The sequence below is a fragment of the Xanthomonas sp. NCPPB 2922 genome (assembly GCF_041520885.1).
Lineage (GTDB): Bacteria > Pseudomonadota > Gammaproteobacteria > Xanthomonadales > Xanthomonadaceae > Xanthomonas > Xanthomonas campestris.
In genome coordinates this window covers 343,195-458,537 of the sequence record NZ_JBGOFY010000002.1, presented here as the reverse complement: position 1 = coordinate 458,537, position 115,343 = coordinate 343,195, and the positions used below count along the sequence as shown (strand labels likewise).

The window sequence follows — 115,343 nt, the reverse complement described above, 5'->3', positions numbered from 1 at the left end:
TGCGCCTGACCAGCGGCCCGGAGAACATCGCATTGGGTGCGCTCAGTGTGGGGCGTGTCGTGCTGGCAATAGCCCTGCTGGTTGGCACACAGAACGCGTGGCTGCATGTCCTGGGCCTGTTGCTCATTGTGCCGCCAGCGTTGTCGGTGCCCACGTTCTCGCTGGCACGTGGGGGCGATTATTTCTTTGCCGCGCGCTACACGCTGGTCTTGTCGATCGTGCTGCCGCTGCTGCTATTGGCGCTGTTCCTGGACCATCGCGAAGTGCTGGGGAACGCGCATGCGCTGGAGCGCTTCTTCGTGGTACTGGTGGTTGCCTTGGCGCTGCCTTGCCTGCTTGGCCAGGCCTGGCGCCACGCGCGCCCCATTGCGGCCGGCAAGCTCGCCACCAATTGGAGCTGGATCGGTGCGCTGGCGATGGTGCCACTGGCATTTCTGGTGTCACTGCGCGCGGACGGCGATGCGCTGCCAGCCACCCTGCGCCACGGCGGCTGGCATGCGTGGGCCGCGTTGCTGCTCCCGTTCTGCGTCCTTGTGGCCAGCCGCATCTGCAGCGCGCTGTATCTACGGCTACATCAACGGATGACCGGCAGGGCAATTCATGCCGCGATCGTGGCCGATATCCATCTGCTGCAGACCTCGCCGAATATTTTTCTGTGGCTCAGCCTGCTGTTACCCGGCACGTTCCTGCATGCGCCGACACTGGTGGCCGGCTCCCTGTTGGGCTTCTTCGTCTTCGCCTACCTGGATGAAGCGTTGATCGTCAGGCGTTTTCGCGCACAGATTGCGCCCGCCGTGGCAACGCCGGTGCGTGCTGCGACCGACTGCATCGGTGAAGCGCAAGCGGTGGATGCACAGGATCAATGCACTGTGCTCGACACGCGGTAGGTCAAGACGCGCCTGTTGTCAGACGCTCCAGCAATGGCGCCTCGGCGGCGTTCCACATGCACTGGAACGCCGTGAACGGGCGCATGGCCAGCCTGTCAACGCTGCGCCTTGCGCGCGCACCGTCACCACGCAAACGGCGCAGTCACCTGCCGTTCGCCTAGTAAAAACGCGTCAGCCACATGCACGAAGGGCGTGGTGTCCACCTCGGACTCGCCCGCGCGCACCAGTTGCACGAAACGCGCGTATAGCCCGTCGTATTCGCTGGCCGCAGGCACGCTGTGTGCAACGCCATCGATGTGCAGCTTGGCACCGCCCTCGCTCAGCACCAGCGTTCCCTGCGTGGTCTCCACCGCGATGTCCCAGCATTGGTGGCCGGTCTGCAGGAAATCGAATTCCGCAGTAACCGGCACGTCGTCGGTATCGGCGAAGGTAAGCGTGGCCGCCAGCGGCGCCTGCCGATTACTCGGTGTGTGCAACGTGGCTTTGCGCAGCGCGAAAGGCCGCGGCAGCAGATGGGTGACGATGGACAACGCATTGATGCCGGGGTCGAACACGCCCATGCCACCGGGCTCCAGGATCCAGTCCTGGCCCGGGTGCCAATGGCGGATGTCTTCCTTCCAGGTGATGTGCGCGCGCACCAGCTGCTTGCCGGCCAGCCACTGCCGTGCTGGCTCCACACCGGCGGCGCAACGCGAGTGCCAGCTGGTGAACAAGCTGCGCTGCGCCTGCCGGGCGATCACGCGCAGGTCGTCGATCTCCGCCAGGGTGGCCGCCGGTGGTTTTTCCAGGAACACATGGCGCCCGGCCGCCAGCGCAGACTGCGCCAGCGCATGCCGCCCCACCGGGGGTGTGCACAAGGCCACCGCTTCGATCTGCGGATGCGCGGCAAACGCTTCCTCCAGCGTCTGGAAGGCTGGCACACCATCCACCGTGCCATGCCGGCTCACGGTGGCCACCAGCTGCACATCGTCGCGCGCGGCGATGGTGGGCATGTGCTGGTCGCGGGCGATCTTGCCGATACCGACAAGGGCAATGCGCAATGCGTCTGGATGCTTCATCGAAACCTTCGTGCTCATGAGGAAGTGACGGCCGACAGATGACGCCGGCAGCCCTGCGTCGTCGTGCGCACGGCTGCGTGGCGAGAGGTGTCGCAGCCATGGCGGCTACGCGCAACCGGCGCAGTGTACGGTCAGCACAGCGGCCGCTGCGAGACATCGCTACCGCTTGTTTTGCTATACCTCGTGGCAGGCCGCAGCCGCGCGCATCGTGCAAGGTCGGGCGACCGATCTAAGGTTGACGGCACGCGAGGCAGCGGCCAGCATCGCGCCGCACACTCCGTGCGGTCATCCCCTCGGGCGCCTCGCCATGCTGCATCACCTCTCGCTGGGCGTCAGCGCCATCGACACGTCCGTTGCCTTCTACGATGCAGCGCTGGGCGCACTGGGCTATGTGCGGGTGTGGTCGGACCTGGCGCCTGGCACCGATGACCAGGCAGTGGGCTATGGCTGGGCCGGTGGTGGCGACAAGCTCGCCTTGAAGCAAAGCACGGCCGTGCCGCTGGCCGCGGGCGCCGGCTTCCATCTCGCCTTCAGCGCAGCGAGTACCGCTGCGGTGGACGCGTTCTACGCCGCAGCGCTGCAGTACGGCGGCCGCTGCAACGGCGCGCCGGGCCTGCGGCCGGACTATGGCGATGACTACTACGCCGCCTTTGTGATCGATCCCGATGGACACCGCATCGAGGCGGTGCACAACCAGCCTGCCGGCTAAGAGCAGCTTTCAAAACGACTGCGCAGCCGCCAGGCGGGCGCGGCCGGTGCTCGGAATCGGCATGTACCCACGTACATTCCGGTTCCTCCGCGCCGTCCGCGCCCACCTGACGGCTGCTCGCTACGTTTTGTTAGCCGCTCTAAGTGTTGCTGCGGGTGATTGCCGGTGGCGCGCTGTCTTCGAATCGCGCAATGCCACCGATGCGGCCGCACGCGCACCGCTCAAGCAACCGCACAGGCGCGCCCGTGCGACAGGCCCGCAGCCTAAGGTGCAGGCCATGTCCGCACCTGCAGTGCCGCTACATTTCCAGCACCACCTTGCCCAGATGGCTACCCTGCTCCAGATAGCGATGCGCGGCGGCGGCCTCGGCCAGCGGGAAACATTGATCGATCAACACGCGCACCTTGCCTTGCGCAATCCAGGGCCACACCACGCGTTCCACTTCCGCTGCCAGCCGCGCCTTTTCGTCGGCGTTGCGCGGGCGCAGGGTCGAACCGGTGATGATGGCCTGCTTGCGCATCAGCAGCGGGATCGGCACTTCCAGCGTGGCGCCGGCCTGCGAGGCGATGTAGACGATGCGGCCACGCGGATTCAGTGCTTCCAGCGTATCGGCAAAGACCGAGGCGCCCACCATGTCCAACGCCACGTCCACCCCGGCGTGCGCCTTGGCGGCCGCCACGAACGACTCGCTGGTGGAGTCGATCGCCACGTCCGCGCCCAGCTCGCGTGCCTGCGCCGCCTTGCCGGCCGAGCGGGCCGTGGCCAGCACATGCGCGCCGGCGGCCTTGGCCAACTGGATCGCGGTCACGCCGATGCCGGAGGTAGCGCCGTGCAGCAGCAGCCATTCGCCTGCCGCCAGGCGGCCATGTTCCAACAGATTGGCGTAGGCGGTGAAGATGGTTTCCGGCAATGCAGCGGCCTGCACCAGCGTCATGCCTTCAGGAACCGGCAACACATGGCGCGCGTCTACCGCCGCGTACTGCGCGTAGCCACCGCCGCCGAGCAAGGCGCATACACGGTCGCCAACCTTCCAGCGGCCAGCGGCCACCACGACCTCGCCCGCGACCTCCAGGCCCAGCGTCTCCGGTGCACCCGGCGGCGGCGGATAGTGGCCGGCACGCTGCAGCAGGTCCGGCCGATTGATGCCGGCGGCATGCACACGGATCAACACCTGGCCCGGCGCTGGCTGCGGGCGCGCTTGCTCAACCGCATGCAGTGCATCTGCATCGCCCTTGCCGTTCCGGATCGCAATGGCCGTCATCGTGGTCTCGCTCATGGGGACGCTCCGTAGAAAGTGGGCATCAGTGTAGGCGCCGGCCCGTCAACGTTTGGCACAGGAGCGATGTGTGCCCGGCGTAGCGTCGCGAGAAATGCGAACCGCCGTTGGCGTCAGGCTACATCCCTGGGCGACGTGACAGCTTTGCGCATTGATGCAATGCCTGCATCAAGGATGCCTTGGCCCCCGAGCAGGCGCTGAGCGTTCGAACAGCTGATGACCGAGGCAGTTTCGCGCTGACACTGACGCGAACAGGGACTAGCTGCGCGCTGCTAAGCCTGCGCTGCGAGACATCGTCGCGCGCTCCCGGTGATACTAAGTCATCGTTGAACTCGCGCTTGGCACGCATTTGCGGTTTTCACGCTGTTACTGCCACCAGCCGTGGCGCCATGCGATCGCACACACGTGAGCACTCCAGCCACGACCACTTCCCCACGCATGCTGCAGACGGACACCACACGTCGCAGACGCATCACGGCTTTTCTTCGACTCACAACAGCAGCAGCCACCAACTGCCAGCCACATGGGCGAAACGATCACCAGCAGTCCATCCCGGCAGTCGCCATGCAAAAAGCCCGCCGTGAAAATCCAGCTGCGTACCGCGACACCGCTCGCGGCACGCACACACAGCATCACCACCACCATCGCCACACCAACAGCTGCGCGCCCACGTTTCCGCAGGCGCGCAGGCAGCCAGTTACTCGGCGTCGTCTGCCACCACGTCCTGATCCAGGTACTGGCGGATCGCCTCGAACACCTTCGAGGTCCCGTCATCCTGGCCCGAGGGCAGGCGTGCGGCGAAGTCGCGCAACAACTTGTCGCCGTCCACGCCGGGCTGTTCGGCCATCGCGAGCGCGAGATCGCCCACGCTGCGCGCCAACGCGACCCAGATGCGGCCCAACGACTCAGCGATTACGTCCATTTCCTGCTCTTGCATGTCGCGCTCCGATCAATTGCGTGGGGTAGCGCCCAGCTTACCGCGTGCATCGCGCAATGACTGCGTCACCGGCAAGCAGCCCCAAGCATGCCGCGACCACGATCACATCCAGCGGCCCTGCCACATCTATGATTTGCTGCATTCGGCAGCGGAGTCGGCGCATGCGGTATCGATGGCAGTGGTGTCAACTAGTGGCGGGCGCCCTGCTGCTGGCCTGCAGCGCAGCGGCATGGGCCGCGCAGGTGCGCATCGAACACCGCGATGACGGCTATCGGCTGCTGGTCGATGGCGCGCCCTTCGTCATCAAGGGCGCGGGCCTGGGCAATGGCAGCATGGAGACGCTGGCTGCACGTGGCGGCAACGCGCTGCGCACCTGGCGCATGGATCCGGACCCGCAGCGCCAGCGCGCATTCCTGGATCATGCGCAACGCAATGGGTTGAAGGTCGCCGTTGGCATTGAGGTCGGCAACGAGCGACACGGCTTCGATTACAACGATGCCGCAGCCGTGCGCCAACAACTTCAGCGCATTCGCACGCAGGTGCAGCAGTCGGCCACACATCCGGCGGTGTTGATGTGGGTAGTCGGCAACGAGCTCAATCTCGACTACACCAACCCCAAGGTCTGGAACGCGGTGGGCGCGATTGCCGATGCCATCCACGCAATCGATCCACACCATCCGGTCACCACCACCCTGGCCGGTTTCGACAAGCCGTTGATCGACCGCCTCAAGGCACGTGCGCCGTCGCTGGATCTGATCGCCGTGCAGCTGTACGGCGACATCGATGCATTGCCGCAAAAACTGCACGATAGCGGCTGGCGTGGCCCGTATGTGGTCACCGAATGGGGCCCCACCGGCCACTGGGAATCGCCGACCACCACCTGGGGTGCGCCCATCGAAGACAACAGCGCGCGCAAGGCGGTGCTGCTGGAGCAGCGTTATCGCCAGCGCATCGCCAGCGATACGCGGCAGGGGCTGGGCTCGTTCGTCTTCCTGTGGGGCAACAAGCAGGAGCGCACGCCCACCTGGTATGGGCTGTTCCTGCCCTCGGGCGCGGCCACGCCCAGCGTGGACGCGCTGCAGGCGCTATGGACCGGGCGCTGGCCGGTCACGCGCGCGCCGGCCGTGTCCACGCTGACCCTGGACGGCAAACAGGCACTGGACAGCGTGACGCTGCGCGCAGGCCACACCGCCACTGCCACGCTCACGGCCAGCGGCGCCACCGCGCTGCGCTACGTCTGGCAGGTGCGCACCGAAAGCACGGCGCGCAGCATCGGTGGCGATGCGGAAGCACTGCCACCGCAGATCGACGTTGAGCTGCGCTCCGATCAAGCGGGCGATGACAGTCGCGTCCGCCTGAGGGCACCGGCGCCGGGCAATTACCGCCTGTTCTTGGAAGTCCACGACCAGCAAGGCCGCGCCGGTTACGCCAACCTGCCGTTCCGCGTGGAAGCGCCTTAGCGCGGCATGCATCGCGCGGATCGGGACACTCGCAACCAAATATGCATTCATCGCGATGAAGCGATATTATGACCGCACGCTCTGCCGGACCTGCCGCGATGACGCATCTCAGCTTCGAGTTCTACCCGCCCAAAACTGACGACCAACGCGCGCAGCTGGACCGCACTGCGGCCAAGTTGAAGGCCTATGCGCCCGAATACGTGTCGTGCACGTTTGGTGCCGGCGGCTCCACGCTGAGCTACACCTCCGAGACGGTGCGCCACCTCAAGCAGAAGCACGGCTTTGAAGCGGCGCCGCATCTGTCCTGCGTGGGCGGCAGCCGCCAGGAAATCCGCGAACTGCTCAAGCTCTATCGCGCCATCGGCTGCACCCGCATCGTGGCGCTGCGTGGCGACCTGCCGTCTGGCATGGGCCACCCAGGCGACCTGCGCTACGCCTCGGATTTGATTGCCTTCATCCGCGCCGAGCATGGCGATGCGTTCCGCATCGAGGTGGGCGCCTACCCGGAGACCCATCCGCAGGCCATCGATGCCGACAGCGACCTGAAGTACTTCAAGGCCAAGGTCGATGCCGGCGCGGATGCGGCGATCACCCAGTACTTCTACAACGCCGATGCGTACTTTCATTTTCGCGACGCAGCGCAGCGGCTGGGCGTGGAGGTGCCGATCATTCCCGGCATCATGCCGATCTCCAACTTCTCCCAGCTGCGCCGGTTCTCCGAGCAATGCGGTGCAGAGATTCCGCGCTGGATCGGCAAGAAGATGCAGGCCTACGGCGATGATGCCGATGCGGTGCGCGCGTTCGGCGCCGAGGTGGTCGCCGGGCTGTGCGAACGGCTGATCGCCGGCGGCGTGCCGGCGCTGCACTTCTACACGCTCAATCTGGCCAAGCCGACCACACAGGTATTGCAGCTGCTCGGGCGCTGAGGCAAGCCGTCCAGGGCGTTCTTTCCACAGGCATGCCGTTCCGGATCACATCCCTCGCACGCACGCGCGTGACCAGCGCACGCGGCGCAAGCCTGTGCGGCATTGCTGTGTTGTTCGCCGGCTCACGCGCACACCGTTACGCTGCGCCGATGCCTCGCCTTCTGCTGCCGTTGCTGCTGTTGTTCTGCCTTTGCCCCGCCACACGCGGGCAGGCGCAGGAAATCCGTCGCTGCGTGTCGCCGGAGGGGCAGACCATGTTCACCGACCGCCGCTGCGAAGACGTGGGCGCGGTCAACCGCTTGCCGCCGGCCACGCGTGCGCAGGGCAATGAAGGGTTGTATCGCTACGGCTGCCCTCGTCGGCTGAGCGAGCTGGTGTCGCTGCTGCAACTGGCAGTGGACAGCCGCGACGTCAACCGGTTATCCAGTCTGTATCTGTGGAGCGGGCAGTCCGACGCTGCCGCCAACCAGGTGCTGAGCCGGCTCGAAGCCATCGTGCAACGCCCGTTGCTGGAGATCGCCCCGATGTATCCACAAAGCGATCCTCCGGCCTGGGAGACAGACGCAACAGCCTCTGCGGCCGCACCTGCCAGCGGCCCGGATGGCGGCGCGGTCGACGCGCCGCTGCCGCCGCCGGCCAGCCGTCCGCGCCCATGGGGACTGCGCCTGGAGCAGGCACTCGCCAGCGGCACGCCGGCGCGCAGCGTGTTGCGCCTGCGCCGGCAATACAACTGTTTTTGGGTGACGTTCTAGCGTCAGCCTCGCCGCCCGCCGTGCAGAGGCGGAAGCCGGCAACCAGCAGCGATCGATTGCACCGGCGTGCGCAACGCTAACGCGCCATGCCGCTCAGCGCGTGCGGCCGGCGAACTGCCGAATCACTGGGCGTGAGGTCGTTCGCCCATCGCCTGGGCGACGCACGACTGCTGCTTGCCGCCTGCGCACCTCTGCGTTGCTCAACAGCGCGACGCTCAACCGCCGCACCGGTATTTAGCGGGCCAGGTTTGCAGTGATTGCCGCCACCGCCTGCTCCGGGCTCAGCACTGCACTGTCGAGCAGCAGATGCGGCTGCGTCCACGCCGCGTAGTCATGCGCCAACACTGACGCCCATTCCGGCAATCGCAGGCCCGGCACCTCGCTCTGGCGTGTCTCCACCCGCTGCCGATGAAGGTCTTGGTCGCTGCAGATCACTTCGATCTCCAGCACGCGGCTACCGGCATGCGCGGCAACATCGCGCCAGGCCTGGCGCGTGACCGGCAAGGGATTCACGCAATCGGCGACCACCGGCAGGCCGTGGTGGAGATTGCTACGCGCCAGCGCATAAGCAACCAGGTAACCGGCCGCGCCGACGTCGCCGGCAAGCATGCCGCTGTCGCGCAACGCCTGCTCGATCGTATCGATGCGCAAGTACACCGCCCCGCACTGCGCCACCAACTTCTGCGCAATGGCGCTCTTGCCGACGCCAGGCAATCCACCGAACACCACCAACCAGGGCGACCATGCAGCGATCGCGCCTGCCGTCACGCTGGCCACAGCCCGCGAATGGCGGCGATGCCCTGCGCGCCGTGCGCGCGCGCTTCGCGCACATCCCCGGGCTGCATGCCGCCCAACGCATAGATCGGTAGCGAGACCTGCTCGCGCAAGGTCTCAAAGCCCTCCCAACCCAGTGGCGCGGCACCCGGGTGCGATGCGGTGGCCTGCACCGGCCCGAGCACGGCGAAATCGCAGCCCAGCCGCTGGGCATGGCGCAGGTCCTCCAGCCCGTGGCAGGAGGCGGCAACGGGCTGGTCGGCCGGCAATGGGCGCTCGGTCAATGTGGCCAGCTGCTCCGATCCCAGGTGCACGCCGATGCCGAGCTCGCTGGCCAGGCCGATGTCGCGATTGAGCAACCACTGCGCACGCTGACGCCCGCGCAACCCCATGACTTGATGCACGAGCGCGTGCCAGCGCGCAGGATCCACCGCCGGTGCGCGCAGCTGGATGCGGGCAATCCCTTGCTGCAGCGCCTGCTCCACGCCATCCAGCCACGCGGCATCGTTCTGCGGCTCCGGCGTGATCAGGTAGCGGTCCGGCTGGCGCAGCACCCCCACCACCGGCACATCGGCCGGCGGCATCGAATAGCGCGCCAGCTTGTCGGCGGCCACCCAGGTCATGGCCTGGCCCTCGCGCCCGCGCGGGCTGCCCTTCCATCCGGTGATCTCCCGCACTTCCAGCCGCAGCCGCTTGTCCGGGTACAGCTGCGGCACGTCCATCACCCACGCGCCCACGTGCGCATCGATGCCGAGTTCTTCATTGAGTTCGCGCACCAGCGCCTGTTCGGAGGTTTCGCCAGGCTCGCGCTTGCCGCCGGGAAACTCCCACAGGCCGGGCATGTCACGGGTTTCGGTACGGCGGGTCAGCAGGATGCGGCCGCGGGCGTCGGTGATCACGCCGGCAACGACGTGGATGGATCTGAGGGAATCGGGCATGGCGCAAGAGTGCCGCGAGTGAGCGGTTCAGCGCAATCGACTGGCGGCTCAAACCGAGAACGCCGTGCACCAGCTGCCATCTGCACTGGTCAACGCACAGCATTGGAACAATGAGGCCGGCAGCAACTGGCTCCGCAGTCCGCTCCAACCAATCCTCATTCCCCAATCCCGACTCCCCGCCCTACAGCGGATGCCCGATGCGCCAGAGCACGCCACTGGGGTCGTGCAGGGTGAAATCGCGCGCCCCCCAGGGGCGGTCTTCCGGCACGCTGCAGGTCACCTGAAAGTGCGTGATCAGTTCGCTGTCGTGCACGTGCTGCCACCACGCATCGGCATCATCCACCCACAGGTGCAGCATCAGGTTCTCGGCCAGCTCGCGCACGTAGAAGTCCTGCAGCAAGAACGCGCAATGCGCCCCATGCCGGAAGCAGGTCACGTGACCGACCTCGTCTTCCTGCAAAAAGCCCAACGCCCGATAGAACTGTTGCGAGACGGCGTAGTCGCGCGCAGGCACGAACACTTTCAGTTGCTGGCTGGACAGCAGCGCCATGACGCACTCCACGCGGGACGTAGGCTGAGCATACGCCCCGCACGGGCGCAGGCGGCGTAGCTCGCATGCAGCGGCGCTGTTGTTTCCGTGCGTGATGGAAAAGGGTGTAGCGGAACTGCCACGCCGAGACTCAACGGGAGAGCGCCCATCGAGCTCGTCAAACTCTCCTAGCGCCTACGCCGTGGTTGTCAGACAACCGCGGGGCTATGACGCAGGCCACGACTTGTAAGGAGGAGGTGCGCGATTTCGGCGAAGTAGCACACCTAGCCTTCGGCACTGCATGCCCTGCATCGGGCTCCAACGAATACCTCTGCGATCCCCCTTGGTTAGGGGGGCGAGAGAAAGGCGAGGGATCGGAAGCAAGGACCGTGCACCCAGCGTCCTGCGCGGACGTTGGGTGTGCAGCCCGCTTCACGGGCTGCACCACGGTTACCACAGGATCAGCTGAGCTGACCGTGGCAGTGCTTGTACTTCTTGCCGCTGCCGCAGGGGCAGGGATCGTTGCGGCCGACCTTGGGTTCGTCGCGGGTCACCTGCGAGACCGGTACCGGCGCGTTGCCGCCCTGCATCTGCTCCACTTCTTCGTCTGCACCGTAGCCGCCGGCATCCTGGTGCTGGAACTGCGAGGCCAGCAGGCGTGCTTCGGCCTGGCGACGCTCCTGCTCTTCCAGTTCGGCCACTTCTTCTTCGCTGCGGATGCGCACGCGCGCCAGCAGGTTGATCACCTCGCGCTTGACGTTCTCCAGCATCTCGGAGAACAGCTCGAAGGCTTCCTTCTTGTATTCCTGCTTGGGTTGCTTCTGCGCATAGCCGCGCAGATAGATGCCCTGGCGCAGGTAATCCATCTTGGCCAAATGCTCCTTCCAACCCTGGTCGAGCACGGTCAGCATCACGTGCTTTTCCAGCGCGCGCATGGTGTCTGCGCCCACGGCGGCTTCCTTCTCGGCGAAGTGCGCAGCCACCGCGGTCTGCACCTTGGCGGCGATCTGCTCGGCGTCCAGTTCTTCCTGGGTCTTGGCCAGTTCGCGCAGTGCCAGCGGCATGCCCAGTTCCGATTCCAGCGTGGCTTCCAGGCCCTGCAGGTCCCACTGCTCGTCCACCGAATTGGGCGGCACGAAGCGAGCGACCAGGTCGTAGATCACGTCGCCACGGATGCCGTCGACGTTGTCCTTCACCGACTCGGCATCCAGCAAGTCATCGCGCTGTGCGTAGATCACCTTGCGCTGGTCGTTGTTGACGTCGTCGAAATCCAGCAGGTTCTTGCGGATGTCGAAGTTGTGCGCTTCCACCTTGCGCTGCGCCTTTTCGATCTGCCGGCTGACCAGGCGATCTTCGATCACGTCGTCTTCCTTCATGCCCATCATGCGCATCGCCTTCTGGACCCAGTCCGAGGCGAAGATGCGCATCAGGTTGTCTTCCAGCGACAGGTAGAAGCGCGAGGAACCCGGGTCACCCTGGCGGCCGGCGCGGCCACGCAGCTGGTTGTCGATACGCCGCGATTCATGGCGCTCGGTACCGATGATGTGCAGGCCGCCGGCGGCCTTGACCGCCTCATGGCGGCGCTGCCAATCGGTCTTGATCTTGAAGCGGGCTTCTTCGGTCGCGTCTTCGCCCAAGGCGTGATATTCCGCTTCCAGCGAGCCACCGAGCACAATGTCGGTACCGCGACCGGCCATGTTGGTGGCGATGGTCACCGCGCCCGGCTGGCCGGCGTTGGCCACGATGGTCGCTTCGCGCTCATGCTGCTTGGCGTTGAGCACTTCGTGCTTCACGCCGGCCTTGCGCAGGTGCTCGGAGAGCATCTCGGAGGTTTCGATCGAGGTGGTACCCACCAGCACCGGCTGACCGCGCTTGGCGCAGTCTTCGATATCGGCCAGCACCGCATTGAACTTGCCCTTGCGGTTGAGGAACACCTGGTCCGGATGGTCCTTGCGCACGGTCGGGCGGTTGGTCGGAATCACCACCACTTCCAGGCCGTAGATGCTCTGGAATTCGTAGGCTTCGGTGTCGGCCGTACCGGTCATGCCGGACAGCTTCTTGTACATGCGGAACAGGTTCTGGAAGGTGATGCTGGCCAGCGTCTGGTTCTCGCGCTGCACCGGAACGCCTTCCTTGGCCTCGACTGCCTGATGCAGGCCATCGGACCAGCGACGCCCGGACAGGGTACGGCCGGTAAATTCGTCGACGATCACCACCTCGCCATCGCGCACGATGTAGTCCACATCGCGCTGATAGATCGCATGCGCACGCAGCGCGGCGTTGAGGTGATGCACCACGCTCAGGTTCTGCGCGGCATACAGGCCGTCGTCGGCGTTTTCCAGGATGCCGGCCTGCAGCAGCAGCTCTTCGGCGTGGCCCATGCCCGCCTCGGACAGATGCACCTGCTTGCCCTTCTCGTCGATCCAGTAATCGCCCTCGCCTTCTTCGCTTTCCTGCTTGGTCAGCTGCGGCACGATCCGATTGACGCGGATGTACAGCTCGGGCGATTCGTCGGCCGGGCCGGAAATGATCAGCGGGGTGCGCGCTTCGTCGATCAGGATCGAGTCGACTTCGTCGACGATCGCGTAATGCAGCTTGCGCTGGTAACGGTCGGCCCGCGACAGCGCCATGTTGTCGCGCAGGTAGTCGAAGCCGAATTCGTTATTGGTGCCGTAGGTGATGTCGGCAGCGTAGGCGGCGTGCTTGTCGCTATGCGGCATGCCCGGATACACCACGCCCACGCTCAGGCCCAGCCAGTTGTACAGCTTGCCCATCTGCGCGGCGTCGCGGCGCGCCAGGTAGTCGTTGACCGTCACCACGTGCACGCCCTGGCCTTCCAGTGCGTTGAGGTAGACCGGCAGCGTGGCCACCAGGGTCTTGCCTTCACCGGTGCGCATTTCGGCGATCTTGCCCAGGTGCAGCACCATGCCGCCGATCAGCTGCACGTCGTAGTGGCGCATGCCCAGCACGCGGCGGCTGGCCTCGCGGCAGACCGCAAAGGCTTCGGGAAGGATCTTGTCCAGGGACTCGCCGGCGGCAAGCCGCTGCTTGAACTCCGGAGTCTTGGCTTGCAGCTCGGCGTCGGAGAGCTTCTCGATCGTCGGCTCCAGCGCATTGATCTGGGTGACGAGGCGGTTGAGCTGGCGCAGCTGGCGTTCGTTACGACTGCCAAAGACACGGGTAAGCAGACTGTTGATCATTGAAGAAACCGGTTGAAAAGGAACGGTTTGACCGACGCCGGTCCCCACAGACCCGACCGCCGTAAACGAAACAGGGCGCACTGCGCCCTGTCGATGGCAACACCCTATTGTAGCTTGGGGCGGGGCTTCACGAATCAAGCACCGCCCGCTGCCGCCATCAGCCGCGCCCGCGGCGTCCCACCGGGGTGTTGGTATCGCCCAGGAACTTGCGCGGATTGACCACGCGGCCGTCGGCCCAGACCTCGAAGTGCACGTGCGCACCGGTCGAACGGCCGCTGGATCCGGCCTTGGCCACCTGCTGGCCCGCACGGACCAGATCGCCCACCTTCACCACCAGGCGCGAGTTGTGCGCGTAGCGGGTGACGTAGCCATTGCCGTGATCCACTTCCACCACGTTGCCGTAGCCGCCGCGCACGCCGGCATAGCTGACCACGCCATCGGCCACCGACATCACCGGATCGCCCACATTGGCGTGGAAGTCCACACCCTTGTGGAAGGCGGAGCCACCGTCGAACGGATCGGCGCGGCCACCGAAGCCGGAGGTGATGTAGGTGTTGCGGATCGGCATCCGCGACGGCACCGAATTCTGCTGCAGCTGATGATCGAACATCAGCGAGGCGAGCACGTTCAATTGCTGGCCGGAGGCGGAAAACTGCTGCTCCAGCTGCCCCAGATCCTGCTTGAGCGACTGCACCGGCATGTCGTTGACCGGCTCATCGCCGCCACCGACGCCGACCGGCTCGTCGAAGTCGAACTCGCCGTCCTTCAACTTGCCCATCTGGGTCAGGCGCTCGCCCAAGGCGTTGAGCCGGGTGGCTTGCGCCTGCAACTCGCCCAGGCGTGCCGCCAGGGCGTTGACCTGGGCCTGCGAAGCGCGCTGCGCCTGCGCAAGCTCCGTTTGCTGCTGCGCGACCTTGGCCTGCAGCGCGGAATTGGTCACCATGCCGGTGGCGGTGCTTGCACCGACGCCGATCAGCATGCCCAGGCCCAGTACCGCACCCAGCACCACCATCGGTCGATCCGCGGCAAAGCCCTGGAACTGTCGGGCCAACCGCTGGGCCCGGGTCTCGCGAGATTTGATTACGACTTTCTTTAACGCCATATGAGTGTCATGTCCAAGCCCAAGTCCAACGCACGCAGCCCATCCGTTCCGCAGCAAGCCGTCGAGGCCCTGCTCGGGGAAAAGGCTGGCGACCCTCTGCGCCGAGCGTTGTGGCTCGACGCGCTGGATCGGCAGTTGCGCCCCCTGTTACCGCCTCATCTCGCCACCCGTTGCCGGTTGGCCAATGTCCGAGGCGAACAGCTCGTTTTTCTGGTTGATTCGCCGGTCTGGCATGCCAAGGTGCGGCTTGCCGAAACCCAATTGCTCGATGCCGCCCGATCCATCGGACTGAAGGTCACCGCAGTGACCGTCAAGACGGCCTCTGCGCCGCTGCATTCCCCAACACAGCAACACCGCGACCGCCCACACACGCCGGTATCCGAGGCCACGCGTAACGGCTTGCGTGACGCACTTGCGTCCTTGCGCGACGTGCCATCGACCAACAAAAAGTGATGTCCATGCCGCTGCAAGCGGCTGCCGGTGCGTGAAGAAATTGCGAAGTACCGCACACGACCCGACGCATCCTAGCGGTCATGGACGCCGCAGGAGTTAGGGAAAGCTTAAATAAACGTTAAGAATGGACCGGAAATCCGACGCAGTTCACACTTCGCGGCCGTGCCAGGGAAATCCCTGACATCAGGCATAGACGGGGCTGGCGTAGGTCACCGGTGGCTGCTCGGTGCCTTCCGGGAAGCTGACCCATTCCCAGGCGGCCTGGTCCGCCAGCAGCGCACGCACCAGCTTGTTGTTGAGCGCGTGGCCGGATTTGAAGCCTTCGTAGGCACCCAGGATCGCGCCGCCAGCCAGATACAGGTCGCCGATGGCGTCGAGGATCTTGTGGCGGACGAATTCGTTGGTGTAGCGCAGGCCGTCCTCGTTGAGCACGCGGAACTCGTCCAGCACGATGGCGTTATCCATCGATCCGCCCAGGCCCAGGTTGCGCTCGCGCATGTACTCCAGGTCGCGCATGAACCCGAACGTGCGGGCGCGCGAAATTTCCTTGACGTAAGCGGAGGTGGAAAACTCGATCTCCTGGCGTGACTGCTTGGCCGGGATCATCGGGTGATTGAATTCGATGGTGAAACCGAGCTTGTAGCCCTCGTACGGCTCGAAGCGCGCGATCTTGTCGCCTTCGCGCACCTCCACCGGCTGCTTGATGCGGATGAAGCGCTTGGCCTTGTTCTGCTCCACGATGCCAGCCGACTGCAGCAGGAACACGAACGGGCCGGAGGAGCCATCCATGATCGGCAATTCAGCCGAGGACAGCTCCACGATGACGTTGTCCACGCCCAGGCCGGCCAGTGCCGACATCAGGTGCTCCACGGTCTGGATCTTGGCGCCGTTGCAGGTCAGCCCCGTGCACAGCGTGGTCTCGGTGACCAGCTCGGCATCGGCGGGAACTTCGATCACCGGCTCCAGATCGACGCGACGGAACACGATGCCGTGATCGACCGGTGCGGGGCGCAGGGTCATATAGACCTTGTCGCCGCTATGCAGGCCGACGCCGGTGGCACGGATGGTGTTCTTGAGAGTGCGTTGCTGGGTCATGGACGAAGTCTGTATGAGCAATGCAGACAGACGCTGAACCGGCTGTCTAATCGGGGGAGATTAGCCGAATCTTAACAAATCACGCGTGACGGAGACTGTAACCCACTAGTCATGCCCCTGCAAAAGCTGCCGGGTCGGCACCGACCCGGCAGAAAAGGACATGACAGGCGCCCCGGCGGGTGCCAGGGCATTGCCGCTGCGCCGAACCGCGCGCAGCGTGAGCGGTCAGTCGGCCTGGCGGCGCAGGAACGCCGGGATATCCAGGTAGTCGTTCGGCAGATCTGCGGCGGCCGGGGTGGACGCGCCAGCGTTGCTGCTGCCGGCCGAGTCGCTGCTCGGACGACGCAGGCCCAGGCCCATGCTGCCGCCGACGGCCTTGGACACCGCGTCGCCGCCGGTCTCGAAGTCGCCAAACTCCGGCTGGCCGGTGGTGGCATTGCGCACCAGCTTGATCGGCGCGCGCTGGTCCGGGCGCTGGGTCTGCCGCGCAACGGCACGGTTGAGGCCCGTGGCCACCACGGTGACGCGCACTTCGTCCTGCATGTCGGGATCGAGCACGGTGCCGACGACCACGGTCGCATCTTCGGAGGCGAACGCTTCGATGGTGCGGCCGATCTCGTCGAACTCGGCCATGGTGAAATCCGGGCCGGCGGTGATATTGACCAGGATGCCGTTGGCACCGGCCAGGTTGACGTCGTCCAGCAGCGGGTTCTGGATGGCGGCCTCGGCCGCGGCCTGCGCGCGGTCATCGCCACGTGCCGAACCGGTGCCCATCATGGCCAGCCCCATTTCCGACATCACGGTGCGCACGTCGGCGAAGTCGACGTTGATCAGGCCCGGACGCACGATCAGATCGGCGATGCCCTGCACGGCGCCCTGCAGCACGTCGTTGGCAGCGCGGAACGCCTGAATCATGGTTGCGTTGCGGCCCAGCACGGTGATCAGCTTTTCATTGGGGATGGTGATCAGCGAGTCGCAATGCTGGCTCAGTTCCTCGATGCCCTTCAGCGCGACCTGCATGCGGCGGCGGCCTTCGAACGGGAACGGCTTGGTAACCACGGCGACGGTCAGGATGCCCATCTCCTTGGCCAGCTGCGCGACCACCGGGGCGGCGCCGGTACCGGTACCGCCACCCATGCCGGCGGTGATGAACACCATGTCCGCGCCCTGCAGCGCATCCATGATGCGCTCGCGGTCTTCCAGCGCGGCCTGGCGGCCGACTTCTGGATTGGCGCCTGCGCCCAGGCCCTTGGTGACGTTGGTGCCCAACTGCAGCTGCAGCTTGGCGCCGCAGTTCTTGATCGCCTGCGAGTCGGTGTTGGCGGTGATGAATTCCACGCCATCGACGTTGGTGTTCACCATGTGCGCAACCGCGTTGCCACCACCGCCGCCGACGCCGACGACCTTGATCACCGCGTTGGGAGCCATCTTTTCGATCAGTTCAAAATGTGCCATGTCAGTGTCCTCTTGAGCCGGGATTGGGGAATGGGGAGTCGGGATTCGCAAAAGCGTTGGTCCCTGTCCACTCCGCACCACGGCGAGTGTTGTTGTTTGAAAGTCGGGATTCGTGTGCGGGGGGGGCCATAGATCCGCTACTGCGCTCTACGACTCACCTCACCTATTCCTCGACGCAATGCCTGCAAAAAAGTTTACCGCCTACCCGCTCGCCGCTCTCTACTTAATCTTGCTGCCACTCAGTTTTTTCTTTGCTCTTACCAATCCCAAATCCCGAATTCCCAATCCCTGCCACTCAGAATTCGCCGCGATACCAGTTCTTCAATTTCTTGAACAAGCTGCCGGCGCGCCCGGTCGGGATCGACGGTCGGCGCGGGTGTTCGATCTGGCTGCCCATCAGCAACAGGCCCACGCCGGAGGCGTGTACCGGGTTGCCCACCACTTCGCCAAGGCCGGTGACGTGTTGGGGAATACCCACGCGCACCGGCATCTGCAGCATTTCTTCGGCCAGCTCCACCACACCTTCCATCTTCGAGGCGCCGCCGGTGAGCACCATGCCGGCGCGCACCATTTCTTCGAAGCCGGAGCGACGCAGTTCGGCCTGTACCATCTCGAAAATTTCTTCGTAGCGGCCCTGCACCGCCTGCGCGAGTGCATGCCGCGGCATGCGACGCGGCGGGCGATCGCCCACCGATGGAACCTGGATGCTTTCTTCGGCGGTGGCCAGCTGCGCCAGCGCGCAGGCGTAGCGCACCTTGATCTGCTCGGCTTCCGGCGTCGGCGTGCGCAGCATGTGCGCGATGTCGTTGGTGACATGGTCGCCTGCGATCGGCAGCGACGCGGTGTGGCAGATCGCGCCTTGCACGTACACGGCCAGGTCAGTGGTGCCGGCGCCGATATCTACCAGCACCACGCCCAGCTCGCGCTCGTCGGCGGTCAGCACCGCGACCGAGGACGCCAGCGAGGACAGCACCAGATCGTCCACCTGCAAGCCGCACTTCTGCACGCACTTGGTGATGTTGGCCGCAGCTGACTGTGCGCACACCACCAGGTGCGCATGCACCTCCAGGCGCACGCCGGTCATGCCGACCGGGTTACGGATGCCTTCCTGCGAATCGTCCAGCACGTACTCGCGCGGAATTGCATGCAGGATGCGTTGATCGGCAGGAATGGCCACGGCCTTGGCGGCGTCGAGCACGCGCTCCAGATCGCTCCAGGTTACCTCGCCATCGCGGATCGGCACGATCCCGGGCGAGTTCTTGCACTGCACGTGGTTGCCGGAGATCGAAGCGTACACCGAGCGGATTTCGCAGCCGGCCATCAGCTCGGCTTCTTCGACCGCGCGCTGGATCGACTGCACGGTGGATTCGATATCCACCACCACGCCGCGCTTGAGGCCGCGCGACTCGTGCGAACCGATACCGATCACTTCGATCGGATTGCCGGGCGAGTACTCGCCGACCAGCGCGACCACCTTGGAGGTGCCGATGTCCAGTCCAACGATGAGGGATTTGTCGCCTTTGCGGTTCATGTCTTAAAGCCGGGATTCGAGATTCGGGATTCGGGATTGGAGAAGAGCGGTCTACGGTTGCGGGGCAATTCCAGAACAACCGTGTGGTGTGCGGTGGGTGTGGCCGGCGGCACCTTTTTCTTTGTTTCCGGCGCGCCCTCTTCCATTTGCCGTTCGACCGTAAAGCCGTTGGTGTAACGCAGGTCGGCGCGCGCGATCGGACGTTGTGGATCAGTCAGCTGCGGCAGTACCCGCGCGAACCGCTGCAGGCGTGCACGTGCATCGTCGCGACCGATCACGATCTGCACGCCGTTGCTCAAGCCCAGCGACCAACTGCCGCGCGCATCCATTTCCAGACGCTCCACATCCAGGCCGGTCGGCGCGAACAACGCGCGTGACTCGTTGTACAGCGCCACCACCTCCTGGGTCTTGGCATCCGGGCCACCGAGCTGCGGCAACTTGAAATCCTTCAGCAACGGCGGTGTGCGAAACAGCCGGCCCTGCTCGGACAACATGCGGTCGGTGCCCCAGCGAGCGAACGGCTTGTGTTCGACCACATGCACTTCCAGCACATCCGGCCAACGCTTGCGCACCTGCGCACTTTCCACCCACGGCAAGCGCGCGATGGCGTCCTGCGCGTCCTGCAGCTTCACTGCGAAGAATCCCGAGCGCGCATACGGCAACACCACCGCACGCAGCTCCTCGGCCGGCACCCGCTTGAAATCGCCGGAAACACGCAAGCGCGCCAACGGCCACCGCTCGGCGCCCACCCAACCATTGAGCACGGCCACCACCGGCAACGCGACCAGCGCCACCGCGATCAACCAGGCCAGAATGCGCAGAGTGGCGTTCATAGACGCGCTCCGCGCGCGGGATTCGGCATTGGGGATTGGGGATTCGTAACGGCAGCAGCAACAGCAACGGCGCACGCGGCGTCGCTGTTCACCAATCCCGAATGCCGAATCCCCAATCCCCGCTTCACAGCGTCTGCTCCAACACGCGCCAGACCAGCGCTTCGAAGTCGATGCCGAGTTGGCGGGCGGCCTTGGGCACCAGCGAGTGGCTGGTCATGCCCGGGGCGGTGTTCACTTCCAGCAGGTACAGCTGGCCGGTGCTGCCATCGCGCATCACGTCCACGCGACCCCAGCCACTGCAGCCGGCGGCGCGGAACGCATCCAGGGCGAGCTGGCCGATCTGTGCTTCTGCGTCGCCATCCAGGCCCGGGCACAGGTACTGCGTGTCTTCGGCGATGTACTTGGCGTTGTAGTCGTACCACTGGCCCTTGGGCACGATGCGGATCGACGGCAGCGCCACATCGCCGAGCACGGCGACAGTGAGCTCGTCGCCTTCGATCAGTTGTTCCATCAGCAGCGCGCCGTCGTAGCGTGCGGCAAGCGTCACGGCCTCTTCGAGCTGCGCCTGGTCGAACACGCGGCTGACGCCGACGCTGGAGCCTTCGTTGGCCGGCTTCACGATCACTGGCAAGCCGATCTGCTCGGCAGCGGCGTGAATCTGCTGCGCGCTGGCGCCGGCGGCAAGCCGTGCGTAGCGCGGCGTGGACAGGCCCAGCGACAGCCAGACCTGCTTGGTACGGATCTTGTCCATGCTCAGCGCCGAGCCGAGCACGTTCGAGCCGGTGTACGGCACGCCGAAGGCCTCCATCAACCCCTGCACGATGCCGTCTTCGCCGCCGCCGTTGTGGCCGTGCAGCACGTTGAAGACGCGGTCGAAGCGCTGCGCGACCAATGCCTGCGCCAACGCCGGAATGCCGTCGACCGGCTGCGCATCGACGCCGCGCGCGCGCAGGGCGTCGAGCACGTTACTGCCGGAATTGAGCGAAACCTCGCGCTCGGACGAGGTGCCGCCGAGCAGCACTGCAACCCGGCCGAACATGGCCGGGTCGCTGATGCGCGCGGGAACGATCTGTGCACTCATGCCGGCGCTCCGACAAAGCCATCGGTGACGATCTGCTGGGCGACATAACCGATGTCGCCGGCGCCCATCATCAGCAGCAGGTCACCGTCCTGCAGAACGTCGGGCAACACTTCGGACAGACCGGCGACCTGGCCGACCACCACCGGCTCGCTACGGCCGCGTGCACGGATGGCACGCGCCAGGGCGCGTGAATCAGCGCCAGGAATAGGCGCTTCGCCGGCCGGGTAGACCTCGCTCAATACCAGAGCGTCGACGGTACTGAGCACTGCGGCGAACGCGTCGAACTGATCGCGGGTACGGCTGTAACGGTGCGGCTGGAAGGCCACCACCAGGCGCTTGTCCGGCCAGCCGCCACGGGCCGCGGCGAAGACTGCTTCGAGTTCGCGCGGATGGTGGCCGTAATCGTCGACCACGCGCACGCGCGCGCCGCTGGCGGTGGTGACTTCGCCCAGATCGTTGAAGCGACGGCCGATACCGGCAAAGTTTTCCAGCGCGCGTGCGATGGTGTCCGGCGCCACGCCCAGCTGCCAGCCGATGGCGGCGGCAGCCAGTGCGTTGAGCACGTTGTGACGGCCCGGCAGGGCCAGCGTCACCGGCGTGGTGGTTCCTTCGGGCAGGCGCAGCGTAAAGCGCATGCGCGGGCCGTCCTGCACCACGTCCTCGGCGCGCACGTCGGCATTCTCGCTCATGCCGTAGCTCATCACATGGCGCGGCGTCTTGCCGGCCAGCGCCGCCACTTCCGGGTCGTCGATGCACAGCAAGGCCAGGCCGTAGAACGGCAGGCGCTGCAGGAATTCAGCAAACGCCGCCTGCACGCGGGCAAAGTCGTTGCCGTAGTTTTCCAGGTGATCGGCATCAATGTTGGTGATCACCGCCATCAGCGGATTCAGGCGCAGGAAGCTGCCATCACTTTCATCGGCTTCGGCCACCAACCACTGACCACCGCCGAGCTTGGCGTTGGCACCGGCGGCCAGCAGTTGGCCACCGATCACGAAGGTCGGATCCAGGCCACCTTCGCTCAGCACGGCCGCGGCCAGGCTGGTGGTGGTGGTCTTGCCGTGCGTGCCCGCCACCGCGATCCCGCGACGGAAGCGCATCAACTCGGCCAGCATCGCCGCCCGCGGCATGATCGGAATGCGCTGGCTGCGCGCTTCCATCAGTTCGGGGTTGTCTTCGCGGATCGCGCTGGACACCACCACGCAATCGGTTCCCAGCACGTTGGCCGCCGAATGGCCGCGCATCACGCGCGCACCCAGCTTGGCCAGGCGCCGCGTGGCCGTGTTGTCGGCATTGTCCGAGCCGGAGACTTCATAGCCCAGGGTCAGCATCACCTCGGCAATACCGCTCATGCCGGTGCCGCCGATACCCACGAAATGCACACGCGGGAACGCGCGCACCAGATCGCCACTGTCCTGCAGACGGCGGATCACTGGGCACCTCCTGCGGAGGTGCCGGGATTGGGGATTCGGGATTCGGGATTGGCAACAGCGGCGATCAATCGCGCCGACATTTGGCCATTGATGGATTTCTGCATGCTGTCCTGCTTGTGCTGTTGCTCGTTACGAATCCCCGATCCCGCTCGCTCTTCGACAGCCGGAGGCTGGCTATCCCCATTCCCTGCCTCTTGCAGAATGATGTCGGCGATGCGTTCGGCGGCGTCGGGTTTGGCCAGGGTGCGGGCGGCCTGTGCCATGGCGAGGCGGCGGGCGGGGTCGGCGAGCAGGGCCTGCAGCACCTGCTGCAGGCGCACTGCCAGGGTGTCGTCCTGCTTGAGCAGCACGGCGGCCTCTGCACTGACCAGGTATTCGGCATTGCGGGTCTGGTGGTCGTCCACGGCCGCGGCGAACGGCACCAGCACGCTGCCGACCCCGGCCGCGCACACTTCGGCCAGCGTACTGGCACCGGCGCGGCACACCACCAAATCGGCCCAGGCGTAGGCCGCGGCCATGTCGGCGATGAAGGGTTCCACGCTGGCGTTCACCGCTGCCTGCGCATAGGCGGCTTCGGCTTCGGCGCGCAGCTTTTCGCCGCACTGGTGACGCACGTCAACGGCCGGGTGGCCAAGCGCAGCCAGTGCGGCCGGCACGGCATTATTGAGTGCGCGGGCACCCTGGCTGCCGCCGAGCACCAGCACCCGCACCGGGCCACCACGGCCGACCAGGCGCGTGGCCGGAGCCGGCAATGCGGCGATTTCCTCGCGCACCGGGTTGCCCACGGCTTCTTCGCCAGCGAAGCTGCCCGGAAAGCCGGTCAGCACGCGGCGCGCAAAACGCGACAGCACCTTGTTGGTCATGCCCGGCGCGCGGTTCTGCTCGTGCACCAGCAGCGGCACGCCCAGCAGACGCGCTGCCAGGCCGCCCGGGCCGGCGGCAAAACCACCGAAGCTGATCACCGCGCGCGGCTGGCGCTTGCGCAGCACGAAGCCGGCCGCGCGCACCGCACGCATCACCCGCACCGGCGCACCGAGCAGTTTCACGATGCCCTTGCCACGCAGGCCACTGATGGCCAGCGTGTCGATCTGGATTGCGTGCTGCGGCACCAGCCGCGTTTCCATCGCGCCGTCGGCGCCCAGCCAGGTCACCGGCACGCCGCGCGCGCGCAGCACCTTGGCCACGGCCAGGCCCGGAAAAATATGCCCGCCGGTGCCACCGGCCAGGATCATCACCGGTCGCACCGATGCCGCGGCATGTGCAGGCTGCTGCACCGGATGCGCATGCTCAACGCTCACGCGATCCTCCCGAACGTGGGTTCGACGCGTGGCTGCATGCGGCTGGTCCCGCGCAGCACGGCAGATGCCGGCACGACGGAGGCCGGCATGACCGGTGCAGGTGCGGCAGCCGCGGTTTCGCGCTGCGGCTTGCGCACCGGTGCAGGCGCCGGCGCTGGCTCGGCAGACGGCTCGGCCGGTGCCATCGGCGCAGGCGCGGCACCGTGCGGCGACAACTTGCTGCGCAGGCGCTCGGCACGGTCCATTTCATAGGACACGCGCAGCAGCAGGCCCATCGCCACGCAGGTCATCAGCACCGACGAACCGCCCGAGGAGATCAGCGGCAAGGTCAGGCCCTTGGTCGGCAGAATGCCCAGATTCACGCCAACCGAGACGAAGCTCTGCAGGCTGATCCACAAACCGATACCGAAGGCGATGTAGCCAGAGAAGTGGCGCTTCATTTCCACACAGCGCATGCCCAGCCAGAACGCGCGGCCGACCAGCAGCGCGTACAACGCCACCACGCTGCACACGCCGACAAAACCGAGTTCTTCGGCGATCACCGAAAAGATAAAGTCGGTATGCGCTTCGGGCAGGTAGTTGAGCTTCTGCACCGAGGCGCCCAGGCCCACGCCGGTCCACTGCCCGCGGCCCACCGCCATCAAGGCGTTGGACAACTGGTAGCCGGAGCCAAGCTGGTCGGCCCATGGATCCAGGAAGGAGGTGATGCGGCGCAGGCGGTACGGCTCCAGGATCGCGATGAACGCAAACACCGGCAGGCCGAACACGATCGGCATCGACATCCGCGGCAGGTTCACCCCGCCCAATACCAGCATGCCGGCGGTGATCGCCAGCAGCAGCGTGGAGGAGCCGAAGTCAGGCTGCATCAGCAACAGGCCAACCAACGCGATCGCCACGCCCAGCGGCTTGAGCATCGCCGGCCAGGTCGCGTTGACCTCGTCGCGGAAACGCACCAGGTAGCTGGACAGCCACACGATGTAGAGCACCTTGACCGCTTCGACGGTCTGGAATTTCGACACGCCCAGGTTGATCCAGCGCTTGGCGCCGTTGACGCTGCTGCCCAGGCCCGGCACGAACACCACCATCAGCAGGCCGAAGCACGCCAGCAGCAACACCTGGTTGTACTGCTCGATGGTCTTGAGCTCGGTGCGCATCGCCCAGAACGCCAGGCCCACGCCGATGCCCAGGAACAGCAGATGGCGGGTCAGGTAATAGAACGGGTTCTCCGACAACTCGATCGAGCTGGAGGCCACCATCACCACGCCCAGCGATGCCAGCGTGGCAGCCGCGCCGAGCAGCCACGGGTCATAGCGGCCGCCGATGGCGTCCAGTCGCGTGGCCTGGCGGGACATGTCGTTCATCAGCGCACCTTCAACGTGGCAAGGCCGATCAGCACCAGCACCACCGAGATGATCCAGAAGCGCACGATCACGCGCGGCTCCGGCCAGCCCTTGAGTTCGAAGTGGTGATGGATGGGCGCCATGCGGAACACGCGCTTGCCGGTCAGCTTGAAGCTGGCGACCTGGATCATCACCGACAGCGTTTCGATGACGAACACGCCGCCCATGATCACCAGCACCAGTTCCTGACGCACGATCACCGCCACGGTGCCGAGCACCGCGCCCAGCGACAGCGCGCCGATGTCGCCCATGAACACCATCGCCGGATAGGTGTTGAACCACAGAAAGCCCAAGCCTGCCCCGGCAATCGCCGAACAGATGATGATCAGCTCACCGGCGCCGGGAATCAGCGGGATCTTGAGGTATTCGGCGAATACCACGTTGCCCGAGGCATAGGCGAAGACGCCCAGCGCGCAGGCGACCAGCACGGTCGGCATGATCGCCAGGCCGTCCAGGCCGTCGGTCAGGTTGACCGCGTTGGAGAAGCCGACGATCCAGAAATAGGCGATCACCACAAAGCTCACGCCGGCCAGCGGCAACGCGATGGCCTTGAACATCGGGATGTAGAACGTGATCGCGGCCGGCACGTCGGCCGTGTAGTACAGGAACAGGCCCGCAGCCAGGCCGAAGATCGACTGCAGCAGATATTTCCAGCGCGACTTCAAGCCGTTCGGGTCGCGCCGCACGATCTTGATCCAGTCGTCGTACCAGCCGATCGCACCGAAGCAGATCATCACCGCCAGCACCAGCCACACATAGCGGTTGCGCAGATCGCCCCACAGCAACACCGACAAGGTGACCGTGAGCAGGATCAGCGAGCCACCCATGGTCGGCGTGCCGGCCTTGGAAAAATGCGTCTGCGGGCCGTCCTGGCGAATCGGCTGGCCGCCCTTGAACTGCGCCAGCTTGCGGATTACCGCCGGGCCCATCCACAACGACAGGAATAGCGCGGTCAGCGCTGCCAGGATGCCGCGGAAGGTCAAATAGTTGAATAGCCCGAACAGGCTCTCCAGTTGCTGTAGCCAACGGGCCAGCTCAAGCAGCATGGGAGGCATCCTCCGACGGTGCGAGCAACGCGGCGACGATGCGGTCCATGGCGCTGCCACGCGAGCCCTTCACCAGCAGCGTGGGCGGCGTGACGGAGGCAGCGGCCTGCGCCACTGCACCGGTGTGTTCGTGCATCAAAGAAGAGTCCTGCGTTTGAGTCTGCGAAGCAGCGGCTGCCAGGTCCGCCTGCAAGGCCGCGGCCAGCGCGGCATGGGTAGCGAACACGCGGCCGCCGTCGCCGAACGCCTGCGCGGCGGCGGCGCTGAGCGCGCCCAGTGCATACAGGCGCGTCAGCTTGGCGTTGCGCGCGCGGCGACCGGCCGCAGCGTGCAATGCCTGCGCTTCGGGGCCAAGTTCGCGCATGTCACCCAGCACCAGCCAGCCCTCGCCCGGTGCGGCGGCCAGTGCATCAATGGCCGCATCCAGCGAACCGGGATTGGCGTTGTAGCTGTCGTCGATCAACACCGCACCGGTCGTCAACGTGTGGGCAATCTGGCGCCCGGCCACCTGCGTGGCCTGGGCCAGACCGGCGGCAATGATCGGCAGCGCAATGCCAGCGCCCAGCGCCAGGCCGGTAGCGGCCAGCGCATTGAGTACGTTGTGGCGGCCCGGCAGCGGCAGCACCACCGGCGCTTCGCCCTGCGGGGTCACCAGCACGAACTGCGCGCCGGCGGCATGCAGGCGCAGCTGACGCGCGGTGATTTCAGCACTTGCGTGCAGGCCGTAGCACAGCACGCGGCGGCCTTGCAGCGGCTGCGCCAGCAGTTGTTGTTCGAACCAGGCACCGAAGGCGTCGTCGGCATTGATCACGGCCACACCATCGGCCGGCAGCGCGGTGTAGATGGCGCCCTTGGTCTGCGCCACCCCGAGCAGGCTGCCCATGCGCTCCAGATGCGCCGGCGCAATGTTGTTGACCAGGGCCACGTCAGGGCGCGCGATGTCGGTGAGATAGGCGATGTCGCCGGGCTTGCCTGCACCCATTTCGTAGACCGCCAGATCGGCATCGTCCGGCGCGGCGATCACCGCCAGCGGCAGGCCGATCTCGTTGTTGCGATTGCCCGGGTTGGCGTAGGCGGTGATGCCGTCGACGCGGCCGGCTTCAGCCAGAATCGCCAGCAGCAGCGCCTTGACGCTAGTCTTGCCGTTGGAGCCGGTCAGCGCGATCACGCGCGTGGCGCGGTCGCGCTGCATGCCGGCGGCGATGCGCGCCAGGGCGAGTTCGGTATTGGCGACCACTACCTGCGGCACGTGCAGTGCCGGCAGCAGGCGTTCCACCAGCAGGCCGCTGGCGCCGCGCGCCACCGCATCGGCGGCAAAGTCGTGGCCGTCGAAACGCTCGCCGCGCAGCGCCACATACAGGCTGCCGCTGGCCAGCGCACGGGTGTCGTTGCCAACGGCGTCGATCATGGCGTCGTCGCCATGCAGTTCACCACCAGCAAAATGGGCAATCAGCGACAGCGGCGTGAGTTTCATACGCGCACCCCAAGCCCGGTGCGCGGCAGCAATGCCTGCGCAGCCACTGCTGCATCGTCGAAGGCATGCCGCACGCCGGCCATTTCCTGATACGGCTCATGGCCCTTGCCGGCGATCAGCACGATGTCGTCCGCGCCTGCCATGCTGATGGCCTGGTGGATGGCGGCAGCACGGTCGCGCTGCACGATCGCCGCATCCGGACGCGCAAACCCGCGCAGGATGTCGGCAACGATCACATCGCCATCTTCGCCGCGCGGATTATCGTCGGTAACGATCGCCACATCGGCGGTGACCTCGGCAATGGCAGCCATCTGCGGGCGCTTGCCGGTGTCACGTTCGCCACCGCAGCCGAACACGCAGATCAACCGATCCTGCGCATGCGAACGCAGGCTGGTGAGCGCCTGTTCCAGTGCGTCAGGCGTGTGTGCGTAGTCCACCACCACCAGCGGCGCACCATGCGCGCCACCCAGGCGATTCATGCGGCCGTGGATCGGCTGCAAGCGGCCCAGCACCTCGGCGATCTGCGCCGTTGCGATGTCGAGCGCTTGCAGCGCACCGGCCACGGCCAGCAGGTTATCCACGTTGAAACGGCCCAGCAGCGGCGAGCGCACCGGATGCGCCGCTTCGCCGATGTGCAACGCAAACTGGATGCCGTGGTGATCGAGCTGCAAATCCTGCGCCTGCACCGTGGCACCGGCCTGCGCACGCGAGCTCACGCCGATGGCGCGCAGTGCCGGATCCAGTGCCGCAAACAACGTGCGGCCGAAGGCGTCGTCCAGGTTCACGACCGCTGCGCGCAACCCGGCGCGTGCGAACAGCTTGGCCTTGGCCGCACCGTACTGCGCCATGTCGCCGTGATAATCGAGATGGTCGCGGGTGAGGTTGGTGAACACCGCCACGTCGAACTGCACCGCATCCACGCGGCCCTGATCGAGTGCATGCGAACTGACTTCCATCGCCACCGCCTGCGCGCCGGCATCGCGCAGTTGCGCGAGCTCGGCGTGGGTCTGCAACACCAGCGGCGTGGTGAACCCGGTCGGCACCGCAGCGCCGTACAGGCCCACGCCCAGCGTGCCAATGGTGCCGGTGGGGGTGCCGAGCAGCGTCAGCGCCTGCGCCAGCAGCTGCACCGTGGAGGTTTTGCCGTTGGTGCCGGTGACACCAATCATGCGCATCGCCTGCGACGGTGCACCGTGGAAGTGGTCGGCCAGCACGCCCAGGCGCGCGCGCAACCCCGGCACGGCGATCGCGTCGGCAGGCACTGGCAGGTCGGCCGGCGCCGGCGGTTCGAACAGGATGGCGGAAGCACCGCTGGCCAGCGCCTGTGCGGCAAATCCCAGCCCATGCGCACCGAAGCCGGCGATGGCCACGAAGGCATCGCCCGGGCGCACGGCACGGCTGTCCATCACCAGGCCTGACACCTGCACATCGCGTGCAAGTGCCACGTCCGGGAGCAGCTGCGACAGTGCCATGGCGCGGCTCACTGGCGGCTCTCCTGCAACGGCGCCGGCTGCGCGGGCGTGGCGCCCGGTGCCAGTGCGGTCGGGATGCCGGCGGACACTTCGTCCACCGGGTCCGGCACCAACGCTGGGTCCAGATCGGCCGGCTGCGGCTTGACCACCGGCTGGCCGGTCTTGCCGGCCGCCTGCGCGGCTAGCCACGACTGGATGTCGTCCGGCGGCACGTCCATCAGCCGCAGCGCGCCTTCCATCACCCGGTGGAACACCGGCGCAGACACCAGGCCGCCGTAATACACCTTGCCCTGCGGATCGTTGATCACGATGACCGTGGCAAAGCGCGGCCGGGTGGCTGGCACCAGGCCGGCGAACAGCGCGTTGTAGTGGCCGCGCTCGTAGCCGCCAGCGCCGTTCTTGCGCGCGGTACCGGTCTTGCCGGCCACGTGATACCCCAGGATCGCCGCACCCTTCGCGCCGCCCTGGGTGACCACGGTTTCCATCATGTCGATGACCTGGCGCGCCACTTCCGGCGTCACCACCTGGCGTGTTTCGTTGTGCTGGCCGCGCACGAAGGTGGGCGGGGTCAGCTTGCCGCCATTGCCCAACGTCGCGTACGCCTGCGCAATCTGCAGCGGCGTCACCGACAGGCCGTAACCGTAGGACATGGTGGTCTTGGACGGGCCACTCCACTTCTGCGGCTGCAGCACCATGCCGGACGATTCGCCCGGGAATCCGCTATGCGGCGCGCTGCCGTAACCGAAGTTGCGGATCGACTGGTAGAACGTCTGGTCCGGTACCTTGGCCGCGATCTTCGCCGCGCCGATGTTGGAACTGCGGGTGATCACACCGGTGACGTTGAGCACGCCGTTGTTACGCGGCACGTCGCGGATGGTGAAGCGCCCCACGGCCATGTAGCCGGGGTTGGTGTCGATGATGGTGTCCTTGGTCACCACGCCGGCAGTCAGCGCGGTGGCCACGGTCAACGGCTTCATCGTCGAGCCCGGCTCCACCAGGTCGGTGACCGCGCGGTTGCGGCGTGCCGACGGGTTGATGCCGGTGACCGAATTCGGGTTGTAGGTGGGCAGATTGACCATGGCCAGCACTTCGCCGGTGGCCACGTCCATCACCACCATCGAGCCGCCAGCGGCCTTATTTTCGACCAGCGCGTTGCGCAGCTCCTTGTAGGCCAGGAACTGGATGCGGCGGTCGATGCTCAGGGTCAAGTCTTTGCCCGGCTGCGCCGGACGCACCAGGTCCACGCTCTCGACGATGGCGCCGCGGGCATCGCGCACCACTTTCTTGGAGCCCGGCTTGCCGCGCAGCCATTCGTCGAAGGCCAGCTCCAGGCCTTCCTGGCCGCGGTCGTCGATATTGGTGAAGCCCAGCACGTGGGCCATCGCCTCGCCTTGCGGATAGAAGCGGCGGAACTCGCGCTGCGAGAACACGCCCGGGATCTTCATATCCACGATCGCATGCGCCTTGTCCGGGTTGATCCGGCGCTTGAGGTACATGAATTCCTTGCCGGCCTTCTGCGCCAGCTTGGCGTTCAACTCGTCCAGCGGCTGTCCGAGCGCAGTGGCCAGCTCCGGGATGCGGTCCGGGTTGCGCAGCAATTCCTGCGGATTGACCCAGATCGATTCCACCGGCGTGGACACCGCCAGCGGCTCGCCGTTGCGGTCGGTGATCATGCCGCGCGAGGTGGCGATCGGCAGCTCGCGCAGATAGCGCGCCTCGCCCTGGCGCTGGTAGAAATCGCGATTGACCAGCTGCACGTAGGCCGCGCGGCCGATCAGCGTCACCGAGCACAGACCCAGCGCCACGCCGACCAGGGTCAGGCGACCGCGCAGATTGAAGTTGCTGCGGGGGCGGTTGCGGCCGGCTTTCATGGCGCACATCCCTGTGCGCGGCTTGCCAGTGCAAAACGGCTGTCGTGCCAGCTTGTCATGGGCGGATCACCACGATGTCGCTGGTCTCCGGGAACTTCATCCCGATGCGCTCGCGCGAGACCTGATCCACGCGGTTGCTTTCCGCCCACGTGGCCTGCTCCAGCTGCAGCCGGCCGAATTCGATATTCAATTCATCGCGACTGTGTTCGAGCTTGGACAACTGCACGAACAACTTGCGATGCATGTGGCGCATGTACACCACACCGATCGCCGAGGCGATGCTGCAGGCGAGCAGCACGATGAGCAGCAGGCGGCTCATGGGGCGTCTCCTTGAGACGCCGGGATTGGTGATTGGAGATTCGAGATTCGCTCAGAGCGCTTCTCCAATCCCGAATCCCGAATCCCGAATCCCAGCTTTTCAGCCACCCGCAACACCGCACTGCGGGCGCGCGGGTTGACGGCCAGTTCGCTGTCGTCGGCCTTGATCGCGCCGCTGACCAGTTGCAGGGTCGGCACGAACGGCTGCGCTTCGGGCAGGCGGCGGTTGCTCGGCGGGGCCTTGGCGTAGCGGGCCATGAACTGCTTGACGATGCGGTCTTCCAGCGAATGGAAGCTGATCACCGCCAGGCGGCCACCCGGCTTGAGCGCGCCCAGGGCAGCGTCCAGCCCGGCTTCCAGGTCGGCCAGCTCGCGGTTGATATGGATGCGGATCGCCTGAAAGCTGCGCGTGGCCGGATGGGTCTTGCTGTCGCCGCGCGGCATCACCGAGGCGATCAGGTCGGCCAGCTGTGCGGTGCGCAGCAACGGCTGTTCGCCACGGCGCGCCACGATCGCCCGCGCAATGCGCCGGCTCTGGCGTTCTTCGCCGTAGGTCCACAGCACATCGGCAATCTCGCGCTCGGCTGCCTGCGCCAGCCAGTCGGCGGCGCTCTGCCCGCTATCGGGGTCCATGCGCATGTCCAGCGGGCCGTCCTTGCCGAAACTGAAACCGCGTCCGGCCACGTCCAGCTGCGGCGAAGACACGCCCAGGTCCAGCAGGATGCCGTCGGCGGTTGCCGCGGCGACCACCTGGCCGAGCCCGGCGAAACTGCCACGATGGATGGACACGCGCGCATCGCCACCGAACGTCTGTTCGGCCACGGCAATCGCTTCGGGGTCCTTGTCCATCACCAGCAGTCGACCTCCCGGGCCAAGGTGTTCCAGCACGCCGCGTGCGTGTCCGCCACGCCCGAACGTGCCATCGAGATAGGTTCCGTTTTCGGTCACCTGCAGGCCTTCGAGAACCTGGGTGTACAGCACCGGCACGTGGGCCGCCGGCGGCTGCGACACCGGGTGACCGGGCTGCGCTTCACCGCGCATCCGGGCACCCCGGCTCACAACCTGAGATCGAGCAATTCATCGCCCAGATCCCCGTCAGACAATGTCTGCTGGATCAGTGCGCGATGTGCCTGCTCGCTCCAGAGTTCGAACTTGTCGCCCATGCCCAACAGCACGGCCTTCTTTTCAATGCCGACCGCATTGCGGTGGCTGGCGGGGATGCTCAAACGGCCATTGGCGTCGAGCTCCAGCACCGCCGAGGAACCCACCAGCTTCTGCTGCAGCGTGCGGACCACGCGCTGGGTATTGGGCTTGGACATCACATCGTCACGCACCCGCTCCCACTCCTTTTCCGCATACAGCCACAGGCATCCGGCTTCGAACGGGTTGTAGGTGAGCACCAGGCGATTGCCGCTCACGCGCGCAACGAGGTCGCGATATGCGGTTGGCACCGCCATACGCCCCTTGTCGTCCACCGTGATGGCCGTCTCGCCCTGAAACACCGAATGCAACCTCGAAAATCCGCCTGGGGGATCATTGAACCACGAAAAACCACAAAAAGCCTGGTTTTCCCTCCATTGCCCACCTTAGCAGTGCGTCAAAGGTTGTCAACAGTTTTCAAAGGCGCAAATCGCTAGTCACATCAATGAGTTGCGGCACTCTTTAGAGACTTGTTCAAAGCTTATCCACAAGTTGCTGTTTCGTCTCAGATTTTGAGATTGAACAAAAATTCAGGGGCGTGAAGGCCATGTAAACCCGACCGCTGTCTCACTTCACACTGCGCCAGCTGCAGACCTCAACTGCGCAAACCAGCGACAATAGAAGGTATGTGCCTGGTCGCTCTTGCCTGGAAAACCCACCCGCGCTGGCGCCTGCTGCTGGCCGGCAACCGCGATGAGTTCCACGAGCGCCCCACCGCGCCACTGGCGCAATGGGCGGCGCCGGCCGAGCGCGTACTGGCGGGCCGCGACCTGCGCTCCGGCGGCAGCTGGGTGGGCCTGGGGCTGGACGGCCGCGTCGCCGTCGTGACCAACGTGCGTGACCCGCTGGCCACCGCCTCCGGCCGTTCGCGCGGCCACCTGATTGCCGACTACCTCTCCGGCAGCGCAGACGCGGCCACCTACGCGCGCGAACTGGCGGCTGCCGGGCAGGAGTTCCCGCCCTTCAATCTGCTGCTGTGCGACGCCGAGCGCTGCGAGCACCTCAGCAACCATCCAGCGCTGGCACGCGCCCTCGCCCCGGGAATCCACGGCATGTCCAACGGCCCGCTGGATACGCACTGGCCCAAGACCACCGCGCTGACGCAAGCACTGGCCGCCTGGTGCGACAGCGGCAGCGACGACCTGCAGCCGTTGTGGACGGCCCTGGCCAACCCCGCTACTGCCGCAGACGCCGACATCCCGCACACCGGCGTGGACCGCGCCACCGAACGCCTGCTCTCGGCGGCCTTCATCACCGGCACCAGCTATGGAACCCGTGCCAGTACCATCGTGGCGGTGGACTACCAGGGCAGCGGCTTCATCCACGAACGCCGCTTCGGCCCGGATGGTGTCTTCCAGGGCGAGACACGGTTGGACGTCGCCGGCATGCATTGACAATGCGCATTCATGCGCATAGCGTGCGCATGAATGACGGGATGCCAATCATGAGCCGTTACTACGACACTTCCGCGCAAAAAAAGCCGCTGAACCTGACCATCAACTCGGACTTGGCCGCGCAGGCACGGGCGATGACCGGCAACCTGTCGGCAAAGGTCGAAGAACTGCTGGCCGACTACGTGACAAAAGAGCGCGACAGCCACAGCGCCAGAGCGATGGAGCTGCAACGCGCCGCAAGCGAATGGAAGACCTTCACCGACGCGCACGGCTCCTTCGCCGACGAGTTCTCCACGCTATGACCGACCAGTTCGATGTCTACGCGAACGTCGGCCAAAACAAGAACATCCCCTACGTGGTGGTCGTCCAGTCAAAGATCTTCGACGCCTCACCTCGCCGCGTCGTCGTGCCCCTGGTCCGAAAGTCCACCCACTCCCCGACCCCATCCCGCTTCACCCCGGAACTCACGGTGTCCGGCCACAGCGTCATCCTGCAGCCCCTGGAAATGACCTCGGTGCCGCTGGCGGCGCTCAGCAAACCTGCCGGCTCCCTGAAAGACCAAGGCCAAACCATCATCGACGCCCTGGACGAACTGTTCACCCGCTCATTCGGCTAAGCGCCAAACACGGCCGCAGGGGAAACACCAACGCGTCGTCGGCCACGAGGGCGAAGCCCAAGCCCCAAACGATCAAATAGACCGCGAAGGCGAAGCCCAAGCCACGTAACGATGACTGCAGCAACCAGATCGCATTGATCGCAGCCAAGGCAAAGGCGCCCAGCAGTGCACCCAAGTGCAAGCCCCCTTGAGTCAAGGGGGCGCGGCGACAGCCGCGGGGATTTGGCATGCCCGGAGCGGGACCCGCGTTTTGTACTGCCGCAGGCGGTACGAAGCGTGGGCGCCTTAGCTTTGGGCGATGCCCAAAGCAAGGTGGCGGAGCCGGCCGATAAGCCGGGTTCTGTCGTGGACAGTCATTCGTCTAGGCGCTACGTCACCGCAGCGCTCAAGCAACCTACCCGGATCCAGCGCGGGCCACGCCAATGGATCCCTATTTGGTCTTGCTCCAGGTGGGGTTTGCCGTGCCGGTCCGTTACCGGACTCGCGGTGCGCTCTTACCGCACCATTTCACCCTTACCGGCTCCCCGAAGGGAACGTAGGCGGTATCTTTCTGTTGCACTTTCCGTCGGCTTGCGCCGCCCAGGCGTTACCTGGCACCTTGCCCTATGGAGCCCGGACTTTCCTCGGCACTCTTGCGAGTGACGCGACTGTCTGGCCGACTCCGCCGGGGCGCATTCTACGCTATCGCTGCCGTGCAGAACGGCGCGGCAAGTTGGCTGGCCGATGCAGGGAGCGCGACTGCGCGCAATCAGGGCTTGACCGAGAACGCTCCATCGCGCGCAAGCGCGCTCCTACGACAACGACATCAGCCACCGTATAACGCCTTACGCGGCGCACCAGTCAGCTCAGCGGCCAGCTTGGCGGCGGTGGATGGTGGCAGGTGTTCGGCAAGCTTGGCGTAGACGCGGCGGCCTTCGGCAAGCTGGCCGTCGGCGGCATCGGCGGCGCCCTGCACCATCACCACGAACTCGCCCTTGCGCTGGTTGTCGTCGGCTTCGACCTGGGCCTGCAGGTCGGCCAGGCTGCCATCGAGCACGGTTTCGAACAGCTTGGTCAGCTCGCGGGCGATCACCGCGGGGCGGTCGTCGCCGAAGGCACTGCGCAGGTCGGCCAGCGACTCGACGATGCGGTGCGAGGATTCGTAGAACACCAGCGTGCGGGTCTCGCCGGCCAGGCGTGACAGCCGCTCGCGGCGCGCAGCGGATTTGGCTGGCAGGAAGCCTTCAAAGCCGAACCGGTCGCTCGGCAAGCCGGCGACGCTGAGCGCGGCGATGGCGGCGCAGGCGCCCGGTACCGGGCTGACCCGAATGCCGGCCTCACGGGCGGCACGCACCAGCTTGAAGCCAGGGTCGCTGACCAGCGGGGTGCCGGCGTCGCTGACGATGGCCAGCGATTCGCCCTCGCGCAGGCGGGTCACGATGCGCTCGGACATGGCTTCTTCGTTGTGGTCGTGCAGGGCCAGCAGCGGGCGGTCGATGCCGAAATGGCTCAACAACTGGCGGGTATGGCGGGTGTCTTCGGCACAGATGGCGGCCACACCGCGCAGCGTCTCCTGGGCGCGCGGCGACAGGTCGGCCAGGTTGCCGATCGGCGTGGCGACCACGTGCAGGGTTCCGGGGGACGTCATCAGCGGCATTCTCAAGGGCAAAGAGTAGAATCGTAGCGTTTTTAACGGTCCGCCCTGGCGGCCCCTGTCCAATGGATCTGAAATGAACAAGCGTGTTGCAAGGATCTCCGCCCTCTCGCTGATGGTCATGCTGGCCGCCGGTTGCGCGACCAGCAGCGTCACCCAGACCGCTTCGCCGACACAGAGCGCGGCGCTGGCGCTGTTGGACCAGGGCAAGCCGCGCGAGGCCGCGCAGCAACTGGAAGCCGAGGCAGCCAGCGCCAGCGGTGCGCAGCGCAGCCGCCTGCTGGCTGCGGCGGCGTTCGGTTGGCACGATGCCGGCGACGACGCACGCGCCCGTACCTTGCTGGCCCAGGTCACCGCGCGCCACCTCACCGGCGAGGACCGCGCGCGCTTTGACCTGCTCACCGGCGAGCTGGCGGTGATCGACAAGCAGGCCGCGCAGGCACTGCAGGCCTTGGGCGACAGCCCGCAGGGGCTGACCCAGCCGCTGCAGACACGCTGGCTGGTGGCACGCGCCGCCGCGCTGGAAGCCACCGGCGACCTGTTCGGTGCCGCGGCCGACCGCGCCCGCGCCGACGCCAGCCTGACCGGCACACCGCGCAGCGAGAACCAGCGCGCCATCGTGCGCCTGCTCGCCGCGCTTGACGACGCCACGCTCAAGGGCCGCACCGCTGCGCTGCCGGCGGGCGACCCGCTGTACAACTTCGCCGGCCGCGCGCTGATCAGCCGTGGCCTGCCGCTGCCGCGTGCCTTCGAACGTGACGCGCAGTGGGGCTTCGACACCAGCAAGCGCCCGCCGGCCGAACGCGACGGCTACCGCCCGCCGGTGAAGCTGGGCGTGCTGCTGCCGCTCAGCGGCAACCTGGCCACCGCCTCGGCGCCGGTACGCGACGGCCTGCTGGCCGGCTATTACGCCGAGACCCGCCGCCGCCCGGAACTGCGCTTCTTCGACACCGCTGGCACCGCCGCCGGCGCCAATGCCGCCTACGACAAGGCCGTGGGTGCGGGCGTGGATTACGTGGTCGGCCCGCTGGGCCGCGACGAGGTCAGCGCGCTGTTTGCGCGCGGCCAGCTCGCGGTGCCGCTGCTGGCGCTCAACCGTCCCACCGACAACAAGGCCCCGCCCAGCGGCAGCGCCGGGTTCTCGCTGGCGCCGGAAGACGACGGCATCATGGCTGCCGAATATCTGCTCTCGCGCGAACGCCGCAATGTGCTGATCGTCGGTACCAGCGACGACAACGGCAAGCGCACCATCAAGGCCTTCCGCGACCGCTTCAGCGAACGCGGCGGCACCATCGCCGGCAGCATCAGCGTGGCCGATGTGCCGGGCGACATCGGTGCGCAGTTGCGCAATTACGGCACCGCCGATTCGGTGTTCCTGGCGGTGCGCGGCAACACCGCGCGCGCGTTGGCGCCGCAGTTGGCATTAAGCGGGTTCGCCGGCAAGTCGCGCGTTGGCACCTCGCAGCTGGTGGCCGGCACCGGCAAGGTGGAAGACGACCTGGCGCTGGATGGCATCGTCTACCCCAGCGAGACCTGGACCGCCCTGGGCGTGTCCGGCCTGCCGGCAGCCAGCCAGGTCGCCAGCACCCTGCCCAGCGCGCGCGGCCCGGCGGCACGCCTGTTCGCGTTCGGCTACGACGCCTGGAAGATCAGCGCGTATCTGGAAAAGCTCGCCACCGGCAGCGACGGCGGCCTGCGCGGCGCGACCGGCACCCTGCATCTGGATGGGTTTGGCAATGTGCTGCGCACGCCGGCATGGTCCACCTTCAACGGTGGCCGGCCGGTCCCGATCGCCGACGGCCGCTGAGCCCATGCCGGCGGCCCGCCAGCAGCGTGGCGCAGCGGTGGAAGCCGCCGCGCGCGCGCAGCTGGAACAGGCCGGGCTGCGGCTGGTGGCGGGCAACGCCAATTACCGCGGCGGTGAACTCGATCTGGTGATGCGCGACGGCCCGATGCTGGTGTTTGTGGAAGTGCGCTACCGCCGCGACGCACGCTTCGGTGGCGGCGCGGCATCGGTGGACTTCCGTAAACGCCGCAAGCTGGTGCTGGCCGCGCAACTGTTCCTCGCCGCCCACCCGGCGCTCGCGGCGCTGCCGTGCCGGTTCGATGTGGTCGAGGCCAGCGGCGAGCCGCCGCTGCTGCACCGGATCCGCGACGCATTTCGCCTAGACGACTGCTGAGCAACGAGCCCGTTCGATGCCAACCATCATGACCCACGCCGCGGTACCGCTGGCGCTCTGGTGTGCCAGCGAGCGCGGACGCATCAGCCCGCGCCTGCTTGCCGCCGGCGTGGTGGCCGCAATGCTGCCCGATGCCGACGTGGCCGCTTTTGCGCTGCACATCCCGTATGCCGATGCGTTCGGCCACCGCGGCGCCAGTCACTCGCTGCTGTTTGCCGTATTGACGGCCGCGCTGGGCGCCGGCGCGCATCGCCTGCTTCGCGCCGATGCACTGCAGGCAGCGGTGTTTCTGTTGATCTGCACCGCTTCGCATCCGCTGCTCGATGCAATGACCTCCGGCGGCCTGGGCGTGGCCCTGGCCTGGCCGTGGAGCGATGCGCGCTGGTTTGCGCCGTGGCGGCCGATTCGGGTCTCCCCGTTTGCCGGCAATTTCTTCAATGCGCGTGGCCTCACCGTGCTGCTCTCCGAGCTGCGCTGGGTGTGGTTGCCGCTCACCGTCGCGGCGCTTGGGTGGCGATGCCTCCAACGCGCGAGACCACAGGATCACGCGTTATGACTGATGGACTTCCCACCGCGCTGGCCGACCTGCTGGCCGCACGGCTTGGACCGGAAGGCTGGCTGACCGGCGCAGACGCGCGGCGCCGCTATGGCGAGGACGATTCGCGGCGCTGGGCATTGCCGGGTGCGGTGGCGCTGCCGCGCGATACCGATGACGTGGTGGCGATCGTGCAGGCGTGCCGCGCGCATGGCGTGCCGATCGTGGCGCGCGGCGCGGGCACCGGCACCACTGGCGCGGCAGTGCCGTTTTCCGGCGGCGTGGTGGTATCGATGGCGCGCATGAACCGCATCCTGGCGTTGCGCCCGGCCGACCGCTGTGCGGTGGTGCAACCGGGTGTGCTCAATGGCGATTTGCAGCAGGCCTTGCAGCCGCACGGCCTGTTCTGGCCACCGGATCCATCGAGCGCGGAGATCTGCAGCGTGGGCGGCAACCTGTCGACCAATGCCGGCGGCCCGCGTGCGGTGAAATACGGCGCCACCCGCGACAACGTGCTCGGCCTGGTCGCGGTGACCGGCACCGGCGATGTCATTCACTGCGGCGGCGCGTACACCAAAAATTCCACTGGCTACGACCTCACGCATTTACTGGTCGGCAGCGAAGGCACGCTGGCGATCATCGTCGAAGCGACGCTGAAGCTGACCCCGCGCGCAGTCGCACAAGCCGGCGTGCGTGCGCTGTACCGCGATGCTGCCAGCGCGGCGGCAGCGGTGTCGCGCATCATGGCGCAACCCACCACGCCGACGATGCTGGAATTCATGGATGCCAGCGCGATTGCGCTACTGCGCCGCAATGGCAGCGACGTGCCCGATGCCGGCGCGATGCTGTTGATCGAAGCCGATGGCGATCACGACACCCTGCCCTACGCATTGCAGGCCCTGCATGACGCGGCCGATGGCGATGGCGTCCTCAGCCTGGACATCGCCGCCGATGGCAGTGCGCGCGACAAGCTGTGGGCGGCACGGCGTGCGTTGTCGCCGGCATTGCGCACCATCAAGCCGGGCAAGATCAACGAGGACGTGGTGGTGCCGGTGTCGCGCATTCCTGAGCTTGTCGCTGGTGTGGAAGCACTGGCGGTGGAATTCTCGGTGCCAATCGTTGCCTTCGGTCATGCCGGCAATGGCAACCTGCACGTCAACATCATGTATGACCCGGACGACGCCGATGAAACGGCGCGCGCGCAGGCGGCACTGCCGCGCGTGTTTGCGCTGGTAATAGCGCTGGAAGGCACGCTCTCCGGCGAACACGGCATCGGTGTGGCCAAGCGCGATTTCATGACCCAGGCCTTCAGCGCACCCACACTCGCGGCCATGCGCGCGATCAAGGCCGCACTGGATCCGGATGGCATCTTGAATCCAGGCAAGGTGCTGCCGCCGGCGCCGTGATGCAGCGGTAGAGATGCGCGGAATGATGGATGCGGTGCTGGCGAGCGGCGAATGCGGCATGGAAGAAGGCCGGCAGCTGAAAGCTGCAAACGCACGCTGCCAGTTGCTGCTGCGTTTGTTTGCTGTGTGGGCGGCAGTAGTGGCTCGTTGCTCAGCGTGTGAGTGATGCAACCAAGTGCCGGTGGCGTGCGAATGAGCCCGTCTGTTTATTTCGAAACAGCATCGATCCGTACTCACGCCTGCGCGGCAACAAAGCAGTCGCCATGACACGACCCGCCCCCAGGTAGGAGCGCCCTCGGGCGCGAGCGCTTTCTCGATAAAACCTAGCCGCGCCCACGCTTGATTTCGAACAACCCTAGAACCCCGCCATCCGCAAGCGCTGGGCACCTAGAGCAGCTATCAAAAACGACTGCGCAGCCGTAATGAGATAGCGCCCTCGAATACCGCAACGCAATACTCAGCGCCCGCCACCGATAAATCGCAAGCCCACGCCCGGTTCGGTGACGATGTAATGCGGCGCCGCCGCATCATCGTGCAGCTTCTGGCGCAGCTTGCCGACCAGGATGCGCAGGTAATGCGTGTCTTCTTCATGGGTCGGGCCCCACACCTCGCGCAGCAACTGCGGCTGGGTGACCACGCGGCCTGCGTGCTTGAACAGCAGTGCGAGCAGCGCGTATTCCTTGCGGCTGAGCGGCACTGCTTCGCCATCGAGCGTAACTTCACGCAGGCCCAGGTGGATATGCAGGCGGCCATCGTCGAACACGCTTTCCTCCACCGTGTTGCCGGCGCCGGCCTGGCGCAGCAGCGCGCGGATGCGGGCCATCAGCTCCTGCACGCCGAAGGGCTTGGTGACGTAGTCGTTGGCACCGGCGTCAAGCGCGGCGACCTTCTCGGTTTCGCCGGCGCGCACGGTGAGCATGATCACCGGCACGCTGGACCACTGGCGAATCTCGCGCAGCACCTCGTGGCCGTCGCGATCAGGCAGGCCGATGTCCAGCACCACCAGCTCGGCGCCCTGCCCGGCCAGCGTGGCCAGGCCTTCTTCGGCGGTGCCGGCCTGCAGCACGCGGTACCCCTGCGCACGCAGGCTGATGTCGAGAAACCGGCGGATCTGCGGCTCGTCGTCGATGATGAGCACGCGCGCGGGGGGAATGGCAGTCGGGTCAGTCGGCATCGGGGCGAGGTGGCGCGGCAGGAACGAGCAGCGGCAGCGTAATGCGGATCGTGGTGCCGTGACCATGCGGGCCGGCCAAGGCCTCCACGCTGCCGCCATGCGCACCGATCATGCCCTGGCAGATGGTCAGACCCAGGCCGGTGCCGTGGCGGCCGCGATCGCCGCGCTCCACGCTGTAGAACATGTCGAAGATACGCGCGCGCTCGTCTTCGGGAATGCCCGGGCCCTGGTCGCCGATCTCGATCTGCAAGGCGCCGCTCTGCAGCCGGGCCTGCACCGTCACCGCCACGCCCGGCGGCGAGAATTTCGCTGCGTTTTCCAGCACGTTGAAGATGGCCTGCTCCACCAGCGCCGGATGCACCCAGATCGCCGGCAGCTCCGGCGCCAGGTCCAGCTGCAGGCGCACCTGCGGCTGGTAGCGCTGCAGCCGCCGCGTGGCCGAGCCGATCAACTCGTCCACGCCGATCCAGTCGCGCTTCAAGGTCAGCCCGGTATGGCCGAGCCGGGTCATGTCGAGCAGGTTCTGGATATAGCGGTCCAGCCGCTCGCCTTCGAGCCGGATGGTCTCCAGCAGGCTGCGGCGGTCGGTGGCGTCCATCGCCTCGCCATATTCGGCCAGGCTGCTGGCCGAGCCGATCATCGAGGCCAACGGCGAGCGCAAATCGTGCGAGACCGATGACAACAACGCCGAGCGCAGCCGTTCGGTTTCGCCGCTGACGCGGGCGCCTTCCAGATCGGCAACCAAACGCGTGCGCAGTGCGGCCTGGCCAATGTCTTCCACCATCGCCTCGGCCAGGCGGCGCTGCTCCAGGCCCGGCCGTTGCAGCTGCTGGCGGAAGCGCAACGCCGCCACGCCCAGCGTGCCGCGCTCATGCCGCACCGGCAGGCACCACCACTGCGCGCCGGCCAGGGTGTCGGTGAAGCGGCCGGCCGGCTGGCCGTGGCGCTGGGTCCAGTCGGCGGCGTTGCGGTCCAGTGCACTGAAACTGGTGGGCGCCTCGCTCTCGCACTGTTCCAGCCGCAGCCAGACCTCTGCATCGAGCGCACTGGCCAGCGCACGCCGGCCGGCCTCCAGCACCTGACCCAGATCGGCCGCGGTGCTGAGCTGGCGGGCCAGCGCCTGCAGCGCGTTGGCGTGCGCATTGGCCGCGCGCAGGGCGAGCACCTGGCTGCGCAGGCGCGAGGCCAGGCGCCCGGCCACCAGGGCGGCGATCAGGAACAGGCATACCGTCACCACGCCCTGGCGCGCGCTGATGTGCAAGGTGAAACGCGGTTCGATGAAGAAGAAGTTGTAGGCGACAAAACTCAGCAGTGCGGCGATCACCGCCGCGGCCATGCGCGTGCGCGAAGCCACCAGCACCACCGCGACGATGAACACCATCGACAGGTCATCGATGTCGGTCCAGCGCTGGATCACCCAGGCCAGCGCCACCGCGGCGGCGGCAGCGATGGCGGCATAGGCCAGGTCGTAACGCTGCAGCCACTGCCCCGGGTTGCGCCAGCGCTGCCGCGCGCGGGCACGCGCATCGCCCGAGCTGACGATGACCAGTTCGTAGTGTGCGCCGCGCTGCAGTAGTTGCTGGGTCAGCGTGCGGTTGAACATGCGCGCCAGCGGGCGCTCGCGGGTGCGCCCCAACACCAGCGTGGAGACGCCGTTTTGCGAGGCGAAATCCAGCAAGGCATCGGCCACGTTGGCGCCATGCAGCAGCGCCGTGTCGCCGCCGAGCCGGCGCGTCAACGCGAACGCGCGGTCGATCTCCAGTTGCCAGGCGGCATCGGCCACGGTGCGTGTCTGCACCGTCACCACGGTCCACGGCGCGTCGCGGCGTTCCGACAGCCGCCGCGCCACCCGTACCAGATAATCCGAGCTGCCGCGCCCGTCGATTGCCACCACCACATGCCGCCGCAACGCCGCCGTGCCCGGCAGACCGCGCGCGGCCTGGGTGTCGCGCAGATCGCTGTCCACGCGGTCGGCGGCGGTCTGCATCGCCAGCTCGCGCAACGCGGTGAGGTTGGAGGGCGAGAAGAACGCCTGCAGCGCCTGGCTGGCCTGCTCGGGCAGATACACCTTCCCCTGCTGCAGCCGCTCAATCAGCTCACGCGGTGGCAGGTCGACCAGCACGATGTCGCGCAGGCGGTCGAACACCGCATCTGGCACGGTCTCGGACACGCGCACGCCGGTGATGCGCAGCACGATGTCGTTGAGGCTTTCCAGGTGCTGGATATTGACGGTGGTGTAGACGTCGATGCCGGCGTCCAGCAACTCCACGATGTCCTGCCAGCGGCGCTCGTGGCGGCTGCCGGGCACGTTGCGATGTGCCAATTCGTCGATCAAGGCCAGCTGCGGCTTGCGCGCCAGCAGCGCATCCAGCGCCAGTTCCTCCAGCGCATGCCCCTGGTAGCTCACCTGCGCACACGGCAGCAGCGGCACGCCATCGAGCAACGCGGCGGTCTCGCTGCGTCCGTGCGTTTCCACCACCCCGGCCACCACATCCACGCCCTGGCGCAACCGCTCGCGCGCGCGCGACAGCATGGCGTAGGTCTTGCCCACGCCAGGCGCTGCGCCCAGGAACACGGTCAGCCGACCGCCGTGTTCGCGCTGCAGTTCGCCGATGAGGGCATCGGCGTGTTGGGTACGGGCGTCAGACATTCGGGAATCGGGAATCGGGAATCGGGAATCGGGAATCGGGAATCGAAGAGCCTACCCTGGCTTGGTGTACTAGCGCTGTTGCTCTCCGCCATTCCCCGTTCCCGGCGCTCCGTGTCCGGCGCGATCAAGCGCCAGATTCAGTGCAAGCACATTGATTCGCGGCTGCCCAAGCAAGCCGAACTGCGGCTGCTCGGTGGCGGCCTGCAGCAGCGCGGCTACGCGGTGCTCCGGCCAGCCGCGGGCGGCGGCGACGCGGCGCAGTTGCACCTGCGCACCAGCCGGGCTCAGGTGCGGATCCAGGCCACTGCCGGACTGGGTGAGCAGCTCGCCGGGAACTGCATCCGGCGCAATGCCATCGCGCTGTGCAATCTCCGCACGTGCGGTGGTGATCCGCGCCAGCAGCTCTGGATTGGAGCGCGCCTGGTTGCTGCCGGCCGCAGCGGTGGGGTCGTACTTGGCGGCCGATGGACGCGGCTGAAAGTAGCGCGCGTCGGCAAACGGCTGCGCTACCAGCGACGAGCCGATGACCCGGCCATCCGCCCGCAGCAGTGACCCGTGCGCCTGGTCCGGCATCAACGCGCCGGTGATGCCGGTGGCCAACAGCGAATAGCCCAGGCCCAGCCCAAGCAGCACGAACAACGCGAGGGCGAAGGACGCACGCAACGCGCCATCGTCGCGCAATGGCAAAGAGGTAGACATGGTCGTGCTCTTGGAAGAAGTGGTCATGACTCAGGCACCCAGGGTGGCGACCAGCGCCAGATCGATCAGTTTGATGGCGGCAAACGGCAGCAACACGCCGCCCAGGCCGTAGATCAGCATGTTCCGGCGCAACAACGCCGTGGCGCTGGAGGGACGGAACCGCACCCCGCGCAGTGCTAGCGGAATCAATGCAGGAATGATCAGCGCATTGAAGATCAGCGCCGCCAGCACCGCATGCCGTGGGCTGGACAGGTGCATCACGTTGAGCGCGGCCATCGAGGGAATGGCCGCAGCAAACAATGCGGGCAGGATCGCGAAATACTTCGACACGTCGTTGGCCAGCGAGAACGTGGTCAACGCGCCGCGGGTGATCAACTGCTGTTTGCCCACTTCGACCACCGCCAGCAACTTGGCCGGATCCGAATCCAGATCGACCATGTTGCCGGCTTCCTTGGCGGCCTGGGTGCCGGAGTTCATCGCCAGGCCCACATCGGCCTGTGCGAGTGCGGGGGCGTCGTTGGTGCCGTCACCCACCATCGCCACCAGTCGCCCGCCGGCCTGCTCGGCGCGGATGCGCGCGAGTTTGTCTTCCGGGCGCGCCTGGGCGATGTAGTCGTCCACGCCGGCTTCGGCGGCAATCGCTGCGGCGGTGAGCGGGTTGTCGCCGGTGATCATCACCGTCTTGATGCCCATCGCACGCAACTGCGCGAACTTTTCCTTGATGCCCTGCTTGACCACGTCGCTGAGTTCAACCACGCCGAGCACGTGGCGGCCTTCGGCCACCACCAGCGGGGTGGCGCCGCCGCGTGCCACTTCTTCGATGCGCCCGTTCAACTCCGGCGACACCGTGGCGCCTTGCGCCTGCACATACGCCACGATCGCATCGCCCGCACCCTTGCGGATATTGCGCCCGGCCAGGTCCACGCCAGACATGCGCGTTTGTGCGGTGAATGCAATGAAATGCGCGTCTTCCGGCTCCACTGCCACTGCGCCTTGCTGACGTGCCAATTTGACGATGGATTTGCCTTCCGGTGTCGGGTCGGCGAGCGAGGCCAGCATGGCGGCATCACGCAGCTGTGCACGGTCGATGCCGGCCAACGGATGAAACGCGGTGGCCTGGCGATCGCCGTAGGTGATGGTGCCGGTCTTGTCGAGCAGCAGCACGTCCACGTCGCCGGCCACTTCCACCGCCTTGCCCGACTTGGCCAGCACATTGGCCGACAACGCGCGGTTCATGCCGGCAATGCCGATCGCCGGCAACAGCCCGCCGATGGTGGTGGGAATCAGGCACACCAGCAACGCGATCAGCAGCAACGGATCCAGCGTGACGCCGACAAAGCCCGCAATCGCCGGCAGCGACGCCACCACGATCAGGAAGGTCAGCGTCATCGCCGCCAGCAGTATCGTCAGCGCAATTTCGTTCGGCGTCTTCTGCCGGTTGGCGCCTTCCACCAGCGCAATCATGCGATCGAGAAAACTCTGCCCCGGCTCGGCGGTGACCTTGAATACGATCTCGTCGGACAGCACGCGCGTGCCGCCGATCACGCCGCTGCGGTCGGTCCCGGCCTCGCGCAGCACCGGCGCGGATTCGCCGGTGACCGCCGCTTCGTTGATGGTGGCCAGGCCACGCACGATCTCGCCGTCGGCAGGCACAAACTCGCCTTCGGACACCAGCACGAAATCGCCCGGGCGCAATTCGGCCGCCGGCACGCGGGTTTCGCGCCCGCCCAATGCGGTTTCCACGCGCCGCGCCACCAGGTCCTTGCGTGCGCGCCGCAGCGACGCGGCCTGGCCGCGACCGCGCGCCTCGGCGATGGCTTCGGCAAAGTTGCCGAACAGCACGGTGACGAACAGGATCGCCGTCACCGCCCAGCCGAAGCCGGCATTGCCATGCCCGCTGGCGGTGATCACCGCTGCCAGCAAGGTGCCGCCCATCACCACCGCCATCACCGGACTGCGCAGCAGATGCCGCGGCGTCAACTTCAAAAATGCCGCGCGCATCGCCGCCAGCAGCACCGCGCCATCGAACAACTTGGCGTCGGCGCGCTCACGCTTTTCAATCACAGGAATCGTAGACATTGCTCGGGAACTCTCAGGACGCCGCCAGGGCGAGGTGTTCGGCGATGGGGCCCAGCACCAGTGCGGGCATGAACTGCAGCACGGTGAGCACCAGCACGATGGCCATCAGGGTCAATGCAAAGGTGGGGGTTTCGATCTGCAGGCTGCCGGACGATTCCGGTGCACGGCGTTTGGTTGCCATGCGCGCAGCCACCATCAGCGGCAGGATCAGCGCCGGATAACGCCCCAGCGCCAGCACCACCGCGCAACTCAGATTCCACCAGTACGTGGCATCGCCCAGGCCTTCGAAACCGGAACCGTTGTTGGCGAATGCCGAGGTGTACTCGTAGAACACCTGGCTGATGCCATGGAAACCGGGGTTGGAATTGGCCGTCCACGCCGGCACCGACAACGCCACCGCGGTGAAGCCCAGCACCACCAGCGGCTGCAGCAGGATCAACAGCGCCAGCAATTGCACTTCGCGCGCTTCGATCTTGCGGCCGAACAATTCCGGCGTACGCCCGGTCATCAGGCCGGCCAGGAACACGCTCAACAACAGATACACCACGAACTGCTGCAGCCCGCACCCGACGCCGCCCCAGATGGCGTTGATCAACATGTCCACCAGCGTGACCAGCCCGCTCAACGGGCTGAGCGAATCGTGCATCGCATTGACCGAGCCATTGGACGTCTGCGTGGTCAACGCGGCCCACAACGCCGAGGCGTCGGCACCGATGCGCACTTCCTTGCCTTCCATCAACGCGGGCGATGCGGCGCTGGCCGAATGCGCTTCGGACCACAGCAGCAAGCCGGTGGATGCCACCGACATCAGCAGCATGGTGCCGAACACCAACGCGGTCAGCCGCTTGCGCCCGGTGAGATAGCCGACCATGAACACCACGCTCATCGGCAGCAGCACCAGCGCCAGCGTTTCCAGCAGATTGCTCAGCGGAGTGGGGTTTTCCAGTGCCACCGAACTGTTGGGGCCATACCAGCCACCGCCATTGGTGCCGAGTTGCTTGACCGCCACCATCGCCGCCACCGGCCCGACCGGAATGGTCTGCGTGGCCATACCGGCACTGCTGTCCAGCGGCGTCGCCGTCGCTGCACCCTGCAAGGTCGACGGCACACCCTGCCAGCCCAGCAGCAGCGTCCACAGCAGGCACAGCGGCAACAACACCCGCACGCTGGCGCGGATCACATCGGCCCAGTAGTTGCCCACGTCTGCATCGGGCAACGGCGCGCCTGCCGGTATTGACGGCTGCGTCTCGTGCGCAGCCAAGCTCGCTGTCGCGGTCTGCAACGCGCTGGAGTGCGGGCCGCTTGCCGTTGCCGCAACGTCGTTGGCATTCGCAACCGCCCGCCCGCCAAACAGCGCGCGCAAGGTTGCCACCGCCAGTGCCAGACCCATCATCGGCGTCACCACTTGCAGGCCGACAATGCCGGTCATCTGCGCCAGGTACGACAACTGCGCCTGGCCGGAGTAATGCTGCTGGTTGGTATTGGTGAGGAACGACACCATCGTGTGCAACGCGGTGTCCCAACGCATGTTGGGGATGGCATCGGGATTGAACGGCAGCCAGGCCTGGGTCATGAACACGCCCCAGGTCAGCACGCCCACCACCAGATTGCTGAGCAGGAACGCCGCGACGTAGCCGCGCCACGACATGCCTTGTTGCGGGCGCGTGCCAAGCACTGCGTAAAGAGGCCGTTCGATCCAGCCGAACACGGCGTCGCCGCGCATGGGCGCACCGCGCATCACCGCCGCCAGATAGCGACCCAAGGGCCACGCCAGCACGATGGCCAGCGCGTAGACAAGCAATGTTTCAGTCATTGGAGCGCACTCGCATCAGAAGTCTTCGGGCCGCAGCACCACGTACAACAAGTACGCGGCCGCCACGAACACGGCCACGCCGCACAGCAGGGACAACCAGGCAGGCATGTCGATTACTCCGTGGATGCGCAACACGGCGCAAGCGAGACACCGCCCGCAGGTGCAGGCGGCAGGGACGAACCAACAAGACAAGGCGCTGCCGCACCGGGCGCGCAGCGCCGATGGGGCAGACGGGAAAGAGCGTGCATCGGAATGTCCACGGCGGAACCGCTCCGCCAATGCGCGCAGTCTCGTCCTGTGCTGCGTAAAGTCGCTATGGACCTGGTGGGGCGGCCGCGTAAATTCCGCATAAAGCGCTGAATTGGCTTGTTTGTTCCGGCACTCGGGCCCACTTGGCTTCAGCGCTATTGGCAGGTGCTGGAGTTCCTGCGAGTCCACGCAGGGTTGGTTGCGGGCGGACTGCCCTGGCCGCTTCTGGGACACGCCGTGAATCCATCCATGGAGCAACTGTGGTGTTGGAGTGGCCACGGCCACTCCGAGGACCGGGCAAGCGCAGACGTGCCGCCTCCAACACCACAGTTGCTACAAGGACGTACTTGCGGCGTGTCCCGCGATGGTGGGCGGGCAAGGGCCCTGCAACGTCACCCCAGTTTGCGCCGTGCAACCAACGCAGACGAAGGGAGGAGACACACACTGAAAAGCAGAACACGGCATGCGCGAAGACAGCATCAGTCACGAGCACATGCATGCACCCCGACACAAATCCTCCGCAAGCCAAGGCACCGATCAATCGACAGCCGTCGGCCGGCTTATCGTCTTATGCACGCGAAGCTGCACTTCGCACAGAAGTCCTGCCCACACGCCCAAGCACGCTCCCATCCGACGAGACTCGGCAGCCTCCTGCCGCCGAGTCTCTTCAGTATCAAAAATACAAGCTCACCGCAGCGGCACATTCAACACCGATGGCGTCGCCACCGGCGACGTAAAGGTCAGCGTGCCGCCGCCGCTGGCATCGGTGTAGCGTGCGTCGCGCGTGTCGACCACCAACACCAGGCGCTGCCCGGCCGGGATCTCTGCTGCGGCGGCCTGCAGCGCCCACTCCAGCGTCACCGGCGTGCCGGGCGTTGCGCCGCGCAGCGAATACGGCGCGTGGGTCAGCAGCTGTGCAACGCCCAGCGCATCCATGCGGTACAGATAGGCGAACAGGCTCACCTGCGTCTGGCTGGGCACCACGGTGACCCGCAACGATGGACTGCCGGCCAGGCGCCGCACTCCGCTCGACGGTGCACCCACCCACACCGCCGCACCGGCCCGGTTCACCAGCGGGATGGAAGTGGTCACCGGCAGTCCGATTCCCTGCAACAGCCCACTGGCCAGCACCACGCCAGACTCGGCGAGCGTCGGCACGTCGGTACCAATGCGCGACTACCAGCCGCTGGCTGTGCCGTTGATCAAGCCGCCCGTGGGGCTGAGCAGACCGCCCGGCGCGGACAGCCCGAACCGCGTGGCGCCCTGTTGCACCGCCGCCCAGTCCGGGTAGTCCAGCCATTGCCCGGCGCGCGGCGACAGCCGCACCGGCGCTTCGTCGTCCACGCCATTGCGCAGCTGCTTGAGGTGGCGGTCGAACCAGCGCGTGGTCGCCGTGTACACCGCGTTGGGCAGCCCGAGCGCGCCCGGCAATTCGGCGGTGGCATGGTCGCCCTGGCTGAGCAGCAGTTGCTTGGGGCCGCGCAGCTGGTTGTAGAACGCGATGGTCTGGTTGGGCGGAAACAGGCCGTCGTTGAAGGCATTGCCCAGCAGCACCGCGGTGCCGCGCGCATTGAGCGCCGCCACATCGCGCGCCGGGCTACGCGATGCGGCCTGCGGCAGGAAGCCCTGCACCGCGCCGTCGTAATCGCCAGCCGCCACCCTGGCGCCGATCCTGGCCAAGTCCGGCCCCGGCCGGCCGGTCAACGTACCCGCCCCTACCAGCAGGCCCACGCCCTGCTGGCTCACCGTGCGATTTGCGTACAGCGAGGCTTCCAGATCCGCCCACCCGCTGAGCGCGGCCACCGCCTTGATGCGCGGGTCGCGCTCGGCCGCCAGCAGGCTGATGCCAGCACCATAGGAAATACCGGAGGCGCCAATCGCATCGGGATTGGTCGGCGTATGCGCCAGCGCCCAGTCGATCACCGCGCTGACATCTTCCACGGTGTCCGGCCCGGCGATATCGATCTGCCCGGCCGAATCCCAGAACCCGCGCGAGGTGTAGCTGACCACCACATAGCCATCGCTGGCCAACTGGGTGGCGCGCCCAAGATATTCCAGATTCGGCAGCGACCAGCTGGCCGGCATCACGATCAGCGGAAATGGCCCGCTACCCTGCCCTTGCGGCACCAACACCAGGGCGCCCATCTGCGCGCCGTCCCAACCCGGAATCCGTTCGTAGGTCTTGCTGAAGGCACCGGCCAGAGCCGACGCCGACGACAGCAACAACGCCATGGCGGCAAGACCGCCCATCCAACGCTTGTCCATCGTGTTCTCCCACGCGAGGCCGGGCCGGGATAGCCCAGCGGCAACTGCCATGCATCCGTGGTTCGGGGGGAGAACGTAGCGAACGTACCAGACGGTACGGTATGGCTCAAGGGTTGGGAATCGGGAATCGGGAATCGGGAATCGGGAATCGGGAATCGGGAATCGGGAATCGGGAATCGGGAATCGGGAGTCGGGAGTCGGGAGTCGGGAGTCGGGAGTCGGGACGAGCGACGAGCCGAGCGCAGGCAGGGCGATTAGATTGTTACTTCCGGATTGGCTGATGCAGCTGCGCCCGAATCCGTCGGATCAATACGTTTGCCGATTCAAGGGCGCTGTAGCACTGCACATTCGAAAATCACGCTCGCAGCGCAACGCGCAATGGCGCCAATCGCATGGTCATGCAGTCGAATGGACCATCAAAGCGAACGCGTAAGACTCACCCTGCGCCTACCCCACCCGCAGTACACAGCGCCAACCGACTCAGCCGACGAAGTGCTGGTAGCCACGTTGCGGCGGTTGCCATGGGTTGCCGCTGGCATCGTGGACCACCACGCCGGGCGCGGCGACGATGCGCCCGATGCGGGTGGCGGCCACTTGTGCGAATTCCAGTGCCTGCAGCACCGCATCGCGATGCTGCGCGGCAGCGGTGAAGCACAGTTCGTAATCGTCGCCGCCGCCCAGTTGCCACGCGCTGTACTGCGTGGCGGTGACGCCGGCGGTAGGTGGCATCTGCGGCAAGGCAGCCAGCGCAAGTTCCGCGCCCACGCCGCTGCGTTCGCACAAATGCCCCAGATCGGCCAACAGGCCATCGGACACATCGATGCAGGCATGGGCAAGCCCGCGTAGTCGCAGTCCGGCCTGTACGCGTGGCTGCGGGCGCAGCAGGTGCTGTCGCCACTGCTCCTGCACGGCGTCAGTGGCGGGCACCGTCACGTCCAGGTCGCCGGCCTGCCACAGCGACAATGCCGCCGCCGCCTCGCCCAGCGCACCGGTCACCCAGATGTCGTCGCCGACGCGTGCCCCATCGCGGCGCAGCGCCGCGTCCGGTGGCAGGCTGCCAATCGCGGTGACCGCGCACGACAACGGCCCGCGCGTGGTGTCGCCACCGACCAGGGCAATGCCGTGCAGATCGGCCAGCGCAAAAAACCCATCGGCGAACGCATCCACCCACGCGGCATCGTCGTGCGGCAACGACAGCGACAAGGTGCACCAGCGCGGCTGCGCGCCCATCGCGGCCAGATCGGAGAGATTGACCGCCAGCGTCTTCCAGCCGAGGTCGGCGGCGCCTGTTTCCAGAGGGAAATGCACACCGGCATTGAGCGTATCGGCGGTGATCGCCAACTGCTCGCCAGCCGGCGGCTGCAGCAGCGCCGCATCGTCACCGATGCCCAACGGCACATCGGCCCGCGCAGCAATGCGGGCACGCAGGCGGGCGATCAGATCGAATTCGGGCATGGGGACGGGAATCGGGAGAGGGGAATCGGGAATCGCAAAGGCGCGTCAGGAGATGTCGGAAACGTTGCTCTTCCGATTCTCCATTCCCGACTCCCCATTCCCGCGGCGCCTCAGGCGCCGCTGGCGCCCGATTCCATCTTGCGCCACTCCACGGCTGCGCGGTCCAGCACGCCGTTGACATAGGTGTGGCCGTGTTCGGAACCAAAACGCTTGGCGGTTTCGATCGCTTCGTTGATCACCACGCGGTACGGCACGTCCTGGCGATACAGCAGCTCGTAGGCGGCCAGGCGCAGCACGGCGCGCTCGATCGCATCGACTTCTTCCACGCCACGGTCCAGGTACGGCGTCAGCGCGGTATCCAGCTCATTGCGGTTGCTGAGCACGCCTTCTACCAGGCTCTCGAAGTAGGCCAGATCGGCCACTTCATGCGCCTGCTCGTGGGCAAACTGCGCGATCACCTGCTTGGCGAACCCACCGGCGATCTGCCAGGCATACACCGCCTGCAAGGCGCGACGGCGTGCGCGCGAGCGCAGCACCGGGTCGATGCCGTCACGACGTCCGTGGCGGGCGTGTCCACCGGGCTTGCTCATGGCAACAGCTCCATCAAATTGACCAGTTCCAGTGCGGCCAGGGCGCATTCTTCGCCCTTGTTGCCGTGACTGCCGCCGGCGCGTGCCTCGGCATCTTCCACGCGCTCGACCGCCAGCACGCCGTTGAGCACCGGCACGCCGGTCTGCAACTGCACGCTCATCAGGCCTTCGGCGCACAGGTCGGCAACGTGTTCGTAATGGCGGGTATCGCCACGGATGACGCAGCCCAGCGCGATGATCGCCGCATGCTGGCCGCCCTGGGCAACGCGGTTGGCGGCCATCGGGATTTCCCAGGCGCCGGGCACGCGCACCACGTCGATGGCGTCTTCGCCGATGCCGTTGCCGGCCAGGCTCTGACGCGCACCGGTCACCAGGGCGTCGGTGATACGGGCATTCCAGCGGCTGGCGATGATCACAAAGCGCGCGGTGGTGGGGCGAAGATCGCCTTCGTAGTGGGTCATGCGGGTCGGCAACTCGAGGGGGCGGGAAGTTTAACAGCAGCCGGGCAATGCGCCCGGTCTGCACGCCACGGCCGGGCCCGCCTGCGCAGGCCTGGCCGTAGTGACCGCCGGCTCAGGGCGCGGCAGCCACGCGCGGGGCGGCGCCTGGATGGCACTCCAGAAACTCCACCACCTCCAGGCCGAAGCCGGCCAGGCCGACCTGCCGCCGCGGCGTACCCAGCACGCGCAGTTTGCCCAGGCCCAGGTCGGCCAGGATCTGCGCGCCGGCACCGTTGCGGCGCCACTGGCTCACATCCTTGGCGTTGGCGGCCACCTCCGGCTGTTGGCGCAGGCGCGCCAGCAGCGATTCGCTGTCGCGCGGGGCCGACAGCACCACCATCACGCCCTGTCCTTCGGCGGCAATCGCGCGCAGCGCATCGGTGGCGGCCACGCCGAAATCATCGCGCTGCCAGTGCAGCAGATCGGCCAGCGGGTTTTCCACCTGCACGCGGACCAGGGTTGGCGTGGTCGGATCCGGAGTGCCACGCACGAGTGCGAAGTGCAGGTCGTGCGCGATGCGGTCGCGGTAGGTCACCAGATGGAACGGCCCGAATTCGGTTTCGATCTCACGTTCATCCACGCGCTCGACGGTGTGCTCGTTGGCCAGCCGGTAGGCGATCAGATCGGCGATCGAGCCCATCTTCAGCCCATGCTCGCGCGCGAACACTTCCAGCTGCGGGCGGCGCGCCATGCTGCCGTTGGGGTTGAGCACTTCCACCAGTACACCGGCCGGCTCAAGCCCGGCCAGCATCGGCAGATCGCTCGCCGCTTCGGTGTGCCCGGCGCGCGTCAGCACGCCGCCCGGCTGCGCAATCAGCGGGAAAATGTGGCCCGGCTGGCTGAGATCGTGCGGTTTGGCATCCGGCCGCACCGCGGTGCGCACGGTATGCGCGCGGTCGTAGGCGGAAATCCCGGTGGTGACCCCTTCGGCCGCCTCGATGCTGACGGTGAAGTTGGTATGGAACTGCGCGGTGTTATTGCGCACCATCGGTGCCAGTCCGAGCTGCGTGCAGCGCTCGCGGGTCAGCGACAAACACACCAGCCCGCGCGCGTGGGTCACCATGAAATTGATGTCCGACGGCTTGACCAACTCGGCCGCCATGATCAGATCGCCTTCGTTCTCACGGTCCTCGTCATCGACGATCACCACCATGCGGCCGGCGCGCAGTTCTTCGATCAATTCGGGGACAGGCGCAAAATTCATGCCGCACCTCGCGTGCCAAGCAGGCGTTCGACGTAGCGCGCCACCAGGTCGATCTCCAGATTCACCGCCGCGCCCACCGCCGTTTCGGAAAACGCGGTATTAGCCACGGTATGCGGAATCAACGCGACCTCGAACCCGGCATCGTCCACTTCGTTGACGGTGAGGCTGACACCGTCGACGCAGATCGAGCCCTTCTTGGCGACATACCGCAGCACCTGCGGCGGCGCAGCAAAGCGCCAACGTTGCGCGCGTGCATCGCCATGCACCGATTGCACCTGGCCCAGGCCATCCACATGCCCGCTGACCAGGTGGCCACCCAGCCGATCGGTGGGCCGCATCGCGCGTTCCAGGTTCAACACCGCGCCTTCCTGCAAGCTGCCCAGCGTGGTCAGCGACAGGGTTTCGGTGGACGCATCGGCCTGGAAACTGGCCGCATCGAATGCAATCACGGTCAGGCAGACGCCGTTGACCGCGATGCTTTCGCCAAGCTGCACCGCCTCGAACGGCAGGCTGCCGGTGGCGAAGGTAAAACGTACATCGCCGCCCTGCGGCTGGCGCGCGGCCAGGCGGCCAACGCCTTCAATAATGCCGGTGAACATCAGCACGCTCCTGTGGGCAATGGCCGCAAGGCGCGCGTAGAGCGCTGGACTGGCGTGCGGTAGCACGCTGGATGACGCATGGTGGACATAGCCGTTTCTCGCAAAAAAGTTGAGCGAAAAACGCCGCAAGGCAAACAGGCGCGCGCGCAGCCGCAAGGGCTGCGCGTTGGCCGTCTTCTTTCATCCGGACTATACCGTCGGCCCCGGCATCGCACCGGATCTGCTGACCTTCACCGCCGTGCTCTCAGCGAGAGATCGGCAGCGAAGCGCTCGCGGGCTCACACGCTTGCGCATGCATACCGCCGGTGGGGAATCGCACCCCGCCCTGAAGACGTTCGTAAGTACCGGCGAACCGGCGCGTCAATTCTACAGGGCGGCTTCCGGCGATAGCTGACTACCAAGACATGCCTGGCAGGACGCTGCGTCATGTCGGGAAATTCCCCATAGCCAGAGTTGTGAAGCTTTTGTTAAATTGCGCGCCGCGGCGGGAGACGTCGCTATTTCGCCCCGCAACGGAACGAAGACACGGACATCAATTCGGAGAGAAACACCCCATGCGTAACACCCTGATTCTGGCCGCCCTGCTGGCAGCCGCACCGTTTGCCGCCTCGGCCGAAGGCCTGAGCTATTCCTACGTGGAAGGTGGCTGGAACCGTACCGAGATCGGCGTCAACGGCGAATCCGACGACATCGACGGCGGCTACGTTCGCGGGTCCTGGCAGATTGCACAGCCGGTGTATGTGTTCGGCGGCTATGAGCGTGCCAACAAGGACTTCAACCTCGGCGGCGGCTTCGTGCTCGAAGGCACCCTGCAGCAGGCCACCCTGGGTATCGGTTACCGCCAGGAAATGACCGAGCGCGTCGACTTCACCGCCGACATCAGCGTGCTGCGCACCAAGGTCGAATCCGACCTGCGCCTGCGTGGCCGCTCGCTCGACGACTCGTCGGACTCGAGCAACCTCGGCTTCGCCAACCTGGGCTTGCGCGGCAAGCCCTCGCCGCGGACCGAAGCCTGGATCAAGGCCGGCTACATCGACGGCAGCGACGTGGACGAAGGCGAGTTCGTCGGCACCCTCGGTGGCCAGGTGAACTTCACCCCCACCTGGGGCCTGGTCGGCGAAGTCCAGTTCATCGACGACGCCAACCAGTACAAGGTCGGCGTGCGCGCAAGCTTCTGATCCAGCGCGTTGAAGACGTAGAGGCCCCGCATGCGGGGCCTTTTTATGCGGCGTCAAACGCACCGCGCAGCTCTTACGCAGTAGCAACCGGCGCATAGCGCAATCGCAGATCCTGGCCAATGTGGCGGACATCGAGCAGCTGCAATGCATGCCGCTGCGCCATGGTGTCGATGCCGAGCCCAGCCAGCAGCGGCCGCGCAGTCTCACCCAGCAGCACCGGCGCCATGTAGACCAACAGCTCATCGACCAGGCCGGCCTGCAGCAGTGCGCCGCTCAACGTGGCGCCGGCTTCCACGTGCACCTCGTTGATACCGCGCTCGGCCAGCGATGCCAGCACCGCGGCCAGATCGAAGCGACCCGCATGCAACGGCATTGCGGCAAACTCCGCTCCGTCCAACGCCGGCGCCGTGACATCGGCGCCGTGCAGATACAAGGTGGGCGCATCGCCCTGCCGAATGTTGGCGCACGCCAGCGTGCGCAAGCCGGCATCGAGCACCACCCGCAGCGGCGGTACGCACGGCGTGTCCTCGCCCAGCCGCACCGTCATCGATGGGTCATCGGCCAGCACCGTGCCGGCACCGGTCAGGATCGCGCCGGCACGTGCGCGCCAGTGCTGCACATCCGCGCGCGCATCGGCACCGGTGATCCACTTCGATTCGCCGCTGGCCATCGCGGTGCGCCCATCCAGGCTGGCACCGAGTTTGACCCGCACCCAGGGGCGGCCACGCTCCACGCGCGACAGAAAGCCCTGGTTGAGCGCGCGTGCCTGCGCTTCCATCACCCCGCTGTGCACCTGGATCCCGGCATCGCGCAGCAAGGTGAAGCCACCACCATTGACCTGCGGAAACGGGTCCGCCATCGCCGCAACCACGCGTGTGACGCCGGCCGCGATCAAGGCCAGCGCGCACGGCGGCGTGCGCCCGTAATGCGCGCAGGGCTCCAGGGTCACATACGCCGTTGCACCCCGCGCCTGTTCGCCCGCCGCACGCAGCGCGAACACTTCTGCATGCGGGCCGCCGGCACGCTGATGAAACCCCTCGCCCACGCACGCGCCATCGCGCACGATCACGCAGCCCACCATCGGATTGGGACGGGTGGTGTAGGCGCCGCGTTCGGCCAGGCGCAGTGCCTGCGCCATCCAGCGGTGGTCGTCTGCGCTCACGCTCACCGCACCACTGCCGGTTCGATCTGCATCACCACGATCTGCAGTGGCCCCAGCAACAATTCGGCATGCGCCTGCCAGCCCAGGCGCTGGTAGTACGGCACCAGTGCGGGCTGGCAATACAGATACAACGCCGCCACGCCCAGATGCGCGGCGGCCTGCACGCAATGCGTCACCAGTGCCTCACCGATGCCCTGCCCGCGCGCCTGCGGCTGCACGTACAGCGACGCCAGCCACGGCGACCATTGCCGAATGCGCGCATCGTCGTTCTCCAGCAGGCTCACCGACCCGAGCCACTGCGTGTCATCCAGCGCCACCCACGTGGTGGGAATCACCCCGTCGCGGTCGTGGCGACGCAATTCGTCCAATGCCTGATCAAAATTCCAGTCCGGCAACAACGCGCCGAAGGCCTGGAGATGTGCCTGCGCAATGACGGGCAGGAGCTCCGGCGTGTCGGCCACGCAGGCAATGCGCATCACGCTCAACGCTTGCCGGGCTTGCCGGCGCGTTCCAGGGCTGCTTCCAGCAATGGCAGCTGCTCGCTGCCGACCGGGAGTTCGCGTTCGAGCTTTTCGATCTCTTCGCGGAAATCGGCCACGTCCTGAAAACTGCGGTACACCGAGGCGAAGCGCACATAGCCGACATGGTCGAGCTTGCGCAGCTCCACCATCACGTACTCGCCCACTCGCAGCGAACCCACTTCGCGCTCGCCGGACATCCGCAGCTGGTGCACCACCGCACGCACCGCCGCCTCGATCTGTTCTTCGGACACCGGGCGCTTTTGCAGCGCGCGGTCGAAACTGGTGCGCAACTTGCGCGCATCGAATGCCTCACGCCCGCCATCGCTCTTGACCACCGTCGGCAACTTCAGCTCGATGGTTTCCAGGGTGCTGAAACGCTCGCCGCACGCCTCGCATTCGCGACGCCGACGGATCGTCGTCCCGTCTTCGGACACGCGCGAATCGATCACGCGGGTGTCATTGTGCTGGCAGAAGGGGCAATGCATCAGGGCGCCGGGATTGGGGAGTGGGGATTAGGGATTGGCAACAGCAGGAGAAGGGACGCGCTTGCCGCGCATCCCCAATCCCGAATCACCAATCCCGGCACCTCAGCCATACACCGGATATTTCTTGCACTGCGCGGTCACTGCATCGCGCACCTTGGCCAGCACGGCGTCGTCGGCCGGGGCGTCCAGCACGTCGGCGATCCAGTTGGCCAGGTCCACGCAGTCCTGTTCCTGGTACCCGCGGGTGGTGATGGCCGGGGTGCCCAGGCGCAGGCCCGAGGTGACGAACGGCGAGCGCGGGTCGTTGGGCACCGAGTTCTTGTTGACGGTGATGTGCGCTTTGCCGAGCGCGGCTTCTGCGTCCTTGCCCGAGACATCGCGGCCGATCATGTCCACCAGCATCAGGTGGTTCTCGGTGCCACCGGAGACGATCTTGTAGCCGCGCGCGATCAGCGTGTTCGCCATCGCCTGCGCGTTCTTCACCACCTGCTGCTGGTAGGTCTTGAACTCCGGCTCCAGTGCTTCCTTGAACGCAACCGCCTTGGCCGCGATCACGTGCATCAGCGGGCCACCCTGGATGCCGGGGAACACGATCGACTGCAGCTTCTTGACCAGGTCCTCGCCCGCGCCCTTGGCCAGGATGATGCCGCCGCGCGGGCCACGCAGGGTCTTGTGCGTGGTCGAGGTGACCACGTGCGCATGCTCCATCGGGCTGGGGTACACACCGGCGGCCACCAGGCCGGCCACGTGCGCCATGTCCACGAACAGATACGCACCGACGCTGTCGGCAATGGCGCGGAAGCGCGCCCAGTCGATCTTCTGCGAATACGCCGAGAAGCCGGCAATGACCATCTTCGGCTTGTGCTCGGTGGCCAGGCGCTGCACCTCGTCGTAATCGATCAGGCCCTGCTCGTTCACGCCGTACTGCACGGCGTTGAACAGCTTGCCCGAGGCATTGACCTTGGCGCCGTGGGTGAGGTGGCCGCCATGGGCCAGGCTCATGCCCAGGATGGTGTCGCCCGGCTGCAGCAGCGCGAGGTACACCGCCTGGTTGGCCTGCGAGCCACTGTGCGGCTGCACATTGGCGTAGTCCGCACCAAACACCTGCTTGATGCGGTCGATGGCCAATTGCTCGGCAATGTCGACGAACTCGCAACCGCCGTAGTAGCGCTTGCCCGGGTAGCCTTCGGCGTACTTATTGGTCAGCTGGCTGCCCTGGGCTTCCATCACCAGAGGGCTGCAGTAGTTCTCGCTGGCGATCAGCTCGACGTGATCCTCCTGGCGGCCGGCTTCAGCGGCAATGGCCTTGGCCAGTTCGGGGTCGTAGGTTTCCAGTCGGACGTCGCGCGAGAACATGCAGAAGCTCCGGGGGCAGCTGTGGCCAGTAAGACCGCCGATTGTAAGCCTCCGGGGAACGGGTGACCAATCGACCAGGCTGGCCTTGCGACGCAGCACACCGGGGCCCGGGAACAGGACCCACAAACGCCATGGGCGCACCGAAGTGCGCCCATGTGAAATACCGGTTGGCCTGACCGGGCTGCCCGGTCAGGCGCTGCGAGCTAGGGGCTCAGTTGTTGAGCACCAGATCGGCGATCACACCGGTTGCGATCGCCACCAGCAGGAAGTTGCCGGTGTTGTCGCGCTGCCAGCGGTAACCATACGGCGGACGACGCAGGTGGTGACGGTCGTAATCGTTGATCACATACACCGGGCCATTGTAGTAGCCGCCACGCACATAGCGCGGGCCGCCGTAATAGGCCGGACGGACGGGCTGGTAGGTGTAGACGCGGCGATCGTTGTAGCGGTCGCGGTAGCGCGCGTCCTGGTAACCCTCGCGGTAGCCGTTGCTGTAGACGCGGCGGTCCTGGCGCCACTCGCGGCGGTCATCGCGGCGACGGTGGTCGTCCCAGCGCTGCTGGGCCTGCCAGTTGCGGTTGTCGTGACGGTCGTAGTCGCGCCGATGGTCGCGGTCGCGGTCATGCCCACGGCGGTCGTGGTCGCGGTCCCAGTCCCCGGCAAATGCGGCCGGTGCAGCGAAGCCCAGCGCCAAGATGGAGGAAAGCACAACGGTGACGATGCGTTCGCGGTTCATGGGATTGCTCCTGTGTGCGATGTCGCAATTGCATTAAGAGGCTGCCCGGCTTAACGCTTTCTTGCTGGAATCGGTTACGAAAACGCCCATTCAGGTGGAAAGTAAGCTGCCGTTTAGCCGCACCTGCGGTCCGGCGGGGGTGAACACTTGCCGGTATAATCGGCGCAATCCCTTTTCCGCTGCCTCCGGCCTCGGCCGGCGGGCTGCCTGCGTCCACGGAGTCCCCATGTCGCAATACATTTACACCATGAACCGCGTCAGCAAGGTGGTCCCGCCCAAGCGGCAGATCATCAAGGACATCTCGCTGAGCTTCTTCCCCGGCGCCAAGATCGGCCTGCTCGGCCTGAACGGCGCCGGCAAATCCACGGTGCTGAAGATCATGGCCGGCGTGGATACCGACTTCGAGGGCGAGGCCCGCCCGCAGGCCGGCATCAAGGTCGGCTACCTGGCCCAGGAGCCGCAGCTCAACCCGGAGCACACGGTGCGCGAGGCGGTGGAAGAAGGCGTGGGCGACGTGTTGCAGGCCCAGGCCGCGCTGGATGCGGTCTATCTGGCGTACGCCGAAGAAGGCGCCGATTTCGATGCGCTGGCCAAGGAACAGGAGCGCCTGGAGGCGATCCTGGCCGCCGGCGATGCACACACCCTGGAAAACCAGCTGGACGTGGCCGCCGATGCGCTGCGCCTGCCGCCGTGGGACGCCATCGTCGGCAAGTTGTCCGGTGGTGAAAAGCGCCGCGTGGCGCTGTGCCGCCTATTGCTGCAGAAGCCGGACATGCTGCTGCTCGACGAACCGACCAACCACTTGGACGCCGAGTCGGTGGAGTGGCTGGAGCAGTTCCTGGCGCGCTACACCGGCACCGTGGTGGCGGTCACGCATGATCGCTACTTCCTCGACAACGCTGCCGAGTGGATCCTGGAACTGGACCGCGGCCGCGGCATTCCGTGGAAGGGCAACTACACCGAGTGGCTGACCCAGAAGGACGAGCGCCTCAAGCAGGAAGACAATCAGGAAAAGTCACGCCAGAAGGCGATCCAGAAGGAACTGGAATGGTCGCGGCAGAACGCCAAGGGTGGCCGCACCAAGGGCAAGGCGCGTCTGGCCCGCCTGGAAGAGCTGCAGTCGGTGGATTACCAGCGCCGCAACGAGACCAATGAAATCTTCATCCCGCCGGGCGAGCGCCTGGGCAACTCGGTGATGGAGTTCAAGAACGTCTCCAAGAAGTTCGGCGACCGCCTGCTGATCGACAACCTGTCGATGATCGTGCCGCCGGGCGCCATCGTGGGCATCATTGGCCCCAACGGTGCCGGTAAGTCGACCCTGTTCAAGATGATCACCGGTGCGGAAAAGCCGGACTCGGGCGAGATCGTGATGGGCCCGACCGTGCAGCTCTCGTACGTGGACCAGAGCCGCGACAAGCTCGAGGGCAACCACAACGTGTTCCAGGAAATTGCTGGCGGCCTGGACATCCTCAACATCAATGGCGTGGAGATCCAGTCGCGCGCCTACATCGGCCGCTTCAACTTCAAGGGGCAGGACCAGCAGAAGATGGTCGGCTCGCTGTCCGGTGGTGAGCGTGGTCGCCTGCACATGGCCAAGACGCTGCTGCAGGGTGGCAACGTGCTGCTGCTCGACGAACCGTCCAACGACCTGGACATCGAAACCTTGCGTGCGCTGGAAGATGCGTTGCTGGAGTTCCCGGGCAACACCTTCGTGATCTCGCATGACCGTTGGTTCCTCGACCGTATCGCCACGCACATCCTGTCGTTCGAAGGCGAGTCGCACGTGGAGTTCTTCCAGGGCAACTACCGCGAGTACGAAGAAGACAAGCGTCGCCGCATGGGCGATGACGCCGGTCCCAAGCGCCTGCGCTTCAAGGCATTGAAGTAAGCCATCCACGGCGCCCGGATGAGGGCGCTGTCATGAGGCTGGATGGAAAAGGGCGCCTTGAGGGCGCCCTTTTTCTTGTGCGCGTTGCGCCGCTACGCGCGCGCTGCGGGTGTCGCGCTACAGGTCGTAGGACAGCACGTCTTCGAAGCCGAAGGTGTCGAAGTTTTCGATGCGCGAGGGATACAGGCGGCCAACCAGATGGTCGTATTCGTGCTGCACCACGCGTGCATGGAAGCCTTCGGCCTCACGCTCGATGGGCGTGCCGTCCGGGGCAAAACCGGAATAGCGGATGACGCGGTGGCGGGGAATGACCGCGCGCAGGCCGGGGATCGACAGGCACCCTTCCCAGCCGTTTTCCATCTCATCGGACAGCGGTTCGATCTGCACGTTGGCCAAGGCGGTGCGTGGCACTGCCGGTGCTTCGGGATAGCGCTCGCTGGCCTCGAAACCGAACACCATCAATTGCAGGTCCACCGCGATCTGCGGTGCGGCCAGCCCGACGCCGCGCGCGGCGTCCATGGTTTCAAACATATCGGCCACCAACGCGTGCAGCTCGTCACTGCCCAGGTTGGTGACCGGCGGCGCCACGCGCAGCAGGCGCTTGTCGCCCATGCGGATAATTTCGCGAATCATGCGGGTGCTCCAATCAACGATGCACCGATGGTAGAGCGTGGCGCGTGGTGTGAGGTGAGCAAACCTAGCCCGACAAACCCACGCCAGCCAGCACCGGTGCGCAGTGGCTGCGCCACTGCAGAACCGGAACGGCTCCCGGAGGCGCAAACCCTGCGCTGGCGGGCGCGTGGCGGCGGCATTGCGCGCGCGGCCACGACCGCGGCGGTGTCATCGGCAGGCGGTGCTGCTGGGTCCTAGCACGTTGCCCGCATGACCTCACTGACTAACGCGGCGCCCGGCCTTATCGAGCACACGTTCGCCGTCTTCCTTGATGAAGCCGCTGGTCGCCGCCGGCAGCAGCTCCAGCACCCGCTCGGACGGCCGGCACAGGCGCACTCCGCGATCGGTGCGCACGAACGGGCGGCTGATCAGGATCGGATGCGCCAGCATCGCGCTCAGCAAGGCAGCATCGTCCAGCGCGGGGTCATCCAGCCCGAGTTCCAGATAGGGCGTGCCCTTCTGGCGAAGCGCATCGCGCACCGACAGGCCGGCCTCGGCAATCAGTGCCTGCAAGGTCGCGCGCGTTGGCGGGTCGCGCAGGTACTCGATGATCTGCGGTTCGATGCCGACATGGCGGATCAAGGCCAGCGTGTTGCGCGAGGTGCCGCAGGCAGGGTTGTGATAGATGACGGCGTGCATGGGCAACCTGAGGGCGTCACGCCGATGGCGTGGATGACGGGAGGCCAATGGTAGTGGCGTGCACACTGCAGCACGAGCGGTCTCAGCGCCTGCCATCGAAACGCGAAACGCAAACCGTCTGCCGCGCCTGACCAAGCGACTAACGTTGTGCTGCAGGCGCGGCGATGTAGCCCCTGCGGTGTACGCCACGTAGTACCTGCACTCGCTGCACGTCCGCCTGCGAGCTGCGCGGTGAACACAACTCCTTACGAAGCCATTCCGCTCTGCAATCTGGTAGCGATGGCAGCAGGGCGCGTTCGCGCCGACCAACCTGCAGCGCATCCGATGGCGTGTGCGATGTCGCCGCGTCTGTCTGCGAATGCCACGGCCAACTCCCGGCAACAGCTGCGACGCGGCATCGCCGTCTGCCGTACGCCCTTCAGGTCAGGCCCGTCGAAAACGCGGAAGCCAACACCTGTGTGGGCATGACAACGCTAAGCACCCGCACCTCGTGCGCCAGCTAGCCCTCTCCACCTGCCGTACGCAATCCGATCGCATCCCTCGGAACTCGGAACAGGCAGAGCACTCAGGACGAATTGGCATTTCGCGCAACAGCGCAAGCGCAGACATGACTATTTCAGGCAATGACTTCGCATTCAGGGGTCCATGTGTCAAAAAGTTGACACACATCACGGATTCATGATTCAGTCATGAACAGACTGGAAATGAAGGATTTCCCCGAGCGCCGGTGTCAGTGCGGCGTATTTCCCCTGTTGGACCCAAGGAAACCCCAACGATGATGAGCTTTCGCAAGCCCGGATGGATGCTGTCCGGTGTGTTGTGTCTTGCCTGCCTGCCGGCACTTGCCGCAGCCCAGGATGCAGGAACCAGCAGCTCCAAGGTCGGTATCGACCCGGTCACCGGCAAGTTGCGTGCGCTGACCGCCGAAGAAAGCGCCGCGCTGGACCGGCAGGCCGCCGCAGCCCCGGCTGCGCGCAGCGCCCAACGCAGTGCAGTCCCTCAGACCGAGACGGCCGCCCTGGCCACCGAGCGCCGCCTGCCCAACGGCACCGTCGCGCGCAAATTGCCGGCCACCCAGATGAGCTCCCTGGTTGCGACCCGGCAGGCCGATGGCCGCCTGGTGATCGAGCACAGCGAGGATGCCACCACCCAACCTGCCCACGCCGAGCACGGAGCGCTGCCGCATGAATAAGCCCCTGTTGCTGTTGTCCCTGGGCATCGCCGCCGCGCTGTCGCCGCTGCACGCCTCGGCCGCCAACGTCACCCTGATCAATGGCGATGCCGGCACCAATGTCGGCTTGAACGACCCCACCGCTGCCGCGCCGCTGGGTGGCAACCCGGGCCGGTCGGTGGGTGAGCAGCGGCGCATCGCCTACCAGTACGCCATGGACATGTGGGGCGCAGTGCTGCGGAGCAGTGTCGAGATCAAGGTGTATGCCTCGTTCGCGCGGCTGACCTGTACCGCCACCGGCGGCACCCTGGGCCAGGCCGGCCCGAACTGGATCGTCAACAACTTCCCCGGCGCCAAGGCCAATACCTTGTACCCATCCGCGCTGGGCGATGCGATCGCCGGGCAGGATCTGGTGCCCGACCCGGCCGATCCGGCCGACGTGTTTTCACAATTCAACGGCGACCTGGGCAAGGACGACTGCCTGGCCGGGTCGGGCTGGTACCTGGGCCTGGACGGCAAGACGCCGGAAGGCCAGATCAACTTCCTCAACGTGGTGATGCACGAGATCGGCCATGGGCTGGGCGCGGCGGGCTTCCTCAACAAGACCACCGGTGTGCTCGGCTCGGGCTCCGGCCTGACCGACGTCTATACCGCGCAGGCCTTCGACAACGTGCAGAACAAGCGTTTCGACGACCCCACCATGACCAATGCGCTGCGTGCCGAAGCCATGCGCACGCCCGGGCGGACGGTGTGGGCCGGTACGCGCGTCAACCGCGAGGCGGCGTTGATCCTGGATCCGCGCACGCTGCTGCAGGTGAGCGCGCCAGCCGGTGCGGCCGGCAAGTTCGAAGTGGGCTTTGCCAGCTTCGGGCCGCTGGCCACCGCCGGCAATTTCCCGGCGCGTTCGGTGGTGACGGTGGATGACGGCGTGGCCGCTGCCTCGGCCAGCGACGGTTGCGAAACCCCGTTCGTCAATGCAGCGGCCGTGGCCGGCAAGGTGGCCTTGATCGACCGCGGCACCTGCGCCTTCGCCATCAAGGTCAAGAACGCCCAGCTCAATGGCGCGGTGGGCGTGATCGTGGCCAACAACGCGGCCGGCGTGCAGACGATGGGCAATGCCGCACCGCCGATCACCGACATCACCATCCCGGCGATCATGGTCTCGCAAGCCGATGGCGCGCGCCTGAAGGGCAGCGCTGCGGTGGTGGCAGGGCTGTACGAGGACCCGGAACTGTTGCAGGGCACCGACAGCCAGGGCCGCACGCGCTTGTACGCCCCCAGCGTGGTGGCCGGCGGCTCGACCTTCTCGCACTTCGATACCGACCTGCAGCCGAATGCGCTGATGGAACCGTTCGATACGCCGGAAGTGCAGGCGCAGCTCAACATCGACCTGACCCCTGCGATGTTTGCCGATATCGGTTGGACGGTGAACCGCGGCCTGACCAAGCTGGGCAGCTGCAGCACGCTGGTGCCGACGGTGGAAACCGGCGGGTTGATTCCCGGCGCCAACATCCAGGCCGAGAGCAGCCTGTGCAAGACGCAGAACGCAGGCAACCGCCTGGGTTACCTGACCTGCATGGACGAGCACGTGCGTGGGCTGCAGGACCAGGGCGCGATCAGCCGCCTGCAACAGGCGTCGGTGTTCGTGTGTGCCACCAAGGTGCGCCCGTAACCCGGACGCCCTGCGGTCAGTCACGGTGTGACCGGAACGGCGCCGCAAGGCGCCGTTCTTCGTTACCGCTGCAGACCAGGCGTGCAACGTGCCCGGCGCGCGCACGCATCACCGCACACCTTGCGCACTGCACTGCGTTGGCTCAGTGATCCGCCGCGTACGGCGAAGTCAGCACCTGCGGCGCGCGGCCTAGCGCGGAACCCAGCCGGTCCAGCACGAAACGCAGATAGAGATTGCTGCTGAACTGGTTGTAGTCGCGCGCGTTGTTGAAGGTCATGCGCCCGCCCAGGAACAACTGCGGTGCCACCTGCCATTCGGCCGCGCCGCTGAGGTTGTAGGACACGCCGGTGCGGCTTTCGCCCGCGTACACCGGGTCGGTATAGCGGTTGACCAGGCCCAGCAACGCCGCGACCGAGGCGGCATCGTAGGCGGCCTGCTGCAAGGTGGGATCGGTCGGGAAATACGGCGTGGCTTCGGTGGTGAAGTGCTGCACACCGATGCTGGCATCTACCTTCCAGTTCACCGTCTGCCCGGCGCTGCGGCCGCTCCAGTGCAGCGGGAATCCCAGGTCCATAGTCCTGCGGGCTGAAGTAGCCACCGTGGCCGTAGGTGAAACCGCTGGGCGTCCTGCAGGCGGTCTTCGGTACTCGGGGTGGCGCCGGTGACCAGGCGCTGGGCCAGGGTCAATGCGCGCGGGGTGTTGCCGGCGTCGGCGTGCGCACCGGCCAGCGCTGCCAGCAGTTGCGGGTCGTCGAGCTGATTGCCGAGTGCGGCTTCAGTGCGCGCCAGCAGTTGTTGCGCTTCGCCCGCCCGCCCCTGCTCGACCAGCAAGCGCGCCTGGCGCGCCTGCAGTTCGATCCAGGCGGTGTTGCGCAGCTGGGTCATCTCCTGACAGCAGTGCCCGAGCTCCCGACACCGCCTGCCGCTACACGTCAGTCACTGACGCGCTGGGTCACCCGCTTCCGGCATCGGCGGCAGGCCGAACACATCGCGCAGGTAGCGCAGGTAGCCCAGGTCTTCGCACATGCTCTTGCCCGGCGAATCGCTGAGCTTGGCCACCGGCTGCCCATTGCAGCGGACCATCTTGATGACGATCTGCAAGGGCGTCGGGCCCAGGTCGTTGGTCAGGCTGGTGCCCACGCCGAACGCCAGCCGGCAGCGCGGGCTGAAGTGTTCGTACAGCCGCATCACCTTGTCGATGTTCAGCCCGTCGCTGAAGACCAGCACCTTGGTGCGCGGATCCACGCGGTGCGCTTCCAGATGCGCGATCACCCGCTCGCCCCAGTCGAACGGGTCGCCGGAATCGTGGCGCATGCCGTCGAACAGCTTGCAGAAATACAGGTCGAAGTCGCGCAGGAACGCGTCCAGGCCCACCACATCCGACAGCGCAATGCCGAGGTCGCCGCGGTATTCGCGCGCCCACGAGTCCAACGCCGCGACCTGCGAATCCCGCAGCCGCGGGCCCAGCGCCTGGAATGCCTGCAGGTATTCGTGCGCCATGGTGCCCAGTGGGGTCAGCCCGTATTGCTTGGCGAAAAACACATTACTGGTACCGACGAATTGTTCGCCCAAACCATCGCGCAGCAGCGGCAGCAGTTCGCCATGCCATTGCCGCGAATAGCGGCGGCGCGTGCCGTAATCGGCGATCTTGCAACCGGCCGGCATGCTGCGCAGGCTGCGTACCTTCTCGCGCAGGCGGCTGCGGCCTTCCTCGAAATCCGGCTCGGAGGTGTTGCGGAACCACACCTCGTTGATGATCGCCAGCAGCGGCACTTCGAACAGGATGGTGTGCAACCAGGGCCCGCGAATGGTCAGCTCGATCTCGCCCGGGTGGGCGGCCGAGGCGGCCAGGGTCAGGTATTTGCGGTCCAGGTGGAACAACGCGAGAAAGTCGGCGAAGTCCGGCTTGATGAAGCGCAGGCTGCGCAGGTAGTCCACCTCGTCCTCGCGCAGGCGCAGCCGGCACAGCGCGTCGATCTCACGCGAGATCTCGTCGATGAACTGCGCCAGATCCACGCCGGGTGTGCGGCACTTGAAGCGGTAGTCCACCTGCGCGGCCGGGTGCTGATGCAGCACCGCCTGCATCATGGTGAACTTGTACAGATCGGTGTCGAGCAGCGAATGAATGATCATGCTGCCGGATTATGCCCGCAGCGGCGGGGCGGGTGCGTGTCGTGGCATTGAGACACCGGTGAGCGCAGGCAGTGTTCCCCGCTGCAGACAAACGCAACAGCGGGCGTACACGGCGCTGCATCCGTCAGGCCGTTCAAGCGGGCTCAGTGCGTACAGGACGCGGATTTGCGATCACGCCGAGGGCTGCGGGCGACGCGTTGTGAGCAGCCGCGAGGTTGGAACGCACTATCCATTTGCTCCGCAGCGGTCACGCCTGTCTGGCGCGTGTCGTTCGAGGACGCGTGACGCAGCACCGACTCAGCTAGCGGGATCGTATCGACGGAAATCCGCGCGCATCTCGATTGCATGTGCGCCGAACTTGCAGCGCACAGTCATCGACTGAACGCAGCGCACCGCGCGCATTCCGACGCAGCATATTCACGTCCACTTGGAGCAGCTAACAACGCGTAGCAAGCAATCGCCCGGTGCTGCGGACCACGCGGAGGAACCGGAGAGTACGGTGGCAGATGCCGATTCCCAGCACCGGCCGCTTTCACTTGGCGCGGCTGCGCCGTCGTTCTGATAACGGCGCTTACTCCGCCAGCACTCGTTGCGCCGGCTTGCCCTGCACGGTGAAGTCGCTATCCCCGGGACCGCCGGCCTTGGGGTCGGTGTACCAGCACCACAGCGCGATGCCTTCCACGCCATGCGCCTGCAACACCGCGCGCCACTGTTGCAGCACCTGCAGTTGCAGTTTTGTATCGACCGCCGCGGTGCGCTGTTCCGGGCTCTCCCATGGCGCCGCCAGGCTGCCGCGTGCCGAACGCAGCCCCAGCTCGGCCACCCACACCGGCTTACCGACGCGCTTGCCCAGGTCCTGCAGGCGCTGCGCGGCCACCTCCATCTCCGGGCGCCGTTTGGCCGCCGCTTCAGACAGACGCGGATACAGACTGGTGCCGACCGCATCGAACAGCGACCAGTAACGGAACGTCTCCGCATGCTCCATGCCGTCGGCAACGTACAGCAGCTTGCCGCCGTAGACCGCGCGCACGGCCGCCACCAGGGCCGGCCATTGCGGTGCGTCCTGCAATTGGCGCAGCTCGGTGCCAATCACCAACGCCTCGGCGTGCTCGTCTTCAGCAAGCTGCGCCAGCGGCAGCAGCGCGCGCTGGTAGGCGGCAAACCATGCTGCCTGATCGGCCGGCGCAGCATCGCCGGCCCAATGCCCCGGAATCCACAGATGCACCTTGAGCGTGGGCTGCAGCCCGGCCGCGTGGCTTTGCCGCAACGCTGCGCGCATCGCGGCCAGGCTGCTGTCGCTGCCCAGCACCGGGTCGTTGGACTGCGGCGTTGCCTGCCACACGAAGGCGATCAACAAGGCCTTGCTCGCACCGGTGTCAGCCAGCGCATTCAACGATTGCGCTGCCGCGTCGCTTTCCCACGGCGCGTTGGCCGACACCTTGACGTTGGCGCCCATCCAGGTCGACGGCGCCGCGTTGCAGCCGGATGCAAGCATGCAGATCGCCAGCATCAGCCAGACGTTTAGAACGTGCTTGAGCATGCGGCAGACCCCTGATTCGACGACAGCGCCGACGGTTGCGTGCATGCAGTTGCGCCGGAGGGTGCGGTGCGCCCGCCAGCCGCCGCAACGGGCTTGGCGACCGCGGGCAATGCATCAGCGCCGGCCGGCGGCGCAATGCGCGCTGCCACAGCAGACTGCCCGTCCGTCATCGGCAGCGGCGCCATCGCGGTCACCACGATCGGCTCGCCGTGCGCCTGTGCCTGTTCAGCCGATGGCGCCTGCATCCAGCGGCCCCAGCCCTGCGGCTGCACCCAGGCCGCACCCAGCACGCCCAACAGCAGCAGGCCGGCGGCTTGGCCACGTTGATCGGCACGCAGCGCGCGCAGCAACAATGCGGCCGGCACCCACAGCAGCAGCAAGGCATCGAAGCCGGCCCAGCCGAACGCGAACGACAGCGCCGCCGCGCAGACCACCGTGCCCGCACTGGCGAGCACGCCGCGCGCCAACACGCCGCTGCGGCTGCGCATCACCAACGCCAGCAATGGGAAACACGCCACCGCCGCCACACCCCAACGCAGCGCCGGCAGCCAACCGTCGGCATGCGCCTGCAGCGGCAACGGCAGCGGGTGCGCACCGGCGGCGATGCTGGACAACGTCGGCCACGGCGCATTGAACATGGTCAGATTGATGTAGGCCCACATGCCGACCAGGAACACGAACGGCAGATAGCACACCAGATAGAACGATCCCGGCGCCTTGCGCAGCATCTGCGGCGGCATCACCAGCAACAGCCAGGGCGCGACCATCGTCGACAGCGCCAGGGTCTGCAGATCCAGGCACAACAGGATGCACAGCCAGCCGGCAATGCGCAGGTAAGTGAAGGCCTCCACCGGCGCCTGCAGGCGCCGCAGCGTGCGGCACAACCCGTAGAACGCAAGCAGGCCAACCGCCTGGCTGCCACCGGCGGCAATCGGCAGCAGGAACAGCGGGTTGCAGCCCACCAGCAAGGTCAACCCGGTGGCCCAGCCGCGCCCGAACACGCCGGCCAGATCGCGCCACAGCAACGACAGGAACAGCGCATTGGCGGCCACTGCCACGAACGGCCACACCTGGAACGGCAGGTTCCAGCGGTGCGCAGCGACATCGATCAGCCAGGTCAGCAAGCCGGTCGCCGGCAACCCCACCGTGGGCGCCACCGCCGGTGCCGCGCTGCCCAGCGACTGCACCAGCAACGGCTGGCTCAGCAGCGACAACGCCACCACCGCCACCAGGAACGCCGGCAGCCCGCTGTCGCGGCGCACGGCGCCCGGCTCACTCTTCGAGTGCGGCGCGGCGCTCTTGTTCGGAATGCTTGCTGATGCCATGCGTGGTCTTCTCCCAGTAGAACGGATTGCGGATCAACTGCCACAGACCCTTGTAGGCCGCGATCGACTGCAGCAACCAATAGAACGGCACCGTCAGCGCATACGGCGCGAGCTTGAAGTAGTCGCGCTTGAACGCGGCCACAAGCGTGACGTAGATAAAGAACGCGTTGGCCAACAGCAGATTGACCAGCGAGATCGTGGCCAGCCATGGTGGAAAGGTCGCATCAAATATGCGTGCACCGCTCAGCATGCTGATCAGGCACAGCGTCCACATCACCGGCACGCCCAGTGCGATGAAAAAATTACCGCCAATGAAGAACTGAAAGCCCCAAAACCCCTTGAGCCCGGTGCTGCGGTACAGATGCACCGGGTCGCGCATGTGCACCAGCCAGGTCTGCATGTAGCCCTTGAGCCAGCGCGAACGCTGCCGGATCCAGTTGGGAATGCTGACGTTGGCTTCTTCGAACGTGGTGGAGTTCACCACGTTGACACGGTAGCCGTTCTGGATCAGCCGCACGCCCAGGTCGGCGTCTTCGGTGACGTTGTACGGGTCCCATGCGCGCACCTGGCGCAACACGTCCAGCCGGAAGTGATTGGAGGTGCCGCCCAGCGGAATCGGAATGCGCAGGTATTCCAGCGCCGGCAGGTAGAAGTCGAACCAGAGCGTGTACTCCAGCGTGAACATCCGCGTCAGCCAGTTTTCGTCGGCGTTGTAGTAGTTCAAGCGCGCCTGGATGCACACCACGTCTTTTTCCGCCTTGCGGAACGCAGCCACCACGCGCTTGAGCTGATCCGGCTCGGGCTTGTCTTCGGCGTCGTAGATGGTGAGCAGTTCGCCGCGCGCAAAATGCAGCGCGTAGTTGCAGGCCTTGGGCTTGGTCTTGGGCTGCGACGGCGGCACCCGGATGATTTCGAAGAACGCTTCCAGGCCGAGCTTCTTGGCCGCTTCGATGGTGTCGAAATCGTCCGCTTCCAGCACCAGTTTCACGTCGAGCTTGCTGATCGGGTAATCCAGCTTGCGCAGCGCATTGGCCAGGATCGGCAGGACTTCCGGCTCCTTGTACATCGGCACCAGCACGGTATAGACCGGCAGGTCGTCATCGCGCAGCGCGGCCACTTCGTCTTCGGTGACCTTGATGTCGATGCGGTGGCGCGAGCCGAACCACACCAGCAGCAACTTCAGGCCGAAGGTCGCCAGAAAGCCCAGCGCCACCAGCACATTGATGGTGATCAGCGTGATGATGGGGAATGCGGCGATCGCCGCTACCAGCACCGCGGCAATCGCCCACAAGGTGAACTTCTGCCCGCGGGTGACCACCTGGCGTGCGGAATAGGTAGGCGCGTGTGCGGCCAGCAGGTTCAGCGCATTGTCGGTGAGCTGCTCGTCGGCGTAGCGCTGCAGGCTCCAGATGATGTCGAACTTGGCAGTGCCGACGAAGCGCACTTGCGCACCGTAGTGCTCGCGCGCCCAGGCGAACAGCGCCGGGTCCGGGTCGGCCACGGCCAGCACCAGCACACCGTCCTCGCGCCGCCACGGCAGGATCAGCCGCTGCGCATACACATCCAGGTCGGTGGCGGTGAGCAGCTCGGGGTCCGGCGGCTGTTGCACCAGGTCGACGAACTGCAGCCCGAAGTGCGCGGCCACGATGGCGTAGAACCGCTGCGCCGGCACGCCGCGCTGGGCCAGGATCACATCGCCCAGGCGCGAATTCCAGCGTTGCTGCAAGGCAAGCGCGGCGCGCAGTTGCTCGTCGGTGATGACGCCGGCAGACACCAGCGAACGCCCCAACAAGCCGCGTTCGCGGCCGATATCCGGCGCCTGTCCCAGCGCGTCCATTTCGCAGGTGACCGTCATTGTCGGCCCTGCCCTAGAACCGCCACCAGGCGGCCACGAATGGCCCGCCGGCAGCACCGGTATTGCGGCCCATCACTGGCTGCTGGTAGCCCACCTGCCACTGGCTACCGCCGGGGGCGGTATACAGCGTGGACAGCTGCAGCTTGGTGAGGTCGTAGTTGGTGCCGGTGGCAACGAAACTGACGCCACCAGCAGAGCCGGGCACGTCGAAGTTGTTACGCCCGTTGCCCAAGCCCTGGATCACGTTGAGTTCGCCAAGCACTAGCCAGCTGGGGGTCAGACTCAGGCCAGTGGAGGCATCCACCCGCAGTTCGTCGGAGGCGGCACTGCCGCGCAGACGCACCGCACCGCCGAGATCGACATAGCCATTGCGCCCACCCAGCGTGTATCCACGCCCGCGGCTGTAGCGCAACTCCAGACCATAGTCACCCAATCCCAAGGCCGGGTCGGAATTCGCACCAGGGGTGTTCGGGTGGTAGGTCTTGCTGCGGCCATAGGCCGGGATGCTCACCAGTGCCTGCACCGAACTGCGCCAGACATCGTCCTGCGCACTCGGCAGCGCGTAGCGCAGGCCGATTTCCTGATCGGCAAAGCCGGTGGTGCTGGCGCGGGTGCGGCCGTCTCCGCCGTGATTGCTGAAACCCACGTCGGTGAAATAGAAGTTGCCGATGACGCTCAGTTGGTCAGTCAGGCCGTGCTCGACGTAGACATTGAGCTGGTCCTGGCGGCTACGCCCGTTGCCATCGAACTGCTGTCCATCACCGAAGGTGGTGCGGTGATGGCTGTCATCGAACCAACCGCGTCCATCGCTATGCAGCGCCTTGACGATCACCAGAGTGTCGCCTTGCGGCTGGGTCCAGGCACCGGCCATGGCAGTGTCGGGCAGCGCGGCGATCAGGCAACCCACCGCAAGCAACGACACGACCGCCCGCTGGAGGGGACGCCGTTGGGGCTGGCTGCACGCTGGCGCCCGCTCAACCGAGCCGGACAGTGAAGGGATGGCACACGACTGACGTACCCGCGAGCGCGGGTCGTTCTGTAGGGACATTGCAGATTTCCTGGTGGGGGACCCGGAAGGGACAGGAAGCAATCGACTTTGATCACATTTCTAAGAGAAACGTATCACAGTTCCAGACACTATCGCATCACGGATTTATCACAAATTTAACGCGACGAACTAGCGTTGGCGTAGCAGCCGGGGTACCTGCGCCGCCGCATGGGTCCAGATCGCCGCCCAGACCCCGAGCCGCACCAGCAGCCCGCGTTGCGCGGACTCGAACTTGCAAAAATACCGCCACAGACCGCGGTGCTTGTGCCATTCCACAAAAAACGGGCGCGAACGGCTGGAGACCCCACGCACGTGCACCACCTGCAGGTCATTGGCCACCGCCACCAGTGCGCCAGCCTGGCGCGCACGCCGGCACAGGTCCAGGTCCTCGGCATGCAGGCGGTAGCCGCCGTCCCAGCCGTCCAGGCGGTCGAACAGGCTGCGCTGCATCAGCATCAGGGCACCGGAGATGGCGTCCACCGGTTGCAGCGCCAGCGCCGGGTCCGCAGGCACGGCCAGCTGGGCGGCGGCGCGCGGCGCACGCAGCATGGCGGCAAAGTCCGGGTCACGCCGGCGTACCGCAGCGTCGGGCTGGCCGTGTTCGTCCACCTGCTCCACTCCCAGCAACACCGCGGCATGGCCGCAGGCGCGCTCGCACAGCCGGCGCAGCGTGTCGTGTTCGACCATCAGGTCGGGATTGATGAAGACCAGCCACGGCGCCTGCGAGTCGCGTGCGCCCTGGTTGCAGGCGGTGGCGAAGCCGGGGTTGTCCGGGTTGGCGATGAACTGCACGCGCGGATCGGCCAGGGCATGCCGCTGCACCACATCCAGGGTGTCGTCGCTGGAGGCGTTGTCGACCACGCGGATCTCGCTGACGCCCTCGGCCGCGCGCAGCCGCGCCAGGCACGCGTCGATCGTGCTGCTGCTCTGGTAGGTGACAACGACGGCGGCGATCGAGAGGGAAGTCATCTGGCGATTATCCCGTGCCGCGCGCCCGCAGCGCCATCGCCGCAGCGGCCGGGTGCATGGCGGTCGGCAAACACAGGGGGCATACTGCGCGCCCGGAACCGCCATGCGGTCTTCCGTGGACGCCGCCCTGCGGCGCACCTCCCACTTTTTTAGCTTCGAGATGACGGCCAGCGACCCCACGGTTTCGCGCTGCCCTTTCACTCCCCGCGTCGCGGCCGCCTGATGGCGCCTGCGCTGCAACGACGGCCTGGCAGCGCCGTCTTTGATCTTGCCGGCATGCACGCCGGGCCCCAGCGATCGGCCCCACCCTCCTGGTCTATACCAACCCCGCAAGCAAGAGTGCGCGCGGTTGCCGGCGGGCAGCCATGAACGGGGCGCATCACGTCCATGGCATGGGCCTGGAACTGGCCATGCCGGATTGGCCGGTGCTGCACGCCGACGAGATCCACCATGTGCTGCAGCGGTTCGCAGGCAGCGTCGGCACTGAAGCCGTGCGCTGGCATAGCGCGCGCCCGTTTTCTGCGGCGGCGTGCGTGGACACGGCGGCCGGCATGGTCATCGTCAAACGGCATCACCACCGGGTGCGCACGGTGGAGACGCTGCGGCAGGAGCATGCCTTCATGGCACATCTGCGCTGGGCTGGCGCGCCGGTGGTCGAAGTCCTGCACGACGCACAAGGCCGCACTGCGCTGGCCGAGGCGGAGTGGGTCTACGAAGTGCAACGCGTGGGCCGCGGCCAGGACGTGTATCGCGATGCCTTGTCGTGGACCCCGTTCCGCAACGTTGCGCATGCGTTCGCGGCCGGCGCCGCGCTGGCACGCCTGCATATGTGCGCGCAGGGATTTGACGCGCCGCCGCGCCAGACCAGTGTGCTGGTGGCCAATCTGGCGTTGTTCACCCAGCAAGACCCGCTGCATGCCTTGGAACAGGCACTGGCATCGCGTCCCGCGTTGGCGGCCGATCTACGTCATCGGCCATGGCGCGCCGACATCGCCACCCACCTGCTGCCCTGGCATGCGCAGGCCTGGCCGTTGCTCTCTGCGCCGGGTGCGCTGCCGCCGTTGTGGACGCACGGCGACTGGCACGCCTCCAATCTGTTGTGGGACACCGATGCGGGCCACACGGAGGTCAGCGCGGTGTTCGACTTTGGCCTGTGCGATCGCAGTTTCGCGTTGTTCGATCTGGCCACGGCGATCGAACGCAATCTGATCCCGTGGCTGAACCTGGACACCACGCATCGCGCCGAGCCGCAGCTGGAACAGCTCGACGCCTTGCTGGACGGCTACGCGCAGCACTGCCCGCTGGATGCGGCGCAACTGCGCCTGCTCGCGGCGTTGCTGCCGATCGTGCATGCGGATTTTGCGCTCAGCGAGATCGGCTACTTCGCCGGCATCACCCGTTCGGCCGACAACGCCGACATCGCCTATCACCGTTATCTGCTCGGCCACGCGGACTGGTTTGCCAGCCCCGAGGGTCGGCGCCTGCGCGAGCATCTGCACGCGCGTGCGCGCCGGCTGCGCTGAGCGTCTTTCATCCTTTCTTCGAGTCTTGCGCATGTACGCACCCTGCCCTTCCTTGCTGTCTCGTCGTCCGCTCACTTTGGCGCTGGCGCTGTGCATCACCACACCTGTCCTGGCCCAGCAACAACCGGACGGTGCGGCCGTCCAACTGGATGCGGTCAACGTGCGGGGTGAGCGCGCCGATGCCGCCACCACGCTGAGCGGTTTTGGCGCCACGTCGTTGCTGGATGCGCCGGCATCGATTGCGGTGATCGAGCGCCAGCAACTGCTCGACCGCCAGGCGCGCGTGCTCAGCGAGGTATTGCGCGCCGATGCCTCGGCCGGCGATGCGTATGCGCCGATCGGTTATTACGAAAACTTCGTGCTGCGCGGCTACTCGCTCAACGCCGCCAACAGCTACCGCATCAACGGGCTGAGCGCGGTGGGTGAGCAATCGATCGCGCTGGAAAACAAGCAGCAGGTGCAGATTCTCAAGGGACTGGCCGGGCTGCAATCCGGGGTCAACGAACCGGCCGGCCTGATCGACTACCGCACCAAGCGCCCCGAGCATGTGCGTAGCGTGACCCTGGGGACCGACGAACAAGGCTCGCGCTACATCGCGGCCGATCTGGGCGACTGGTTCGATGCCGATCGCACGCTTGGCGTGCGCGTGAATGCCGCGCGCGAAGATTTCCGCAGCTATGTCGACCATGCCGATGGCTACCGCAATTTCCTGTCGCTGGCCGGCGACTGGAAACCCACCGCGCAGTCGCTGCTACAGGTGGACGTGGAATACCAGCATCGGCAGCAGCGCTCGGTGCCCGGGTATCAGTTGCTGGGCGGCACGCAGGTGCCCCGCAACATCGACGTGCATCGCCTGCTCGGGTATCAGCCGTGGTCCCGCCCGGTGGAGATGGATTCGCTCAACGCGCAGCTGCGCTATGCCTACCAGTTCAACGAGACGTGGCGCGCCAGCGTGGAAGCGTCGCGCAGCCGCTCAACCATCAACGATTTCTCCGCGTTTGCCTGGGGCTGCTACGGCGCGGCCAGCTGCGCGGACATTGCCACGCCCAATTTTTTCAGTGCGCAGGGCGAGTACGACGTTTACGACTACCGCAGCCCGGACGACACCCGCGTGCACGACCAGTTGCGCGCCAGCCTGGACGGCCGCGTGACCACCGGCGCGCTGGACCATCAGCTGAGCATCGGTACCCATTGGTTGCGCCGGACCATCGACCGCTACGGGTCGGTGAATGAGTTCGTCGGCAGCGGCAGCATCGATCGCGACCCGGAGGTCTTCGCGCAGACCGATGTCGCGCTGGACCCGAAACAGCGCCGCCTGGACAGCCGTCAGCGCGCCGTCGTGCTGGCCGACCGGATCGGCCTGGGCGCGCAGTGGGAATTGGCGCTGGGCGCGCGCTACGTGCGCCTGGACGAGCGCGCCTTCGACCGCGATGGCGTGCTGGAACGCCGTACCCGCAAGGACGCATTGCTGCCACAGGCAGCACTGCTGTTCAAACCGCAGCAGCAGGTCACCGTGTATGCCAGCTACGCCAAGAGCCTGGCCGCCGGTGGCACCGCACCGTGGTTTGCCGACAACGCCGATGAAATCCTGCCGCCGACCAATGCCTATCAGCTGGAAACCGGCGCGAAATGGCAGCTGCAGGGCGTGCGCCTGGGCGCTGCCGCCTTCGATATCCGCCAGGCCTATCAGTTCACCCAACCGCAGGCCGACGGTGGCCTGCTGTACGTGCAGCAGGGGCGGCTGCACAACCGTGGCCTGGAGTTGTCTGCCGATGGCGCGGTGACCGAGCAACTGCAGCTGTTTGCCAGCGTGGCGGCGATTCGCGCGCGCGCCGAAGACACCGGCATCGCCGCCTACGAAGGCCACCAGGCCATCAATGTGCCCAAGCTGCGCGCCAGCGTGCAGGCCGACTACCGCGTGCCCGGCATCGACGGCCTGGCACTGCTGGCGGGCGTGCAATACAGCGGCCGCAAGTTTTCCGACCGCCTCGGCAGCGCCAGCGTCCCGGCCTACGCGGTGGCCAACCTGGGCACGCGTTACGCCACCACGCTGGGCGGGCTGGCCACCACCTGGCGCTTGAACGTGGACAACGTGTTCGACAAACGCTACTGGCGCGATGCGGGCGAATACCAGGGCGATACCTATCTCTTCCCCGGCGCACCGCGCACCGCCCGGCTGACCGTGCAAGTGGATTTCTAACCCTCAATCGCTGCGCCGCGCCGTGTGCAGCGGCGCAGCGCATAAACCTGCAGCGCGCTGCAGGCTCAGCGATCACGCGCAGCGCCATGACGGCACCCGCACCATCCGGCGCGTGGGGCTTATCGGCAGCAATCACACAGCGTCCTGCACACCATCCACCCACATCGCATCTCCAGGCCACCATGTCCTTGCTCGAATCCATCGCCGTTGTGATCAACCTGCTGGGCGTGTGGCTCACGGCGCGGCGCATTCGCTGGTGCTGGCCGGTGGGCATCGTGGCCGTGGCGCTCTACGCCTGGCTGTTCTACCAATGGAAGCTGTATTCGGACATGTTGCTGCAGGGCGTGTACGTGCTGACGCAGTTATATGGGTGGTGGCAGTGGCAGCGCGGCACTGCACTGGAGACGCGCATCAGCCCGCTGCCAATGCCACAACGTGAGCTGTGGCTGTCATTGGGTCTTGGCGCCGGCTTCGCTGCCGCGTTGGGCGCCTACATGCACCACCGCACCGATGCGGCGTTGCCGTGGCTGGACGCGGCGCTCGCCAGCTTCAGCCTGGTGGCCAGTGTGTGGGCCGCGCGCAGGCGCATCGCCAACTGGATGCTGTGGATCGTGCTGGACTGCGTGTATGTGGGCGTGTTTGTCAGCAAGGCGCTTTACCCCACCGCCCTGCTCTACGCCGGCTTCGTGGGCCTTGCCGTGTACGGTTGGCACAGCTGGAACTCCCAACGGCAGCGCACCCCGGCAAACGCACAGTGACCTGAAACAGGTTTGTGGCCGCATTCTTCATTACCATCGGAGCACTCGTCTTTTCGGTCATCTCCCCGCACATGCTGTGTGTCACCCGTCGGCGGATCGCCGCATGAACGTCTCACGCCAGCCCGCCATCACCGATGCCATCAGCGCGCAGATCGCTGCGGGCGAATGGGGCCCGGACCAGCGCCTGCCGGTGGAGCGCGCGTTGGCCGAGCGTTTCGGCTGCACGCGCATCACCCTGCGTGAAGCCCTGCAGCAACTCGAAGCCCAAGGCCGCATCTACCGCGAGAATCGGCGTGGCTGGTTCGTCAGCGCACCGCGCGTGCGCTACGACCCCACCAGCATTGCCGGCTTCATGCAGTACGTGGCCGCGCAAGGACGCAAACCACGCACCGAGCTGTTGAGCGCCACCCTGCAACCGGCCGGCCCGGCGTATGCCGCCGCGCTGCGCCTGCACCGCGTTCAAGAGCCGGTGTTCGTGCTGCAGCGGCGGCGCTGGATCGATCGCCGCGCGGTGCTGCTGGAAACCAACGTGGTGCTGGCCGCCTGGGCACCCGGGCTGCTTGAGCATGATCTGGCCGGCTCATTGTCGAGCGTGTTCAACCAGAAACTGGGCCTGTTCCTCAGCCGCAGCCAGTTGTCGATGCATCCGGCCGGCCTGGATGCGGCGCAGGCAATCCTGCTGCAGTCCACCACCGGCACGCCGTGCTTTCGGCTGCAGCGGGTGAGCTTCGCCGAAGACGGCAGCGCGGTGGAACTGGATATCGAATCCTGGCGCCACGATGCGCTGGATGTGGTGGTGCGGACCGAGGCGCCGACGCACTCGGCGCTGTAGCGCCGGGAATCGGGAATCGGGAATCGGGAATCGATGGTGAGCATTGCGCGCTACGCACTTCGTTGCGTTCGCGAGCCTCAACGCGGCGGACAACGTGTCGCGACCGATTGAGGGTGCAGCACGCTAGAAAAGCGGTTTATTGCGTATTGAATGGCCGCTGCGCTGCGCCTGTCTCGCCACTGCAAAGACGTTCTTGTCAGTGGCTTTTATGCATTCGGTCGCGACTCCCGCCCTGCACACCGGGCAGACTTGGTCGCGATCGAGCTACGCGTCGAACAAGGTGCGCTGTGGGTCCGGCGGCGGCAGGTCGGCCAGCAGGTGCGTCAGCTGCTCGCGCTGCGCACGCAGCGGGTCGTGCATCAGGAAGTTGGCCAGGCGCGCATGCCAGGCGGGCCACCGCGTGGCCAGTGCGTCCATGTCGCCATCGGCCGGGCGGCCTTCGTGCGGGGACGCGACGAACGCGGTGTCACACAGCACGTTGCGCCAGCCCAACCCGGCCATGCGCAGGCTCAGGTCCGTCAGCGCGGCGTACCACGAGCCATAACTGCTGGCATCCAGCCCGCCGGCCTTGCGACGTGCGCTGCCGCGCAACAGCACTGCATGGCCGGCGGCCGACGGCAGTTCCGGATGCAGCGGCGGCATCGCCGCGCAGGCGGCAGCCAGGCGTTCGGGGGCCTCCGGCAGTGGATTGATTTCGCCCAGCCGTGGCCAGGCACAGGCCTCGCCGGCATTGCTCCACGGGGTGGCGGTGGCAATCGCGGCATCGCGCGCAAAACAGGCCTGCAGTTGCCGCAGCCAGCCCGGCAATGGGCGCGCATCGATGCCGAGCACCACCACGTCGGCCTCGCCACAGGCAGCGAGCATTTCATCCAGATGCGCCACCTCGCCCAGCATGCGCTGGCGGCGGTTGTGGTGCGCCTGCAGCTGCGTGCGCGCCAGCCAGTGTTCGATCACCGCGCGGCCGCGTGGGCCGGCCTGCGCGTCGTCGGCCAGCCACACCCGCGTGCCTGCAGGCGTGGCGGCATCCAAAGCACCAAGACACGCATCCAGCGCCTCGTCGTCGGTGCCGACCGGCACCAGTACGACAGGCAACGCCGCACTCATTGCGGCTTCTGGCTGGGTTTCAGCGGCTCCATCACCTTGAACTTCTGACCGTATTCGTCGGTGAGATTGCGCGCTTCCTGCGGGTTGCGCACGATCGATGGAGTGATCAGCACGATGACTTCGCGGCGGGTCGTGTCCCGAGTCTTCTGTCCAAACAAAGCACCGACCACCGGCAACTTGCTGAGGAACGGAACTCCCGAACTTCCGTCGCTGGTGCTGTCATCGATCAGGCCAGCCAGCATCATGGTGTCGCCACTCTGCACCGCAGCTTCGGTTTTGACACGGCGCGTATTGATGTCGACGTTACAGGCAGCGCTGTTGACGGTCGTGGTGGTTGCCGCCGTACATGCTGCGGGCCGTGCACCAGGCGTGCTGATTTCCTGCACGATGTCCAGGAACACCATACCGTCTTTGGTGACGCGCGGACGCACTTTCAGGATCACACCGGTATCGATGTATTGCACCGACGAGAAGCTGCTGTCGCTGCCCAGCCCAGTGTTGATCGATGTGGAATTGATCGGAATACGCGAACCCACGTTGAGCGTGGCTTCGGCGTTGTTGCGCACAAAGACAGATGGCGTCTGCAGCAGGCGGATATTGGTGACCTGATCAAGCGCGCTGATGACCGCAGCCGCATTTTTCCCAAGGAATGTCCAACCCACACCGTTGTTGGTGATGCTTCCTGCGATGTCGCCCCAGATATTGCGGCCCGCAGCCGATGGCAGTGCAGGACCGCCACCATTACCGTTGGCGTTGAACGGAGTTGTCACCGCATTTTCGAAGTACCAGTTCACACCGTACTGCAGCTGGCCAGTCAAATTCACCTCAGCCACCTGCGCTTCGATATGCACCTGCATCGGCATCACATCGAGCTTTTCGATGACGTCGCGGATCGAGCTCCACGATTGCGGGGTGGCGCGCACCAGCAAGGTGTTGGTTTCGGCGACCGCAGAAACGCCGACCTTGTCGCCTTCCACTTCCAGCGTGACCGCACCATTGCCGTTGCTGCGCGGCGACAGTTGCAGGCTGCCGTTGCCCAGGCCACCGCTACTGCCACTGCTGCCACCACCGACGCCGCCGCTGCCGCTGCTGCCGCCGAAGCTGCCGCCTCCACCGCTGCTGTCGCCGTTTTCGCCAATGCTGCCACCGGTCATGCCGGAGCTGCCGCCCATGCTGCTGTCGCGATTGCCCAGCGCCCCGCCCAGCACGCTGGTTTCCGAGCCCGGTGCCAGCGAGGCGTTGGAATCGCCCCCCTGGCCACGCCCGCCGCCGAACACTTCCGACAGGCGATCGGCCAGGTCCTTGGCCTTGATGTATTTCAGCTCATACGAAAACAGGCGCACGCCGCCACCGGCGCTGTCGATGCGGTCCAGCCACTGCTGGATCTGGTCCAGATAGCGCGGCTGCGGGGTGATCACCAGCACCGCGTTGGCGTTTTCCAGCGGCATGAAACGGAACATGCCGGCACTGGGGGTCTTGCTCTGTTCGCCGAAGACCTTTTCCAGATCGGCACTGACCTTTTCGGCCTTGCCGGACTGGATCGGGAACACGCCCACCGACATGCCCGACAACCAATCCACGTCGAAGATCTGCACGGTGCGCAGGTAGTTTTCCAACTCGGCGCGGGTGCCGCCCAGGGTGATCACGTTGCGCGAGGCATCGGTACCGACGATCGCGTTCGGTCGCGCGTACGGCTCCAGCACCTTCTTCATTTCGCTGGCGGAGATGTACTTCAGCGGCACCACGCGCACCTCGAAGCCGCGCGCAGCCGATGGCGAGGCCGTGCTGGGCGCGACGGTGCCGGCCAGCGCCTGGTCGGCCGGCACGATGTTGTAACGGCCACCGCTGAACACCATGCGCGCGTTGTTCCAGCCCAGCACCATCTCCAGCAGGTTCAGCGCCTGCGCGGGAGACACCGGGTTGGGCGTGGCCAGGGTGACGGTGCCCTGCACGCCCGGGGCGATGACGTAGTTCTGCCCCAGCATGTCGCCCAGGATCGCCTTGACCACGGCCTGCACCGATTCGCCTTCGAAGTTGAAGGTGGCACTGCCGCTGCTGGCCATGCCCAGGGTGGGCGATGGGGCGGCGGCGGCGCTCTGGTTGATCATGGTGCCGCTGCCGCGCCGGATCACCGGGGTCGGCTTGGCGCTGGCGTTGCCGTCGGCGCGTTGTTCGGCGGTGGTCTGGGTGGCGCCGGCGGCGCCGACTTGCGGATCCAGGCGCGCGTCGCGGCGCACGTCCGGTGGCGGAGTGGTGGCGCAACCGGCCAGCAGGCCAATCAGCAGGGACACGGGAAACAGGCGCGGCGTCATGCGTTCACTCATTGGGTCTGACCGGGGGTGGAGCCGCCCTGGCGCTGCTGTTGCAGCTGGCGGCGTCGGGCTTCGATACGTTCACGGATGGCGCGCATCTGCTCATCGGAGGGGCGTGGTGCTTCCTGGGCGCCATCGCTGCGCTGCGGCGGCACCGTCGGCGGCGCCTGGCCACCGGGCTGCTGCTGCGGCACCTCGGCCGGCGGCGGCGCGGGGGTAGCGGGTGCCGGCGGAACATTCGGCGGCAACGGCGGGACGGCACCGGGCGCCTGCGGGCGACCCCCGATGGCGGTTGGCGGCTGCCCGCCCTGGCCGTTGAACACCTGCAGCTCCAGGGTCTGGGTGCCGCCCGGGCCTTCGATGGTTGCACTGCGCGGCTGCAGGGCCAGCAACCGGTATCCCTTCACCGCATCGCCGCCCAGCTGCACCCGCACCGAATCGGCCGGATCCAGCGTCAGCGTGGCCATCTTGAAGGTGGAGGTCAGCAGCACGCCGGTCAGGCGCACCGTGGAGGCGGCGCCGCTGCCGTCGTTGCCGGACAGGAAGAACGGGTGCGGCAGGCGATCTTCGGCAAACGCCGGATGCGCGGCGATCTCGGCGTATTTTTCGAACGGCCCCAGCCGCTCAGGGGCCGGTGCCGGCAACGCCGGCAGGCGCTGCACCAGGGCCGGGTCATCAGGCAGCAATTCCACCCGCTTGCCCAGGCCGGCCACGGCCAGCACGCAGACCAGCAACGCCCAGCCAACCACGGTGGCCAGCAACCAGGTGCGCAGGCCAATCATCTCAAGGCGCATTGCTGGCCTCCCCGGCGGCAGGCGCGGCGCCGGTGTTCACCGGGCCGGCATTGCTGCCCGGCCGCAGGTAGCCGGCCAGTTCGAAGGCGATATCCAGGCCGTTGCCGCTTTCGTTGGGCGAGAGCTGGTAGCGCTGCGCCATCACGTTGAGGTTGTCCACGAACAGGCGCGGCGTGCCGTTTTCCAGGCTGTACAACACCGAGGCCAGTTCCGGCGTGCCGCAGCGCAGGCGCACCTGCACCGCCACGCGGGTGAAGCGCTTGGTTTCCGGCTGCAGCGGCGAGCGGTTGCTGATCGCGCAGCTACGGTTGCCCGGGCTGGCGTCGACCACGGCACGTTCCAGCCGCTGCACCAGCCCGGCCGAGGCCAGCTCGGCGGAACTCTCCGGCAAGAAGCCGGGGCGGCTTTGCAGCGTCTGCCTGGCCTGCTGCAGGCGCTGGCTCACCTGCGGGGCCTGTTGCAACTGCACGCGCACGCGCAATTCGCGCTCGCGCAGCGATTGCAGGTCGTCCTGCACGGCGAGCATCGGCTGGGTGAACCACGGGTGCACCAACACCAGATATGCCACGCCCATCACCAGCAGCAACAGGCCCAAGGCGATCCAGCGATCGCGTTTAACGCTGCGCGGCATCGGCGGCCTCCTTGGCATCGGGACCGGCCAATTCGGCGGTGATGGTGAAGCGGTCCACGTTGCGGCCGGCATCGCTCTGCAGCACGCCGGTCAGCGATGGCGTGCGCCACAACGGCGAACCTTCCAGACGGCGCACCAGCGAGGAGGCCTCCTTGCTCAAGCCGATCAACTGCAATTGCCCGCCCTCGACCGAAAACTTTTCCAGATAGGTGCCGCTGGGCAGGCGGCGGCTCAATTCGTCCCAGATTTCCACCGAAGTCGGACGCGTGGCACGTTGCTCCTGGAAGAACGCTGCGCCCTCCACCAGTTCCAGCAACTGCTGGCGCTCGGCGGCCACCTGGCGCGCGCGCCCGGCATTGGCCTGCACCTTGGCACGCAGGTCGTCGGCGGCCTGGCGGCGGTTGTCCAGCAGCAGCCAGCCGGCCACCGCGAGCAACACCAGTGCGGCCACGGCGAGCAACAGATTCCAGCGCTGCATCGGGTCGCTGCGGCGTAGGCGGCGTGCCGGCGGCAGCAGGTTCACGCCCAACGGCGCGCCGCGCGCATCGGCCACGTCGATCCCGGACAACGCGTTGCTCCAGGCCTCGGGCACGCCGGCCGGGCCGTCGATCATGCGCCGCGGCACCACTACCAGTTCGGCGTCGAGCTGGCCGTCTTCGCGCACGTCGAGCACGCGTGCATCGAAGTACACCTGGTCGGCAGTGAACGGGGTCTGCCGGTCGATCTCGAAGCGCGCCACGTCCTGCAGGCGTGCGGCAGCGGCGGCGGGCAGCCGCAACGGGCGGCGCAGCGCATGGCTGGCCGGCAGCAGCCAATGCTGCGGCAAGCCTTCCAGCGCGGTGGGCAGCAGCGCGTTCACCTCCTGCGGTTGCACCGGCCACGGCAGGCTGGCGACGGTGTCGCTGGTCTGGTCGCGCTGACGCAGCAACTGCAGCGCCTCGCCATCCAGCTGCAGCAACAGCCGTGACTGCGACAGGCCAAGCTGCCACTGCCAGCGCTGCGGCAACCACGCCAGCAACGATTGCTGCCACCAACGCCAGAAGCCGCCCGCGCCGGGCATGGCGCGAACGCCAATGCGTCCCAAGGTATCCCGCCACGCGGTCATTGCACTGCTGCTCCCTCTTCCCAACGCAAAACGGTGTAGGCGGACCCGGGCAGGGCCGACGCACCGGTGCGCACGACCGCACGCAGCACGGCCTCGCGTCCCTGACTCAGGCGTGCCCGGCTCTCGATACTATAAGTGTCTGTCCCACCAAGCGTCGCGTCGCTGCCTGGCAAACCCAGCGGCGCGTCACGCTGCGCCAGCAGTTGCTGCGCATCCAGGCCCATGGCGGTGAGCACCGGGCCGGTGGCAAAGCGCGCTTCCGGGCGCGAACGGCCGCTGTACAAGGTGACATGCGGCAACAGCTTGCGGTACAGCTCTGCGTCCATGCCCAGCACCAGGCGCAATTCGCCCAGCGTTTCGAACGGACCATCCTTGGCGCCATACGGCAGCCCGGCATCGGCGTAGTCGCGGTCTTCCGCACCACCGCCCGGCTGCGTGAGCGTGTCGCCATCGCGCCAATCCACGATTGCGCCAGCCAGGCGCACATCGCGCCCGGCTTCGCCACCCACTGCGCGCACCAGCCCGGCGAGCAGCGTTGGCTCGGCCATGTTCAGATCCACCTTGCCGCTCTCGTCGATGATGCGGATCTCCACGTTGGCATCGTCCATCTGCCACCGATAGCGGCGCCCGTCCGGGCGCCAGCGCGCTTGCGGCTCGCCACTGCTCAAGCGCGACAGCGCGTATTCCATGCCGGCGCGTGCGTATTCCTGTGCCTGGCCGCCGTTGCGCAGCATGGACCCCTGCAGCGCTTCCACACGCGCGGTCAATGCAAACGCGCCGATCATCGCGGTGAGCAAGGCGATCAACCACAACACCAGCACCAGCGCTGCACCGCGCATTGTTTTCATTGCGCCAGCGCTCCACCGCCACCGGACTGCGGCAGCGCCACCACCACCGGGGGCCAGGCCGCGCCGCCGCTGCGGATGTCGATGCGCACCAGCAAGGGCAGGCGATCGTGCCATTCCCATTGCGGCAGCCACCCGCTCAGCGCACCGCTTTGTGGATCAAGCCCGCGATAGCGAAAGTTCACCTGCTGCACATCATCGGCCAGCGTTTCAGCCGGCAAGGCGTTGCCTTCTTCGATCTCCTTACCCGATTGCAACATGGTCAGCGCAATGGTGAGCGTGCGCTGCTCCCCATCGCCAACCACCGACACGTCATGCAGATACGGCCCGCCGCGGCCCAGATAATCCGGCACATCGGCGGCAAACCGCATACGCTGCGGCTCGCCGACGAACAGCATCGGTTGCTGGCTTTGCGTATCGATGCCCATCGCGATCGGCAACGCCGCGGACAACCGGCGACGCAGGAATTCTTCTACCGCGCGCGTGCGTTCGCTGCGTTGCGCAATGGCTTCGCCGCGCTGGCTGATCGCGCTGGCCGAGCGCAACGTGGCAAAGGCCAGCGCCAGCCCGCCGACCAGCAGCATCGTGGCCAGCAGCACTTCGATCAGGGTGAACCCGGCAGCGCGCGGACGCATCACGCGGGGTTGCCCTGTGCGGTGGCCGTCACCAGTCGCAACGTGCGCCATAACAAGCGCTGGTTGGGTTGCTCGCCCCACCGCACCACCAAGGTGAGCTGCAGCAGCGTGGGGGCGCTCGGGTCTACCGGCGCCTGCGCATTGCAACGCAGTTCGTCGTAGGGGCGCACATCCAGCGACCAGCGAAAATGCCCGTCTTCCAGGCTGCCTTGCTGCTGCCCCGACACCAGCGGTTTTTCCATGCCCTGCACGGCCAGCAACGACTGTGCATGCAAGGTGGCGCGGGTGCTTTCATCGGCCCCACGCACCTGCCGCGCCGCACCGGACAAGGAGCCCAGCAACAGCGTCAGCGCCAAGGCGAGCAACGCAAAGGCCACGATCACTTCGATCAACGAATAGCCGCGCTGATGCTTCATGGCGCTGGCGTCCGCAGCGGGCCGGAACGCACCTCGCCGGTGATCCAGCCCACGTCCACGCGCCAGCGCGCATCCTTGATGGTCAGGTCGATGCGCCCGCCGGTGGAGGCGCCATCGGCGAAGAACTGGATGGCGCCCTGGTCCTGGCGCGATTGCACCTGCCGCGCGCCGGTGAAGCGCACCTCCAGGGCCGCGGGCAGGTCGCCGTGATGGCCGCCGGGCGCTTCCCAACGCCGCTGCTGGGGGTCGATCAGAAAGCGCTGCGGCGTGCCGGTGGCGATGGCCTGGGTGCGCGTGTAGCGCAGTTGCGCGGCGATGGCCTTGCCGGCGCTGCGCAGACGCATGCCGTCGATGCCGCCGGTGAGCGCGGCGGCGGCCAGCACACCGGCCAGAGCGATCAGCGCGATGACCAGCAGCATCTCCAGCAACGAGCTGCCACGCAGCTGCCTGCGCACAACGGGCGCAGCGCGGTGCGGGGACAGCAACGGCAGACGCGCAATGCGCATGGGCTGCGGCTTACTGGTACTTGATGTCCGAGTCGTAGCTGCTGCCGCCGGGGCGGCCATCCTTGCCCAGGCTGATCAGGTCGAAGGCCTGGCCATCGCCGGGCACGCGGTATTCGATGGTGTGGCCCCACGGGTCGTTGAGCTCGACCGGCTTGGCGTACGGGCCCAGCCAACCGCTGCTGCCGCCGGGCTGGGTGACCAGGTCATCGAGCTTGGTCGGCAATTTGCCGGTGTCGAGCTGGAAGTTTTCGATCTTGCCGGCCAGGGTCTGGATCTGCGACTTGGCGAGGTTCGCCTTGCCGCGATCGGCACCACCGAGCACGCGGCTGCCGACCAGGGTGAGCACCGCGCCAATCAGCACGATGACGATGATGATTTCCAGCAAGCTCATGCCGGCCTGGCCTGCGCGCGACGGACTGCGGGTGATGGAACGCTTGATCATGAACGATTTCCTTGCACGTCGATGAAGGATGCTGCCGCCAGAAGATGACAAGGCCGGCACTGCAATGGTTCCCGCATGGGTGTCATGCGGTCACCGAAACGTTGTGGTGAATGTGGTGCGTGTACACGGGAGCGCGCGGCAGCATGCGAAGCGATGTCGCCAGTTGCACGCAGAGGAGCGGCAGCCAGCGCGTCATCAGCGATGCGCACGCCGATCGCCAGGCGCACATCTACGCCTGCTGCGCGCCGCACACGGCCACCACGCTCAACCGATGGCATTGGTGAGGTCATACAGCGGTACCAGCACCGAAATGATGACAAGCCCCACCACCGAGGCCAGCACCAGGGTGATCAGGGGCACCAGCGCGGCCAGCGCGCGGTCGATGGCCTGCGCAGTTTCCAGCTCGAAGGTGTCGGCGGTCTTGAGCAGCATGGTATCCAGTGCGCCCGACTCCTCGCCCACCTGGATCATCTGCAGCGCCAGCCGGGGGAATCGCTTGCCGCGCGCCAGCGACATCGACAGGCCATGCCCATTCTTGACGTCGTCGGCCGCGGCGGCCACATCTTCGACCAACGCGGTATTGGACATCACGTTGCGCGCGATGCCGATCGCTGCGAGCAGCGGCACGCCGTTGCGCAACAAGGTGCCCAGCGTGCGCGTGAGCCGCGCGGTTTCCAGCCGTGCGATCAGGCTGCCGATGACTTTCTGGCGCAACAGCCAGGCATCCAGCGCAGCACGGAACGCGGCATTGCGGCGCTTGCGATCCAGCCATAGACCGAGCACGCCAGGAATCACCACCAGCACGAGCCACCAATCGCGCACCAACAGGCCAACGCTCAGCACCGCCTGGGTGAACCACGGCAGGGCTACGTCCAGGCTTTCGTACATCTGCGCGAACTGCGGCACCACATAGCCAAGCAGAAACAGCAGCGCGCAGCCGACCACCGCCAGCAGGATCGCCGGGTAGATCAGCGCGTTGATCACCTTGCCCTTGAGTGCACGGCTGCGTTCCAGGTAGTCGGCCAGGCGCTGCAGGGTGTCCTGCATGCTGCCGCCGGCTTCGCCCGCGCGCACCATGTTGATGTAGAGCTTGGAGAACAGCCCGTGCTGGCGTTCCAGCGCCACCGACAGCGGCGCGCCGCCGCGCACGGTGTCGCGGATGTCGGCGATGACGCGGCGGCTTTTGTCGTCTTCGGGCAGATCCATCAGGATCGACAGCGCGCGGTCCAGCGGTTGCCCGGCGCCGATCAGCGTGGCCAGCTGCTGGGTGAACTGCACCAGCGCGGCATTGTCGAACGGCTTCTTGCGCAACAGCATGCGCAACGACGGCGAACCGTTTTCGCCGGTGGCCAGACGCGTTTCCACCGGCAGGTGGCCTTGCTCCTGCAGACGCAGCGCCACCTCCGCATCGTTGGCCGCTTCCATCTGACCATCGAGCATTTCGCCGTGCGCATCGAGCGCCTTGTAGCGGTACAGGGGCATTAGGCTGGGAGGCCGGGAATGGGGAATGGGGAATGGGGAATGGGGTGAAGCGCTTGGTCGTGGGGATTTGGGAACAACACGGCGGTGCGGGCGATGGGTGCGGGCGCCTTTGCGTTGCAGCGCATGCGTGGGACTGCCTGAAAGCCCGCGTTATCCGCGTTAGATCTCGCGCATCCTGCGCGCGTTGCTGCACTCGCTGCTCTCACGCATCCTCCGTGACGCGCAGGATTTCTTCGATGGTGGTTTCGCCACGCAGGGCCTTGGATAAGCCATCTTCGTACATGGTGCGCATGCCGGACTTGCGCGCCAGCTGCTCGATCTCGCCCATGCCGGCGCGGCGCATCACCGCGCGGCGCAGTTCGTCGTTCATCACCAGGAACTCGACGATGGTGGTGCGGCCCAGGTAACCGGTGGGCGCTGCTGCCGTGGCACGCGGGCGATACAGGAAGATCTCGCCGTCTGGCTGCAGCCGGCGCAGGTCGAAGCGTTCGATCTCTTCCGGCGATGCGGCATAGCGTTCGGCGTTGGCCAGGTCGAGTTTGCGCACCAGGCGCTGGGCCAGGATGCCGTTGATGGTGGAGGTCAGCAGATAGTCTTCCACGCCCATGTCGAGCAGGCGGGTGATGCCGCCGGCCGCGTTGTTGGTGTGCAGTGTGGAGAGCACCAGGTGGCCGGTGAGCGCGGACTGGATCGCGATGCGCGCGGTTTCCAGATCGCGCATTTCGCCGATCATGATGATGTCCGGATCCTGGCGCACGATGCTGCGCAGCGCGTTGGCGAAATCCAGCCCGATCTGCGGCTTGGCCTGGATCTGGTTGATGCCTTCGATCTGGTATTCCACCGGGTCTTCGACGGTGATGATCTTGACGTCGGAGGTATTGAGCTGGCTCAGCGCGGTGTACAGCGTGGTGGTCTTGCCCGAACCCGTAGGCCCGGTAACCAGCATGATGCCGTGCGGTTGTTCGAGCACCTTGCGAAATTGCGGCAGGAAGTCTTCGGTAAAGCCGAGCTTGTAGAAATCGAAGACCACCGTTTCACGATCGAGCAAGCGCATCACCACGCTCTCGCCATGCGCGGTGGGCACGGTGCTGACACGCAGATCCAGCTCCTTGCCCTGCACGCGCAGCATGATGCGGCCGTCCTGCGGCAGCCGGCGCTCAGCGATATTGAGCTTGGCCATGATCTTGATGCGGCTGATCACCGCGGCGGTGAGTTTGGCCGGCGGGCTTTCGCCTTCCACCAGCACGCCATCCACGCGGTAGCGCACCTTGAGCCGGCTTTCGAACGGTTCGATATGGATGTCCGAGGCGCGCAACTCCACCGCGTGCTGGATCACCAGATTCACCAGGCGGATCACCGGCGCTTCGGAGGCAAGATCGCGTAGCGCTTCGATGTCGTCGGTGCTGCTGGCATCGCCGTCGGCGGTTTCCACGATCGTGCCCATCGCACTGCGGCCCTGCCCGTACCAGCGCTCGATTAGGTCGTCGATTTCCGAGCGCAGGCCCACGTGCAGCAGCAGCGGCAGGCCGGTGGCCAGGCGCACCGCATCGATCGCGTAATCGTCGTAGGGATCGGCAATCCACAGGTCGAGCCGGCCATCGCGCTCGCCGACCGGGCACAGATGAAATTGCTTGAGAAAGCGCAGCGACAGGCCCTGCACCTCAGGCAGCATTTCCGGCGGGGTGTCGCCGAGCTGGCGTGCATCCACCAACGGCAGGCCGAGCACCTCGGCGCAGGTCTCGGCGTGATCGCGCTCGGACACCAGCCCCAACCGGCCCAGCAGCGCCAACAGGCCCATACCGGATTCGGCCTGCAGCTGGCGCGCGCGCAGCAGGTCGGTGTCCTTCAGACGACGGCGTTCAAGCAGTGCTTCGACGATGCGCGTTTCTGCACTTCGCTGCTCAATTGGATCGACGGCAACCGCGTTCACACTCGTCTCCACAAGTCCGGCGCCGACTGTAGCAGTTTGCCGCGACGATCAACCGCACCAGTGCGAAAGGCCCTGAAAAACGAATGCCCCCGGTGATTGGCCGGGGGCATTCGGTCACACTATTGCAGCGATTACTGTCGCGCGACGAGCGTCAGCTTCGCGTAGTCGCCTGCACCCACCAGCTTGATGTAGTAGGTACCAGCCTTGGGTGCGGTGAAGCGCACCGTTTCGCTGTTGCCCGGACGGGTGGACTTGGCGTCGTAATCGGTTGCGGTGGGTTCGGCTTCGAAGCTCACGTAGACCGACACGTTACCGGTGCCGCCGTAGGTCATGAAGCTCAGCACCGCACCGGCCTTGGCTTCGAAGCTATACAACGTGGAGCTGTTGTACTCACCGCTCAGGCCGGTCAGCGGCGCCTTGTTGGTCAGGGCAATGGCGGCCGGCGCGCAGGTCTCGGTGTCCGGGTCGCAGGGCTCCACCAATACCGCTTCCAGCGCGGCCTTGGCGTCGACGATGCCGCTACCGATCGGGGTGCTGGTCGGCGGGGTCACCGGGAAGCGGCGGCTGGTCTGCTTGAGCAGGGCTTCCATCGCCGCCGGGGTCAGCGGGCCATCGCCCAGGCCGATCGACGCGCTCTGCACCAGGGCCACGACGCCGGCCACGTGCGGGGACGCCATAGAGGTGCCGCCCATACCCATGTAGCTATAGCTACCGGAGGTCGGGGTGGTGGCGCCGTCGTAGCCGGCCTGCCAGATGTAACCACCCGGGTTGCCGTCCACGCTGCCGCCGCCGCCGGGACCGGACAGGTCCACCTTGCTGCCGTAGTTGGAGTAGTAGGTGATGCCGCCGGTGATGCGGGTGGCGCCGACGGTGATGGTGTTGTTGCAGCTGGCCGGCGAATGGTTGGCCGCATCTTCGCCGCTGTTGCCGGCCGCCACCACCACGGTGGTGCCGCGCGACACCGCGCCATTGATCGCGACCTGGGTGGCCGGATCGCAGGGCTCGCCGCCGCCCAGGCTCATGTTGATCACTTCGGCCGGGTTGGTGTTGGCGGGGACGCCATCGACCGTACCGCCGGAGGCCCACACGATCGCATCGGCGATGTCGGAGGTGTAGCCGCCGCAGCGGCCGAGCACGCGCACCGGCAGGATGGTGGCCTTCGGCGCCACGCCCGCCATGCCCACACTGTTATTGGTTGCCTCCGCCACGGTGCCCGAGACATGGGTGCCGTGCCAGGAGCTTTCCTGTGCCACCGACCCGTCGTAGCAGACGTTATCGGCCTCTTCCCAGTCACCGTAGTCCAGCGCGCCCGGGACGCGGGCGTCGGTGGGGCGACGCGAGACTTCGGCGTCGGTGATGAAGTCATAGCCCTGCAGCAGGTTGCCGGCGAAGTCCGGATGGCCCGGCAGGATGCCGGTATCCAGCACCGCCACCACCACGCCGGCACCTTGCGAGAGGTCCCATGCGGCCGGCGCGTTGATGCCGCCGTTGGGGTTGCTCAGGTGCCACTGGTACTGCGCATACAGCGGGTCGTTGGGGACCAGCTGCGGGGTTACGTCGGTCGCGGCAACGCTCTTCTTGATCTCGACCGGACGCAGCATGCGGTCGATCTGCACCTCGGCCACGGACGGGTCGTTCTTCAGCTCGACCACCACCTTGTCCACCTGTGCGGCGGTCAGCGTGCCGGACAGCTTGATCAGGTCCGAGCCAATGCCAAGCTTGCGCAGATAGGTCGCCTTGGCGGCGGTGGCGCCAGCACGCGCACCGGTCACCGGTGCGGCACGACCCACGGCCGATTGCACCACGCCCAGCTTGCTGCTGCGATCGCTCGCGGCGGCCGTGCCGTCCTTGTAACGCACGATCAACCGGCTGCTGAAATCGCTGGCGGCCGGCGCGGCTTGGGTCGGTTCCTTGACCTGCAACGCGGGGGCAGCAACGAGGGTGCCCGAAGCACCCAGGGCCATCATCAAGATGGCGCCAGTCAGCGGGTTGAGACGGAAATTCTTGTCGATCACGGTGAAGTCCTCTTCAGTTTTTCGTGGATCAGGCGTCAGTACGGCCATCACTCCCTGCGAATCCGTTGGCCGGCCAAGCCACGGTCCTCGCCCGCCCCCTCAGGCCTTGCTCTGTCGCGACGGCGCACGACGGCGCCGTCGCTGTTTTCAACCGTGCGTTACCAACCGAAACCGGCACCTACGCCGATCGAGCTGTCGTCGCCGCTCAATGCGCCACCGATGGTCACCGTGGCGCGTGGGCTGATCGCCCGCTGATAACCCACCGACAACGCCGACTCGCCGTTCTGGAAACCGACACCGGCACCGATGCGGTTTTGCGAGGCAATACCGGCCACGCTGGCGGACATGTTCAACATCGCCGAGCCCATCGCACCTTGACGATCGAGGCGACGGTTCTGCCGGCGCAGGCGGTCTTCGATATCGCCCTGATAGGTTTCGAAGCTGTCGGCCATCGCGCTGTAGCGGCTGTCGGTGTAGCTGTTGGCTGCGGCCACGCCGCTGTCCAACTGGCCCTTGTTGACCGCATCGGTGGCGCGCGTACCGGCGGCCACATTGGCCACCTGACGCTCACCGCCCACGCTGCCCACCGAGACCGTGTTGGCGCGGTCGGCAACCGAGCCCTGGCCGAGTGCCACCGCACCCTGCGCACCGGCGCGGGCACCCTGCCCGATCGCCGTGCCCGAGGCCGCACTCACCTGCGCGCCTTCGCCCATCGCCACTGCATTGGTCGCCACCGCAGCAATCTGCGTGTTGGCACCCACTGCGGTGCTGCCATCGGCATTGACGCGTGCATTGCTGCCAATCGCGGTGTCGTTGGGGCCGTGCGCATACGCGCTGCCACCGATCGCGGTGCCAGTGATGTGGTTGGCCACAGCGGCGTTGCCAACTGCCGTCGAGGTGGCCGCCGGCGCGGCCGTGCCAACGACCGCAGCGGTCGGCGTGCCCTGCACGCTTGCGCTGTTGTCAGTGACATCGCTGCTCGCTGCCGTCGCTGATGCAGCCACCGCCGGAACCGCTGCGGTGCGCAGCGAAACCGTGCGTGCAGCGGTAGCCGTTGCGGTGCCGCCACGTGCATCCAGCTCGGTGACCTTGCTGTCCAACGCGGTCAATGCGGCACCGACGTTGTTGTAGCTGGCACCCTGGATGACGTAGGTCGGCGCAACGAACACACCTTGTGCGCCGATCGCCGCACCACCGCCGAGGAAGCTGGCGGTATTGCTGAGCGACTGGAAGAACTGGCCACCGTTGATCGCATCGGTGCTGGCATCGGCAATCGCGCCGGCACCCACATTGACGATGCGACGCGTCGCCGGGCCACCGCGGCCGTTGCCGCTGCCCACCGACACCACGTTGGCTTCGTAGGTGCGCGAACCGGAACCCAACGCCACCGAATCGGCGCCGCTGGCACCCGCATTGGCACCGAGGGCGACGGCGTTGGCGCCGCTCTGGCGCACAAAGGAGTTGTAACCCAGCGCAACGCCGTTCTCGCCGATGGAGTTGGTCTGCCGCCCCATCGCCGTGCTGTTCACGCCGCTGGCGCTGCTGTCCACACCCATCGCGCTGGCGCCGGTGGCCGAGGCAGTGCTGCCTGCGGCTACCGCCACGCTGCGTGCACCGCTGGCGGTGGCGCCAGCACCGGCGGCGGTAGCGCGATCGCCCGTTGCACGGGCCACGCCCTCGCCGGTGGTCTGCACCATGCCGCTGGTGGTCTGCACATCGGCCGCCAATGCATCCAGCTGGCCCTTGTTGACCGCATCGGTGGCGACTTCGCCGTCGCTGACGTTGACGATCCGACGCGTTGCCGGGCCACCGCGGCCATTGCCGCTACCGACCGACACCGTATTGGCTTCGTAAGTGCGCGAGCCCGAGCCCAATGCCACCGAATCGGCGCCGGTGGCACCGGCATTGGCACCGAGTGCAACACCGTTGACCGCGCTTTCGCGCACGAACGAGTTGTAGCCCACCGAGACCGCGTTTTCGCCGATTACGTTGACCTGGCGGCCGACGCCGGTGCTGTTGATGCCGGTGGCCGACGCATCCACGCCGACCACGCTTGCACCAATCGCATCGGCGCGGCTGTTGCCGCCGATCGCCAGCGTGTTATCCGCAAGTGCGGCGGCGCTCTGGCCCAATGCACTGGCGTTGACGCCGTCGGCATAGGAATTCCAACCGATCGCGGTGGTGTAATCAGCCGTGGCCCATGCGCCGGCACCGAATGCCGCTGCACCGGTGCCCGACGCACGTGCCGGGATGAAACCGAAGAACGTGCTGCCGCCCACGGCCACGCTTTCATCGCCGGTGGCTTCGCTGAATTCACCCACGGCCACCGCGCTGGCGCCGGAGGCCAGCGACGCGGCACCCACTGCGGTGCTGTAGTCGCTGGACGCCACTGCGCCGTAGCCCAGTGCCGACGACAAGCGGCCGCTGGATTCGCTGTAGCCACCGAAGGCGGCACTGCCCACGTTGGACGCAGCGCTGCGGAAACCGACCGCCGTGGCCTGGTTGTCCGAGGCCACTGCTTCGCTACCCAGTGCGGTGGTGTAGGTCGAAATGGCCTGCGCGCCGGCACCGTTGGCGGTGGCACCGATATCGCTGGCCAGCGCGTTGCTGCCCACCGCGCTGCTGTTTTCGCCCAGCGCCTGGGCGTTGTTACCCACCGCTGCAGCGCCGATGCCGCTGGCCAGCGCATCCATGCCGAGTGCGGTTGCGTTCTCGGCAACCGCCTGCGCCCCTGCACCCACGGCGGTGCTGTTATCGCTGCTGGCATTGGCACCTTCACCGGCGGCCAGCGCGTTGTCGCCTTCGATGTAGGCACCGGCATCGCTGTCGTCGCTGCCACTGGCCTTGAAGTACTTGCTGGTGCCCTGCGCGGTTTCAGCCACCGCGGTGAGCTGGTCCAGATTCACCGCATCGGTGCCTTGCGTACCGGCCGCGACATTGGTGATCTGGCGCTCGTTGCCGGCACTGCCCACCGACACCGCAAAGTCGCGATCGGCGACCGAATCGGCACCCAGCGCCACGCTGCTTTCGCCGGTGGATTCGGCGAAGTTACCCAGCGCGGTGCTGCTCAAACCCGGAGCCCACGCCGCGCCGCCCAGCGCGGTGGAAAAGTCGCCGGAGGCCTCGGTCGGCAACAGGCCGAGCAAGGCGCCACCCACCGCCACGCTGTTGTAGCCGCTGGCAACGCTGGCCTGGCCGGCCGCGATGCTGTAGGCACCGGAGGCAGTGGCATCGCCACCGACCGCCACGCTGCTGGAGCCGCTGGCGGTGCTGAAGTTACCCAGCGCGGTGCTGTTGAAACCGCTGGCGGTGGAATAGCCACCCAACGCGGTGGAGTAGTTGGAGGTGGCTTCGGCGCCAAATCCGAATGCGGCCGCGCTGGTGCCATCGGCCACGCTCTCTGCACCGACCGCCGTGGCGGACTCGCCCGTGGCACTGGCGAAATAGCCCAGTGCGGTGCTTTCGGTGCCTTCGGCCACGCTCAGGGCGCCACCGGCAAATGCACCATCACCAGACGCGCCTGCCGCTGCGCCCACTGCCGTGCTCTGCGCACCGGAAGCTTCGCTTTCGCCGCCCAGGGCCACGCCGTAATCACCGCTGGCCTGGCTGAAAGCGCCGGTCGACACGCTGCCGTAGCCGCTGGCAGCGGCGTTGTAGCCGGACGCATTGGCGTACTGCGCCGTGGCGCTGGCACCGCTGCCGATGGCGACCGCACCGATCGCAGTGGCCTGGCTGCTGGCGCCGAATGCGCTGCTGTAGTCGGCATCGGCGGTGGCATTGGAGCCGGCAGCCGTGGCGTCTTCGCCCTGTGCGAACGCGGTGCCGTCACCGGTGCCCGCATACAGACGCGCGGTGGTCTCGGCAGTGCCGGCCACGGCGTTGAGCTGGTCCAGGTTCACCGCATCGGTGCCTTCGGTACCGGCGGCCACGTTGGTGATCTGCCGCTCGCTCCCCGCGCTACCTACCGACACCGTGTTGTCGCGATCGGCGATCGAACCTGCACCCAACGCAACGCCGTCGTCGGCAGGCGTATACGCACCGCTGCCGAGGCTGACGCTCCGCGTGCCCGAGGCGTTGGATTGCCAGCCCAAGGCGACGCTCTCGTTACCAGGCGCATAGGACTGGCCGCCAATCGACGTGGCGCTTCCACCCGTCGCAACGGCGTAAGTGCCAAGGGCGACCGAATAGTAGTTGCTTGAGTTCGCATTGGCGCCTAGCGCCACTGACGAATCATAGCTTGCCCGCGCATTTGCGCCCAACGCCGTGCTGTCGCCACCATCGGCCACACTTTCGGTGCCGATCGCGGTGTCGCGATCCATCCGCGCCACACTTTCAGCACCGATCGCCGTTGCTCCGCGCCCACTGGCGACGCTGGCGCCGCCCACGGTCGTGCTGAAATTTCCCGATGCCATGCTGTCGCTACCCAGCGCGGTGGCGTAGCCATCAACGGCACGGCTGTTGTTCCCCACTGCCGTGGCAGAGGCGCCACTGGCGGTGGCGTAGCCGCCGATGGCCGTGGAGTACGCATCGGCTTGGCTGCCCGCGCCCAGCGCAATGCCCTGGTCGCCTTCAGCCTGCGCTTCCCAGCCCAGCGCGATACTCTCATCGCCAGCCGCATTGGATTGGCCACCGAGCGAAATCGCACGTGGGCCGTACGCGTTTGCGTAGGTGCCAACGGCAATCGAGCCAGTGTCGGCTGCATACGCATTCGGGCCCAGCGCGGTGCTGTCGTCACCGTAGGCCACGCTTTCGGTGCCGATGGCGGTACCACCCTCACCCCACGCCACACTGGCAAAACCCAGCGCGGTCGATGCCGCTCCATTGCCGATGCTTTCGTAACCGATCGCCGTTGCACCACGCCCATTGGCGATGCTGGTGCCGCCCACGGCGGTGCTGAAATAGCCGGATGCGTTGCTGTCGCCGCCGAGTGCGGTGGCATAGTCGTCGCCGGCACTGCTGTTGAAACCGACCGCAGTGGCATTGGCAATGCTGGCATTGGCGTTGCTGCCGACCGCCGTGGTGCCCAGCGCAGAGGCCAGGCTGCTCACGCCGAGCGCAATGCTCTCGTCGCCCGATGCATTGCTGGCACCGCCCAGTGCAACGGTGCGCTCGCCGAAGGCATTGCTGTTTGCACCGATCGCGGTGGATGCAGTGCCACCTGCAGCGGCATTGGCACCGAAAGCAGCGCTGTCGGTACCGAACGCCACGCTTGCACCACCCACAGCGGTGCTGGTGCCGCCGAACGCCACGCTACCCACGCCCAGTGCAGTGGAGTCCGCGCCATTGGCGATGCTCTCGTAACCGAGCGCAGTCGCGCCGCTGGCTGTGGCCCGGGTTGCACCGCCCACGGCGGTGCTGCCATCACCCGAGGCACTGCTGTTGCCGCCGAGCGCGGTGGTGTTTTCCGCGACTGCGGTGCTGTTGAAACCGACTGCCGTGGCGTTATCGGTGGTGGCATTGGCGCCACTGCCAACTGCGGTTGCGCCCTGCGCCGATGCCACGCTGCTGGAACCCAGCGCGGTGCTGTAATCGTTGAATGCTGCAGCGTTGGAACCGGCCGCAACGCTGTCGACGCCTTCTGCAATCGCAGCGCCGTCGCCGGTGGCGACAAACGAACGCGCAGTGGCGGATGCAACGTCGGACACCGCGGTGAGCTGGTTGAGATTCACCGCATCGGTGCCTTCGGTGCCGGCGGCGACGCTGGTGATCTGGCGCTCCGCACCAGTTGCGCCCACCGACACCGTATCGGCGCGCGTGGCCACCGAGTTGGCGCCCAAGGCCACCGAGTTCGCACCGCGAGCGGTGCTGTAATACCCGAGCGCGGTGCTGAGTTCACCGCTGGCCCACGACTCCGGACCCACGGCAGTGGCACCTTCGCCCGGTGCATAGGCGAAGTAACCCACTGCAGTGGCTTCAGTGCCCGAGGCTTCGCTGAGCGTGCCGACCGCCGTGGTGTAGGTGCCCGAGGCAATTGCGCCGGCGCCAAGCGCGGTGGCGGCTTCGCCACTGGCCTGGGTCTGCACGAAGAACCCTAGCCCCGGAATCAGATCCACCGGGCCGCCGACGGCGGTGCTGCTGGTGCCGCTGGCGCTGGTCTGCGTGCCCACGGCCGTGGAGTAGTCGCCGGTGGCGTTGGACACCGCGCCGAATGCCGACGACTGCGCGCCGGCCGCGTAAGCGCCCACGCCATACGACGAGGCAGCGAAACCATCGGCGCTGGCGCTGGCGCCCACCGCGGTGCCGCCCACGCCGGCGCTGGTGGCACCGGTGTCAACCGGCACACCGCCATTGGTGATCAGCGGGTTGCCGTCTTCATCCACAGCGGCTCCGCCCACCGCCACGCTGCCCGGCCCGTTGGCCTGCGCGTTGTAGCCGAATGCGGCGCTGTTCTGGCCCACCGCAAGCGCGTTGGCACCCACGGCGATGGCGTTGTCGGCCTGTGCATTGGCGCCGCTGCCCACGGCGAGCGCGCCGCTGCCGAAGGCGTTGGCGGCATCGCCGGCAGCCACCGCACCAGCACCATCGGCATACGCGCCGATGCTGTCGTCACCCGGCTGTGCCTTGAAGAACGTGGCGGTGTCTTCGGCCACCTCGGACACGGCCTGCAACTGCGCCACGTTGACCGCGTCGTTGGCGTTGACACCGGCGGACACGTTGGTGATGCGGCGCGTGGCCGGGCCGCCGCGGCCATTGCCGCTACCGACCGACACCACGTCATCTTCGTGGGTGCGCGAACCGGCGCCCAGTGCCACCGAATTGGCGCCGGTCACGCCGGCATTGGCGCCGAGTGCCACCCCATTTTCGCCGGCCTGGCGCACGAAACTGTTGTAGCCGATGGCCACTGCGTTTTCGCCGATGGCGTTGGTCTGGCGGCCGATCGCGCTGCTGTTGACGCCACTGGCGCTGCTATCGGCGCCGGTGGCCACCGCGCCGGTGGCGCTGGCGTTGCTGCCTGCACCGATCGCGGTGGCATGGGCGGCGGGCGCCGACGCGCCGCGGCCAACTTCGACCGACTGCGCACTGGCGGAAAGGGGAATGGCGATGCCGGCGCTACCCAGCGCCAGGGCGATCGCGGCGGCCAGGGAGAGTCCCTGACGGCGGTCAATCAGCGCGGCCGATGCCACGCTTCCCGGGCTGTCGCCGCTGGCCAATTCCGATGCCACGGCCCACACACCCAACGATTTGTTCCAGACCTTGCGATAAATCCGATTCATCGACGTCCTGCTCCTGAAGTGGACTGGTTTTTAGCGATTCCCCACCACCGCAAAAGCCTTCCAGCCAATGCGATCCCCCTGTGGTTACTGGCGCCATGGGCCGGGTGGCGGTGCGCGGAATTCCCCGCACCTTGGGATAGTCAAAAAATGAACGCTACCCAACCATAGAACTGGGCGAAGTGTTAACAGCGCTCCAATCGGGCGTCAAGTTTTTGACACGCCAAGCGCATAAGCGTGATAGCCGTCACGCTTCAGACTGGTTTTATTAATTTTTCGATAAATCTTTGGAAAACAGCAACCTAGGTCACGCCATGCCTCACGCCGCCACGCTGAATAGGCGTGTCCGGGCAAGACAAAAAAACCCGCCGGCAGGACGCCGGCAGGCTTGGTTGCGCAAAAAATGGGCAGGAAACCGGTCAGGCCGGCGGCCAACGCGGCCCACGTTGGCCGCTACCGGAATAAGCGTGGCCGGGATGCGTCGCAGGCGCCAACAAATCGTCGCCGTGCGCGTTCTGCAGCACGGCGTGCCGGATCACTGACGCGCGAGCAGGCTGACCCCGTCAAAGCTGGCGCCATCGAGTTTGACGATGTAGGTGCCGGCACGCGGCGCGGTGAGGCGCACGGTCTGGCTGGTGCCGAGCAACGGTGCCGATCTCCCGCGTATTTTCAACGTGCAGGCATGCGACCCATTCCGCCATAAACGCGCCGCTCACGACCGTCATTCAACTCAGTTTGCTTCATTGAGACCTGACTGCGATTGGTCTGACATGAAGAAAACAATCACCACGCCAGTGAGCTCAAGCCGCCCTTAGGGTTTAGCGAAACGCAATCGCCCACCTTTTGTCGACGGAATAGACAGCGCAAAGCAGCAAAAAGCTATATGCCGAAAAAAATATGGCAGAAATTTTATAACTCGCAACGCCGACAGAATCCATTTGAAAGCAAGATCCGGATGAGATTAACTTCACGCATGCAAATATATGATTTTTTGATAAATACCAATCAGCATTGAAGTTAATAGAAAATCAGGTATTGCTTTAGATTCCAGAAACATGCGATGCAGACAAGCGACCACCGGCCACGCTGAATTGAGCAGGTGCAGGGCACTGACTCAGCCCCTGCATCTGCGCAGCTGACGTGCAGCAGCCAAATCGCACCCAATCCTTGGTACGCGCCGCTCATCCCGCACCGCTGCATCCATGTGAGCCTGATTCGGGCCAACAACATTGCGATGCCACGCTGGGAGAGCCTCCTCTCCCGTGGATGTTGGCGTAGCGTCCGCGTCCAATCGGTGCCCGCCAGCTCGGCGGTACGCGCCTCGCCCCCCCCCACGGCCGATGCTCGCCAACTGCGGCGGCATCAGCGCGCATTGCAGCGACGGGCGCGCAGCTTCCGTGCGATCCGATCACCCAAACAACAACGGCCGTGTGCATTGCTGCACACGGCCGTTCGTTGACGCTCTCAACGCGGCATCACCCGATGCCGCGTCACATCACTCAACCACACCACACCCGCGCATTGCGGAACATGCGCAGCCACGGCGAGTCCTCGCCCCAGCCCGCCGGATGCCAGCTCAGATTGACCGAGCGCGGCGTGCGCTCCGGATGCGGCATCAAGATGGTGGCGCGCCCATCGGTGCTGGTCAGGCCGGTGATGCCGTCGGGCGACCCGTTCGGATTGAGCGGGTACTGACTAGCCGCCGCGCCGTCACCGTCGATGAAGCGCAGTGCCACGCGCGCCGCGGCCTGATCCACCGCCGTGTCGAACTCGGCGCGGCCTTCGCCATGCGCCACTGCCACCGGAATACGCGAACCGGCCATGCCCCGCAGCAGGATCGACGGCGACTCCACCACTTCCAGCAGCGCCGTGCGTGCTTCGAACTGCTCGCTGCGGTTGCGCAGGAAGCGCGGCCAGTGCTCGGCACCGGGAATGATGTCCTTGAGCTGGCTCAGCATCTGGCAACCGTTGCACACGCCCAGCGCAAAGGTATCGCTGCGCGCAAAGAACGCGGCGAACGCATCGCGCAGCGCCGCACGCTCCAGGATCGAGGTGGCCCACCCGCGGCCGGCGCCCAGCACATCGCCGTAGCTGAAGCCGCCGCAAGCCGCAAACCCTGCAAACTGCGCCAGGTCCACGCGGCCTTCGATCAGGTCGCTCATGTGCACGTCGAACGCACGGAACCCGGCACGCTCGAAGTTGTACGCCATCTCGATCTGGCCGTTGACGCCCTGCTCGCGCAGGATCGCCACCTTCGGCCGTGCACCGGTCGCCACGAATGGCGCGGCCACATCCTCGGACGGGTCGAACACCAGCTTCGGGCGCAGCCCCGGTGCCTGGAAGTTGCGCGCCACCGCGCGTTCTTCGTCGGCACTGTCCGGGTTGTCGCGCAACTTCTGCATGGCGTGCGTCACCGACCACCACGCATCGAACAGCGCTTCCCAGCGCCATTCGGCCAGCACCCGGCCCTGGCCGCTGACACGCACGCGCGGGGTGCCGGTGGGGCGTGCGATGCGTTGCGCGCATTCGGTCAGTGCATGCCGCTCGACCAGATCGGCAAACGCGGCGCGGTCTTCATTGGCGATCTGCACCACCGCGCCCAATTCTTCGTTGAACAGGCTGCGGAAGGCATCATCGCCCCAGGCGTCGAGCGTGATATCCAGGCCCTGGCGCGAGGCAAACGCCATTTCGCACAGCGCGGCAAACGCACCGCCATCGCTGCGATCGTGATACGCCAGCAACAACCCACCCTCGCGTGCATCGCGGATCAGTTCAAAGAACTGGCGCAGCCGCTGCGGGTCATCCAGGTCCGGTGTTTCACCACCGAAGGCCGGCAACGCACTGTCATCGGCATACACCTGCGCCAGCACCGACCCACCCAGACGCTGCTTGCCGCCACCCAGGCCGATCAACCACAGCTCGCTCTCGTCCTCGCGCTGCAGCAACGGAGTGAGCTGCGTACGCACATCGCTGACCGGCGCGAATGCACTGATGATCAACGACACCGGTGAAACGCTTTTCAGCGTTCCACCGGGAGTCGGGAGTCGGGAATCGGGAATGGCAGAAGCGGACGGTGCTGGCGTTTCACCATTCCCGATTCCCGATTCTCCATTCCCGACCTGCCACTGCGCCTGCATCGACAGCGAGTCCTTGCCCACCGGGATGCTGAGCTCCAGCGCCGGGCACAGTTCCATGCCAACCGCGCGCACCGCGTCGTACAGCAAGGCGTCTTCGCCGGCGTGTCCGGCGGCAGCCATCCAGTTGGCGGAAAGCTTGATGCTGTCCAGCGTCTGCACCGGCGCCGCACACAGGTTGGTGATCGCCTCACCCACCGCCATGCGCGCCGAGGCCGCGGCGTTCAGCAGCGCCAACGGCGTGCGCTCGCCGATCGACATGGCTTCGCCATCGAAGGTCTCGAACCCGGCCAGCGTGATCGCGCAATCGGCCAACGGCAGCTGCCACGGCCCGATCATCTGCTCACGCGCGGTCAGCCCGCCCACGCTGCGATCGCCGATGGTGACCAGAAAGCTCTTGGACGCCACGGTCGGATGCGCCAACACGCGCAACCCGGCCTCCTGCAGATCCAGCGCCCCGGTCTGCAGCACCGGCCACTGCGGCGCCGCCGGATGCACGGCATCGCGGTGCATCTTCGGCGCCTTGCCGAACAGCACGTCCATGGGCAGGTTGATCGGGAGCGGAGAATCGGGAGTGGGGAATAGGGAATGGGCGGAAGCGGCCTCGGCAGCCGGCAACGCGCTGTTGCGATTCCCGATTCCCGATTCCCGATTCGCTGCGTCAAAAACGCCATACCCCACCACCAGTCGTTCCTCGGCCGTGGCGACGCCGACGGCGGCGAACGGGCAGCGTTCGCGTGCGCAGATCGCGGCGAATTCGTCCAGGCGCGCCTGCGGCACGCCGAGCACGTAGCGTTCCTGCGATTCGTTGCACCACAACTCCAGCGGCGACAGCGACGGGTCGTCGCTCGGCACCCTGGCCAGGTCGATCACCCCGCCCACGCCGGAGTCGTGCAGCAACTCGGGGATCGCGTTGGACAGGCCACCGGCGCCCACGTCGTGGAACCAGCGGATCGGGTTATCGGTGCCCAGCGCCACGCAGCGGTCGATGACCTCCTGGCAGCGGCGTTCCATCTCCGGGTTCTCGCGCTGCACGCTGGCAAAGTCCAGCGCCTCGGCGCTGTCGCCGGCGGCCACCGAACTGGCGGCGCCGCCGCCCAGACCGATCAGCATCGCCGGGCCACCCAGCACGATCACCGCATCGCCCGGCTGCAGGCGCAGCTTTTCGACCTGGTTGCGGTCGATCGCGCCCAGGCCGCCGGCCAGCATGATCGGCTTGTCGTAGGCGCGGGTCAGGCCCTGGCCTTCGGCGAGCTCAAAACTGCGGAAGTAGCCGAGCAGGTTTGGCCGGCCGAATTCGTTGTTGAATGCCGCGCCGCCGAGCGGGCCGTCGAGCATGATGTCCAGCGCCGGCGCCATGCGCGGATTCAGCGCGCGCGGCGCTTCCCACGGCTGCGGCAAGCTCGGGATGCGCAGATGCGACACCGAAAACCCGGTCAGGCCGGCCTTGGGCTTGCCACCGCGGCCAGTGGCACCTTCGTCGCGGATCTCGCCGCCGGCACCGGTGGCCGCGCCCGGGAACGGCGCAATCGCGGTGGGATGGTTATGGGTTTCCACCTTGATGGCGAAGGCCGAGGGCACCACCGCTTCGCTGCGGTATTCGCCGTTGGCCGGATCGGGGCGGAACCGCGCCGCCGGCACGCCTTCCACCACCGCCGCGTTGTCGCTATAGGCCGACAAGGTGTGCTGCGGGGTCTGCTGGTGGGTGTGCTTGATCATCCGGAACAGCGAGCGCTCCTGCGGCTTGCCGTCGATGGTCCAGCTGGCGTTGAAGATCTTGTGCCGGCAGTGCTCGGAGTTGGCCTGCGCGAACATCATCAGTTCGACGTCGGCCGGGTCGCGGCCGAGCGCGGCAAAGCGCTCACGCAGGTAGTCGATCTCGTCCTGCGCCAGCGCCAGGCCCAGATCGCCATTGGCCTGTTCCAGCGCATCCAGCGGGATGCGTTCCAGCTGGCCGGGATCGGGCACGTTGAACAGCGCTTCGGCCGCTGCGGCCGAGCCGAGCAGCGATTGCGTCATCGGGTCGTGCAACAGCTTGGCCAGCGCGGCCTGATCGGCCTCGCCTTCCGGCCACCCGGCCAGATCGATCCGGGTGCCGCGCTCCACGCGCTGGATCGGCTGCCCGGCTCCGCGCATCAGCTCGGTGGCCTTGCTCGACCACGGCGACAGCGTGCCGAGCCGTGGCACCACGTAGCGCGAAGAGGCAGCCTCATCGCGCGGCGCAGGCGCCGGCTCGGCCTGCAGGATGCGCTGCAAGGTGGCCTGGTCGGGCGTGCGCCCGGCATCGGCACGGATGAAGTACACGTGCCAGGCGCCAGTGAGACGCAGCGCGGGGACGAGGGTTTGCAGGCGGGTTTCGAGCCGAGCGCGGCGGAACGGCGAAAGGGCGGAAGCGCCCTCGAGGACCATCATGTCCGGGGAACCGTGTCAGAAACGGGGCCGATTATTGTAACGGAGGTTGGCCGGCCGGCGCCGACCGGGCGCAGTTGCCGCGTTCCGGCCGATCAGGCGGGCTGCGGTGTTTCTGTGGACCGCGTCGCCGCGGCCTGTTGTGGCCGGCCAGGCGAGCTTGGTCTCAAACTGGGCTCAGCCCACGCCCTACACAACACGCAGTGGGCAAGTGGGCATCCGTGCAGCCCAGACAGCACAAAGGCCGGGACACTCGCGCATCCCGGCCTTCGTTGATGTCCCGCGGCCAGAGACCGCGGTCGTGCGCTACCGGGCCTGGCCGGCATGACCGCCCTTAGCGGCTGCCGCCCGCCGTGGTGACCGCGCGCTTTTCCAGCGCCTCGCGCAGCTGTGCCGGCGGCAGGTAGCCACCCAGCTGGGTGCCGTCGGGCGCGAAGATCGCCGGGGTGCCGTTCACGCCCAGGCGCTGGCCAAGGGTGTACTCCATCGACACCGGGTTCTTGCAGTCCTTGGCGTTGACCGGCTGGCCGGACTTGGCCGCGGTGAGCGCCTGCTTGCGGTCGGCTGCGCACCACACCGCGATCATTTCCTTGTGGTCCTGGCTGCCCAGGCCCATGCGCGGGAAGGCCAGATATTCCACCGCGATGCCCTGCTTGTTGAGCTCACCGATCTCGCTGTGCAGCTTGCGGCAGTAGCCGCATTCCACATCGGTGAACACCGTCACGGTGTACTTCGGGTTGGCCGGCGCGAACACGATGCGGTCGGCCTTGGGAACGGTCTGCAGCTGCTTGCGGCGGTAGGCCAGCAGGCCCTCGCTGGCCGCGAACTGCTTGTTCTGGATGTCGAACGGCTGCGCCTGGATCAGGTACCGGCCGTCATCGCTGACGTACAGCACCTGCCCGCCCACCACCACTTCGCGGAAGCCCGGGAACGGGGCCGCGCCGATATAGTCCGGCTTGAAGTCCGGGTCCAGCGCCTTGAGCGCGGCGCCCACGCGCTGGTCCACATTGCCCGTGGCCGGTGCGGCGGCAGGCTTGGCGGCGGTGTTGCTCGCGGCCGGCTGCGAAGACTGCGCACAGGCGGTAAGGCTGATCGCGCCGAGCAATGCGGCGATGGCAAGACGATACATTCACGCATCCAGTACAGTGGGATGGCGCGATTCTCGCACAGCGCGGATGAAGCTTGGCCGCGTTCGCTGGACCGCTTCGTTGCAGGCGCCGTGCATGCGCCTGATGCAATGGCGGGCGGACCGGCGCGCTCAGAGGCGAACTGCGACGCCGCCGGAGCGAGGCGTAAGTGCCGCAACGGTCGGGAGCATCGGGAAGGCTCAGCTGGCTGCGGCAACGGCTCGCAGCCACCGCACCGCTCGCAATCGCGGCATCACCCGCGCGGATGATGCCGTGCGTGCAAGGTCTGCAGATGCTGGCGCGCCACCAGCGTGTAGATCTGGGTGGTGGAGAGCGAACTGTGCCCCAGCAGCATCTGCAGCGCGCGCAGGTCGGCGCCGTGATTGAGCAGATGGGTGGCAAAGCTGTGCCGCAGGCCATGCGGGCTGACCGTGTCCGGGTCGATGCCGGCAACCGCCGCATAGCGTTTGACCAGGCCCCAGAACTGCTGGCGGCTCAGCGGCCGGCGCGCGGCGTCGATGAACAGCGGAACCTGCCCGTCCACCGCTGGCACCGCCTTGCGCTCGGACAGCGTGCGCCGCGCGGTCTCCAAATAACGTTCCAGCCAGTGCTGGGATTCCTCGCCCAGCGGCACCAGCCGTTCCTTGCTGCCCTTGCCGGTGACCCGCAGCACGCCCTGGCGCAGGTTGATCGCCACGGCCGGCAGCGTGACCAGCTCGCTGACGCGCAGGCCGGCCGCATACATGAGTTCGAGCATGGCGCGATCGCGCAGGCCCAGCGGCGTGCCGATCTCCGGGGCCGCCAATAGCGCATCGATCTGGCTTTCGGTCAGGGCCTTGGGCAGCGAGCGCGGCAAGCGTGGCGGATCCAGCAGTGCGGTGGGGTCGTCGCTGCGCACGCCATCGCGCAGGCACAACGCGTAGAAGCCGCGCAGGGTCGAGAGCAGGCGCGCATTGCTGCGCGGCGCGTAGCGCGCCTCGGTGCGCCAGCGCAGATAGTCGAACAGCGCGCTGCGGTCGGCGCCCTGCAGGCCACCGCCGGCGCCATCGCGCCACCGCGCCAGCCCTTCCAGATCGCGCCGATAGCTGTCCAGGGTCTGGCGCGCCACGCCCTGTTCGGCCCACAACCGATCCAGGAAGCGCTGGATCGCCTGATCGTCCTCCGCCCGCAGGGGCGGCAGTTGCTGGGCACGTTGGCGGCGTTCGGCGGGACTGCTGGCAGACATCGCCCAAGCTTAGGGCCTGCCGCTGCGCTGACGGTAGCCCCGCATCGCCCGCTTGCCCGATCGCCCGCGCCGGCTATGCTCGCGTGCATGACCTCGATCCCTGCCCCGCTGACCGCACGCGCACCTGCCCTGGTGGGCTGGCGACTGCTGGCACTGTGCTACGACGCCTGGCCGGTGCTGGCGCTATGGATGCTGCTTTCGGCCGGCTTCACGCTGGGGTTCACCCTGGCCGGGCATCCGGCGCGCGAAAACATTGCCCCTTTCAGCGGCTGGCAATGGCTGTTGTGGCTGTGCTGCTGGATCGCGGCGGGTGTCTACGCCACGGTGAGTTGGCGCCGTGGGGGCCAGACGCTGGGCATGCGCCCGTGGCGGCTGTCATTGACCGGCCCGCAAGCCTCCTGGCGCGCGTTGTGGATCCGCTATGCCGTTGGCACCCTATCGCTGGCCCTGGGCGGTGCGGGATTTTGGTGGGCATGGCTGGATCGCGACCGGCTGACCTGGCATGACCGCGCGAGTGGCACCAGGCTGCAGCGGATCGCAAAAAAACCGACCTGACGTTCCCGGGCAGCGTGAGGTTACGTGCCGCCTGGACGCCTGCCGTCGCAGCGGGACGCGGCGGCCGCGCAACTATACTTGCCGGTGGCTAAAACCGTGCCAGTTCGACGGCCCAACTACCCGATCAAGGCGCATGGCCGTGCACTGCACCGTGTCACCCAGCGCGTTTGCACGTCTGTCAAACACGGAAACGAGGCGCCCAACTCACTACCTTGTCTGCACCGGGGTTGGAAGCATCCTTCCAAAACGGGTGATGACCTCTGATGGTGTCTTCCACCACCTTACCCAACAGGTAGAGCCCCACGAACATGGGCGCCGCCATCAGCACATAGGCCATTGCCCAGGGAAGCCAACCCAGCAGCACTGTCAGGCCCAGGCCTTCTGCGACCATCGACTGCAGCAGCACCGGTAACTGCTTCCACACCAACCGGCTTTTGTAATCGACCTGCGGATCGTGTGCCCAACGCAGGCACTGCACGATCAGGACAGCGTACGGCACACACAGCGCCAAGCCGAAGACACTCAGCCGGCGGCGGCGCATCAGCTACTGCGCCGCCGGAACAACCACGCCGAGACTCCCAGCATCACCATGGGCGGCAAGGCATAGGCGATGCGGTAGTCGAGCTTGAGCGCACCGGCCATGCGTCCGAAAAACAGCTGCAGCAGCCAGAAGCCCAGCGCGAACAGGATGCCCAGGAACAAGCGCTTGCCCAGGCCGCCGCTGCGCAACGAACCGAACGAGAACGGGATCGCCGCCAGACACAGCGCCAGCACGTTGAGCGGGTAGAACCAGCGGCTCCAGTACTGATCTTCGTAATCGCTGGCATCCAGGCCGTTGCGACGGCGGTACTCGATGCTCTGCCCTAGATCATGTACAGACAGGTTGCGCGGCTTGGCCAGGCCGGCCGCCAGCGCCTTGGGGTTGAGCTGCGACTGCCACGGCAATTCGGGGAAGGTCTCGCGCTGCACGGATCGTGCCTGGAAGGTATCGCGGCGCACCTGGCGCAGCGTCCAGCGGCCCTCACGGTGTTCGGCGACCGCGGCGTAGGTCAGTTGCTGCATCTGCCCGTTTGCATCGAGGTGGTAAAGCCGCACGTCGTGCAGGGTCAACGCAGTTCCGCCATTGTCCAGCAACTGTTCCTCGCCACTGAGTGCATTGAGGAACGTATCGCCTTCGCGCGCCCACAGGCCGGAATACCGTGCCGAGGTCATATCGCTCTGATAGCGGGCGCTGGTCTTGAGCGTATCGGCCTGACTCTGTGCCCACGGGCCCACGGTCTCGCCGCTGATTACCATGGTCGCGGTGAGCAAGGCCATCGCCACCACGACCGAGGCAGACATGCGCTTGCGCGACACGCCCAGCGCCCGCAACGCGGTCAGCTCGGAGGTCGCCGCCAGCTGGCCCAGGCCCATCAGCGCGCCGATCACCGCCGCGGTCGGGAACAAGGTGTAGGCCCGGCGCGGCACCGTGTAGGCGACAAAGGCGATGGCATGGCCAAAGCTGTAACTGCCCTGGCCGATACTCTTTGCCTCGCTGGCAAACGCGTTGACCACGTCCAGGCCCAGCAGCACGGCCCAGGTCAGCAGCACCGTGAACAGCACGGCGCGCCCCACATACCAGTCATGGACCCGCGGCATCAGCTTCATGCGCGCGCCCTCGGCCGCGACAACCGGCCATCGCGGGCATAGGCCCAGATCGATACCGCCAGCAGCGGCAGCGTGAGCCACCACAGCCCAAGCGCGCCCGGCACCTTGCCGTTGGCGATCCACTGGGTGCCGACGATCATCAGGTTGGTGCCGACCAGGTAGGCCAGGAACGCCAGCATGATGCGGCCGTAGCGCTGCTGCCGCGGCGCACTGCGCGACAGCGGCAGGGTCAGCAATGCGAAGGCCAGCGCCAGCAGCGGCGGGGCAAGGCGCCGGTGCAGCTCGGCGCGCGCGATCGGCCGCGCATCCCCGATAAGCTTGAACGTGGACATCACTTCCGGGTCGTTGGCGTCGTGCGCCTTGGTGCGGTCCGGCAGGGCCACATCGTTGCTGGCGAAGGTCATCAAGCGGTAGTCCAGGCCTTGCGCACCGGCCGGGCCTTCGATGCGATGGCCATCTTCCAGGCGCAGGTAGCGGTCGGTCTTGCCCTCGAAGAACATGGCGCCGCGCTCGGCGGTGACCACGTCGATGCGGTCATCCTTCTGGCGCTGCATGAAGACCTTGCCCAGGCCCTTGCCGTCGGGGGAGATGGTGGTCAGGTAGACCACGCCGCCGCCGGACAACGGGGTGAACTTGCCCGATTCCAGGCCGGCCATCACCACGCTGCGGTTGGCATCTTCCAGCATCAGCTCGGCGGTGCGGCTGGCCCAGGGGCCCAGCCACAACGAGCAGGCGCCAATCACCACCACCACCGGCACCACCAGCCACAGGATCGGGCGCAGCATGCGCCGCGGGCCGATGCCAATCGCCGTGATGACCGCCATTTCTGAATCGCGGTACAGCCGCGCCAGCGCCAGCAGCAGGCCCAGCATCAGCGCCAGCGGCAGGATGATCGGCAGGTAGGCAACGAATTGCAGACCCACCTGGGACAGCAGCAACCGCGCGGGGATACGGCCATCGGCAATATTGCCGAGGATATCCACTAGCACCCCGCCCACGCTCACGACCAGCAGCACGATGAGGGTTGCCAGGAAGCTCTGGGTGAAATCGCTAAGCAGATATCGATCGAGCTTCGGCATAGGGTGGGCTTGTTTTAAACTCTCGGATTCGTTCGCGGCGCCGCCAGCCTAGTCAGGTTGGCGTAAACAGCCCGCGATTGTACGGATTTGCCTACGGAATCTGATCAATGGCCCTGCAATTCACCCTGAACCAAGACGCGCCGGCAAGCGCCCACGTCGACTGCATCGTGGTTGGCGCGTTCGCCGACAAGATCCTCTCGCCCGCTGCCCAGGCGCTGGACAGCGCCAGCCAGGGCCGCCTGACGGCGCTGGTGGCACGGGGCGATGTGGCCACCAAGACCGGCACCACCACCCTGGTGCATGACCTGCCCGGCGTGCAGGCCCCGCGCGTGCTGGTGGTGGGCCTGGGCGATGCCGCCAAGTTCGGCGTGGCGCCCTACCTCAAGGCCATCGGCGATGCGGCCCGCGCATTGAAGACCGGCCCGATCGGCACCGCCCTGCTCACCCTGACCGAACTGCCCGTCAAGGCACGCGACGCAGCCTGGAACATCCGCCAGGCCGTCATCGTCAGCGACCATGCCGCCTACCGTTACACCGCCACGCTGGGCAAGAAGAAGGTCGACGACACCGGCCTGACCACCCTGGCGATCGCTGGCGACGACGCCCGCGCCCTGGCCGTGGGCATCGCCACCGCCGAAGGCGTGGAGTTCGCCCGCGAGCTGGGCAACCTGCCGCCGAACTACTGCACCCCGGCCTACCTGGCCGACACGGCGGCCGCCTTCGCCGGCAAGTTCCCCGGCGCCGAGGCCGAGATCCTGGACGAGCAGCAGATGGAAGCGCTGGGCATGGGCTCGCTGCTGTCGGTGGCGCGTGGCTCGGCCAACCGCCCGCGCCTGATCGTGCTGAAGTGGAACGGCGGCGGCGAGGCGCGCCCGTACGTGCTGGTCGGCAAGGGCATCACCTTCGATACCGGTGGCGTCAACCTGAAGACCCAGGGCGGCATCGAGGAAATGAAGTACGACATGTGCGGTGGCGCCAACGTCATCGGCACCTTCGTGGCCACGGTCAAGGCCGAGCTGCCGATCAACCTGGTGGTGGTGGTGCCGGCGGTGGAAAACGCCATCGACGGCAATGCCTATCGTCCCTCGGACGTGATCACCAGCATGTCCGGCAAGACCATCGAGGTCGGCAACACCGACGCCGAAGGCCGCCTGATCCTGTGCGATGCGCTGACCTACGCCGAGCGCTTCAACCCCGAAGCGCTGGTGGACGTGGCCACGCTGACCGGCGCCTGTATGGTGGCCCTGGGCCACCAGACCGCCGGATTGATGAGCAAGCACGACGATCTGGCCAATGAACTGCTGGCCGCCGGCGAGCACGTGTTCGACCGCGCCTGGCGCCTGCCGCTGTGGGACGAATACCAGGGCCTGCTGGATTCCACCTTCGCCGACGTCTACAACATCGGCGGCCGCTGGGGTGGCGCGATCACCGCCGGCTGCTTCCTGTCGCGCTTCACCGAAAACCAGCGCTGGGCGCATCTGGACATCGCCGGCGTGGCCAGCGACGAAGGCAAGCGCGGCATGGCCACCG

92 protein-coding genes, 2 other RNA genes, 4 pseudogenes and 1 riboswitch (2 of these 99 only partly in view) are annotated in these 115,343 nt (G+C 66.7%); of the genes and pseudogenes, 24 read left to right on the top strand and 74 right to left on the bottom strand.

Annotated features, from left to right (window positions below; translation table 11 throughout):
* A protein-coding gene (locus ACD584_RS04585) for a histidine phosphatase family protein (protein ID WP_254843737.1) crosses the window boundary here: on the top strand, positions 1–887 show its 3' portion. Its footprint begins 661 nt before the window's first position; 887 of the gene's 1,548 nt are visible here — the last part of the coding sequence; its start codon lies beyond the left edge, outside the window; it ends in the stop codon at positions 885–887.
* 122 nt (positions 888–1,009) lie between these two features.
* Here ACD584_RS04585 and ACD584_RS04580 read toward each other — a convergent pair whose 3' ends face one another.
* Positions 1,010–1,945, bottom strand: a complete 936-nt coding sequence (locus ACD584_RS04580) for a Gfo/Idh/MocA family protein (protein WP_076036386.1) — start codon at positions 1,943–1,945, stop codon at positions 1,010–1,012.
* Between the two features lie 307 nt (positions 1,946–2,252).
* On the opposite strand from ACD584_RS04580, the gene ACD584_RS04575 reads away from it, so the two are divergent.
* Both ACD584_RS04575 and ACD584_RS04570 read left to right on the top strand, forming a co-directional pair.
* Positions 2,253–2,654, top strand: coding sequence for a VOC family protein (locus ACD584_RS04575; protein ID WP_161960488.1), 402 nt, complete (start codon positions 2,253–2,255; stop codon positions 2,652–2,654).
* 61 nt (positions 2,655–2,715) lie between these two features.
* Positions 2,716–2,790, top strand: a non-coding RNA gene (locus ACD584_RS04570) — sX9 sRNA.
* Positions 2,791–2,952: 162 nt separating this feature from the next.
* Here ACD584_RS04570 and ACD584_RS04565 read toward each other — a convergent pair.
* Positions 2,953–3,930 carry an NAD(P)H-quinone oxidoreductase gene (locus tag ACD584_RS04565; RefSeq protein WP_076036387.1) on the bottom strand — a complete coding sequence of 326 codons (978 nt, stop codon included), beginning with the start codon at positions 3,928–3,930 and terminating at the stop codon, positions 2,953–2,955.
* 697 nt (positions 3,931–4,627) lie between these two features.
* Positions 4,628–4,867: a hypothetical protein gene (locus tag ACD584_RS04560; protein ID WP_012439209.1), complete on the bottom strand. Its 240-nt coding sequence runs from the start codon at positions 4,865–4,867 to the stop codon at positions 4,628–4,630.
* 161 nt (positions 4,868–5,028) lie between these two features.
* On the opposite strand from ACD584_RS04560, the pseudogene ACD584_RS04555 reads away from it, so the two are divergent.
* The 3 genes and pseudogenes from ACD584_RS04555 to ACD584_RS04545 all read left to right on the top strand — a co-directional run bounded on the left by ACD584_RS04555 (position 5,029) and on the right by ACD584_RS04545 (position 8,005).
* Positions 5,029–6,386: pseudogene (locus ACD584_RS04555) on the top strand (glycoside hydrolase family 2 TIM barrel-domain containing protein).
* 39 nt (positions 6,387–6,425) lie between these two features.
* Positions 6,426–7,253, top strand: a complete 828-nt coding sequence (gene metF, locus ACD584_RS04550) for a methylenetetrahydrofolate reductase [NAD(P)H] (protein WP_016945094.1) — start codon at positions 6,426–6,428, stop codon at positions 7,251–7,253.
* Positions 7,254–7,402: 149 nt separating this feature from the next.
* Positions 7,403–8,005 carry a hypothetical protein gene (locus ACD584_RS04545; protein ID WP_175611573.1) on the top strand — a complete coding sequence of 201 codons (603 nt, stop codon included), beginning with the start codon at positions 7,403–7,405 and terminating at the stop codon, positions 8,003–8,005.
* Between the two features lie 234 nt (positions 8,006–8,239).
* Here ACD584_RS04545 and ACD584_RS04540 read toward each other — a convergent pair whose 3' ends face one another.
* The 5 genes from ACD584_RS04540 to ACD584_RS04520 all read right to left on the bottom strand — a co-directional run bounded on the left by ACD584_RS04540 (position 8,240) and on the right by ACD584_RS04520 (position 14,548).
* Positions 8,240–8,773, bottom strand: coding sequence for an AAA family ATPase (locus ACD584_RS04540; RefSeq protein ID WP_172666293.1), 534 nt, complete (start codon positions 8,771–8,773; stop codon positions 8,240–8,242).
* Entirely contained in the window at positions 8,770–9,717 is a 948-nt protein-coding gene (locus ACD584_RS04535; protein WP_076036389.1) for a Nudix family hydrolase, read from the bottom strand. The genes ACD584_RS04540 and ACD584_RS04535 overlap by 4 nt, the downstream gene beginning before the upstream one ends.
* Positions 9,718–9,898: 181 nt before the next feature.
* Entirely contained in the window at positions 9,899–10,267 is a 369-nt protein-coding gene (locus ACD584_RS04530; protein WP_042596881.1) for a VOC family protein, read from the bottom strand.
* A gap of 440 nt (positions 10,268–10,707) precedes the next feature.
* Positions 10,708–13,446, bottom strand: coding sequence for a preprotein translocase subunit SecA (secA, locus tag ACD584_RS04525; protein WP_076036390.1), 2,739 nt, complete (start codon positions 13,444–13,446; stop codon positions 10,708–10,710).
* A gap of 157 nt (positions 13,447–13,603) precedes the next feature.
* Positions 13,604–14,548: a M23 family metallopeptidase gene (locus tag ACD584_RS04520; RefSeq protein WP_076036391.1), complete on the bottom strand. Its 945-nt coding sequence runs from the start codon at positions 14,546–14,548 to the stop codon at positions 13,604–13,606.
* Here ACD584_RS04520 and ACD584_RS04515 point away from each other — a divergent pair, their 5' ends adjacent.
* Positions 14,549–15,001, top strand: coding sequence for a DUF721 domain-containing protein (locus ACD584_RS04515; RefSeq protein WP_011035968.1), 453 nt, complete (start codon positions 14,549–14,551; stop codon positions 14,999–15,001). It begins immediately after the preceding gene.
* Between the two features lie 183 nt (positions 15,002–15,184).
* On the opposite strand, the gene lpxC is transcribed toward ACD584_RS04515, so the two are convergent.
* The 15 genes from lpxC to mraZ all read right to left on the bottom strand — a co-directional run bounded on the left by lpxC (position 15,185) and on the right by mraZ (position 32,816).
* Positions 15,185–16,096: a UDP-3-O-acyl-N-acetylglucosamine deacetylase gene (gene lpxC / locus ACD584_RS04510; protein ID WP_076036392.1), complete on the bottom strand. Its 912-nt coding sequence runs from the start codon at positions 16,094–16,096 to the stop codon at positions 15,185–15,187.
* Between the two features lie 225 nt (positions 16,097–16,321).
* Positions 16,322–17,551 (bottom strand): cell division protein FtsZ, encoded by a 1,230-nt coding sequence (ftsZ, locus tag ACD584_RS04505; RefSeq protein WP_011035966.1) that lies wholly within the window; start codon positions 17,549–17,551, stop codon positions 16,322–16,324.
* Between the two features lie 295 nt (positions 17,552–17,846).
* Positions 17,847–19,082 carry a cell division protein FtsA gene (gene ftsA / locus ACD584_RS04500; protein WP_003485272.1) on the bottom strand — a complete coding sequence of 412 codons (1,236 nt, stop codon included), beginning with the start codon at positions 19,080–19,082 and terminating at the stop codon, positions 17,847–17,849.
* Positions 19,079–19,915 carry a cell division protein FtsQ/DivIB gene (locus ACD584_RS04495; protein WP_076036393.1) on the bottom strand — a complete coding sequence of 279 codons (837 nt, stop codon included), beginning with the start codon at positions 19,913–19,915 and terminating at the stop codon, positions 19,079–19,081. Before ACD584_RS04495 ends, ftsA begins: the two co-directional genes overlap by 4 nt.
* A gap of 124 nt (positions 19,916–20,039) precedes the next feature.
* A complete protein-coding gene (locus ACD584_RS04490; protein ID WP_076036394.1) occupies positions 20,040–20,996 on the bottom strand; it encodes a D-alanine--D-alanine ligase in 957 nt (318 codons plus the stop codon).
* The gene (gene murC / locus ACD584_RS04485; RefSeq protein WP_076036395.1) at positions 20,993–22,426 is read right to left on the bottom strand and encodes a UDP-N-acetylmuramate--L-alanine ligase; all 1,434 of its coding nucleotides are present in this window, start codon (positions 22,424–22,426) and stop codon (positions 20,993–20,995) included. Before murC ends, ACD584_RS04490 begins: the two co-directional genes overlap by 4 nt.
* Positions 22,423–23,658: an undecaprenyldiphospho-muramoylpentapeptide beta-N-acetylglucosaminyltransferase gene (gene murG, locus ACD584_RS04480; protein ID WP_267130776.1), complete on the bottom strand. Its 1,236-nt coding sequence runs from the start codon at positions 23,656–23,658 to the stop codon at positions 22,423–22,425. Before murG ends, murC begins: the two co-directional genes overlap by 4 nt.
* A gap of 62 nt (positions 23,659–23,720) precedes the next feature.
* Entirely contained in the window at positions 23,721–25,085 is a 1,365-nt protein-coding gene (gene ftsW / locus ACD584_RS04475; RefSeq protein WP_076036397.1) for a putative lipid II flippase FtsW, read from the bottom strand.
* Positions 25,085–26,170: a phospho-N-acetylmuramoyl-pentapeptide-transferase gene (gene mraY, locus ACD584_RS04470; RefSeq protein ID WP_011035960.1), complete on the bottom strand. Its 1,086-nt coding sequence runs from the start codon at positions 26,168–26,170 to the stop codon at positions 25,085–25,087. The genes ftsW and mraY overlap by 1 nt, the downstream gene beginning before the upstream one ends.
* A complete protein-coding gene (murF, locus tag ACD584_RS04465) occupies positions 26,160–27,644 on the bottom strand; it encodes a UDP-N-acetylmuramoyl-tripeptide--D-alanyl-D-alanine ligase (RefSeq protein ID WP_076036398.1) in 1,485 nt (494 codons plus the stop codon). Before murF ends, mraY begins: the two co-directional genes overlap by 11 nt.
* Entirely contained in the window at positions 27,641–29,116 is a 1,476-nt protein-coding gene (locus tag ACD584_RS04460; RefSeq protein WP_175611574.1) for a UDP-N-acetylmuramoyl-L-alanyl-D-glutamate--2,6-diaminopimelate ligase, read from the bottom strand. Before ACD584_RS04460 ends, murF begins: the two co-directional genes overlap by 4 nt.
* 8 nt (positions 29,117–29,124) lie before the next feature.
* Positions 29,125–30,987, bottom strand: a complete 1,863-nt coding sequence (locus tag ACD584_RS04455) for a penicillin-binding protein 2 (protein ID WP_175611575.1) — start codon at positions 30,985–30,987, stop codon at positions 29,125–29,127.
* Positions 30,988–31,042: 55 nt separating this feature from the next.
* Positions 31,043–31,306, bottom strand: coding sequence for a cell division protein FtsL (gene ftsL, locus ACD584_RS04450; RefSeq protein ID WP_011035956.1), 264 nt, complete (start codon positions 31,304–31,306; stop codon positions 31,043–31,045).
* Positions 31,303–32,346 carry a 16S rRNA (cytosine(1402)-N(4))-methyltransferase RsmH gene (gene rsmH, locus ACD584_RS04445; protein ID WP_175611576.1) on the bottom strand — a complete coding sequence of 348 codons (1,044 nt, stop codon included), beginning with the start codon at positions 32,344–32,346 and terminating at the stop codon, positions 31,303–31,305. The genes ftsL and rsmH overlap by 4 nt, the downstream gene beginning before the upstream one ends.
* A gap of 14 nt (positions 32,347–32,360) precedes the next feature.
* The gene (mraZ, locus tag ACD584_RS04440) at positions 32,361–32,816 is read right to left on the bottom strand and encodes a division/cell wall cluster transcriptional repressor MraZ (RefSeq protein ID WP_005910933.1); all 456 of its coding nucleotides are present in this window, start codon (positions 32,814–32,816) and stop codon (positions 32,361–32,363) included.
* Positions 32,817–33,131: 315 nt separating this feature from the next.
* Between mraZ and ACD584_RS04435 the strand changes: the two genes are divergently transcribed.
* The 3 genes from ACD584_RS04435 to ACD584_RS04425 are packed head-to-tail and all read left to right on the top strand — an operon-like array spanning position 33,132 to position 34,515.
* Positions 33,132–33,899, top strand: coding sequence for an NRDE family protein (locus ACD584_RS04435; protein ID WP_076036401.1), 768 nt, complete (start codon positions 33,132–33,134; stop codon positions 33,897–33,899).
* A gap of 50 nt (positions 33,900–33,949) precedes the next feature.
* A complete protein-coding gene (locus tag ACD584_RS04430) occupies positions 33,950–34,201 on the top strand; it encodes a type II toxin-antitoxin system CcdA family antitoxin (protein WP_029217148.1) in 252 nt (83 codons plus the stop codon).
* Positions 34,198–34,515, top strand: coding sequence for a CcdB family protein (locus tag ACD584_RS04425; RefSeq protein WP_011035952.1), 318 nt, complete (start codon positions 34,198–34,200; stop codon positions 34,513–34,515). Before ACD584_RS04430 ends, ACD584_RS04425 begins: the two co-directional genes overlap by 4 nt.
* A gap of 313 nt (positions 34,516–34,828) precedes the next feature.
* Here ACD584_RS04425 and rnpB read toward each other — a convergent pair.
* An RNA gene (rnpB, locus tag ACD584_RS04420) (RNase P RNA component class A) lies at positions 34,829–35,178 on the bottom strand.
* Between the two features lie 142 nt (positions 35,179–35,320).
* A complete protein-coding gene (gene rsmI, locus ACD584_RS04415; RefSeq protein WP_011035951.1) occupies positions 35,321–36,142 on the bottom strand; it encodes a 16S rRNA (cytidine(1402)-2'-O)-methyltransferase in 822 nt (273 codons plus the stop codon).
* 82 nt (positions 36,143–36,224) lie between these two features.
* Here rsmI and ACD584_RS04410 point away from each other — a divergent pair, with 82 nt between their 5' ends.
* The 4 genes from ACD584_RS04410 to ACD584_RS04395 are packed head-to-tail and all read left to right on the top strand — an operon-like array spanning position 36,225 to position 40,269.
* On the top strand, positions 36,225–37,955 hold the full coding sequence (locus tag ACD584_RS04410) for a penicillin-binding protein activator (protein ID WP_076036403.1): 1,731 nt from the start codon (positions 36,225–36,227) through the stop codon (positions 37,953–37,955).
* Positions 37,956–37,959: 4 nt separating this feature from the next.
* Complete coding sequence (locus tag ACD584_RS04405; RefSeq protein WP_076036404.1) at positions 37,960–38,328, top strand: YraN family protein; 369 nt, start codon at positions 37,960–37,962, stop codon at positions 38,326–38,328.
* Between the two features lie 16 nt (positions 38,329–38,344).
* Positions 38,345–38,884: a metal-dependent hydrolase gene (locus ACD584_RS04400; protein WP_076036405.1), complete on the top strand. Its 540-nt coding sequence runs from the start codon at positions 38,345–38,347 to the stop codon at positions 38,882–38,884.
* A complete protein-coding gene (locus tag ACD584_RS04395) occupies positions 38,881–40,269 on the top strand; it encodes an FAD-binding oxidoreductase (protein ID WP_076036406.1) in 1,389 nt (462 codons plus the stop codon). The genes ACD584_RS04400 and ACD584_RS04395 overlap by 4 nt, the downstream gene beginning before the upstream one ends.
* Positions 40,270–40,726: 457 nt before the next feature.
* On the opposite strand, the gene ACD584_RS04390 is transcribed toward ACD584_RS04395, so the two are convergent.
* The 12 genes and pseudogenes from ACD584_RS04390 to ACD584_RS04335 all read right to left on the bottom strand — a co-directional run bounded on the left by ACD584_RS04390 (position 40,727) and on the right by ACD584_RS04335 (position 55,546).
* Positions 40,727–41,443, bottom strand: coding sequence for a response regulator (locus ACD584_RS04390; RefSeq protein WP_042597568.1), 717 nt, complete (start codon positions 41,441–41,443; stop codon positions 40,727–40,729).
* Complete coding sequence (locus ACD584_RS04385; RefSeq protein WP_076036407.1) at positions 41,433–44,093, bottom strand: sensor histidine kinase KdpD; 2,661 nt, start codon at positions 44,091–44,093, stop codon at positions 41,433–41,435. Before ACD584_RS04385 ends, ACD584_RS04390 begins: the two co-directional genes overlap by 11 nt.
* Positions 44,094–44,162: 69 nt before the next feature.
* Positions 44,163–44,792, bottom strand: a complete 630-nt coding sequence (kdpC, locus tag ACD584_RS04380) for a potassium-transporting ATPase subunit KdpC (RefSeq protein WP_076036408.1) — start codon at positions 44,790–44,792, stop codon at positions 44,163–44,165.
* A 30-nt stretch (positions 44,793–44,822) separates the two neighbouring features.
* Entirely contained in the window at positions 44,823–46,871 is a 2,049-nt protein-coding gene (gene kdpB, locus ACD584_RS04375) for a potassium-transporting ATPase subunit KdpB (RefSeq protein WP_076036409.1), read from the bottom strand.
* Positions 46,872–46,884: 13 nt separating this feature from the next.
* On the bottom strand, positions 46,885–48,684 hold the full coding sequence (gene kdpA / locus ACD584_RS04370) for a potassium-transporting ATPase subunit KdpA (RefSeq protein ID WP_076036410.1): 1,800 nt from the start codon (positions 48,682–48,684) through the stop codon (positions 46,885–46,887).
* Positions 48,685–48,699: 15 nt separating this feature from the next.
* On the bottom strand, positions 48,700–48,792 hold the full coding sequence (locus ACD584_RS04365) for a potassium-transporting ATPase subunit F (RefSeq protein ID WP_011035940.1): 93 nt from the start codon (positions 48,790–48,792) through the stop codon (positions 48,700–48,702).
* 828 nt (positions 48,793–49,620) lie between these two features.
* A pseudogene (locus ACD584_RS04360) lies at positions 49,621–51,198 on the bottom strand (CocE/NonD family hydrolase).
* Positions 51,199–51,678: 480 nt separating this feature from the next.
* Positions 51,679–52,653 carry a thiamine-phosphate kinase gene (gene thiL, locus ACD584_RS04355; protein WP_076036411.1) on the bottom strand — a complete coding sequence of 325 codons (975 nt, stop codon included), beginning with the start codon at positions 52,651–52,653 and terminating at the stop codon, positions 51,679–51,681.
* A 110-nt stretch (positions 52,654–52,763) separates the two neighbouring features.
* Positions 52,764–53,243 (bottom strand): transcription antitermination factor NusB, encoded by a 480-nt coding sequence (nusB, locus tag ACD584_RS04350; protein ID WP_014506644.1) that lies wholly within the window; start codon positions 53,241–53,243, stop codon positions 52,764–52,766.
* Positions 53,240–53,704, bottom strand: a complete 465-nt coding sequence (ribH, locus tag ACD584_RS04345; RefSeq protein ID WP_011035936.1) for a 6,7-dimethyl-8-ribityllumazine synthase — start codon at positions 53,702–53,704, stop codon at positions 53,240–53,242. Before ribH ends, nusB begins: the two co-directional genes overlap by 4 nt.
* A 112-nt stretch (positions 53,705–53,816) precedes the next feature.
* The gene (gene ribB, locus ACD584_RS04340; protein WP_076036412.1) at positions 53,817–54,947 is read right to left on the bottom strand and encodes a 3,4-dihydroxy-2-butanone-4-phosphate synthase; all 1,131 of its coding nucleotides are present in this window, start codon (positions 54,945–54,947) and stop codon (positions 53,817–53,819) included.
* Positions 54,944–55,546 (bottom strand): riboflavin synthase, encoded by a 603-nt coding sequence (locus ACD584_RS04335; protein ID WP_011035934.1) that lies wholly within the window; start codon positions 55,544–55,546, stop codon positions 54,944–54,946. The genes ribB and ACD584_RS04335 overlap by 4 nt, the downstream gene beginning before the upstream one ends.
* 168 nt (positions 55,547–55,714) lie before the next feature.
* A riboswitch (FMN riboswitch) is annotated at positions 55,715–55,883 on the bottom strand.
* A 217-nt stretch (positions 55,884–56,100) separates the two neighbouring features.
* On the opposite strand from ACD584_RS04335, the gene ACD584_RS04330 reads away from it, so the two are divergent.
* Positions 56,101–56,724, top strand: coding sequence for a hypothetical protein (locus ACD584_RS04330; RefSeq protein ID WP_011035933.1), 624 nt, complete (start codon positions 56,101–56,103; stop codon positions 56,722–56,724).
* Positions 56,725–56,797: 73 nt separating this feature from the next.
* On the opposite strand, the gene ribD is transcribed toward ACD584_RS04330, so the two are convergent.
* The 5 genes from ribD to ACD584_RS04305 form a co-directional block, all read right to left on the bottom strand.
* On the bottom strand, positions 56,798–57,892 hold the full coding sequence (gene ribD, locus ACD584_RS04325) for a bifunctional diaminohydroxyphosphoribosylaminopyrimidine deaminase/5-amino-6-(5-phosphoribosylamino)uracil reductase RibD (protein WP_076036413.1): 1,095 nt from the start codon (positions 57,890–57,892) through the stop codon (positions 56,798–56,800).
* A complete protein-coding gene (locus ACD584_RS04320) occupies positions 57,889–58,371 on the bottom strand; it encodes a GNAT family N-acetyltransferase (protein WP_043921607.1) in 483 nt (160 codons plus the stop codon). The genes ribD and ACD584_RS04320 overlap by 4 nt, the downstream gene beginning before the upstream one ends.
* Complete coding sequence (gene nrdR, locus ACD584_RS04315; RefSeq protein ID WP_005997276.1) at positions 58,368–58,892, bottom strand: transcriptional regulator NrdR; 525 nt, start codon at positions 58,890–58,892, stop codon at positions 58,368–58,370. Before nrdR ends, ACD584_RS04320 begins: the two co-directional genes overlap by 4 nt.
* A 102-nt stretch (positions 58,893–58,994) precedes the next feature.
* A complete protein-coding gene (gene glyA / locus ACD584_RS04310) occupies positions 58,995–60,248 on the bottom strand; it encodes a serine hydroxymethyltransferase (protein WP_042597551.1) in 1,254 nt (417 codons plus the stop codon).
* 211 nt (positions 60,249–60,459) lie between these two features.
* Positions 60,460–60,984: an RcnB family protein gene (locus ACD584_RS04305; RefSeq protein WP_076036414.1), complete on the bottom strand. Its 525-nt coding sequence runs from the start codon at positions 60,982–60,984 to the stop codon at positions 60,460–60,462.
* 226 nt (positions 60,985–61,210) lie between these two features.
* On the opposite strand from ACD584_RS04305, the gene ettA reads away from it, so the two are divergent.
* The gene (gene ettA, locus ACD584_RS04300; protein ID WP_011035928.1) at positions 61,211–62,872 is read left to right on the top strand and encodes an energy-dependent translational throttle protein EttA; all 1,662 of its coding nucleotides are present in this window, start codon (positions 61,211–61,213) and stop codon (positions 62,870–62,872) included.
* Positions 62,873–62,989: 117 nt separating this feature from the next.
* Here the strand turns inward: ettA and def are convergent, their stop codons facing one another.
* A complete protein-coding gene (gene def, locus ACD584_RS04295) occupies positions 62,990–63,505 on the bottom strand; it encodes a peptide deformylase (protein WP_011035927.1) in 516 nt (171 codons plus the stop codon).
* Positions 63,506–63,760: 255 nt separating this feature from the next.
* Complete coding sequence (gene arsC, locus ACD584_RS04290) at positions 63,761–64,183, bottom strand: arsenate reductase (glutaredoxin) (protein ID WP_076036415.1); 423 nt, start codon at positions 64,181–64,183, stop codon at positions 63,761–63,763.
* Positions 64,184–64,958: 775 nt separating this feature from the next.
* Between arsC and ACD584_RS04285 the strand changes: the two genes are divergently transcribed.
* Entirely contained in the window at positions 64,959–65,375 is a 417-nt protein-coding gene (locus ACD584_RS04285) for a post-PEP-CTERM-1 domain-containing protein (protein WP_040941797.1), read from the top strand.
* Positions 65,368–67,026 (top strand): PA domain-containing protein, encoded by a 1,659-nt coding sequence (locus tag ACD584_RS04280; protein ID WP_076036416.1) that lies wholly within the window; start codon positions 65,368–65,370, stop codon positions 67,024–67,026. Before ACD584_RS04285 ends, ACD584_RS04280 begins: the two co-directional genes overlap by 8 nt.
* A gap of 142 nt (positions 67,027–67,168) precedes the next feature.
* Here ACD584_RS04280 and ACD584_RS04275 read toward each other — a convergent pair whose 3' ends face one another.
* The 8 genes and pseudogenes from ACD584_RS04275 to ACD584_RS04240 form a co-directional block, all read right to left on the bottom strand.
* Complete coding sequence (locus ACD584_RS04275; RefSeq protein WP_228437967.1) at positions 67,169–67,549, bottom strand: cellulose synthase subunit BcsC-related outer membrane protein; 381 nt, start codon at positions 67,547–67,549, stop codon at positions 67,169–67,171.
* A pseudogene (locus tag ACD584_RS04270) lies at positions 67,521–67,589 on the bottom strand (hypothetical protein); the annotation flags it as partial. The gene ACD584_RS04275 and the pseudogene ACD584_RS04270, both read right to left, overlap by 29 nt.
* Before the next feature lie 373 nt (positions 67,590–67,962).
* Positions 67,963–69,159 carry a nicotinate phosphoribosyltransferase gene (pncB, locus tag ACD584_RS04265; RefSeq protein ID WP_070691845.1) on the bottom strand — a complete coding sequence of 399 codons (1,197 nt, stop codon included), beginning with the start codon at positions 69,157–69,159 and terminating at the stop codon, positions 67,963–67,965.
* A gap of 571 nt (positions 69,160–69,730) precedes the next feature.
* Positions 69,731–70,699, bottom strand: a complete 969-nt coding sequence (locus ACD584_RS04260) for a glycosidase-like protein (RefSeq protein WP_175611577.1) — start codon at positions 70,697–70,699, stop codon at positions 69,731–69,733.
* Entirely contained in the window at positions 70,681–71,922 is a 1,242-nt protein-coding gene (locus ACD584_RS04255) for a hypothetical protein (RefSeq protein WP_175611824.1), read from the bottom strand. Before ACD584_RS04255 ends, ACD584_RS04260 begins: the two co-directional genes overlap by 19 nt.
* 49 nt (positions 71,923–71,971) lie before the next feature.
* Positions 71,972–73,879: a glycosyltransferase family 2 protein gene (locus ACD584_RS04250; RefSeq protein WP_076036420.1), complete on the bottom strand. Its 1,908-nt coding sequence runs from the start codon at positions 73,877–73,879 to the stop codon at positions 71,972–71,974.
* 13 nt (positions 73,880–73,892) lie between these two features.
* On the bottom strand, positions 73,893–74,750 hold the full coding sequence (locus tag ACD584_RS04245; protein WP_372354715.1) for a hypothetical protein: 858 nt from the start codon (positions 74,748–74,750) through the stop codon (positions 73,893–73,895).
* A gap of 306 nt (positions 74,751–75,056) precedes the next feature.
* Entirely contained in the window at positions 75,057–75,896 is an 840-nt protein-coding gene (locus tag ACD584_RS04240) for a glycosyltransferase family 2 protein (protein WP_014506617.1), read from the bottom strand.
* A gap of 365 nt (positions 75,897–76,261) precedes the next feature.
* On the opposite strand from ACD584_RS04240, the gene ACD584_RS04235 reads away from it, so the two are divergent.
* From ACD584_RS04235 to ACD584_RS04220, 4 genes are all read left to right on the top strand, one after another.
* Positions 76,262–77,419 (top strand): phosphotransferase enzyme family protein, encoded by a 1,158-nt coding sequence (locus ACD584_RS04235; protein ID WP_076036421.1) that lies wholly within the window; start codon positions 76,262–76,264, stop codon positions 77,417–77,419.
* A gap of 31 nt (positions 77,420–77,450) precedes the next feature.
* Positions 77,451–79,619 carry a TonB-dependent receptor gene (locus ACD584_RS04230; protein WP_076036422.1) on the top strand — a complete coding sequence of 723 codons (2,169 nt, stop codon included), beginning with the start codon at positions 77,451–77,453 and terminating at the stop codon, positions 79,617–79,619.
* 182 nt (positions 79,620–79,801) lie between these two features.
* A complete protein-coding gene (pnuC, locus tag ACD584_RS04225) occupies positions 79,802–80,377 on the top strand; it encodes a nicotinamide riboside transporter PnuC (protein ID WP_076036423.1) in 576 nt (191 codons plus the stop codon).
* Between the two features lie 103 nt (positions 80,378–80,480).
* Complete coding sequence (locus ACD584_RS04220; RefSeq protein ID WP_076036424.1) at positions 80,481–81,209, top strand: UTRA domain-containing protein; 729 nt, start codon at positions 80,481–80,483, stop codon at positions 81,207–81,209.
* 264 nt (positions 81,210–81,473) lie between these two features.
* On the opposite strand, the gene ACD584_RS04215 is transcribed toward ACD584_RS04220, so the two are convergent.
* The 19 genes and pseudogenes from ACD584_RS04215 to xerD form a co-directional block, all read right to left on the bottom strand.
* Complete coding sequence (locus ACD584_RS04215; protein ID WP_076036425.1) at positions 81,474–82,313, bottom strand: glycosyltransferase family 2 protein; 840 nt, start codon at positions 82,311–82,313, stop codon at positions 81,474–81,476.
* Positions 82,310–84,637 (bottom strand): type II secretion system secretin GspD, encoded by a 2,328-nt coding sequence (gene gspD / locus ACD584_RS04210; RefSeq protein ID WP_076036426.1) that lies wholly within the window; start codon positions 84,635–84,637, stop codon positions 82,310–82,312. The genes ACD584_RS04215 and gspD overlap by 4 nt, the downstream gene beginning before the upstream one ends.
* Complete coding sequence (gene xpsN, locus ACD584_RS04205) at positions 84,634–85,419, bottom strand: type II secretion system protein XpsN (protein WP_011035909.1); 786 nt, start codon at positions 85,417–85,419, stop codon at positions 84,634–84,636. Before xpsN ends, gspD begins: the two co-directional genes overlap by 4 nt.
* Complete coding sequence (gspM, locus tag ACD584_RS04200) at positions 85,409–86,050, bottom strand: type II secretion system protein GspM (protein WP_011035908.1); 642 nt, start codon at positions 86,048–86,050, stop codon at positions 85,409–85,411. The genes xpsN and gspM overlap by 11 nt, the downstream gene beginning before the upstream one ends.
* The gene (locus tag ACD584_RS04195) at positions 86,034–87,155 is read right to left on the bottom strand and encodes a PilN domain-containing protein (RefSeq protein ID WP_076036427.1); all 1,122 of its coding nucleotides are present in this window, start codon (positions 87,153–87,155) and stop codon (positions 86,034–86,036) included. Before ACD584_RS04195 ends, gspM begins: the two co-directional genes overlap by 17 nt.
* Complete coding sequence (locus ACD584_RS04190) at positions 87,152–88,003, bottom strand: general secretion pathway protein GspK (protein WP_076036428.1); 852 nt, start codon at positions 88,001–88,003, stop codon at positions 87,152–87,154. The genes ACD584_RS04195 and ACD584_RS04190 overlap by 4 nt, the downstream gene beginning before the upstream one ends.
* Positions 88,000–88,638 (bottom strand): type II secretion system protein J, encoded by a 639-nt coding sequence (locus ACD584_RS04185; RefSeq protein WP_076036429.1) that lies wholly within the window; start codon positions 88,636–88,638, stop codon positions 88,000–88,002. Before ACD584_RS04185 ends, ACD584_RS04190 begins: the two co-directional genes overlap by 4 nt.
* Positions 88,635–89,051 carry a prepilin-type N-terminal cleavage/methylation domain-containing protein gene (locus tag ACD584_RS04180; protein ID WP_076036430.1) on the bottom strand — a complete coding sequence of 139 codons (417 nt, stop codon included), beginning with the start codon at positions 89,049–89,051 and terminating at the stop codon, positions 88,635–88,637. Before ACD584_RS04180 ends, ACD584_RS04185 begins: the two co-directional genes overlap by 4 nt.
* Positions 89,048–89,557, bottom strand: a complete 510-nt coding sequence (locus ACD584_RS04175) for a GspH/FimT family pseudopilin (RefSeq protein ID WP_076036431.1) — start codon at positions 89,555–89,557, stop codon at positions 89,048–89,050. The genes ACD584_RS04180 and ACD584_RS04175 overlap by 4 nt, the downstream gene beginning before the upstream one ends.
* 10 nt (positions 89,558–89,567) lie before the next feature.
* Complete coding sequence (gspG, locus tag ACD584_RS04170) at positions 89,568–89,999, bottom strand: type II secretion system major pseudopilin GspG (RefSeq protein ID WP_070691814.1); 432 nt, start codon at positions 89,997–89,999, stop codon at positions 89,568–89,570.
* A gap of 264 nt (positions 90,000–90,263) precedes the next feature.
* The gene (locus ACD584_RS04165) at positions 90,264–91,481 is read right to left on the bottom strand and encodes a type II secretion system F family protein (RefSeq protein ID WP_011035901.1); all 1,218 of its coding nucleotides are present in this window, start codon (positions 91,479–91,481) and stop codon (positions 90,264–90,266) included.
* A 202-nt stretch (positions 91,482–91,683) separates the two neighbouring features.
* Positions 91,684–93,411 (bottom strand): type II secretion system ATPase GspE, encoded by a 1,728-nt coding sequence (gene gspE, locus ACD584_RS04160; RefSeq protein WP_175611578.1) that lies wholly within the window; start codon positions 93,409–93,411, stop codon positions 91,684–91,686.
* A 131-nt stretch (positions 93,412–93,542) separates the two neighbouring features.
* Positions 93,543–95,426 (bottom strand): S8 family peptidase, encoded by a 1,884-nt coding sequence (locus tag ACD584_RS04155; protein WP_076037789.1) that lies wholly within the window; start codon positions 95,424–95,426, stop codon positions 93,543–93,545.
* A 158-nt stretch (positions 95,427–95,584) separates the two neighbouring features.
* A complete protein-coding gene (locus ACD584_RS04150; protein ID WP_076036433.1) occupies positions 95,585–102,640 on the bottom strand; it encodes an ESPR-type extended signal peptide-containing protein in 7,056 nt (2,351 codons plus the stop codon).
* Between the two features lie 204 nt (positions 102,641–102,844).
* Positions 102,845–103,072, bottom strand: a complete 228-nt coding sequence (locus tag ACD584_RS04145) for a hypothetical protein (RefSeq protein ID WP_175611579.1) — start codon at positions 103,070–103,072, stop codon at positions 102,845–102,847.
* Between the two features lie 100 nt (positions 103,073–103,172).
* Positions 103,173–103,277 (bottom strand): annotated as a pseudogene (locus tag ACD584_RS04140) (serine protease); the annotation flags it as partial.
* A gap of 859 nt (positions 103,278–104,136) precedes the next feature.
* Positions 104,137–108,183, bottom strand: a complete 4,047-nt coding sequence (purL, locus tag ACD584_RS04135; RefSeq protein WP_076036435.1) for a phosphoribosylformylglycinamidine synthase — start codon at positions 108,181–108,183, stop codon at positions 104,137–104,139.
* Between the two features lie 331 nt (positions 108,184–108,514).
* The gene (locus tag ACD584_RS04130) at positions 108,515–109,309 is read right to left on the bottom strand and encodes a DsbC family protein (RefSeq protein WP_011035896.1); all 795 of its coding nucleotides are present in this window, start codon (positions 109,307–109,309) and stop codon (positions 108,515–108,517) included.
* Positions 109,310–109,560: 251 nt separating this feature from the next.
* On the bottom strand, positions 109,561–110,532 hold the full coding sequence (xerD, locus tag ACD584_RS04125) for a site-specific tyrosine recombinase XerD (RefSeq protein WP_076036436.1): 972 nt from the start codon (positions 110,530–110,532) through the stop codon (positions 109,561–109,563).
* 87 nt (positions 110,533–110,619) lie between these two features.
* On the opposite strand from xerD, the gene ACD584_RS04120 reads away from it, so the two are divergent.
* Positions 110,620–111,087 carry an RDD family protein gene (locus tag ACD584_RS04120; protein ID WP_076036437.1) on the top strand — a complete coding sequence of 156 codons (468 nt, stop codon included), beginning with the start codon at positions 110,620–110,622 and terminating at the stop codon, positions 111,085–111,087.
* Positions 111,088–111,265: 178 nt separating this feature from the next.
* On the opposite strand, the gene ACD584_RS04115 is transcribed toward ACD584_RS04120, so the two are convergent.
* Genes ACD584_RS04115 through lptF form a run of 3 tightly spaced genes read right to left on the bottom strand, consistent with a single transcriptional unit; the run spans position 111,266 to position 113,813 of the window.
* Positions 111,266–111,628 (bottom strand): hypothetical protein, encoded by a 363-nt coding sequence (locus ACD584_RS04115; RefSeq protein ID WP_076036438.1) that lies wholly within the window; start codon positions 111,626–111,628, stop codon positions 111,266–111,268.
* Complete coding sequence (gene lptG / locus ACD584_RS04110; RefSeq protein WP_011035892.1) at positions 111,628–112,734, bottom strand: LPS export ABC transporter permease LptG; 1,107 nt, start codon at positions 112,732–112,734, stop codon at positions 111,628–111,630. Before lptG ends, ACD584_RS04115 begins: the two co-directional genes overlap by 1 nt.
* Positions 112,731–113,813, bottom strand: a complete 1,083-nt coding sequence (gene lptF / locus ACD584_RS04105) for an LPS export ABC transporter permease LptF (RefSeq protein ID WP_011035891.1) — start codon at positions 113,811–113,813, stop codon at positions 112,731–112,733. Before lptF ends, lptG begins: the two co-directional genes overlap by 4 nt.
* A 107-nt stretch (positions 113,814–113,920) precedes the next feature.
* Here lptF and ACD584_RS04100 point away from each other — a divergent pair, with 107 nt between their 5' ends.
* Positions 113,921–115,343, top strand: partial view of a leucyl aminopeptidase gene (locus tag ACD584_RS04100; RefSeq protein WP_076036439.1) — the 5' portion only. Its footprint extends 59 nt past the window's final position; 1,423 of the gene's 1,482 nt are visible here — the first part of the coding sequence; the start codon lies at positions 113,921–113,923; the stop codon falls past the right edge of the window.

Bases quoted from the DNA above. Each gene is read 5' to 3' on its own strand.
- ACD584_RS04240 (WP_014506617.1), bottom strand. From the start codon at position 75,896: ATGACTTCCCTCTCGATCGCCGCCGTCGTTGTCACCTACCAGAGCAGC.
- ftsL (WP_011035956.1), bottom strand. From the start codon at position 31,306: ATGAGCCGCCTGCTGCTCATCGTGCTGCTCGCCTGCAGCATCGCCTCG.
- ACD584_RS04495 (WP_076036393.1), bottom strand. From the start codon at position 19,915: ATGAACGCCACTCTGCGCATTCTGGCCTGGTTGATCGCGGTGGCGCTG.
- nusB (WP_014506644.1), bottom strand. From the start codon at position 53,243: ATGAGCAAGCCCGGTGGACACGCCCGCCACGGACGTCGTGACGGCATC.
- ACD584_RS04220 (WP_076036424.1), top strand. From the start codon at position 80,481: ATGAACGTCTCACGCCAGCCCGCCATCACCGATGCCATCAGCGCGCAG.
- ACD584_RS04390 (WP_042597568.1), bottom strand. From the start codon at position 41,443: ATGCCGACTGACCCGACTGCCATTCCCCCCGCGCGCGTGCTCATCATC.
- thiL (WP_076036411.1), bottom strand. From the start codon at position 52,653: ATGCCCGAATTCGATCTGATCGCCCGCCTGCGTGCCCGCATTGCTGCG.
- ACD584_RS04455 (WP_175611575.1), bottom strand. From the start codon at position 30,987: ATGAAAGCCGGCCGCAACCGCCCCCGCAGCAACTTCAATCTGCGCGGT.
- ACD584_RS04280 (WP_076036416.1), top strand. From the start codon at position 65,368: ATGAATAAGCCCCTGTTGCTGTTGTCCCTGGGCATCGCCGCCGCGCTG.
- gspG (WP_070691814.1), bottom strand. From the start codon at position 89,999: ATGATCAAGCGTTCCATCACCCGCAGTCCGTCGCGCGCAGGCCAGGCC.
- rsmH (WP_175611576.1), bottom strand. From the start codon at position 32,346: ATGCGCGGTGAAGCGCAGCCCGGTCACCCGGTGTCGCAGCCGCCGGCG.
- ACD584_RS04535 (WP_076036389.1), bottom strand. From the start codon at position 9,717: ATGCCCGATTCCCTCAGATCCATCCACGTCGTTGCCGGCGTGATCACC.
- ACD584_RS04305 (WP_076036414.1), bottom strand. From the start codon at position 60,984: ATGAACCGCGAACGCATCGTCACCGTTGTGCTTTCCTCCATCTTGGCG.
- xerD (WP_076036436.1), bottom strand. From the start codon at position 110,532: ATGTCTGCCAGCAGTCCCGCCGAACGCCGCCAACGTGCCCAGCAACTG.
- ACD584_RS04235 (WP_076036421.1), top strand. From the start codon at position 76,262: ATGAACGGGGCGCATCACGTCCATGGCATGGGCCTGGAACTGGCCATG.
- ACD584_RS04515 (WP_011035968.1), top strand. From the start codon at position 14,549: ATGAGTGTCATGTCCAAGCCCAAGTCCAACGCACGCAGCCCATCCGTT.
- ACD584_RS04130 (WP_011035896.1), bottom strand. From the start codon at position 109,309: ATGTATCGTCTTGCCATCGCCGCATTGCTCGGCGCGATCAGCCTTACC.
- ACD584_RS04565 (WP_076036387.1), bottom strand. From the start codon at position 3,930: ATGAGCGAGACCACGATGACGGCCATTGCGATCCGGAACGGCAAGGGC.
- ACD584_RS04115 (WP_076036438.1), bottom strand. From the start codon at position 111,628: ATGCGCCGCCGCCGGCTGAGTGTCTTCGGCTTGGCGCTGTGTGTGCCG.
- ACD584_RS04330 (WP_011035933.1), top strand. From the start codon at position 56,101: ATGCGTAACACCCTGATTCTGGCCGCCCTGCTGGCAGCCGCACCGTTT.
- kdpA (WP_076036410.1), bottom strand. From the start codon at position 48,684: ATGACTGAAACATTGCTTGTCTACGCGCTGGCCATCGTGCTGGCGTGG.
- ACD584_RS04385 (WP_076036407.1), bottom strand. From the start codon at position 44,093: ATGTCTGACGCCCGTACCCAACACGCCGATGCCCTCATCGGCGAACTG.
- kdpB (WP_076036409.1), bottom strand. From the start codon at position 46,871: ATGTCTACGATTCCTGTGATTGAAAAGCGTGAGCGCGCCGACGCCAAG.
- ACD584_RS04175 (WP_076036431.1), bottom strand. From the start codon at position 89,557: ATGCGCATTGCGCGTCTGCCGTTGCTGTCCCCGCACCGCGCTGCGCCC.
- murF (WP_076036398.1), bottom strand. From the start codon at position 27,644: ATGAAACTCACGCCGCTGTCGCTGATTGCCCATTTTGCTGGTGGTGAA.
- ftsZ (WP_011035966.1), bottom strand. From the start codon at position 17,551: ATGGCACATTTTGAACTGATCGAAAAGATGGCTCCCAACGCGGTGATC.
- pncB (WP_070691845.1), bottom strand. From the start codon at position 69,159: ATGATCATTCATTCGCTGCTCGACACCGATCTGTACAAGTTCACCATG.
- ACD584_RS04405 (WP_076036404.1), top strand. From the start codon at position 37,960: ATGCCGGCGGCCCGCCAGCAGCGTGGCGCAGCGGTGGAAGCCGCCGCG.
- ACD584_RS04520 (WP_076036391.1), bottom strand. From the start codon at position 14,548: ATGGCGTTAAAGAAAGTCGTAATCAAATCTCGCGAGACCCGGGCCCAG.
- ACD584_RS04410 (WP_076036403.1), top strand. From the start codon at position 36,225: ATGAACAAGCGTGTTGCAAGGATCTCCGCCCTCTCGCTGATGGTCATG.
- secA (WP_076036390.1), bottom strand. From the start codon at position 13,446: ATGATCAACAGTCTGCTTACCCGTGTCTTTGGCAGTCGTAACGAACGC.
- ACD584_RS04560 (WP_012439209.1), bottom strand. From the start codon at position 4,867: ATGCAAGAGCAGGAAATGGACGTAATCGCTGAGTCGTTGGGCCGCATC.
- purL (WP_076036435.1), bottom strand. From the start codon at position 108,183: ATGATGGTCCTCGAGGGCGCTTCCGCCCTTTCGCCGTTCCGCCGCGCT.
- ACD584_RS04245 (WP_372354715.1), bottom strand. From the start codon at position 74,750: ATGGCCGGTGCCTGGACCCAGCCGCAAGGCGACACTCTGGTGATCGTC.
- ACD584_RS04335 (WP_011035934.1), bottom strand. From the start codon at position 55,546: ATGTTCACCGGCATTATTGAAGGCGTTGGCCGCCTGGCCGCGCGCCAG.
- mraY (WP_011035960.1), bottom strand. From the start codon at position 26,170: ATGCTGCTTGAGCTGGCCCGTTGGCTACAGCAACTGGAGAGCCTGTTC.
- ACD584_RS04165 (WP_011035901.1), bottom strand. From the start codon at position 91,481: ATGCCCCTGTACCGCTACAAGGCGCTCGATGCGCACGGCGAAATGCTC.
- ACD584_RS04490 (WP_076036394.1), bottom strand. From the start codon at position 20,996: ATGAGTGCACAGATCGTTCCCGCGCGCATCAGCGACCCGGCCATGTTC.
- gspD (WP_076036426.1), bottom strand. From the start codon at position 84,637: ATGAGTGAACGCATGACGCCGCGCCTGTTTCCCGTGTCCCTGCTGATT.
- ACD584_RS04460 (WP_175611574.1), bottom strand. From the start codon at position 29,116: ATGGCACTGTCGCAGCTGCTCCCGGACGTGGCACTTGCACGCGATGTG.
- lptG (WP_011035892.1), bottom strand. From the start codon at position 112,734: ATGAAGCTGATGCCGCGGGTCCATGACTGGTATGTGGGGCGCGCCGTG.
- ACD584_RS04180 (WP_076036430.1), bottom strand. From the start codon at position 89,051: ATGAAGCATCAGCGCGGCTATTCGTTGATCGAAGTGATCGTGGCCTTT.
- ACD584_RS04530 (WP_042596881.1), bottom strand. From the start codon at position 10,267: ATGGCGCTGCTGTCCAGCCAGCAACTGAAAGTGTTCGTGCCTGCGCGC.
- ftsA (WP_003485272.1), bottom strand. From the start codon at position 19,082: ATGAACCGCAAAGGCGACAAATCCCTCATCGTTGGACTGGACATCGGC.
- ftsW (WP_076036397.1), bottom strand. From the start codon at position 25,085: ATGAACGACATGTCCCGCCAGGCCACGCGACTGGACGCCATCGGCGGC.
- ACD584_RS04230 (WP_076036422.1), top strand. From the start codon at position 77,451: ATGTACGCACCCTGCCCTTCCTTGCTGTCTCGTCGTCCGCTCACTTTG.
- ACD584_RS04395 (WP_076036406.1), top strand. From the start codon at position 38,881: ATGACTGATGGACTTCCCACCGCGCTGGCCGACCTGCTGGCCGCACGG.
- ACD584_RS04430 (WP_029217148.1), top strand. From the start codon at position 33,950: ATGAGCCGTTACTACGACACTTCCGCGCAAAAAAAGCCGCTGAACCTG.
- ACD584_RS04425 (WP_011035952.1), top strand. From the start codon at position 34,198: ATGACCGACCAGTTCGATGTCTACGCGAACGTCGGCCAAAACAAGAAC.
- ACD584_RS04435 (WP_076036401.1), top strand. From the start codon at position 33,132: ATGTGCCTGGTCGCTCTTGCCTGGAAAACCCACCCGCGCTGGCGCCTG.
- lpxC (WP_076036392.1), bottom strand. From the start codon at position 16,096: ATGACCCAGCAACGCACTCTCAAGAACACCATCCGTGCCACCGGCGTC.
- ACD584_RS04215 (WP_076036425.1), bottom strand. From the start codon at position 82,313: ATGAGTGCGGCGTTGCCTGTCGTACTGGTGCCGGTCGGCACCGACGAC.
- ACD584_RS04195 (WP_076036427.1), bottom strand. From the start codon at position 87,155: ATGACCGCGTGGCGGGATACCTTGGGACGCATTGGCGTTCGCGCCATG.
- def (WP_011035927.1), bottom strand. From the start codon at position 63,505: ATGATTCGCGAAATTATCCGCATGGGCGACAAGCGCCTGCTGCGCGTG.
- ACD584_RS04120 (WP_076036437.1), top strand. From the start codon at position 110,620: ATGACCTCGATCCCTGCCCCGCTGACCGCACGCGCACCTGCCCTGGTG.
- gspM (WP_011035908.1), bottom strand. From the start codon at position 86,050: ATGCCGCGCAGCGTTAAACGCGATCGCTGGATCGCCTTGGGCCTGTTG.
- murG (WP_267130776.1), bottom strand. From the start codon at position 23,658: ATGATCCTGGCCGGTGGCACCGGCGGGCATATTTTTCCGGGCCTGGCC.
- pnuC (WP_076036423.1), top strand. From the start codon at position 79,802: ATGTCCTTGCTCGAATCCATCGCCGTTGTGATCAACCTGCTGGGCGTG.
- kdpC (WP_076036408.1), bottom strand. From the start codon at position 44,792: ATGTCTACCTCTTTGCCATTGCGCGACGATGGCGCGTTGCGTGCGTCC.
- glyA (WP_042597551.1), bottom strand. From the start codon at position 60,248: ATGTTCTCGCGCGACGTCCGACTGGAAACCTACGACCCCGAACTGGCC.
- rsmI (WP_011035951.1), bottom strand. From the start codon at position 36,142: ATGACGTCCCCCGGAACCCTGCACGTGGTCGCCACGCCGATCGGCAAC.
- ACD584_RS04150 (WP_076036433.1), bottom strand. From the start codon at position 102,640: ATGAATCGGATTTATCGCAAGGTCTGGAACAAATCGTTGGGTGTGTGG.
- ACD584_RS04575 (WP_161960488.1), top strand. From the start codon at position 2,253: ATGCTGCATCACCTCTCGCTGGGCGTCAGCGCCATCGACACGTCCGTT.
- ACD584_RS04400 (WP_076036405.1), top strand. From the start codon at position 38,345: ATGCCAACCATCATGACCCACGCCGCGGTACCGCTGGCGCTCTGGTGT.
- ACD584_RS04250 (WP_076036420.1), bottom strand. From the start codon at position 73,879: ATGACGGTCACCTGCGAAATGGACGCGCTGGGACAGGCGCCGGATATC.
- nrdR (WP_005997276.1), bottom strand. From the start codon at position 58,892: ATGCATTGCCCCTTCTGCCAGCACAATGACACCCGCGTGATCGATTCG.
- ribB (WP_076036412.1), bottom strand. From the start codon at position 54,947: ATGAATTTTGCGCCTGTCCCCGAATTGATCGAAGAACTGCGCGCCGGC.
- xpsN (WP_011035909.1), bottom strand. From the start codon at position 85,419: ATGCGCCTTGAGATGATTGGCCTGCGCACCTGGTTGCTGGCCACCGTG.
- arsC (WP_076036415.1), bottom strand. From the start codon at position 64,183: ATGCACGCCGTCATCTATCACAACCCTGCCTGCGGCACCTCGCGCAAC.
- ACD584_RS04190 (WP_076036428.1), bottom strand. From the start codon at position 88,003: ATGAAAACAATGCGCGGTGCAGCGCTGGTGCTGGTGTTGTGGTTGATC.
- lptF (WP_011035891.1), bottom strand. From the start codon at position 113,813: ATGCCGAAGCTCGATCGATATCTGCTTAGCGATTTCACCCAGAGCTTC.
- ACD584_RS04285 (WP_040941797.1), top strand. From the start codon at position 64,959: ATGATGAGCTTTCGCAAGCCCGGATGGATGCTGTCCGGTGTGTTGTGT.
- ACD584_RS04365 (WP_011035940.1), bottom strand. From the start codon at position 48,792: ATGCCTGCCTGGTTGTCCCTGCTGTGCGGCGTGGCCGTGTTCGTGGCG.
- ACD584_RS04260 (WP_175611577.1), bottom strand. From the start codon at position 70,699: ATGCTCAAGCACGTTCTAAACGTCTGGCTGATGCTGGCGATCTGCATG.
- metF (WP_016945094.1), top strand. From the start codon at position 6,426: ATGACGCATCTCAGCTTCGAGTTCTACCCGCCCAAAACTGACGACCAA.
- ettA (WP_011035928.1), top strand. From the start codon at position 61,211: ATGTCGCAATACATTTACACCATGAACCGCGTCAGCAAGGTGGTCCCG.
- ribH (WP_011035936.1), bottom strand. From the start codon at position 53,704: ATGACCCACTACGAAGGCGATCTTCGCCCCACCACCGCGCGCTTTGTG.
- ACD584_RS04580 (WP_076036386.1), bottom strand. From the start codon at position 1,945: ATGAAGCATCCAGACGCATTGCGCATTGCCCTTGTCGGTATCGGCAAG.
- ACD584_RS04545 (WP_175611573.1), top strand. From the start codon at position 7,403: ATGCCTCGCCTTCTGCTGCCGTTGCTGCTGTTGTTCTGCCTTTGCCCC.